Here is a 109,725-nt window from a genome sequence, read left to right as displayed (position 1 = left end):
CCGCGGCGAACTCCCCGGCCGCGCCCCCGTCACCGAGTGGCGCTGGCACAACAACCTCGTCCTGCCCACCGACCGCCTCACCCTGGACGGCGTCCACCCGGCGGCCGCCGCCGACCTGGCCGCCGGCGGCGAGGGCGGCTTCGAGTGGATCGACGGCGGCCCCTTCCAGGGCACCCGGGAGGCCGCGACCTTCATGACGAAGGCGTACCAAGCGGGCCTGCACCGCCCGGAGTTCGGCGTCTTCGCCCTCGTCCGCCACGAGGACGGCCGCGCGATCGGCGGCATGGGCTTCCACGGCACCCCCGACGAGGAGGGCCGCGTGGAGGTCGGCTACGACCTGGTGGAGGGCGCGCGCGGCCAGGGCTACGCGACGGAGGCGCTGCGCGCGCTGACCGGCTGGGCGCTGGCGCGGGACGACGTACGCATCGTCCTCGCGACCGTGGAGCGCGACAACCTCGCCTCGCAGGCGGTGGTCTCCCGCGTGGGCTTCAAGCAGGTGGGCGAGGACCTCGACGAGCTGACCTACGAGCTACAGGGCTGACCGCCCAACCGGACTACAGCTCCCGCCCCTTGGGCCTGCGCAGCCCGGCCGCCGTCAGCAGCCGCACCACCTCCCGGCTCCTGACCTCCACCGCCCCGGCGGCCACCGCGTCCGCGTAACGATGCGACGGGATGTCGTAGTGATCCCGCTCGAAGGCCCGGCGCGGGACGCCCAACTCCTCGGCGAACAGGTGGAGTTCGTCGTACGAGACATCGCTGACGAGGTGCGACCACAGACGGCCGTGTCCCGGCCAGGTCGGTGGGTCGATGTACACGGTCACAGGGAACCCAGGTTTCCCACCGCGGCGACCTTCACGCCCGCCTGGTGGCATACCCAGTGCGGGTCGGGTCCCAGCTCCGGTTCGACCTCCAGGGCGTGCGGGTCACCGGACGGGCAGACCGGGCAGAGCGGCCAGCGGCCGTACGCCTCCAGCAGCGCGTCCTGCACGTCCTGCGCGACCAGCCCGGCCACGTAGTCGACGCCCTCCGGCCACTGCTCCACCCACCACCGCCGCTGCACGACGGACTCCTCCACCATCGACACCACGTCCGCCGCCACGACCTCGCGCGCGGCCAGGTCGGCGAGCACGAGCGCGCGAGCGGCGTGCAGCGCCTGCTCCAGGGGACTGACGGGGTCGCTGGTCGGTTCTTCCATGCACCCATTGTGCGCACTCTTGACCACAACCCGGATCCGAAAATATCTTTCAAGAGTGACCCAGGACGTGAAAGAAATTTTCGGAAGCGCCTCCGGGAGTACCGGGAGTACGCCACCCGCGGCCCTGGCCGCCAAGGTGCGCACCCTCGCCCCCTCCATGACCCGCTCCATGCAGCGCGTCGCCGAGACCGTCGCCGCCGACCCGGCCGGCTGCGCGGCCCTCACCGTCACCGGCCTCGCCGAACTCACCGGCACCAGCGAGGCCACCGTCGTCCGCACCGCCCGCATCCTCGGCTACCCCGGCTACCGCGACCTGCGCCTCGCCCTCGCCGGGCTCGCCGCGCAGCAGCAGTCCGGGCGGGCGCCCGCCCTCACCACCGACATCGCGGTCGACGACCCGATCGCCGACGTCGTCGCCAAACTCGCCTACGACGAGCAGCAGACCCTCGCCGACACGGCCGCCGGCCTCGACACCGCGCAGCTCGGCGCCGCCGTCACCGCGCTCGCGGGCGCCCGCCGTACCGACATCTACGGCGTCGGCGCGTCCGGGCTCGTCGCCCAGGACCTCACCCAGAAGCTCCTCCGCATAGGGCTCATAGCCCACGCCCACAGCGACCCGCACCTCGCCGTCACCAACGCCGTGCAGCTCAAGGCCGGTGACGTGGCCATCGCGATCACCCACTCCGGGTCCACCGGTGACGTCATCGAACCGCTGAGAGTCGCCTTCGAACACGGCGCCACGACCGTCGCGATCACCGGCCGGCCGGACGGAGCGGTGACCCAGTACGCCGATCACATCCTTACGACGTCCACGGCACGGGAGAGTGAGCTTCGGCCGGCCGCGATGTCGTCCCGGACGAGTCAGTTGCTGGTGGTGGACTGCCTGTTCATCGGGGTGGCGCAGCGGACGTATGACCAGGCGGCACCGGCCTTGTCGGCGTCTTACGAGGCGCTGGCGCATCGACATAGGCGCTGACGGTTCGTGATTGTCTGCGGGCCCGGTGGGGGCTGGTCGCGCAGTTCCCCGCGCCCCTAAAACGACACCACCGGCGCTTTCAAGCGTGCGGCGAGAAGTCCGACCAAAGGGGCGCGGGGAACTGCGCGACCAGCCACAGCCGCCCCGCAGACAAAGAACAACAGAAAGAGCCGCTCCTCCATGTCCTCCACGTCCAACCCCCGTGACCTCCGCGCCGAGTTGGAGTCACTCACCACCGAAGCCTTCCGGCCGGAACTCGCCGGGATCGATCAACTCCCCACCCTCGACATCGCCCGCCTCATGAATGCCGAGGACGCCACCGTCGCCGCCGCGGTGGCTCAGCGCCTCCCCGAGATCTCCGCCGCGATCGACGCCGTGGCGCAACGCATGGAGAGAGGAGGCCGGCTCATCTACATGGGCGCCGGCACCGCCGGACGGCTGGGCGTGCTGGACGCGTCCGAGTGTCCCCCGACCTTCAACACGGCCCCCTCCGAAGTGGTCGGGCTGATCGCCGGCGGCCCGGAGGCCCTGGTCACGTCCATCGAAGGCGCCGAGGACTCCCGCGAACTGGCCGAGGCCGACCTCGACGCGCTCGCGCTGACGGCCGACGACACGGTGGTCGGCATCTCCGCCTCCGGACGCACCCCGTACGCGATCGCAGCCGTAGAACACGCGCGGAGCGAAGGCGCGCTGACGATCGGCCTGTCCTGCAACGAGCACAGCGCGCTGGCCGCAGCCGCCGAGCACGGCATCGAGGTCGTCGTAGGACCCGAACTCCTCACCGGATCAACGAGGTTGAAAGCGGGCACGGCCCAGAAGCTGGTCCTCAACATGCTGTCCACGATCACGATGATCCGGCTGGGCAAGACGTACGGGAACCTCATGGTCGACGTCCGCGCCTCGAACGAGAAGCTGCGCGCCCGTTCCCGCCGGATCGTCGCGCTCGCGACCGGCGCCGACGACGCGGAGATCGAGCGGGCCCTCGCGGCGACCGACGGCGAGGTGAAGAACGCGATCCTCGTGGTCCTCGCCGGGGTCGACGGCTCGACGGCCGCCCGCCTTCTGGAGGAGTCCGGGGGCCGGTTGCGCGCGGCACTGACCGCCGCGGGCGGCTGACGAGCACGCTCAGGGGGTGGATACCGACACTCCGTACGACATCGCCGCCGCGCTCCTCCCCCTGGTCGGCGGCCCCGCGAACGTCACCTCCGTGGCCCACTGCATGACCCGGCTACGGCTCGGCCTGGCCGACCGGTCACTGGTGGACGAGGAGGCGCTGCGGGCACTGCCCGCCGTGCTCGGGACCGTGGACGACGACACGTACCAGATCGTGCTGGGGCCGGGGGTGGTGGCCCGAGTGACCCCGGAGTTTGAGAAGTTGGCGGATGGCGGCGGCGAACTGGCCGCCCGAGGCGCGGAGTTGAAGGCCGAGCAGCGGGCCCGCAACGCGACCCCCGCCAAACTCCTCCTCCGCCGGATCGCGAACATCTTCGTCCCCCTCATCCCCGCCCTGATCGGCTGCGGGGTCCTGGCGGGCCTCAACGGCCTCCTGATCAACATGAGGTGGCTCCCGGGCCTGACCCCGGCCCTGGCCGCCGTCGCCTCCGCGTTCCTCGCCCTCATCGCGGTCTTCGTCGGCTACAACACGGCGAAGGAGTTCGGCGGAACACCGGTGCTGGGCGGGGCGGTGGCGGCAGTGGTCGTATACCCCGGGGTGGCGAAGGTGACGGCGTTCGGGGTCGCCCTCTCCCCCGGCCAGGGCGGAGTGCTGGGCGCACTCGCGGCGGCGCTGCTCGGCACGTACGTCGAGAAGTGGTGCCGCACCTGGGTCCCCGCGACCCTCGACGTCCTGGTCACCCCCACCCTCACGGTCCTGGTCTCGGGCCTGGCGACGCTCTACGGCCTCATGTACGCGGCCGGCGAGATCTCCACGGCGATCGGCACGGCGGCGAACTGGCTCCTGACGACCACGGGCCCCTTCGCGGGCCTGATCCTGGGCGGCCTCTTCCTCCCGCTGGTGATGCTGGGCCTCCACCAGGCCCTGATCCCCATCCACACCACCCTCATCGAACAGCAGGGCTACACCGTCCTGTTGCCCATCCTGGCGATGGCGGGCGCGGGCCAGGTGGGCGCGGCGGTCGCGGTCTACTTCCGTCTCCGCCACGACACTTCACTCCGTACGACCATCAAGTCGGCCCTCCCGGCCGGGTTGTTGGGCATCGGCGAGCCGCTCGTCTACGGCGTCTCACTGCCGTTGGGCCGCCCGTTCCTGACCGCCTGCGCGGGCGGCGCGGCGGGCGGCGCGTTCGTCGGCTTCTTCGCGACCCTCGGCGACAAGGTGGGCGCGACGGCGATCGGCCCGTCGGGCTGGGCGCTGTTCCCGCTGCTGGCGGGGAACAGGGGGCTGGGGACGACGATGGCGATCTACGGGGGCGGGTTGCTGACGGGGTACGCGGTGGGGTTCGTGGCGACGTACTTCGTCGGGCTGAGCGGCGTACGGCGCGAAGCCGGGTGAACGGCAACATCCTCGCCCCGGTCCGCTGAGCGGAACAGCGCACGACACCCGCACCTCGGCCCACCAGGCTGCCCAGCACACGCACGGAAACCGAAGCTGCCCCGCACGGGGGAACGGAGGAAGAGGCATGCCCGAACGACGCAGAGTGTTCGCGCTCGTCACCGCGGTGCTGGCGATCCTGGCCCTGGCCTGGGCCGGCGGCTCGCCCGCACAGGCCGCGGGCTTCACCCCGATCAACGTCTGGAACTCCAGCCACTGTCTCGACAACGCCACCGAGAACGCCGCGAAGCTCCAGATGTGGTCCTGCACCGGCGGCGCCGAACAGAGGTGGCTCGAAGGGTTCAACACCCAGACCGGCCTGTTCACCTTCACCAACCAGAACACGGGACGCTGCATCACCGCGCCCGCCTCGGGGACGGGCACGGTCACCATGGCGTTCTGCAACGCGGCGGCGACCAACCAGCAGTGGCGCGTCTACTTCGCCGACAACCCGCTCGGACCGCCCTCCGGCTGGTACGACGTCTGGCAGAACGTGTCGAGCGGCTACTGCCTCTCCACGCCCAGCGTCGGAAACGGCACCCTCATCCAGACGACCCCCTGCGACCCCTCCGACCAGTACGACCGCTGGCACCAGCAGTAACCGGCGGGGTCGACTCCCCGAGCGGTCCTGAGTGAACGTGGAGTCCCCCTCCCGCGTCGTAGGTGCGGACTGGCGCTGGTGGCCGGAGGCGAGAAGCCTCCCGGGCATCCTCTCAGCCCGGAATCCGTCGTCGGCGACGCCCAAGGGGACTCCATGAACACGCAAGTGAACCGCCTGGCCGGACTGGTGCTCGTGCCGCTCCTGGGAGCCTGTCTCCTTGCCGGTTGCGGTGATGAGCAGAGCGCGGGCGACGCGCGTACGGACAGCAAGTCACAGGAGAAGCGCGCTCGTGAAGTGGCCGACGCCTGGCACGGATCAGCGGTCGCCGTTGCCTGGAGCCGGGGCTACTACCCGTTGGGCGACACGACGCAGCCGCCGGAATCGGGCTGGCACAGCGACGCGGACAAGCGGGCCTTCGAGAGCGGGACCATCGTCCGGAGCGGCAGGCTGCCGACCACCGCGGTCACGCAGGGGACGGTGGAGTGGAGGAGCGGAAGCACCCTGAACCGTCCGGTGGTGGATCCGAACAGGGCGTATCAGTCGTTCGGCCACTACAGCAGTAAGGGCCCCAGGCTCACCGTGACGGGGGTGAAGCTCGGCGAGACGACGATCGCCACGAGCCGGGGAACGGCGACCGTTCCGGCCTGGCTGTTCTCTCTCGACGGCTACGACTCGCCGCTCAAGCAGGTCGCCGTCACCCCGTCGAAGCTTCCCGAGCCGCCGACCGTACGGGCTCCGCGAGGATCCACCGACGGCCTCTGGAGTGTCGCCGAGTTGGCCGGAACGGCGGCGGACGGCCGTTCCCTCACCGTGCGGGCGACTCACGGAGCCTGCGACGACGGCCCCGTCGTCAACGTGCTGGAGACGGACGAGAGCGTCGTGCTGTACGCCTCGGTCACGGGAGCGCGAAGCGGCGCCTGCACCGCCCAGATCATCGAACAGGACGTGAAGGTGGAGTTGCGGCAACCGCTCGCCGACCGCGTCGTCCTGGACGCCCTCACCGCTCAGCCGGTGCCGTCCGGAGGCTAAGGCAGCCGAGCCTCCCGGTTCCGCTCCCGTACCCGGGCCCGCAGCACCTCCTCCTGTGCCGCGGGCCCCGTCGACTCCGGCGGGCAGTCCCACTCCCGGCCGCCGCAGACCGGCCGCAACTGCACGTTCCCGCCCACGTGCCCCATCACCTCGCCGATCCGCCCGTCCCGTACGTCCACGGCGTGCGCCCCGACCGGCGGCCGTTCACCGCGCAGCACGGACGCCAGCTTCTCGGCGGTACGTACGTTGCAACGCCCCAGCGTCACCAACGCGAACGGTTCCTCGCCCGCACCGGTCACCGGGTCCACACCCAGGGACGGCAGGGCGACACCCACACCGGTGAGCGCGTCCCGCAGCAGGGCGACGACTTCTTCCGTCGACCGCAGCATTCCTTCACCTCCACGCAGAGTTCGCTGTTCGCAACACAGCGTGTCCTCTACGTGTCTAACCTGGCCATACGCGAAGTCCCAACAAACTCGGGTGTCAGGGCAGGGAGTTGCTGTGGCAGGACAGAAGGACCTCGACCCGTCGTCGTCACCACGCGCCCTGCTCGGCGCCGAACTCCGCCACGCCCGCGAGAAGGCGGGCCTCAGCCAGGAGGAGTTGGGGCAACGGCTGTTCGTGAGCGGTTCGTTCATCGGGCAGTTGGAGGCGGGCACGCGGCGGATGTTGCCGGAGTACGCGCGGATGCTGGACGTCGAGCTGGGGACGGGGGACTTCTTCACGCGGAATTGTGGGGCGGCGGCGAAGTCGAGGTATCCGGAGCACTTCGCCGAAGCGGCCGAGGCCGAGGCGCGGGCCACGGCGATCCGTGCGTACGCTCCGATGCTGATCCCCGGGCTGCTCCAGACACCGGCATACGCACGAGCCGTGAACCGCGCTCACGACCCAACTGCTCCCGAGGAGACGATCGACGAGTGGGTGGACGGCCGGATCGCACGGACCCGCCTGCTCGACCACCCAACAAAGCCGCTGTTGTGGGCTGTGCTCGACGAAGCAGCGCTGCGCCGGGAGACCGGTGGTCGGGCGGTCATGGCGGAGGTCCTCCGCCACATCGCGGAATTGAGCCGCCGGGGCCGGGTGATCGCCCAGGTACTGCCCTTCAGCGCCGGAGCACACACGGCGATGGAAGGCCCACTGAAGCTCATGGACTTCGCGGACGCCCCTCCGCTCGTCTACTTCGAGGGGGTTGGCACCGGACGGCTAGAGGACGACCCGGCCACCGTCACCCAACTGAGGCTGGCCTTCGAACTCCTCGCGGCTTCCGCGCTCTCGCCGGAGAAGTCCTTGGCACTGATCGAGACGTTGGCGCAGGATTACGCCCATGAGGAACTTCCCTGACTACGACCTGAGCACGGCCACCTGGCACAAGTCGAGCTACAGCGGCGGGGGCGGCAACGACTGCCTGGAAGTCGCCCGCTGGCGCAAGTCAACGCACAGCGGCGGCGGGGGCGACAACTGCCTCGAAGTAGCCGACGGCAACCCCACCGTCGTCCCCGTCCGCGACTCCAAGAACCCCCTCGGCCCGAAACTCGTGTTCCGGGCCGACGCATGGTCCGTGTTCGTCGACAGCCTGACGAACTGAGTCCTTCCGCCCCTCCCCCGTGGGTACCCGTACTCATGCCGGGGCGCGCCCCTCGGTCCACCGTGGTGACACCAACCCGGACCGACCCGAAGGACGCCTCGATGCCGCAGCCCTCCCGCCCGCGCCGGCTCCTCGCACTCGCCACGGACAACTGGCCGGCCCGGGCCTACCTGGGCGTCGTAGGCGCCTCCGTCGTGGTGATGTTCCTCTCCCCGGAGAGTCCCGTCGCCACGGCCCCCTTGGTGCTCACCGCGCCCCTCTCCCTGCTGGGCATCGTCCTCCCCTTCGGTCCCGGCACCGAAGGCGGCGGGACGGCACAGGGGCTGGCCGTCGGCTCCTGGACGGTGTGGGTCGCGCTGAGCGCGCTGGTGAACGCGGCCGTGATCGGCGCCCTGGCGACAAGGAAATCCACAGCACCCTCCACAGCACGCCCTGCGTCGCCTGCCGCCCGCCTCCGCACCCTGCTCGCGCCCGCCGTCGACAACTGGCCCGCGCGGGTCTACCTCGCCGCGGTCACCGCCTCGGTGGTGTTCTTCCTCGACGCCGCGTACGTCCTGCCGGACCCGGGGTTCGCCGGGGTCTGGCCGCTCATCACGACCGCGCCGCTCAGCTTCGTGCCGCTCGCGGTGTCGATACCGGCCGAACTCCCCGATCTCTCCTGGCTGAGCCCGCCGCTCTTCGCCGCCGGCTGCGCCCTGTGCGGGCTGGTCAACGCCGTCCTGCTCGGCCGCCTCGCCCACCGCCTCCGTACACGCGAAGCACACCCGGCCGTCTGAGCGGAGGAACGGCGGGGTCCGCCCCGCCACCGGCCCGCGGCAAAGCCGACTATCGTCGGCAGGACCATGAACCACGCCCAGCAGACCGCCCTAGGCCGCGCCCTCCGCCTCCTCGGCGAGCACGGTGAGGCGCTGACGTCCGACACCCCCGACGCCCGGCTGCACGAGGTCAAGGCGGATCTCAGGCGCGCCCTGGACCTGCTGGACGACACCGTCAGCGGTGGCGCGCCGACCACCCGCTGCCCGGAACACCCCAACGGCCCGGTCGACGCCGACGCCCCCGACCTGTGCCTGCTCTGCGAGACCCGGCGCCGCGCCGCCCGCCGCTCCGAGATCAACGGCCCCGACGTGCGCAGGCCGGCCGACACCACACCGTCGCGCTACGGCGTGCGCGAGGACCGCCCGCAGGCGCAGCAGCGCTGGCTGCCCGAGCTGTGGAACGGCCAGGCCTGGCAGCTGTGCGGCACCCCGCGCCGCGACCGCCACGAGGCCGAGCTGTATCTCGCGGCCCAGCGCCGCGGTTCGCGCGCCGCGATGGCGTACCGGCTGGTGCACGAGTTCACGGACTACGAGGTGCTGCGGGTGTGGGGCACGCCGGTGCACGTCGACATCGAGCCGCTGGGGAACCTTTGAGCATATTCAAGGGGTTGAACTGGTGGCAGCGGGTGGTGTTCGTCGCGTGCCTGTGCGCCCTCGCGCTGCCGCTGTGGTTCGCCGCGAGGAACGTCCACCGCTTCGTCGACGGCGACCGGACGATCACCGAGGGATACGTCCACTGCGAGTCGAACGACCGCTGCAAGGGCACCTGGCGCCTGCCCGACGGCGACCAAGGGCGGGGAAGGATAGCGGGGTTGGCCTTCGAGTACGACGAGGAACAGGTGACGGGCATACCGATCTACGCCGGCCGGGACTGGGCCGTCACCGAACGCTCCGACCTGGCGTACCACGCGGCCTACGAGTTCGCCGCCGCCGCGATCGGCGCGGCAGTGATCGTCTCGGTGGCCTGGTTCAAGTCCCGCTAGCCGCGCTCCCGTTCACGTTCCACGACCAACCGGGTCTGTTCCGCGTCCAGTTGGTACACCGTCTCGTGCGCCCGTGGATCGCGCGCGTGGAGGGTGTGGAACATCGGCCCGGTGTCACCGCCCAGTTCGACCCGCGAGGCCGAGGCCCCGCGCACCGCCCGCTCGGTGCCGTACGCGGTCGTCAGGTCGATCCGGTTGACGACACCCGGCGTGACCCACACCGGGGTCGCCTCCAGGAAGCCGAAGAGCTGGAGGTGGAAGTGCCCGGTGAGGACGACCCGTACGTCACTCCCCCGGATCGCGTCCGCCAGGTCCCCGGGATTCCGCAGCCCGAAGGCCTGTTGGGTCGGTACGTCGAGGGCGATCGGCGGATGGTGGAAGGCGAGGATCGTCCCGTTCCCGAACGGCGTGCTCAACTCCTCCTTCAGCCAGTCGAGTTGGGCCCCGCTCAGTCGCCCGTACACCTTCCCGGGCACCAGCGAGTCGAGCGTGATGAACCGATACCCGCCCACGTCACTCACGGCCGCGCACGCGAACTCGACGGGAAACACGGCGGACACGACCCGGTCCGTACCGTCGGCGGCCAGGTGCCCGCTCCCCAACACCTTCCCGAACGCCTCGCGTTCGTCGTGGTTCCCGGTCGTGTAGAAGACCGGCACCCCGCCCATCCGCCGCGCGAACCCGCCCACCAGCTCCCGTACGGCCGAATACGCCTCCACCGCCCCGTCGTTGGCGAGGTCCCCGGTGACGACGATCGCGTCCACCCCGCGCTGGTGGCGCAGTTCGGCGAGCATCAGCCGCAGCGAGTCGGTCGCGTTGACACCGTTCCGATTGGGGGCGTCCGTGCGCTCCAGGTGGGTGTCGGACAGGTGGAGAATCTTCATGTTCCGGCACGCTAGCCCGAGTTGGGGCCCCCACCAAGAGCCACGGCTCAACGAGTGGCCGGCCGCCACATGGTCGTAACGACCTGGCCACCTGCGGTGACGATCTCGTCCCGAACCTCGAACCCGACGCTCTCGTACCGCCGGTTGTTGGCCGGGTTGGTCGACTCCAGATACACGGGCGCACCGAGCTCACCGAGCGCGTCGATCCGGGCAAGCCCGTCGGCCACCAGCCCCATGCCCAGCCCCTTGCCCCGATGGTCGGCATGCGTGCCCAGGATGGTGAGGTAGAAGAACGGCTGGGCAGGATGAACCGCCTCGAACTGCTCCCCAACGACGGTGATCGCCCGAGCAGTTGCCTCATCCGTCACCGCGGCGAGCCGCCCCTCCAGCCCACCGGCCTCCTCCTCGGTCAACTCGACCCCGCCGGGCGGGATAAAGATCGCCGCGGCTTCCACCTCAGGCGTGACCAGCGTCCAGGGATACCGCAGCGCGGACCCGGCATAGACCCGCCACATCACGGCCGCCTGCTCGGCCCGCCGCCGCTCGTCCGGGAACGCGGGCCCCCAGACCGGGTCATGGAGAAAGGCACTGGTGAAAGTGGCGACGATGGCATCAAGATCGGCGACCGTGGCCACCCGGCTGACGGAAGTCATACGATCACCGTACGCACGCAGGGCGGAGAAGACATCGTGGGGTTCCCGAGAGACCCGGACACCGGCGCCATGTGGGCCGTACTGCTGGTGGCCGTCGGGCTACCGGCGCTGCTGTACGCGGGCATCGCCCGGTTCACCGGACACGGGCGCGGAGGCGGCGCGGTCTGGCGTCCGCTGCAGGACCGGCTCTACCTGGTCTGCGCCCTGCTCGCCGTCGCCGGCCACGCGGGCGCCTCGGTCGTGATCGACGGCTGGGGGGACGTCTTCGGGTTCACCCCGACCGCGTTCATGAGCGGCAGCTTCTCCAGCGCCCTCGCCTACACCGTCAGCGGGGACCAGAGGGGACGCGCCCTCCGCCCCATGCTCCTGCCGCTGACGCCGTACGCCCTCGCCCTCGGTTTCTTCGGTCACGTAGCAGGCTGAGCGGCCACCAAACCCAGCCCGTCCGGCGTTTGAGGACGAGGCCGTTCAGGCCGAAGCGGGGGTCTGGGGGCGGCAGCCCCCAGGGACGGGACGGGTAGGGGCGGCGGGGGCGAAAACCCCCGGCGCCCCCCGGCCGCACAACACAAGCTCAGCTCAGAGACTTCAGCGCCGCCGCGTCATAAGGCGCCAGCTCCTCCACCCGCCCCGCAAGCACCTTCGCCGCCCACTCCGGATCCTGAAGCAGCGCCCGCCCCACCGCGACCATGTCGAACTCGTCGCGCTCCAGGCTGTCGAGGAGGTCGTCGATGCCCTTGAGCGGGGCGCCCTCGCCACGGAAGCCCTTGAGGAAGTCCCCGTCGAGACCGACCGAGCCGACCGTGATGGTCTGCTTGCCGGTGAGCTTCTTCGTCCAGCCCGCGAGGTTGAGATCGGACCCGGTCTCCTCGAACTCGGGAAGCCAGTAACGGCGCGTGGACGCGTGGAAGACGTCGACACCGGCCGCGGCGATCGGCGTCAGGATCGCCTCCAGCTCCTCCGGGGTCTCCGCGAGCCGCGCCCCGTAGACATCCTGCTTCCACTGCGAGAAGCGGAAGATGATCGGGAACTCCGGCGAGACCGTCTCCCGTACGGCCGCCACGATCTCCGCCGCGAACTTGGTACGGGCGACCGCGTCACCGCCGTAGGCGTCCGTACGGCGGTTGGTGCCCGCGTACAGGAACTGGTCGAGGAGATAGCCGTGCGCGCCGTGGAGTTCGACGCCGTCGAAGCCGATGCGCTCGGCGGCGGCCGCGGCCTCGGCGAAGGCGCCGATGACGTCGTCCAGGTCCCGCTGCGTCATGGCCCTACCGGTGACCTCGTCGCTGCCGATGCGCAGCCCGGACGGGCCGACCGCGGGGGCGTCGGCGTAGGGCGGCTGGCCCTGCTCGCGGACCATGCCGATGTGCCACAGCTGCGGCACGATCGTGCCGCCCGCCGCGTGCACGCCCTCGGCGACCTTCGCCCAGCCCGCGAGCTGCTCCGCGCCGTGGAAGCGCGGCACGCGGTCGCTCTGCCCGGCCGAGTCGTGGCCGACGTACGTGCCCTCGGTGACGATGAGGCCGACGCCCGCGGCGGCCCGGCGGGAGTAGTACCCGACCACGTCCTCACCGGGGATGCCGCCCGGCGAGAACTGCCGGGTCATCGGGGCCATGACGATCCGGTTCGGGACGGTCAGGCCGTTGAGGGTGATCGGACGGGCGAGGACTTCGGCCGCTCGGGAGGCGGGGGCGGTCGTAGACACGTGTGGGGGCTCCTCATGAAACCGGGTACCAGGCGGTATGTGCGTATGCATCGATCATGCGTCAACAACAACCCCCGGGCCAAGCCCGTCATTCCACCCACCTCGCGCGAGACCCTGTGATCCCGCACACGCCCGAGGGCGGTACCCCCCGCCAGAAGCAGGGAGTACCGCCCTCGGTAAGACCGTTGATCAACCGGAAGGGGTCGATCAGAAGTCCATGTCACCGCCCGGCATGCCGCCGCCGGCCGGCGCGGACGCCTTCTCCGGCTTGTCGGCGATGACGGCCTCGGTGGTGAGGAAGAGCGCGGCGATGGAGGCGGCGTTCTGCAGGGCAGAGCGCGTGACCTTCGCCGGGTCGATGATGCCTTCCTTGACCAGGTCGACGTACTCACCGGTCGCGGCGTTGAGGCCGTGACCCGGGGTGAGGTTGCGGACCTTCTCCACCACGACGCCGCCCTCGAGGCCGGCGTTGACGGCGATCTGCTTCAGCGGGGCCTCGAGGGCCAGCTTCACGATCGCGGCACCGGTGGCCTCGTCACCTTCGAGCTCGAGCTTCTCGAAGACGTGGCCCGCCTGGATGAGCGCGACGCCGCCACCGGCGACGATGCCCTCCTCGACGGCCGCCTTCGCGTTGCGAACGGCGTCCTCGATGCGGTGCTTGCGCTCCTTGAGCTCGACCTCGGTGGCCGCGCCCGCCTTGATGACGGCGACGCCACCGGCGAGCTTCGCCAGGCGCTCCTGGAGCTTCTCGCGGTCGTAGTCCGAGTCGCTGTTCTCGATCTCGGCGCGGATCTGGTTGACCCGGCCGGCGACCTGGTCGGCGGAGCCGGAGCCGTCGACGATGGTGGTCTCGTCCTTGGTGATGACGACCTTGCGGGCGCGGCCGAGGAGGTCCACGGTCGCGTTCTCCAGCTTGAGGCCGACCTCCTCGGAGATGACCTCGCCGCCCGTGAGGATGGCGATGTCGCCGAGCATGGCCTTGCGGCGGTCGCCGAAGCCCGGAGCCTTGACGGCGACGGACTTGAAGGTGCCGCGGATCTTGTTGACGACCAGCGTGGACAGGGCCTCGCCCTCGACGTCCTCGGCGATGATCAGCAGCGGCTTGCCCGACTGCATGACCTTCTCCAGGAGCGGGAGCAGGTCCTTGACGTTGGCGATCTTCGAGTTGGCGATCAGGATGTACGGGTCGTCGAGGACGGCCTCCATACGCTCCATGTCGGTGGCGAAGTACGCCGAGATGTAGCCCTTGTCGAAGCGCATGCCCTCGGTGAGCTCGAGCTCGAGCCCGAAGGTCTGCGACTCCTCGACGGTGATGACGCCTTCCTTGCCGACCTTGTCCATCGCCTCGGCGATGAGCTCGCCGATCTGGGTGTCGGCGGCGGAGATGGAGGCCGTAGAAGCGATCTGCTCCTTGGTCTCCACGTCCTTGGCCTGCTCCAGCAGGGCACCGGAGACGGCCTCGACGGCCTTCTCGATACCGCGCTTGAGGGCCATCGGGTTGGCGCCGGCGGCTACGTTGCGCAGACCCTCCTTGACGAGGGCCTGGGCGAGGACGGTCGCGGTGGTCGTACCGTCACCGGCGACGTCGTCCGTCTTCTTGGCGACTTCCTTGACCAGCTCGGCGCCGATCTTCTCGTACGGGTCCTCGAGCTCGATCTCCTTGGCGATGGAAACACCATCGTTGGTGATCGTGGGGGCGCCCCACTTCTTCTCGAGGACGACGTTGCGGCCCTTGGGGCCAAGGGTGACCTTGACGGCGTCGGCGAGCTGGTTCATCCCGCGCTCGAGACCGCGCCGTGCCTCCTCGTCGAACGCGATGATCTTGGCCATGTGAAGTGGTCCTCCCGGACTGGGGTGGATTGCTCCGGACCGCGCTGGCGCCCGCGACGGACGGCCTGCCTGCCCCGTGGTTCCTTGCACCACCTGGCCTGCGGGCCTCACCGACCCGGTCCTTCGTTATCACTCTCACCTTCAGAGTGCTAACGCCAATGATTAGCACTCGGCATGGTCGAGTGCAAGCGGCTACCAGGTACTGACCCCCTGGCACGGGCCCCGACCGCACCCCGGCTCCGGGCATGCCGAAGGGCCCGTACCCCAGGAGGTGACCCCCAGGAGTACGAGCCCTTCGGTGAAGAACGAAGAACGTCGCTGCTGTTCGTCGGCGCGTGCTTCAGCCGGTCGCGAGCCGGACCATGTCCGCCTGCGGCCCCTTCTGACCCTGCGAGATCTCGAAATCGACCCGCTGACCCTCTTCCAGGGTGCGGTAGCCGTCCATCTGAATCGCGCTGTAGTGGACGAAAACATCCGCACCACCGTCGACCGCGATGAAGCCGTACCCCTTCTCCGCGTTGAACCATTTGACGGTGCCCTGAGCCATGCCTAACTCCCCTATTACTGGCCCTTGCACGGATCCGCACTTCGCGGATCCGGGTCAGACCTCACCCCCCACAGGATTGGGGGCGTGCGCCGGAACGCGTCGACCGCGGCCGAATGTATCCGTCCAACTGCCGTCTGCAACAGGTCAATCCGACGAGAATTCCGGGCAGGACCGGTCGGGAATTTACGGAGAATTCGTCCGACTTCAGGGCAAGTCGGGCCGGATAAAGGGCACATAAGGCGCAAAAGACCTGCACACTTTGGCTACTTCTCATCGCACGCGGAGCCGGTACTCATATGCGTTCGGCATGCGGAGTGGAGCGCGTTCCCCAACTGTACCCCGCTCAACCATAGAGAATTGCCCCCTCCGCTTCTCTCACGGAGGGGGCAATTCGATGAACTCTTGGTAATCGACGTTACCTAGGGTAACGATCAGCCGCCCGCGACGGCCGGAATGATCGAGACGCCGGCCCCGTCCGGAGTGGCCGTCTCCAGCCCCTGCTCGAACCGCACGTCGTCGTCGTTGACGTACACGTTGACGAAACGGCGCAGCTTCCCCTGGTCGTCGAGAACACGGGCGGAGATCCCGGTGTGGTTCTTCTCCAGGTCGCTGATGACCTCGGCGAGGGTGGCACCTTCGGCGGCGACCTCTGCCTTGCCTCCGGTGTAGGTGCGCAGGATGGTGGGGATGCGAACGGTCACGCTCATGACTTTCAACCTCCGGTCAGGTGGGGGCCTTTAGGGGCGCGGGGAACTGCGCGACCAGCCCCCACCGGACCCGCAGACGAAAAACAACGAAACTAGGACGCGAGCCCAGCTTCCCTGAACGACTCAAGGCTCGGGCGGATGGTCGCGGTCAGCCCAGTACCAGCAACCGCGTCCAGCGTCTTCAGACCGTCCCCGGTGTTCAGCACCACCGTGGTCAGCGTCGGATCCAGCAGCCCGTTCTCGATCAGCTTCTTCGCCACACCGACGGTCACCCCGCCGGCAGTCTCCGCGAAGATCCCCTCCGTGCGGGCCAGCAGCTTGATCGCGTCGACGACCTGCTCGTCGTTGACGTCCTCCACCGCACCGCCCGTACGCCGCGCGATGTCGAGGACGTACGGCCCGTCGGCCGGGTTGCCGATGGCGAGGGACTTCGCGATGGTGTTCGGCTTCTGCGGCCGTACGACGTCGTGCCCGGCCTTGTAGGCCACGGACACCGGCGAGCAGCCCTCCGCCTGGGCGCCGAAGATCTTGTACGGCTTGTCCTCGACGAGCCCGAGCTTGATCAGCTCCTGGAGCCCCTTGTCGATCTTCGTGAGCTGCGAGCCGGAGGCGATCGGGACGACCAGCTGGTCGGGAAGCTTCCAGCCGAGCTGCTCGCAGATCTCGTACGCCAGGGTCTTGGAGCCCTCCGCGTAGTAAGGCCGCAGGTTGACGTTGACGAAGCCCCAGCCCTCGCCGGCCGGGTCGCCGATCAGCTCGGAGCAGAAGCGGTTCACGTCGTCGTAGTTGCCCTCGATGCCGACGAGCTCGCCGCCGTAGATGGCGGCCATGACGACCTTGCCCTCTTCGAGGTCGTGCGGGATGAACACGCAGGAGCGGAAGCCGGCCCGGGCGGCGGCGGCACCCACGGCGCCGGCGAGGTTGCCGGTGGAGGAGCAGGAGAGGGTGGTGAAGTCGAAGGCGCGGGCGGCCTCGATGGCCTGGGCCACGACCCGGTCCTTGAAGGAGTGCGTCGGGTTGCCGGAGTCGTCCTTGACGAACAGCTTGCCCGCGTCGACGCCCAGTTCGCGGGCGAGGTTGTCGGCCTGGACGAGCTTGGTCCAGCCGGGGTTGATGTTCGGCTTGGTCGCCACGTCGGCGGGGACGGGCAGGAGGGGCGCGTAACGCCAGATGTTCGCGGGACCCGCTTCGATCTGCTTGCGGAGCTCTTCGGTGTCGTAGGCCGAGAAGTCGTAGGCGATCTCCAGCGGGCCGAAACACTCCTCGCAGGCGAAGACCGGGCCGAGCGGGACGCGGTGGCCGCACTCGCGGCAGGACAGCGCGGCGGCGGGGCCGAGATCGACGGTGTTCGTGGAGTTCGGTTCCGCGGCGGTCGTGTCCGTCTTCGCGGGGTTCGTGGTGCTTGCAACAGTCTGCGCAGCCATGGAGGCGAGGCCCTTTCCTCATCTTCCTCACGACGCGTTTCGCCGTGAGACGGATTTGGCACCTTCCCGAGCCGGGAGCCTCGGCACATGGACGACATGCGACAAGACCGGCTGGAGGGTTGCCGGGGCTTCAACGGGCCGTATCCCTCTGCCCCTCTGGATGAGCGGTGTTCAGTTGTGTATGCGATTGTCCCGCCGACGGCCCCCGACATGCGATGGTCATCAGCGTTGTTCAAGACTGTAACCGAAGGCCAGGACAGTTGAGTGAGCCGTCCGAACCGCGAGATGGATCACTTACTCACTGTCTGTGACCAGCCCTCGCCGAGAGAACGCAGAGGAGCCGCGCAACGTGCTGAAGGAAGTCGAGCACTGGCTGAGCACCCGCTCCTGGTCCCTGACCGATCGGCCGCTCCACAAGATTCTTGCCGCGAAGCACCGTACGGGCCAGTCGGTCTCCGTCGTGCTGCCCGCGCTCAACGAGGAAGCGACGGTCGGTGACATCGTCGCGATCATCCGTCACGACCTCATGCAGCAGGTCCCGCTCGTCGACGAGATCGTCGTCGTCGACTCCGGGTCCACCGACCGCACCTCCGAGGTGGCCGCTGCGGCGGGCGCCCGGGTCGTGCACCGCGACGACATCCTGCCCCGCATCCCCGCCGTGCCCGGCAAGGGCGAGGTGCTGTGGCGCTCGCTGCTGGTGACCGGCGGCGACATCGTCTGCTTCATCGACGCGGACCTGAAGGAGTTCTCCTCCGACTTCGTCACCGGGATCGTGGGCCCGCTGCTCACCGACCCCGGCGTCGACCTCGTCAAGGCGATGTACGACCGCCCGCTCGGCGGCGCCGCCGGCCAGGGCGGACGGGTCACCGAGCTGATGGCCCGCCCGCTGCTGAACATGCACTGGCCTCAACTGGCCGGATTCGTCCAGCCGTTGGGCGGCGAGTACGCGGCCCGGCGCTCGCTGCTCGAGCAGCTCCCGTTCCCCGTCGGCTACGGCGTCGAGCTGGGCATGCTCGTCGACGCGCTGCACCTGGTGGGGCTGGACGCCCTCGCGCAGGTCGACGTGGGCGTGCGCAAGCACCGGCACCAGGACGGGCAGGCGCTGGGGCGGATGGCCGCGCAGATCTACCGCACGGCCCAGCTGAGGCTGGCCCGCGGGCATCTCATCCGGCCGTCGCTCACGCAGTTCGAGCGGGGTCCGGACGGTTTTGAGCCGCGCACGTACTCCGTGGACACGGAGGAACGGCCGCCGATGGCCGACATCACCGAGTACCAGTCGCGCAAGGTGGCGTAAGCCTGCGGCACGGTGGCCCGGGGCCCGGGTCCGTATACGGACCCGGACGGTCCGCCGTCGGGCGTCCGTACGTTTGAGCGTTTCCGGGCCGGGCTAGGTTGTGCCGTATGGCTTCCACGGCTTCTACGGCTTCCACGCCCTCTCCCGGTGCTGCTCAGGTGCTCGTCGCGTCCAATCGCGGCCCGGTCTCGTACGAGGTGGGCGACGACGGTTCGCTGCACGCCCGGCGCGGGGGCGGCGGGCTGGTGTCCGGGCTTTCGGCGATCGGGCCGGACGCGGGGGCGCTGTGGGTGTGCTCGGCGCTGTCCGACGGCGACCGGGAGGCGGTGCGGCGGGGCGTCGGCGAGGACGGCGTGCGCATGCTCGCCATCCCGGCCGACGTGCACGCCGACGCGTACAACGGCATCGCCAACTCCGTGCTGTGGTTCGTCCACCACATGCTGTACCAGACCCCGCTGGAGCCGGTCTTCGACGCGGAGTTCCGGCGCCAGTGGGCGTCGTACGAGACGTACAACCGGGCGTTCGCCGAGGCGCTGGCCCAGGAGGCGGCCGAGGGCGCGGCGGTGCTGGTGCAGGACTACCACCTGTGCCTGGTCCCCGGGATGCTCCGCGAACTCCGCCCCGACCTGCGGATCGGGCACTTCTCGCACACTCCGTGGGCGCCGGTGGAGTACTTCGCGATGCTGCCGGACGACATCCAGGTGCGGCTGATGGAGGGCATGCTCGGGGCGGACCGGGTGGCGTTTTTGACCTGGCGGTGGGCGACGGCTTTCCAGAACTGCGCGGGCGGGGTCGACCCTGACCGCTGGCTCTCCACCTGGCCGTCGGGCGCCCCGCGGGCCATCGAGCACTTTGAGAAGGACGAGACCACCCGCCGGGTGCGGATCGCCCGCCGGACGCTGATCGGCGTGCACAGCCTCGGCGCCGACGCCGAGTTCCTCCACGCGCGCTCGCACCAGGCGGACGTCGAGGAACGGATGGCCGCGCTGCGCGAGGAGATCGGCGAGGGCCGCAAGACCATCGTCCGGGTGGACCGCACCGAACTATCGAAGAACATCGTGCGCGGCCTGCTGGCGTACCGCCAACTCCTCGACGACCACCCCGAGTGGCGGGAACGGGTCGTGCACGTCGCCTTCGCCTACCCGTCCCGGCAGGACCTCGCCGTGTACCGGGACTACACGGCGGAGGTGCAACGGGTCGCCGACGAGATCAACTCCCTTTACGGCACGCCCGGTTGGACCCCGGTCGTCCTCCACGTCAAGGACGACTTCGCCCGCTCACTGGCCGCGTACCGCCTCGCCGACGTGGCCCTCGTCAACCCCATCCGCGACGGCATGAACCTCGTCGCCAAGGAGGTCCCGGTCGTCTCCGACGAGGGCTGCGCGCTCGTCCTCTCCCGCGAGGCAGGCGCCTTCCAGGAACTGGGCAAGGACGCGATCACCGTCAACCCCTACGACGTCATCGGCACGGCCAACGCCCTCCACGAGGCACTCACCATGCCGGACGAGGAACGAGCCGAACGAACAAAGAGGCTGGCCGTCGCGGCAACGGCACTGCCGCCGGCCCAGTGGTTCCTGGACCAGCTGAACGCGCTGCGGGATCAGGTGAGTTGATCGGCCGGCGTCGACAGCAGGGCTACGGTCCCGCCGGGTGGCGTCCGCCAGGTTGTTGCGGCGGGCCCGGCTCGCCGCTGCCGGCGCGGGGCACAGGAACGGACACCCCCACCCGATCAGCCCAGTTGAGCCGCCAGCGCCGACAGCAGCCCCACAACCCCCGCCGCTCCGTCCACCACCAGGTCGGCCCGCTCCCGCAGTTCTGTCACCTCGTCGTTGCCGCTGCACACGAGGAGGCCGGGGAGGCCGTCGGAGCGGAGTTTTTCTACGGCGGCGAAGGCGGGGAGGTCGCCGAGGTCGTCGCCGGCGTAGAGGACGGACTCGGCGCCTGTTTCGCGGAGGTAGTCGGCCAGCGCTACGCCCTTGTCCATGCCCGGTGGGCGCAGCTCCAGGACCAGGCGGCCGGGTTCGACGATCAGGCCGTGGCGGGTGGCGAGGTCGGTGAGGGGGGCGCGGAGGGCCTCGAAGGCGGCCTGGGGGTCGGTGGCGCGGCGGGTGTGGACGGCGACGGCGCGGCCCTTCTCCTCGATCCAGGTGCCCTGCCAGGCGCCGATGCGGTCGAGGAAGCCGGGGAGTTCGGCGCGGACCGCCGCGACTCCCGGGTGCGGGGCGGGGGCGCTGACCGTGCTGCTCACCGCGTCCCAGCGCTCCGTGCCGTAGTGGCCGAGGACGACCAGGTGTTCCAGGCCCGGTACGCCCGCGAAACCGCCGTTGCGCACCGAGACGCCCGCCGGGCGGCCGGTGATCACGGCGACGGCGGCGACCTTCGGGGCGAGGGCGGCCAGCGCGGGCACCGCGCCGGGGTGCGCGCGGGCCTGCTCGGGGTCCGCGACGATCGGTGCGAGCGTGCCGTCGAAGTCGAGCCCGATCACCGCGGCGGACGGGCGCGCGAGGATCGCTTCCAGGCCCTCACGCCCGGCACCTGTGCGAGGGGTCGGCAGGGTCGGTAGTACGGGATCGGTGGAGTCCTTAGGGCTGCCCATACGGCGACCCTATCCGCGCGGGGCCGACCGTACCCCTCGCCCATCACCCCTCGGCCGGACCCTCACCGCTCCGAACGCCGCGTCTCCCGGACCCGTCGCAGCCTGTTCACCGTCACCGGGTCGTGGGCGAGCGCCCGCTCGTCGTCCAGCAGGGCGTTGAGCAGCTGGTAGTAGCGCACGGGGGCCAGGCCCAGCTCCTCGCGTATCGCGCGCTCCTTCGCGCCGGGGCCCGGGAAGCCGCGGCGCTCCAGCGCGAGGATGTCCTGTTCCCTCCGGTGGAGGGGAGGAAGCCGCGAGGGCCGGTCGTTGTCCATGCCCTGCACCGTAGCCCCCGCCACTGACACCGGCCCCGGCCCGTCCCGGCCGCCTCCTACTTCCCGCTCTCCGCCAGCGTCGCCGCCGCCTGCAGCTGCCCCAGCACCGCCCCCGGGCTGCCGTTCGCGGCGACCGCCCGCCCTATGCGCTTCTTGATGTCGGCGCTGACCGTGGCCCAGGAGGTGTTGCCGACCGGATAGAGCGTGGAGAGGGGGAGCTCCTCCAGGAACGGGCGGAGGTCCTGGTCCTGCTTCGACGCCTCCATCACCTTCGACGCGGAGTTCGTCACCGGCAGCAGGTCGTACTCACGGGAGAAGGCGAGGACGTTCTTCTCGCTGTAGACGTAGTCGAGGAAGTCGCCGATCTGGTCCCGGTGGCCGTTCTGCTTGAACGCGGTCATCCAGTCGGCGACGCCCATCGTGGTCTTGGCCTTGCCGGTACGCCCCGGCATCGCGACCGTGCCGAACTTGACGCCCTTCTTGGCCGCCTGCTGGATGAGGGTGGGGTGGCCGTTGAGCATGCCTACGTCACCGTTGGCGAAGGCGGCGAACGCGTCCGCGCGGTTCAGCTCGGCGGGTGCGACGGGACCGGTCAGCCCCTTGCCGACGAGGTTGTCCCGCAGCCAGGTGAAGGTGGAGATGTTCTCCGCGGAGTCCAGGGTGTAGGAACTGCCGAGCTCGTCGGTGTAGCCGCCGCCTCCGCCGAGCAGCCACTGCATGGTCTCGGCCTGCGCCTCCTCGGAACCGAGCGGCAGCGCGAACGGGTACTTCACGCCACGCGACTTCAGCGCCTCCGCGTCCGCCGCCAGCTCGCTCCAGTTCTTCGGCGGGGTCAGTCCGGCCTCGGCGAAGAGGGTCTTGTTGTAGAAGAGGACGCGCGTAGACGCGGCGAACGGAATGCCGTACTGGACGTGGCTCACCTGCCCCGCGTCCGCGAGCGGCTCCAGAAGATCGGCCTCTACGGGGATGGAGAGCAGGTCGGCGGTGGAGTACAGCCTGCCTTCGTCGGCGTAGTCGGCGTACGCGCCGATCTGCGCCATGTCCGGGGCCTTCCCCGCGTCGACCATCGCCCTGACCTTGGCGTCGACCTCGTTCCACGAGTACACGCTGACGTCGACCTTCACACCGGGGTGCTTGGCCTCGTACGCCTTGACGAGCGCGTCCCAGTACTTCCGCGAGCTGTTGGACGCCGAGTCGCCGTAGTCGGCGGCGACGAGTCTCAGGGTCACATCACCCGAGTCCCCGCCGAGGCCGCAGCCGCCGAGGACCGCCGTCATGCCCAGTACGGACATCGCCGCGATCATTCCTGTCCTGCGCCGCTGCACTGCTGACTCCCCAAAGCTTTGCTGTCGTGACGTTCGCTCCGCGAACCCATAAGGTCTACACCACGTAAGTGGACTAGACCTCTCGCGGGTAGACGGGCCACACTGTCCCCGTGAGACATGTCATCGCCCTCGACGTGGGCGGCACCGGGATGAAGGCCGCCCTAGTGGGGGCCGACGGCGAGCTGCTGCACCGGGCCCGCCGGGCGACCGGCCGCGAGCGCGGCCCGGACGCGGTCGTCGAGCACATCCTCGGCTTCGCCGCCGAGCTGCGCGCGTACGGCGAGGAGCACTACGGCGAGCCCGCGTCCGCCGCCGGAGTCGCCGTCCCCGGCATCGTCGACGCCGAGCGGGGCGTCGCCGCCTACTCGGCCAACCTCGGCTGGCGCGACGTACCCCTGCGCGACCTGCTCGCCGCCCGGCTCGGCGGTGTCCCGGTCGCCCTGGGCCACGACGTGCGCACCGGCGGCCTCGCCGAGGGCAGGATCGGCGCGGGCAAGGGCGCCGACCGCTTCCTGTTCGTACCGCTGGGCACCGGCATAGCGGGCGCCATCGGCATCGACGGCCGGGTCGAGGCGGGCGCCCACGGCTTCGCGGGCGAGATCGGCCACATCGTCGTACGCCCCGGCGGCGCCCCCTGCCCCTGCGGCCAGACCGGCTGCCTGGAGCGGTACGCGTCGGCGGCGGCGGTGACGGAGGCATGGGCGGCCGCTTCCGGCGACCCGGACGCGGACGCGGCCGGCTGCGCCAAGGCCGTCGACTCCGGCGACCCCCGCGCCGAGACCGTCTGGCAGGAGGCCGTAGCCGCCCTCGCCGACGGCCTCGTCACCGCCCTCACCCTCCTGGACCCCCGCACGATCATCATCGGTGGCGGCCTGGCCGAGGCGGGGGAAACGTTGTTCACACCACTGCGGGAGGCGGTCGGGGACCGGATCACCTTCCAAAAGCTGCCGACGATCGTCCCCGCCGCCCTCGGGGACACCGCGGGATGCCTCGGTGCCGGCCTCCTGGCCTGGGACCTCCTGACCACAACCGACCGCATGGAGGTAACCCCCTAATGCCAACCCACCCAGGGGCGCGGGGAACTGCGCGACCAGCCACGACGAGCCCGCACTCCGCGACGGCCAATGCGCCCCTGATCCTGTCCGGCGCCAACGTGGTCCTCCCCACGGGCATCGTGCGCGGCGGCCGAGTCATCGTGGACGGCACGAAGATCACCGGCGCGGCGCCCGACAACGCCCAGGTCATCGACGTCACCGGCCACTGGCTGGTGCCCGGCTTCGTCGACCTCCACAACCACGGCGGCGGCGGAGCCTCCTTCACCTCCGGCACCGTCGACGACGTCCTCAAGGGCATCCACACCCACCGCCTGCACGGCACGACGACCCTCGTCGCCTCGACCGTCACCGGCGAGATGGACTTCCTGACCCACCGCGCCGGCCTTCTCTCCGAACTCGCCGAACAGGGCGACCTCGCCGGCATCCACTTCGAGGGCCCGTTCATCTCGCCGTGCCGCAAGGGCGCGCACTCCGAGGCGCTGCTGCGCGAGCCGGACCCGGCGGACGTGCGCAAGCTGGTCGACGCGGCGCGCGGCAGCGCCAGGATGGTCACCCTCGCGACCGAACTCCCGGGCGGGCTCGACTCCGTACGGCTGCTCGTCGAACTCGGCGTCATCGCGGCGATCGGGCACACCGACGCGTCGTACGAGCAGACGGTCGAGGCGATCGACGCGGGCGCGACGGTCGCCACGCACCTGTTCAACGCGATGCCGCAGCTCGGTCACCGTGAGCCCGGACCGATCGCTGCGCTCCTCGAAGACGAGCGCATCACCGTCGAGTTGATCAACGACGGTACGCATCTGCACCCGGCGTCCCTGGAGTTGGCGTTCCATCACGCGCGCGCAGACCGCGTGGCGTTGATCACGGACGCGATGGACGCGGCGGGCTTCGGCGACGGCCGGTACATGCTCGGCCCGTTGGAGGTCGAGGTGAGCGAGGGTGTGGCGCGGCTGGTGGAGGGCGGTTCGATCGCGGGCTCGACGCTGACCCTGGACCGGGCCTTCAAGCGGTCGGTGACGGTCGACCGGCTGCCGGTCGAGGACGTGGTCGCGGCGATCTCGGCCAACCCGGCGAAACTGCTGGGGAGTTACGACGAGATCGGCTCGCTGGAGCCGGGCAAGTACGCCGACCTGGTGCTGCTGGACGCCGACTTCGACCTCAAGGGCGTGATGCGGCGCGGCACTTGGGTGGTCGAGCCCCAACTGGGCTGATATGTGACGTGGTTGACGGCGGCGGTTGTCCCGGGGGACTGGGAGGACCGCCTCCCGTTTGACATCATCGAGCCTCCGGAACACAGAGCAAGCGCATTCATGCGGTCTTCGGGGGAGGTCGCCCGGTGATTCTCACCGTCACACTGAACACCGCGCTCGACATCACCTATCGGGTACGGGAGTTGCGGCCGCACGGCACGCACCGCGTCTCCGAGGTGACCGAGCGGCCCGGCGGCAAGGGGCTGAACGTGGCCCGCGTGCTGGCCGCCCTCGGCCACGAGGTGACGGTGACCGGGTTCACGGGCGGTGCCACGGGACGGGTCGTTCAGGAGCAACTGGCCGGTACGCCGGGGGTGTTGGACGCGCTGGTCCCGGTCTCCGGGCCCACCCGGCGCACGACGGCGATCGTGGACGACCTGACAGGTGACACGACTCAACTCAACGAGCCCGGCCCGACGGTCACTTCGGCGGAGTGGGCGGCGTTCCAGGAGGCGTACGAGGCCCTGTTGGGCGGGGTGTCGGCGGTGGCCCTGTGCGGGAGTCTGCCGCCGGGGGTGCCGGTGGGCGCGTACGCGGGCCTGATCCGCACGGCTCGGGCGGCCGGCGTCCCGGTGTTGCTGGACACCAGCGGCGAACCCCTCCGCCGCGGAGTCGCCGCCCGCCCCGACATCCTCAAGCCCAACACCGACGAACTGGCCGAACTCACCGGCTCCCACGACCCGTTGCGCGCCACCCAGGACGCCCGACGCCGGGGCGCCCGCACAGTGGTCGCCTCCCTGGGCGCACGGGGCCTCCTCGCGGCAACTCCGGAAGGCACCTGGCACGCGACACCCCCGGCCCGCATACACGGCAACCCGACCGGCGCAGGCGACTCGGCAGTCGCGGGCCTGCTGTCCGGGTGGGTGGAACGCCTGCCCTGGCCGGCCCGACTGGCCCGCGCGGTCGCCCTGTCCGCGGCGACCGTACTGGCCCCGGCAGCGGGCGAGTTCGACCGCCCGGCCTACGAGGAACTGCTGGGGCGGGTCGCGGTGACGGGGGACGCCAGCGCGGCTTGAAACCAACCAACCTTGACCGACGACCGCCGATACACACCAACCCTTAGTACATCTAGTCGCCAGCGACCAAGATCCACCACTCGCTGGAGGAACACACGCGCAAATCGTCGGCCATCAAGCAACTCGCTGCTCTCGGAATGGCCTCAATGGGACTCGTCGTCTCTTTGAGTTCCACCGCGTCGGCGGATCAAGCAGGTGTCTGGATGACGGACGGTCACTCCTTCAAGATCCGGAGCAGTGCCAGCACCTCGTCGACCGTGCTCTTCTCGATTACCGACCCTGGCACCAGAGTTCCTTGCACCACGACCCCGTGCACTCGAGACAACAGCGGCGGCTCTTACACGTGCTGGTCTGGAGGCCCTTCCGGCAACGACTGGGTCAAGGTGAGCTGAGGCGGCAAGACGGGTTGGGTAGCCGTCTTCTGCGTCGAAGGCGGACGCATCTGAGCAACACTGTGTCACCCGGTCTCACATCTGATCGACGGCCGTCGGAAGCCCACGCTTCCGACGGCCGTCGGAGGCGTGGGCTGACGCTCCCGGCTACTTCTTGACCTGGCCCTGCTTCACCCACAACTGGTCCAGCAGGACGTTGCAGTTGTCGCCGGTCTCGCAGGACAGGGTGAGCGTGTTGCTGCCCTTGGTGAGCGTGGGCCACGCGAAGCTCGTCGTCCAGCCCTTCGCGAAGTCGCCGTCGGCGGCCTTCGCGTAGTTCTTCAGGCTGAACGGGCTGCCGAACTTCTTGCCGTTGATGCTGAGCGTCATGTGCTGGTCGTCGCTGGTCGAGCTGTAGTGCGCGAACACTGTGTAGGTGCCGTCCGAGGGGATGCTGTTGACCTGCCAGGAGACCGAGGCGCCGACGGCGTTCAGGCCCGTCACATAGATGCCGCCGTCGGCATCGGCGCCCTCGACGTCCGACGCCAGGGTGGCGCCGCCCTCCAGCTTCAGCGCCTTGGCGTCGATGGTCTGGGTGTCCAGCCCGCTCGACGCGCTACTGCTGGCCGAAGGACTCGAAGAAGCGCTCTGCGAAGCCGACGGCGTGCTGCCCGCCTCGTTGCCCGTCTTCGTGTCGTCGTTGCCGTTCATCATCGCCACGCTGATGCCGATGACCACCGCGGCGACCACCGCGATCGCGCCGATCAGCAGGCCCTTGGTGTTGGGGCCGCGGCCTCGGCCGCCGCCGCGGCCGCCGTCGTAGGACGGGGGCTGCTGGGTGGGCGGGGCGCCGAAGGACTCGGGGGCCTGGTAGGCGGCGTTCGGCCGGTCGCCGTAGGCCTGCTGCTGCGGGACGGTCTGGCCGTACGGCTGCTGGTACTGGGCGGTGGGGGCGGCGGCGGGCGGGCCGCCGTACTGGCGCTCGCCGACCGCGCGCACCCGGTTGACGGAGCCCGGGTAGCCGTAGCCACCACCGCCGGACGGCGGCTGGGCGCCGTTGGCCTGGCCGTCGGCGTATAGGTAGCCGAACGGGTCGTCGTCCTCGGGCGTGCTCGCGCCGTTGTTGCCGGGCGTCATCCCTAGGTACTCCTCAACAGGTGCGGGGCGGATCAGATACGTCAGCTTCATACGTCTGGTGAAGTGCGAGCCTACCCGCTCCGCGTGGTCCAAACGGGTGACTCGGACCGCATCCCAGCGCTGACCTGGAGATCATCCCGCGCGTCTGTGCTGTTTGGGACGAGATCGTTTCTCGATGTACATCCGTTCGTCGGCGGACTTCAACACCTCGTCCGCCGTCATGCCGCAGTGGGCCCACCCGATGCCGAAGCTGGCCCCGACCCGCATGGCACGGCCGTCGACCCGGATGGGCTGGATGATCTCGTTCCGCAGGCGTACGGCGAGGTCGGCGGCGTCGGCCTTGCCGAGGCCGTCGGCGAGGACGACGAACTCGTCGCCGCCGAGCCGGGCCACCGTGTCGCCGTCGCGCACGGCCCGGCCGAGCCGGCGGGCGACCTCGATGAGGACCGCGTCGCCCGCGTTGTGCCCGAACCGGTCGTTGATCGACTTGAAGCCGTCGAGGTCGCAGAAGAGGACCGCGAGCCCCTTGGTGCCGTCGTCGCGCTCGCCCTCGGGGGCGATGGTGTGCACGTGGTGGTCGTAGGCGTCGAGGAGGTCGGCGCCGGGGGGGTAGTCGAAGCCGTGGCCGTTCGCGTCGTAGGCCGGGTGTCCGTACGCGGCGTCGAGGGACTCGACCTCGCCGGGGAACGCGGAGGTCGGGCGCTGGCAGAGGCGGGCGGAGAGGCGGGTGCGCAGCTCGGCCGAGTTCGGCAGGCCGGTGAGCGCGTCGTGCGCGGCGCGGTGGGCGAGCTGCAGCTCGCGGCGCTTGCGGTCCTCTATGTCCTCGACGTGGGAGAGGAGGAAGCGCGGCCCGTCGGCGGCGTCGGCGACGACGGAGTTGCGGAGCGAGACCCAGACGTACGTGCCGTCCCTGCGGCCCAGGCGGAGTTCCGCGCGGCCGCCCTCCGCCGAGGTTCTCAGCAGGGTGCCTATGTCCTCGGGGTGGACGAGGTCCGAGAAGGAGTAGCGGCGCATCGCGGAGGCGGGGCGGCCCAGGAGGCGGCACAGGGCGTCGTTGCTGCGGAGTATTCGGCCGTGCTGGTCGCCGCCCATCTCGGCGATGGCCATGCCGGAGGGGGCGTACTCGAAGGCCTGCCGGAAGCTCTCCTCGCTTGCGCGCAGGGCCTGTTGCTCGCGTTCGAGTCTGACAAGTGCGCGTTGCATATTCGCACGTAGACGCGCGTTGCTGATCGCGATGGCGGCCTGGAAGGCGTACATCTGGAGCGCTTCGCGGCCCCACGCGCCGGGCCGGCGGCCGTTGCGCGGCCGGTCCACGGACAGGACGCCGATCAGTTCGCCGCACGAGCCGCCGGCGACGCCGGGCGTGTACATCGGCGCGAAGAGGCGGTCGGAGGGGTGCCACTCGTCCTCGAAGCGGGGCGCGGGGCCGTCGGTGTACCACTGCGGTACGTCGTCCTCGTCGAGGACCCAGCCCTCGGTGTGCGGTATGAACCGCAGGTCGCCCCAGTCCTCGCCCATGCCGAGGCGGCGCTCCCAGGAGGCGCGGGAGCCGACCCGGCCGGTGATGAGTGCCTCGGCGGCGGAGTTGCCGGAGAACGCGGCGACCACCAGGTCGCCGTCAGGGCGGACGAGGTTGACGCACGCCAGCTCGTACCCGAGGCCCTTGACCACGCCGTCGGCGACGGTCTGCAGGGTGTCCGCCAGGCTTCGGGCGGTGTTCATGTCCGCCATGACCGTATGCAGTTGCCGCAGGTTCTCAAGACGGACGTAGGGTTCCGACTCGGTCTCCATACTCGCCCTCCCCCCGAGACCTCGCAGCGAATCAAGGGTCTTCTTCCTTGCCACTGAATCACAGCGCGCTGCCCACTCGGTACACAGGGTCAACAATTACTACCCCTTGTGACTCAAGTCACAGCAGAAGATGAACAATTGAGTGGAGTTTCTGCGTTTTCCCTGTGCGTTTACTGAACGCAAACTTTGTGGGTGTGTGGACATGATGCACGACGATGTTCCGTCGCGTGGGCCATTGGTCCTAGGACCCGTCCGGGACCGAAGTCCGATGCGCGGCGCGGCACTCGGAGATTAGCGTTCCCGGCGTGCTGAACACCGCCTCGATCACCGAGTCCCTCCCCTCCGGGCATGCTGTGGGGGTGAGCAACGACGAGTTCCGCGCCGCCCTCGCCCGGCTGGCCGCGGGCGTGGTCCTGGTGACCGCGCACGAGGAGCCGTACGACCCGGACGACCCGCAGGCGCCGGTCGGCGAGGACGTCGGCATGACCGCGACCGCCTTCATGTCGGTCTCCCTGGACCCGCCGCTGGTCCTGGTCAGCCTCCGCAACGGCTCCCGCATGGACGACCTCCTCGACGAACAGCCCCTGTGGGCCGTCTCCGTCCTCTCCGAGAGCCAGCGCCACATCGCCGGCCGCTTCGCCATGAAGGGCCGCATCAGCGACCGGCTGCTCTTCGACGACATCCCCTACGTCCACGGCGCGGCGTCCGGCGCGCCCCTGGTGCGCGGCGCCCTCGCCACCCTCGAATGCCGCACGGAACAGCGGGTGTCGGCCGGCGACCACACCCTCGTCATCGGCCGCGTACTGACGGCGGAGGCGACCAGCACGGACGGCGGCCCGCTGACCTATTTCCGGGGCAAATACCGGCAGTTGGGGTGACCGTGAATTCGGTCGCCCACCGGTGAGCGGTCCGCCTACCGTGCACCCATGACGCCGATCACCACCGGACCCGCTCCCCGCCTCGAAGAGATCACCCCGGCCAACTTCCAGGCCGCCACAGGCATTCGGGTCCGCCCCGACCAGGAATTCGCGGTGTCCCCCGTCGTGAAATCCCTCGCCGAGGCCTACGTCCACCCCGGCACCGCCTGGCCCCGCCTGATCGTCGACGAGGACCGCCCCGTCGGCTTCCTCATGGCCTTCTTCGACATCGACTGGAAGCTGGACGGCACCGTCGTCCGCTCCGGCCTGTGGCGCCTGAACATCGCGGCGGACCAACAGGGGCGTGGCTACGGCCGGTTCGCCGTCGAGTCCGTCGCCGCCGAGATCCGCCGCCGGGGCGGCAAGGAGCTCTACGTCACCTGGCACGAGGGCCCGTCCGGGCCGGCGAACTTCTATCTGGGGCTGGGTTTCCGGCCCAACGGCGAGCTGAGCGAGGGCGAGACGGTCGGGGTGCTGGAGCTGCCGTAGCAGCCCTTGGTGTTGAGCTTGATCGGGACGCGCCTCACACGAGCCGTACGTCCAGCAGCGCCACCTTCTCCGGCTCCGTCACGATGTCGATCGCGGCGATGCGGTCGCCGACGAAGGTGAAGGTCAGGGTGCGTTCGGGGCGGCCGTCGACGACGAGGGCGATGGCGGTGGCGCCGTCCACCAGGGCGGGCCGGGCGAAGGCCGCGAAGTGGGCGAAGGAGGTCGCGCCGGTCGCCACCGCGGCGGCACCCGCGGTCACCGTGTCCCCGGAGCGCGCGACCACGTCCGGGTCGAGCACCTTCACCAGCGCCTCGAAGTCGCCCTCCCGCACGGCGGCGAGAAACGCGTCGGCGACCACCCGCTGCCGTACCGGATCCCCGTCCGGCGCGGGCGCCCCGCGCACCCGCCGCCGGGCCCGGCTCGCCAACTGCCGTGCTGCCGGGGGCGTACGGCCGACGATGGACGCGATCTCCTCGAACGGCACCGCGAACAGGTCGTGCAGCACGAACGCGAGCCGTTCGGCGGGCGTCAGGGTCTCCAGTACGACGAGGAGCGCGGCCCCGACCGAGTCGGCGAGGAGGGCGTCCTGTTCGGGGGTGGGCACGGCGGCCGGGACCGGGGCACCGGCGTCGAGGGGTTCCTCGGCGCGGGAGGTGCGGGAGCGGAGCATGTCGAGGCAGACCCGGCCGACGACGGTCGTGAGCCAGCCCGCGAGGTTCTCCACCTTCTCCGCGTCGGTCCGGCTCAGCCGGACCCAGGCCTCCTGCACGGCGTCGTCGGCCTCGGCGGACGAGCCGAGCATGCGGTGCGCGACGGCGTGCAGGCGGGAACGGTGGGATTCGAACCGGGCGGCGAGAAATTCACCGTCCTGTCGCTGCGGGAATTGTCGGGGAAATTCGAAGTCGCCCACGGGTGAACACTCCTCGTCGCGGTCCGTCGTCCCTGCTACGACGGAGCGCGGGCCGGGGATGTGACAACCGGCGGCGGGAACCGGGGATTACCCCCAGTCGCGCCCGGTCCGCCCCCGCTTGGTGTCGGAGCGGGCCTTCTTCTCGCGCAGCCGGCGCTCGTTGATGCCCCGGGGAATCCGGGTGGGCCTGCGCGGCTTCGGCGGGGGCGCGGTGGCCTCGGCGAGGAGCGCGGCGAGGCGTACGGCGGCGGTCTCGCGGTTGCGCCACTGGGAGCGGTGCTCGGAGGACCGTACGGTCACGACGCCGTCGACGAGCCGGGAGGCGAGGCGCTCCAGCGCGCGGGCCTTCCACACCTCGGGCAGCGCCTCGGTCTTCGCCAGGTCGAAGCGGAGTTCCACCTGGGAGTCGCTGGTGTTGACGTGCTGCCCGCCCGGCCCCGACGACCGCGAGAAACGCCACATGAGCTCGGCCTCGGGCAGGGAGACGGAGCCGCGGATGAGATAAGGACCGGACATGCCCCCATGGTCGCCTGCCTGTCCGGTCCACGTCACGCGAAATACGGCCGGACGTCGCGGGTAAAGAAAGTAAAGCCACGTGGAACCTTCGATACCCCTCTTGGCGTTCATAGAGGTACCGGTAGCTTCGTCCTCAGTACGAAGCCCGCACCGCAACGAGGGAAGGACTCCCAACAATGGCTGTAAGCCTGTCCAAGGGTGGCAACGTCTCGCTCACCAAGGAGGCCCCGGGCCTGACCGCCGTCACCGTAGGCCTCGGCTGGGACGTCCGCACCACCACCGGCACGGACTTCGACCTCGACGCCTCCGCGATCGCGGTCAACCCCGAGGGCAAGGTGTACTCGGAGGGCCACTTCATCTTCTTCAACAACAAGTCGACGCCGGACCAGACCATCGTCCACACCGGCGACAACCGCACGGGCGAGGGCGCGGGCGACGACGAGGCGATCAACGTCAACCTGGCCGGCCTCCCGGCGGACATCGACAAGATCGTCTTCCCGGTCTCGATCTACGACGCGGAGACCCGCTCGCAGAATTTCGGCCAGGTCCGCAACGCGTACATCCGCATCGTGAACCAGGCGGGCGGCGCGGAGATCGCCCGCTACGACCTCTCCGAGGACGCGGCGACGGAGACCGCGATGGTCTTCGGCGAGCTGTACCGCAACGGCGCGGAGTGGAAGTTCCGCGCGGTGGGCCAGGGTTACGCCTCGGGCCTGGTCGGCATCGCCCAGGACTTCGGTGTGAACGTCTGACGGACGCCCCGCCCGCAGCACACTGTGCGAGGCCCCTGACCGCGTGACCGCGGCCGGGGGCCTCGGGCTGACCGGGAGGCGTTTCCGGAGATCCGGGGGTCCACAGGGGTGTCTCAGACCCGTGTGGGAGTGTGCCGGGGTCAGCAGCGGCTGGACCCTGGAAGGACAGAGCACCCATGTCGTTCGGACCGCCCTCCGCCGGTTTCGGGCCTCCCCCGCCCGCCGGTCCGCCCGCCTGGACCCCGCCGACCGAGACCGAGCGGGCCCTCGCCGAGGCCAGGGCGCGCGGCGACTGGTCCGCGTACTACGACGTACTCGCCCGGAGCCACCTCTACTACGAGATGTCCCGCGAGGCCTACGACGCCCAACCCGACCGTGTGCACCGGGTGTTCATCCGCGACGTCCGACGCGGCACCAGGCACTGGGAACTGTTCACCGACGGCATGCTCCCCGCACCGGGCACCGACATGGTCTACTCGCGCGCCTCGCTGCGCTGGATAGCCGACGCCTGGAACCCGCAGTGCCCGCCCACCCTCGTCGTCAACCCAGGCACCCCCTGCGAACTCGCCCTCCCCTACGGCCCCCCGGGCACGACGGACTGGTCACGCGCGGCCGGACACGCAGGCACCCCCGCCACCGGCATGCGGCTGCGCGCCCTGCACGTCGGCGGCGCACTGCACGGCCCCGTCGCCCACGGCCTGGCCTGCGGAGCCCTCCTCTGCGTCAGCAACGGCTCCCTGTGGAACGCGCCGGCCTGGCACGGCAGCGGCTACGACGGTGAGCGCCGGCGGCTGCGCGAGTGGTGGGGCATCACCACCCGCGCCGAATGGCAGCACCACCTGCGCAACCTGCTGGCCCGCGAAGCCTCCAGCTCCGTATGGGAGTTCGCGCTGAGCCTGCGCCGCACCATCGCCCGCGACTTCGGCGGCCACGTCGACACCGGCTACTGGCGGCAGGCCGTCGCCACGGTCATCCGCGCCGACTCCGAAGGCTCCACGGTCATCACGGAGGACGGCGTCACAAAAACAGACCCCCGCCCCGCCTCCGAGACCGAGGCCCGCATCGAAGGTGTCCAACGCCTCATCGGCCGCATCACCCGCTACGAGGCCCGGATGCGCGCCGACGGCATCCTCGACGAGAACCGCCACGTCACCTCCGTCGAGGCCTGGGACCTGGGCCGCGCCTCGAAGATGGCCCGCTGGGGCCTGGGCGCCCGCTTCTGCACCCTCGCGGAGACCGAGTCGGCCCTGATCCGCGCGGGCCGCGCCGCCACCCTCGCCCACCGCTCCTGGCCGGACTTCTCCGCCGGCTACATCCTCGGCCGCTGCCTCCACTTCGACGAGGAGGAGTTCGGCCCGTGGTACCAGGACATGGTCGCGGCGCACCGGATCCTGACGTCGGATCCGGGGAGTCCTTGGCTGAACATCCCTTTTCGGTAGAGGACTTACATCGTCGGCAGATCACTCGCGCTGAACGCGAAAGGCAACAGGTCGCGGATGGTGAAGCGTTGGACGTGCGAGAGCGCCAAGTCCGCGCAGAACACCGGTACGTTGCGTTCGAATCCACCCATGACGTCGAAGATGCGCTGCCGACAACCGCCGCAGGGCGTCACGGGCTCGCCCTGGCCGTCGGACTTCGGGTCCCCACCGACGACGGCAATCGCCGTGAAATCACGAATACCGTCGGTGACCGCTGCCGACAGCGCGGCCGACTCGGCACAAATACCCAGCGGAAAGGAAGAGGATTCGAAAAATGTCCCTTTGTACCTACGCAGCGCCGCCTCATGGACGATGACCTTGAACGGGAGCGGCACGTCACGCTCCAGGACGTTCCGGCGTCGTAGACGGAACTCGACCCTTGCATCGATGTTCTCGGCGGGCAGTGCCGGGCGATAGCTGTGATGGATCGCCCGGATGTACTCCTCGGTCTGCAGGATGCCCGGCACGTTGATCACGTTGACACAGCGCAAGTACGTTGCGTGGTGCTCCAGTTCGGCGAGGTCGCGAAAGCCCGGGGGCGAGCATTCCGCGGTACTCCTCCCACCACCCACGCCCACGCTCCTCGGCCATCGCGGACAGCGCCTCGACGAGCTTCTCATCGGACGCGGAGTACCGCGCGGCCAGCCTCCGCGCTCACGCCCCAACGCCCGGCCTCGATATGGCTGATCTGAGCCTGGTTGCCGCCAAGGAACGCCCCCGCCTCACGGGCCGCCATCCCCGCCGCCTCGCGAAGTTTGCGCAACTCCGCGCCGAGCCGGGCCTGACGAACCGTCGGGCTACTCCTGGGTGGCATCACTTTCCTCCTGGTCGAGCAGTCCAAGTCTGACGGGCGGGCAGGTAACGGGTCCACTCGGACGAGTGGCAGTTCCGGCACATGCCAGTCGGCCCGGCCGAGCCATGGAGGTGTGTGCCGCGAAGGCCCCGTACCGGCAGGAACGGCAAAGGAGTCACCGTGGACCCCGCCCCACACCCCCCCCCACAGATCTACCGCCTCCGCACCCCCAACTCCCCCACCAGCCCCAAGATCTGCCGAGACCTCGTCGCCCTCCTCCTCCAGGTCACCGGTCACCCCCACCACGTCGACACCGCCAGACTCCTGGTCTCCGAGATCGTCACGAACGTCAATCTCCACACCGACTCCCTGGCCGTACGCCTCGAAGTCGTCCTGCGCCACGACCGCTTACGCGTCTCGGTCTACGACGACGCCCTCGACGCCGACCCCCATCAGAAACCCGGCGACACATACGACGAGAACGGGCGAGGCCTGCTCCTTCTCACCGGCCTCGCCCAGGACTGGGGTGTCCAGCGCGGCGACACCACACAGCACCCCCGCCAAACAGATCTGGTTCGAGCTCGGCGCAGTCCCCGGCCGCTAGCGTGCCCCTATGTTCCTCGAACCGCTCACGCCGACCGAGGCCGGCGCCCTGCCCGGCGAGCTGCTCACCGAGCTGACCGCCCTCTACGCCTCCAACCACGCGTTCCACGCCCTGAGCGGTGACTTCCCGGACCCGGAGGACATCCGGCCCGAGCAGGTGGCGACCGCGCTGGCCGATGAGTTGGCCGATCCGAACACAGAGGTCCTGCTCGGCCGTAGTGCCGGGCGGCTCGTCGGGATCGCGATCACCCTCGGGGCCCATCCCGACCCGGACGACGGAGACCCCTGGATCGGGCTGCTGATGATCGACGCCGCGCAGCAACAGCGGGGGTTCGGGCGGCAGTTGGCGTCCCTCGTAGAGGACCGCTTCCGCGAGGCCGGCCGAACCGCCGTACGCCTCGCCGTCCTTGACAACAATCCCGACGGCCTCGCCTTCTGGACCACCCTCGGCTACGACGTCGTCGACCACCGCCGGGACCGCCAACTCGGCCGCCCCTGCGCCGTGTTGCGCAAGCAGCTCCGCACACCCCGGCACGCGGGCCGCGTCGCCGTGCTCGACCCCGCCGGCTCCGTCTTCCTCCTTCGGTACGACGACGCCGAGAGCGGCAGTTACTGGGCCCTGCCCGGCGGCGGCCTCGAAGGAGACGAGACCCCGCGCGAGGGCGCCCTGCGGGAGGTGCGGGAGGAGACCGGCTGGACCGACCTGGAGCCCGGGCCCCTGCTGTGCACCAGGGAGGCCGACTTCACCTCCTCCGGAACCTCCATCCACCAGCACGAGCACATCTACGTCGCCCACGGCCTCCACCGCGAACCCACCGGCCCCCACCTCGCCGCCGCCCATGCCGAGGAGGGCATCCGCGCCTGGCGGTGGTGGACACGGGAGGAGCTGCGCGGGACGACGGAAACCGTGTGGCCGAGCGAACTTGCCCTGCTGCTCGACGAGTTGGAGGAGCGGGCGGAATAGGCCGACGGGCCCGGTCCCCCGCTGGCATCCCTCGGCGCCGAACAGATCTTTGCTTCGCCTTTGCGTTCGGCGCAGTTGCGAATCGCACAGCCTGGTTAAGGTCGTACGGCTGACGAGCAGACCACCCGGGGGGAGCACGCGTCCATGGGCGACAAGGGCGAGATACTCGACATCAAGATCGCTGATCTCAAAGCGACCGCTCCGCACTTCCAGACTCACAGCACCGATCTCTCCAAGGCGCTCACCAAGCTCAAGACAGCTCTCGGAGCAGCGGGTTCGCCTTGGGGCGACGACGATCAGGGGACCGCCTTCCACAAGGCCTACGGCCCCCACGTGACGCAGCTGGAGAACGCGGCGCAGATCCTCACCGACGGTCTGGCCAGCATCCATGAGGCCATGACGGACATGGCGGACGGTCACATCGACCGCGAGGAGCTGGTGCGCGCCATGTTCGGCAGGATCAGCGTCAAGGGTGGCGAGAGCGAGGACGACGGCAAGTGAGCGTCGCCGACAAGGCCAAGAAGATCGTCCAGGACGTCACCGGCATGTGGTGGCCGGCCGCCGACGAGGACGGGCTGCGCGCGGCGGCCAAGGCGTGGCGGGACTTCGCCGACGACATCGAGGACGTCACCGCCGCCGCGAACAAGTCGGCCCGCTCCATCATCGAGCACAACAAGGGCGAGGCGATCTCCGCCTTTGACGACCCGTTCTGGCGCCGCTACTACTACGACGGCCACGGCTGGCTCCAAGACATGATCGACGGCGCCCGGGACATGGCCAAGGCGCTCGACAAGTACGCCGACGCCGTGCACTCCGCGACGAAGCACCTCGAACACGAACTGGAGATCGTCGGAGCGACGATCATCGCCGGAACCGCCCTCGCCATCTTCACGGCCGGAATCTCCGAAGGCGCCGCGGCGGCGGCCACCGCGAGCATCGTGGAGATGGCCGGAACGCTCGGCGTGGCCGTCTCGACCGAGGTCGCCACCATCGCGGGAACCACCCTCGCCACCGCCGCGCTCGGCGGCATCGAGTCGGTCACCGTGGACCTCGCCGTCGCGCAGCCGGTCGCGATCGCCACCGGCGAGAGCAAGGGCTTCAGCCTCGACGAGGTGAACGACTCGGCCCTCTACGGCATGGCGTTCGGGGGGATGTTCGGCGCGGGCGCGGGGACCGTCAGGGCCGCGACCGAGGCGGGCGGCTTCGGAACCCTCTTCGACGGGCTGGCACTGCCAGGAGCGCGGGCCGCCGTGCCCGGAGCGCTCGACCTCGACTCGATCGCGGACGAGGCGCCCAAGCTGATCCGCCAGGACGACGACTTCGGCGCGACCCACAATCCGTTCGGCCTGAGGAAGTCCCGGTTCGACCCGGACGTCGGCATCGTCCCCGCCGATCCGGACGGCGAGATCACCCCGCTCCAGCACGTCCTCGGCGGCAAGAACAAGGCCGCCAAGGAGTCCAGCCAGTACACCTCCTTCGCCCCGCAGGACGGCACCGGAAAGGTCTACGGCACCGAGGAGATCCGCGTCGACTACCAGCGGCTCCAGCAGGACATCGACGCGGGCAAGGTCCAGGGCGTCCGGATCCTGAACCCGGAACAGGTCCAGCGGTCCATCAACGACGAGATCGACAAGGTCGCCGGACGCGAGATCGACGTGCCCGGCACACTCCGTGCCGGTGAAACCGACCAGGCATCCGACTTCGTCGACGGACTCGGGCTGAGCAAGGGCAAGTCACGTAAGGTCTTGGACCGGGTCATGGCCCTGCTCAACACCCGCCGCGACGGCGAGTGGCTGATCAGCGGGACCGTCCCCAAGGAGTACGTCACCGGACCGTTCCCCACCTCCGGATCGTAGGAAAGAGCAGACCCCATGGCCGACACCAAGGACCGCTGGCAGCCCAGCCCCGAGCTGCGAGCCCTGCTCTACACCGACTTCGACGGCAATCCGGCGGACCCCGACGACGTGATCGCCGACGCTCTGGACGACGAGGGTTATCTGGAACGCACTCCCGGCCTGACCTCGATCCTCCAGGACACCAGCGCCGACCCCGCCGCCCGCCTCCTCGCCTGCTGCGCACTCACCAGCTGGGCCGACCCGCTCGGCTACGACACCGTCCTCCAGGCAGCCGCCGCCCCTGACGACGTGGTCTGGCTCGGCCAGTCCGCCGACCGGTTCTTCAGCCAGGACGACACCTTCGGACAGCTCGCCGACGCGGTCGGGGCCAGCAGGGACATGGTCGACGAACGCGACAGCGCCGGACTGCGGATCGAGGCGGCGCGCGCGCTGATCTCGCTCGCGGACCGTTTTCAGTTCGACCGGCACATCTCCTCGCTGCTGTCCCGCGAGATCGTCGAAGCTGCTCAGGACGAGATCGACGCCACCGTCGCACGGGGCATCACCCGCCTCGCCTCCGGCGAACACATCCCTTACGACCTCGGCCTCCAACTCGCCCTGCTCACCGTCGCGATGAAGTCGTACGACGAGCCGGGCGCGAACGACGCCATGATCCGCCTCGCCGCCGCCCACCCGGGCGAGCGAGCCCTCCGGGAACTCGCGGACGCCACTGGAAGCTCCCTCTGGCTGTTGTAGAGGTCACCGCATGCCGGATCGGTCAGGGCCGGTCCGGCTTCCCGCCCCCGTACAACCAGTCCTTCCAGATCCCCCCGAAGTCCTTCCCCGGCGCCATCCGCTCCACGTACTTCGTGAAGTCGGCGGTGTCCGCGTTCCCGTGACGGTGGGCGGCGGCCCAGCCCTGGACGATGTCGTAGAACCGGCCGTCGCCGACCGTCCGGCGGATCTTGTGCAGCACCATCGCGCCCCGCTCGTAGACGGGACTGTCGGAGATGTGCGCGGCGGAGCTGGGCCGGGCCGGCGGAAAGGCCCACACGGCGTCGCTCTCGGACGGGTCGTCGAAGTAGGTCCCGTCGTAGAGCGCGTCGAAGGTCTCCTGGGCGGTGTCGCCGCCGTGGTCTTCGTCCCAGAGCCATTCCGCGTAGGTCGCGAAGCCCTCGTTGAGCCACATGTCCCGCCACGTCTTCGGGGTGACGGAGTCGCCGAACCACTGGTGGGCGAGCTCGTGGACGAGGGTGGCGGTGTCCGGGGCGCCGGGAAAGAAGGGCCGGTTCTGGGTCTCCAGCGCGTACCCCACGTCACCACGCCGGTCGACGATCGCGCCGGTCGAGGAGAAGGGGTACGGCCCGAAGTTGTACTCCTCCCACTCCATGATCTCCGGGATCCGGGCGAGCACCTTGCGGCTCGCGGCCGCTTCCTGCGGGTCGACCGCCACGTAGACGGGGAGGCCGTCGCTCGTCGTCGTGCGGGTGATGTCGTAGTGGCCGATGGCGACCGTGGCCAGATAGGTCGCCATGGGCCGGGCGGTACGCCAGCGATACGTCGTCCGGCTGTTGTTGGTCGTCTCCGCCCTCAACTCCCCGTTGGAGACGGCCTGCAGCCCCTTGGGCACGGTGATCGCGATGTCGTACGTCGCCTTGTCGGAGGGATGGTCGTTGCCGGGGAACCACGCCATCGAGCCGACCGGTTCGCCCAGCGCCACCGCACCGTCCGCCGTGCGCAGCCAGCCCTCCTCCGAACCGTCCGGATCGGTGAGCGTCTCCGGGGCGCCGGAGTAGCGGACGGTCGTCTCGAACGTCCCGCCCTTGCGAAGGGCGGAGGACGGCCGGACCGTCAGTTCCTGACCGCCGCGGCTCCAGCCGGCCTTCCTTCCCCCCACCGTCAGCGACTTGACCGTCATCCCCTTGAAGTCCAGGTGAAAGGAGGAGAGTTCGGCGGTGGCCCGAGCGGTGATCGTCGCCGTACCGGTCAGCTCACGCGCGTCGGGGCTGTAGGCGAGGGTCAGGTCGTAGTGGGTGACGTCGTAGCCGCCGTTGCCGGCCTTCGGGAAGTACGGGTCCCTCAGGCCGGAACCACCGCTCTTGCTCCGGGCGCCCGACCCCGCCCCCGTGCACGCGGTCAGGGCAAGGGCCAGCGCACAGGCGGCGACCGACGGAACAAGGGGTACGGATCGGGGCATGTCCGCGATCCTACGAGTCCGGAGCTCGTAGATCCTACGAGTCCGGAGCTCGTACGCTCGGCTCCATGCCCCGCTCCTCCAAGAAGCCCCGCCGCCTCGTCGCCGACGGACACACCTACCTCTGGAGCCTGCGCCACAGTCACAGCCACACCGACGGTCGGCCCGTGGGCTGCGTCCACACCCTCACCCTGCGTCCCCAGCCGGCCGGCACCGGTGGGCCACTGCGCATCGTCTTCGTCGCGGGACCGGGGCGGTACGTCCCGGGCGGCGCCCCCCTGGGCTCCGGGGACGTGGGATACGTCCGGGGCGCGTCCCTCAACCTGCACGAGCCAGGCGCCGTCCGCGCCCTGCTCGACGCGGCGTCGGCCCGAGGGTGGCTGCCACGACCGGAAGAACCGCAGGCCGTGGAGGTCGACGGCTGGACCCTGCTGGAGGCTGCCGCCGCTCGGAACAGGGACGGAGACCGCCCCACCGGGCCGGCGTGAGTGACCGCTCCGGCTGCCGTCCGCCCTCCCGAACCGTGACACCATCACCTACGTGCTCGACATCGGCTACGCCCTCTCCAACCGCTTCCCGGACCCCCCGCAGACCGACTACCGGCGCGCCGACGTCCACGCGCTGCGGCACGACCTGTTCTGCGGTGACGTGTATCTCGCCGACACCAAGGCGGACCGGGAGGTGGCCACGGCCTGGGGCTGGGTGCCGGTGCTCGACTTCGCGTGGGCGCTGTGCGACATCGTGGAGCGCATCGACCAGGACCCGGCGGGTTCGCGGGCGTCCCGCCCCCAGCGGGCGGAACTGGACTTCACCGAGTCCACCGACCGGATGCTCTTCGAGCGCCGCTTCGGCTGGGTGGACGTGGAGGCCGACTGGATGCGGCGCGACGAGGAACCACTGACCTTCTCGCACACCGAACTCCGCCGCGAGGCAAGGGACTTCCTGCACGACCTCATCGCCGACCTGGTCGACATGCACGAGGACCTCGGCGAGAACCCGGCGATCTGGACGCTGCAGGCGAAGTTCCCCCGGGTGCAGTGAGCGTCCGGGGGCTGCGCCCCCAGAGTCCCTCAGCCCTCCACCCGAATCCCCATCTGCACCGCCAACACCGGCGCCAGATCCAGCAGTTGCCCCATGCTGATCACGGCCCCCGACAGCCGGTCGATGCCTCGCGTGATCTCCAGCTCGGCCGCCCCGCGCAGATCCACGTCAGTGAACGACACCCCCGTGAAGTCCACCCCCTTCAACGCGCAGTCCACGAACTCGACCCGCTCCAGCCGGGCGTCGAGGAAATCCGGCTCCACGAGCACACACCCCTCGAAGACGACATCCCGGAGCCGCGCCTTGCGCAGATTCAGGTAGTCGATCTTCCCGCCCCGAATCACCACCCGCTCCAGCACGGCACCGTGCAACTGCACACCCCCCATCCTGGCGTCGACGATCTCGACATCACGCAGGGTCGACTCCGCGAGGTCCGTACCGACACCCCGTATGCCGGTGAGGACCGAGTCCAGTACCCGGGCGTGGTGCAGCCGTGTCTCGTCCAGCGCGCAGCCCGTCAGCGCGCAGTCCATGAAGCGGGCGCCCCCGCCGTCCTGCCCCGCGAAGTCCTCGTCCCGGATCTCCAGCCCGTCGTAGTCCCCGTCCGGCTCCAACTCCCCACCGCCGTATGCCTCGAGCGCTGGCAACCGCACCTCCGGCCGCCGCGCCCCCTTCACTCCACCCGTCCCACCAGTCGCTCTCCTCGCCATGCCCCCCATCCTGCACCCCACCACTGACAACGAGACCGGCGAACCCTTGACCTCAAGCGCGCTTGAGGTCGAAGAGTGACTCCCATGCATGCCATACGACTCCACGCCTTCGGCCCAGCAGACAACCTCACCTACGAATCCGTCGACGCCCCCTCCCCCGCCCCCGGCCAGGTCCGTATCGCCGTGGCCGCGGCCGGAGTCCACCTCCTGGACACCATGCTCCGGAGAGGCGAACAGGGCCCGCTCCCCGAACTCCCGCCCCTCCCCACGATCCCCGGCCGCGAGGTCGCCGGAGTGGTCGAGTCCCTCGGGGAGGGGGTGGCCGACCTGTGGCTCGGAAAGCGGGTGGTGGCCCACCTGGGCTTCGCACCGGGCGGCTACGCCGAGTCGGCCGTGGTCGACGTCGACCGGGTGCACGAGATCCCCGCCAACCTGGACTTCGCTCAGGCCGTGGCCATGATCGGAACGGGCCGTACGGCGATGGGAATCGTGCAGTTCAGCGAGCTGGACAGGGACTCCGTGGTCATCGTCCCGGCCGCCGCCGGAGGCCTGGGCACCCTCCTCGTCCAGTACGCCGAACACGCCGGCGCCACAGTGATCGGCCTGGCGGGCGGCCCCGAGAAGACAGCCCTCGCAAGGGCGAACGGCGCCGACCTGGCCGTCGACTACACGGACCCGGAGTGGCCGGAAAAGGTAAGGGCCTGGCTCGGCGGCCGACACGCGACGACCGTCTTCGACGGAGTGGGCGGAGCCGTCGCCCGCGAGGCAACCGCCCTGCTCGGCCCCACCGGCCAACACATCGTCTTCGGCTGGTCGAGCGGAGAACCGTACGCAACCGAACGGGCATCCATACGAGTCCTGGGTCCCGCGATGATGCAGAAGGCCGGCGGCCCGAGCCCCATCCGCACCCTCGAACTCCGGGCCCTCACGGAGGCCGCCGAGGGCCGACTCGTACCAGCCGTACAACGGTTCCCACTGTCAGCCGCGGCAACGGCACACCACGCACTCGAGACCCGGCGGACCACCGGAAAGGTGGTGCTGGAGCCATGACCGGCCGCAGCAGGCCCGAGGATGCGATACATGCCGATTCATGGTCTTCTGAGCAGATGAGCGTCACCCGAACAGGTGAGGCCGGCACGACGGCCGCGGAGCCCGACCCCCGGCGCTGGTGGGGCCTGGTGATCATCGCTCTCGCCCAGCTGATGGTCGTCCTCGACGCGACGATCGTGAACATCGCGCTCCCCTCGGCACAGCACGACCTGGGCATGTCCGACGGCAACCGCCAATGGGTCATCACCGCCTACACCCTCGCCTTCGGCGGCCTGCTCCTGCTCGGCGGCCGCATAGCCGACCTCGTGGGCCGCAAGCGAACGTTCATCATCGGCCTGATCGGCTTCGCCGGCGCCTCCGCACTGGGCGGCGCGGCCACCACCTCGGGCATGCTCTTCGGCGCCCGAGCCCTCCAGGGCGCCTTCGCCGCCGTACTGGCCCCCTCCGCCCTCAGCCTCCTCACCACGACGTTCACCGACCCGAAGGAACGCGGAAAGGCCTTCGGGATCTACGGCGCACTCGCGGGCAGCGGTTCGGCGATCGGCTTCATAGCGGGCGGCCTGCTCACCGAGTACCTGAACTGGCGCTGGTGCCTCTACGTCAACATCCCCATCGCGGTCATCGCGGTCTTCGGCGCCGTAGCCCTCCTCCACGACCGCCCCGGCAACACCGGCGCCCGCCTCGACGTACCCGGCGTCATACTCGGATGCGGCGGACTGGTCGCGATCGTCTACGGCTTCAGCGAGGCAGAACCACGAGGCTGGACAGACCCGCTCGTCCTGACCCTGTTCGCCGCAGGAGCCGTACTGCTCACGACCTTCGTCTGGTGGCAGACAAGGGCACCCAGCCCCCTCCTCCCCCTGCACATCATCAAGGACCGCAACAGGGCCGGCTGCTTCCTCACCATGGGCCTGGCCGTGATCGGCATGTTCGGCATGTTCCTGTTCATGACCTACTACCTCCAGGTCATCCTCGACTACTCCCCCGTGAAAACGGGCATGGCCTTCCTCCCCCTCACGGTCGCGATCATCATCGGCTCGACCCAGATCTCGGCCCGCCTGATGCACCACGTACCGCCCCGCACCCTGATGGTGCCGGGCGCGATCCTGGCCGCAGCGGGCATGACCTTCTTCACCCGCCTGACGGTCAACTCGGACTACGCCACCGAGCTCCTCCCCGGCCTGATCCTGATGGGCCTCGGCATGGGCCTGATCTTCATGCCGGTCTTCGCCACGGCCACCGCAGGCGTAGCCCCCCAGGACTCGGGCGTGACGTCCGCAACGGTCAACACCTCACAGCAGGTGGGCGGTTCGATCGGCACGGCTCTGCTCAACACGATCGCCACCACCAGCAGCACGGCCTACATCACCGCCCACCTCCACAACCCGGCCCAGAAAGCCCTGATCACCAGCGAGGGCATCGTCCACGGCTACACGGTCGCCATCTGGTGGGCCGTAGCCGTCATGCTCCTGGCAGGCCTGGTGGCGGGCCTGATGGTGACGGCACGAGCACCGAAGCACAACACGACAACACAGGCACCGGTGTCGGAGTCGGAGGCGGTGACATGAGCGACGCCCCGGTCCGAATCGGCCGGGGCGCCGCAATCATGATGCCGGTTCAGTCGTGCGGCCGGATCAGCAGTTCGACGATCAGCCCCCACAGCACTTTCGCTGCCATGGCGACGGCTAACCGGGCCGCCAACTCCTCGCGCCAACCACGCTTCTTCTCGGACATCGTCCGACCTCCTGATTTGGTTTCAGCTCCGACGCGGACGACGGGTCCGGCCAGGACCCGCCCGAGACGCGATGCAGGGGATGCACCGAGTCCCGCCCAAGGAGGGGGGCGCCCGTCCCCGGCCTACCCCTCGCTGGCCGAGGACGGGCTTCCCCTCGTTTCCGCGCCCGGAGCTGAAAAGTCAGGCGGTGGAACCTTCCATGGTAGCCGCAGGTGCCCCAACTGGCAGTAGGGCAAGGGGAGTTGTCTCAGTGACGCCCGGCCACTCGATCGGCCCACTGGGCCAGCTGTGACGACTGCGCACTGTGCCCCGCGAGTTCACGCCGGTCCGCCGCGCGATAGGTCGCGTACATCCCCTGCACCCCCAACCAACGGAACGGCTCCGGCTCCCACTTGCGCACCTTGTGGCCGACCCACGGCAGGGCGGTGAGTTCGGTGGGGCCGGCCTGGCCCGAGTCCTGTCGGACCAGATCCCGCAAGGTCCGCGCGGCGAGGTTCGTGGTGGCGACGCCCGAGCCGACGTAACCCCCCGCCCACCCCAGCCCCGTAGCCCGATCCAGCGTCACCGTCGCGCACCAGTCGCGCGGCACCCCGAGCACCCCCGACCAGGCATGCTCGATCCGCAGCCCGGCGAGCGACGGGAAGAAGCGGACGAGGATCTCGCGCAGCGCCTCGATCGTCGCCGTCTGCGTGCGCCCGTCGTTGTCGGTCTTCGACCCGAAGCGGTACGGCACCCCGCGCCCGCCCAGCGCAATCCGCCCGTCAGCGGTGCGCTGCGCGTACATGTAGGCGTGCGCCATGTCGCCGAGCGTCTCCAGACCGCCCCAACCGACCGACTCCCACTGCTCGTCGGTCAGCGGCTCGGTGGCGATCATCGAGGAGTTCATCGGCAGCCAGGTCCGCCGCTGCCCCTTGAGACTCGCGGTGAATCCCTCGGTGCAACGCAGAACATAGGGCGCACGCACACTGCCGTAGGGCGTGACAGCGCACCGAGGCCGGATCTCGGTCACCGGCGTCGACTCGTAGATGACAACGCCCAACGCCTCGGCGGCCCGCGCCAGCCCCTTCACCAGTTTCACCGGATGCAGCCGAGCCCCGTGCGGCGTCCACGTGGACCCGACCGCGTCGGCGACGCGAATCCGCTCGGCGGTCTCCCGGGCGCCGTACAGTTCCCGGTCCTTCTCGCCGTACGACAGCTCGTGCTCGTGGAATGCCTTCAGCCGAGCCAACTGCGCGGGCGTACAGGCGACTTCGAGCACGCCACCCCGATGGATGTCTGCCTGGATCCGCTCCGCCTCGGCAACCTTCACGACCTCGGCAACGGTGTCGTTCATGGCCTTCTGCAACCGTACGGCGGCTTCGAGCCCATGGAGTTTCGCGTACCGGTCCCGCCCCGCGATCCCGTTGTACAGCCACCCACCGTTGCGCCCCGAGGCGCCGTAACCGCAGAACTTCTGCTCCAGGACGGTGACCCGAAGAGAAGGATCAGCCTTCTTCAAGTAGTAGGCGGTCCACAGCCCCGTGTACCCGCCGCCCACGATGACGACGTCGGCGGAAGCGTCACCGCCGAGAGGCTCCCGTCGCGAGGGAAGCCCGTCGTCCGCGTACCAGAAGGAGACGCCACCGTTCACGACACCACTGACCGAACCGCTTGCCGAGCTGCTCATATCCGGACGCTAACCCCTGAAGGCGGCCACTGTCTCCTTCGGATTCCATGCTTTTCCGCACCCTCTGACCAGCGGATAACACGCCAGCCCGATCGCCATGGAGGTGAAATGCCCGAGATCGGTGAAGGTCCGATGGGTGGCCAGGGGCACCCCGTAAACAGCCAGCACAACCACCAGATACAGATACCGCCAAGGCACGGCGATCCGGTACACCAGCACGCCCACCACCCCCGCCAGCGCGTAACTCACCCCGATATCAAGGGTGTCGACGGACGACTGCGGCGCCATCCCGTTCTTCACGGCCCACAACAGCGCCCCCTCACTGATCAGCGAGGCAAGCACATGCGCGGCCACACACACCATCAGCCACCGCGCAGTCCCCAGCCACCGCTCGGCCTGCGCGTGGAAGACCGTGTAGAGCACGGCGTACGGCAACCAGCGCCCCCCGTCGATCCACATCGCGCTGGCGAACAGCACCCGCACCGGGTTGTTGGACAACTCGTGGATGTTGGTGGACCGCTGCCGCAGGAAGTCCTGCTCGAACTCCGGCGACATATGATGCATGGCGACCGTGGTGACAAAGAGAATCCCCAGCCAGACATACGTGCCGGGAGCGCTGCGGACGTATGTCCACACCCTGTGGAGGCCCCGGGTAATTCGCATGTGCCGATTCACGCACGCAAGTATCGTCCGAGCCGTGATCGACATTCCGGCCGGACTTGCCGCCTCCCAGGAGAGATTCAACGGCGAGGCCGGACGAGCCTTCGTCGCCGAGCTCCCCCACCGGGCGGCCGACTTCATGTCCCGCTGGTCACTACGGCTCGACGGCCCCTCCCACTACGGCATGTGCGCCCTGGTCCTCCCCGTACTGCGCGCCGACGGCACCCGGGCCGCGCTGAAACTCCAGTACCTGGACGAGGAGACGGCAGGCGAGCCGATCGCACTGCGCACCTGGGCCGGCGAAGGCGCCGTAAGACTCCTGGACTACGACACCACGACCGGCACCCTGCTCCTGGAACGCCTGGACGCGTCCCGCGCCCTCACCCACGAACCGGACACCCGCGCCGCGACCCTCGTCATCGCCCGCCTCCTGGCCCGCCTGACGACGGTATCCGCATCACCGGAACTGCACCGACGCCTCGGTGAGGTGGCCGCGGCCATGCTGGAACGAACCCCCGCCGTCCTCCCGCTCCTCCCGGACCTGTCCGACCGACGCCTGATCGAGGACTGCGCGGCGGCGGTACGCGAGGTGGCGACCGAGCCGGGCGACAGGCTGCTGCACTGGGACCTGCACTACGACAACGTCCTGGGCGCAGGCAACGCGAACCACGGGGCCCGCGGCCAATGGCTGGCGATCGACCCCAAACCGCTGGCGGGCGACCCCGGGTTCGAGCTCTTCCCCGCCTTGGACAACCGCTTCGAACCCGACGAAATCCGTTGGCGTTTCGACGCGATGACCGACGTGATCGGTATCGACCGCGCACGGGCCCGGGCCTGGACCCTGGGCCGGGTACTCCAGAACACGCTGTGGTCGCTCGAGTCCGGCAGACCACCGGCACCGGACCATCTGGACATCGCACGCCGACTCCGCACCCCGCGCTGACCACCGCACCAGCCGGTACAACCACCGATTGTGGCTTCGCGGCGTGTCGGTTGTTTGCCGTCACCGTCCCCCACTCGCTTGGATACCGACGACGGTCGGCGAACGGGTGTCCCAAAGGAGCGGAATGACGGGCAGGCGCACGCTGGGCCGGCAGTTCGGTTGGCTCTGGGCAGCGTTCGCGGTCAGTTCGTACGGCACCGGCCTGGGCTTCGGCGCCTTCTCCGTGCTCGCGATCCTCGTGCTGCACTCCGGCCCGACCCAGGTGGCGGTACTGGCCGCCTCGGGCCGCGCGGTGGGCTCACTGATCGCGGTGCCGCTGGCCCCCTGGGTGGAGTTCCGCCGCAAACGCCCGGTGATGATCGCGATGGACCTGACCCGTTTCGCGGCCCTGCTGAGCATCCCCTTCGCCTACGCGCTCGGCGGGCTGACCTTCGCCCAGCTCCTCCTCGTCTCCATCACCGTGGCCGCCGCGAACATCGCGTTCAACGCGGCGAGCGGGGCATACCTGAAATCCCTCGTCCCACCCGAGGACCTGCTGGTGGCGAACGCCCGCTTCGAGTCCACGACCTGGACCTCGACGATGCTCGGCCCGCCGCTCGGCGGAGCCGCGATCGGCCTGCTGGGCCCGGTGACGACCGTAGTGGCCGACGCGGCCAGCTACCTGCTCTCGGCCCTCGGCATCCGAGCCATCGGCGGAACGGAACCGCACCCGGAGCGAACCGGCGCACCACGACTGCAAGCAGCCGACCTGCTCGACGGCTGGCGCTACATCCTCGCCCACCCCACCCTCCGCCCCCTGCTCCTCAACGCGATGACGGTCAACGGCCTGATCATGGCGTCCGAGCCGCTGCTCGCCGTACTCCTGCTGGGTCATCTCGGCTTCGCGCCCTGGCAGTTCGCGCTCGCGCTCGCGGCCTCCTCCGGCGCCGGCGGCTTCGTCGGCTCACGCCTCGCGCGCCCGCTCGCGGCCCGGTTCGGACAGCACAGGGTGCTGCTCACCGCAGGGACGCTGCGCGCGTGCTGGCCGCTGGGACTGGCGTTCGTCGGCCCCGGAGTCCCCGGCATGCTCCTCGTCGCCGCCCTCCAACTCGCCATGGTCACCTGCATCGGCGTCTTCAACCCCCTCCTCGCCACCGCCCGCCTCACCGAGACCGCCCCCGACCGGGTGGCCCGTACCCTCACCGCGTGGTCGGTCAGCACCAGCGCGGCGATCGCGCTGACGACGGCCGCGTGGGGATGGGTGGCCGCGGCCACGACCCCCCGCACGGCGATCGCACTGGCCGGAGTCCTCCTCCTGGCCAGCCCGCTCCTCCTCCCCCGCCGCGAGCCCGCCGAACGGGACCCGGACCCGAGCCCGTCTTCTACTCTCTCCGCATGATCCGCACCGCGCACCCCACCGACATCCCCGTCATCCACGCCCTGATCCGCGAACTCGCCGCGTACGAGAAGGAACCCCAGGAGGCGAGGGCCACCCCGGAACAGCTCCACGAGGCCCTCTTCGGCGAACACCCCGGCGCCTACGCCCACATCGCGACCGACGACACCACCGGCGAACCGGTCGGCTTCGCCCTGTGGTTCCTCAACTTCTCGACCTGGCGCGGAGTCCACGGCATCTACCTGGAGGACCTCTACGTCCGCCCCACCGCCCGCGGCACCGGCCACGGCAAGGCCCTCCTCACCGAACTCGCCCGCATCTGCGCGGCCCGCGGCTACGAACGCCTGGAGTGGTCCGTCCTCAACTGGAACACCCCGTCGATCGCCTTCTACGAGTCACTGGGCGCCCGCCCCCAGGACGACTGGACGGCGTACCGGCTGACGGACGACGCACTGAGCGCGCTGGCCGGAAACTGACGACGGAAGGTGCGAATTCGCACACACGATCATGTCCGGACTGGGCAGGGTCCCCGCATGAGCTTCACGAATATGCCAACTTTCTTACCGGGCCTCGAACTCTCCCGCCGTTTCTACACAGAGACCGTCCGCCCCCTCCTCGAAGAGGCCGCCCCCGACCTCCCCCACTCCGCCGCCCGCATGGGCGGCGGCTCCGAGGTCCTCGGCTACGACACCCCCCGCTCGCGGGACCACGGATGGAGCCCGCGCCTCCAACTCTTCCTCCGCACCCGGGACCTGCCCCGGCACGCGGGCCGTATCAGACACCACCTCGCCGAACACCTCCCGAGAACCTTCCACGGCCACCCCACCCACCACTGCGTCGAAGTCACCCACACCACGGCGTGGTTCACCGACACCCTCGGCTTCGACCCGACGCACGGCATCGCCCCCGCCGACTGGCTGGCCACCCCCGCCCACCTCCTCACGGAGGTCACGGCGGGCGCGGTGTTCCACGACGGCCTCCACCAACTCGGCCCCCTGCGCCACGACTTGCGCTGGTATCCCCACGACGTCTGGCTGCACGTCCTGGCCCGCGAGTGGCGGCACATCACCGAACGCGAGGCCTTCGTCGGCCGCTGCGGCGAGGTGGGCGACGAGTTGGGCTCCGCGGTGGCCGCGGCCCACCTCACCCGCCACCTGATGCGCCTGTGCCTCCTCATGGACCGCCGCTACCCGCCGTACGACAAATGGCTGGGCACCGCCTTCGCCCGCACGACGGCCGGCCACCGCCTCACCCCGGTCCTCACCGCCGCCGTCACCGCCACCGACTGGGGGACCCGCGAGAAACACCTGGCCTACGCCTACGAAGCCGTAGCGGGCATCCACAACCAACTGGACCTGACCGACCGCGTCGACCCGACGACCCGCCCGCACCCCTCCGGCCCGTTCCGCGTCCTCCCCGCCGACCGATTCACCACCGCCCTGCTGGCCCGCGTCACGGACCCGGCGTTGAGGGAGCTGCCCGAGCGGTGCTGATCACGCTCCACCGCTCGTCCGATGACGACGGTGGCACGCGCCGCGAGGTCGTACGGCGTCCACGCGAACTCGTGGGCCTAGGTGCGGGCGCGCCGGTGGCGGGCGCGGGCGTCGGCGAGGAGACCGTCGCCGGCGTACACGGCCTCGGCGGGCTACCGGTCCAGCGACGAACCGCCGATGACGCACCGCATGGGACTCGCGCCGAGCGAGGTGTCCGGCGGACCGTCCGGCATGAGCCGGGCAAGCAGCGAGAGCGCGGCCGCCGACGGGCTGTCATCGTCCGCCGTGGCCACGACGATCCGCTGCTCCTCTCCCTCCGGAACGCCCAGGGACTGCAGGTTGAGTTCCATGCGGCCGACGACCGGGTGGTGCATGCGGTAGGCCGCGAGGGCCCACTTGCGGACCCCGTGCTCGGCCCACATCGTGGCGAACTCCGGGCTCTTCATGGCCAGTTCACCGATGAGCGAGGCCAGCCGGGGATCGTCGGGGTGCTGCCCGGCGGCGAGCCGAAGCTTGCCGACCACGTTCCTGGCCTTCTTCGGCCAGTCCACGAACAGGTCCCGGGTGTGCGCGTCCAGGAACACCAGCCGCGCCATGTTCGGGCGCAGATCGGCCTGTTCGGGGATCCGCACGTCCAAGTGCCCGGCGAACAGGGCGTGTCCGGTCCGGTTCCAGGCCAGTACGTCGCTGCGACGGCCGAGCACGACCGCGGGCGCGTCACCGAGGGCGGCGAGGAGCTGCCGGGTCGCGTCACCGACCCGCTCCGGCGCGGACCTGCGCGGGGTGGCGACCCGCCGCGCCGCGCCGGCCAGATCGTGCAGATGGACACGCTCCACCTCGTCGAGCCCGAGGGCGCGGGCCAGCGCCTCCAGCACCTCCACCGACGCGTTGAGCGAACTCCCCTGCTCCAGCCGCGTGTAGTACGACGCCCCCACCCCGGCCAGCCGAGCCAACTCGTCCCGCCGCAGCCCCGGCACCCGCCGCCGCTCCCCGTACTCCGGAATCCCCACGTCCGCCGGCCGCAACTGAGCCCGACGCGTCCTGAGGAACTCTCCCAACTGCGGCTTGCCGTCCATGGGTCGAGTATCCGGGAAGGGGGTGGCGGGGTGCCTGCCCCTGGCATGGGCAGGCAAGGGGGCGTCGGCCTCGGCGGACATCAGGCGAACCGACGGAGTGGCCCCGGCTATTCGGGGAGCAGGTGGGTCCGGCGCTCGTTCGGCGTGAGTGTGCGGAAGATACGTTTCCTGGCGGTCGCCAGCAGGGCGTCGAGGTCTCCCTCGGCACCCCAGACGCGTACGGTCCCGTCCTCGGAGGCGGTGGCCACCCGGCGGCCGTCGGGGAACCAGGCCAGCCGCTGGACCCGGTCCCGGTGGATGCCGATCACCCGGTGCTCCCGCCCGGTGCGCGCGTCCCACAGCCGGACCGTGCGGTCGTCGGAGGCCGTGGCCAGCAGCCGTCCGTCGGGGGCGAAGGCGACGGCGCGGATGCGTGCCTCGTGGCCGCGCAGCTCGGCGACCTGCTCGCCGGTGGCGACGTCCCACAGCCGTACCGTGAGATCGGCCGAGCTGGTCGCCAGCTGTGCGCCGTCCGGGGCGAACGCGACCGCGTCGACCCAGCTCTGATGCCCGATCAGCCGGTGTCGCAGAGCGGCCGAGGCGACGTCCCACAGCTGCGCCGTGTGGTCGTCCGAGCCGGTCGCGAGCAGATCGGCGCGGGGTGACCAGGCCACGGCGCAGACCCATTGGGAGTGCTCGCCGTACCGGCCGAGCACCTGCCCGGTCCCGGCGTCGAGCACGGTGGCCCGCTGGTCCCGCCGGCCGAGGGCCAGCCGTTCGCCGTCCGGTGACCAGGCCAGTGCCTCGACGGTCTCCTCGGTGGTGAAGACGGTCTCCGTCCCGGCTTCCGCTGCGGCCCATGTGCCGTCGGCGGCGGGCCTCCAGATCCGGACCGCGCCGTCGTCCGCGCAGCTCGCCAGCGCCCCACCGTGCGGGTGCCAGCGCAGGTCGTTGACGGAGGTGCCGTGCCCGGCGAGGGTGGCCACCGGGCCGCCGTCGTGCGCGCTCCAGACCCGCACCACACCGTCTGCGGCCCCGGAGGCGATCAACTCCCCGTCCGGGCTCAGGTCGAGGCCGGTGACCAGGCCCGGATGCCGGGCCGTGGCGTACAGCTCCGCTCCGGGGACGTCGACCGACCAGATCCGGGCGGCGCCGTCCTCCGCTCCGGCCGCCAGTTGCTCTCCGGTGGGGGACCAGGCCACCGTCTCCACCCGGGTGGCATGACCGCAGAGTCTGGCCCGCACGTCGCCGTGGTCGAGCATGCGGATCCTCACCTCGGGCCCGCGTGAGGAGAGCGCGAAGCTGTCGCCGGCCGGTGAGCAGCGCAGGCTGACGATCAGTTCGCTGCGCTCGGGAAAGATCCGCCGCACCTGGCCGGTGGCGGCGTCGATCACCTTGATCCACTGCTCGCCGGAGACCAGGAAGGCCCCGTCCACGGTCCAGCCGAACGGCGTGGCATGCCCCGAGGGCCGGTCCCCGACCCGCTGCGGCCGCCAGTTCTCCCGCAGCCACAGGATGTAGCTGCGGTCGTAGGCGGCGGAGAGCAGCCGAGTCCCGTCCGGAGACCAGGCCAGCTGGTATATCTCGTCGCTGTGCCCGGCCGGTTCGGCGACCTGCGCCCACCCGGCGGTGGCGAAGATCCGGATCCGCCGGTCCCTGGAACAGGTCGCCAGCAGCTCGCCGTCGGGCGAGAAGGCGACGTCCCGGACCGTGTCGGTGGCCGCGTCGAGCACGGCGACGGTCCGGCCGGTGACCGGGTCCCAGACCCGGGCCGTACGGTCCCGCGACCCGGTGGCCAGCAGCCGCGCGTCCGGCGACCAGTGCACCGCGACGATGCCGGCGCCGTGCCCTTCCAGGACCGCGCCCGCCGCCCCGGTGACCGCGTCCCACAGTCGTACGGTGCCGTCGAGCGAGGCGGTCGCCAGCCAGGCGCCGTCCGGGGACCAGGACATCGCCCGCACCCCGGCGCCGTGGCCGGTCAGCACCGCCCGGGTGTGGTTGTGGGCCAGCGCGGTCATCAGCGCGCGCACGGCCGTCGAGGTGGGCGGGCACTCGGTGAGGACGGTCGCGGCCAGCAGGGTGCCGAACTCGGGTTCGCGCTCGGCGTTGGCCAGGACGTACTGGCCGATCGACTCCGAGACCCGCAGCAGGAAGTCCCGGTCCCGGCTGCGCGAGGCCACGACCAGTTCCCGCACCGCCACCGTCGCACCGTCCGCGGTCTCCAGACCGGCCAGCCAGCGCCCGGCCACCGCGAGCCGCTCCCCGGTGAGCAGATAGTCGGGGCTGCGTCCCGAGGCCTGCCAGTCCGCGGCCCAGCGTTCCAACTCGCTGCGGCTCTTGAGCAGTTCGGCCCGGACCGTCACCTGCTGCTGCAGCGGCGGCCACTGCCGGAACAGCGCTTCGTGGGCGACCTGGACCGCGGGTAGGTCGTCGACTCTGGTGACCACCAGCAGCCGGGCCGCGTCGAAGGGCCGCAGGATCTCCCGCTCGGTGGGCGAGAGTTCCGCCGTCGGCACCCGGCGCTTGACCGGTTCTCCCGCCTCCATCCCCACCAGCAGCAGCAGCGCGGTCAGCACGGTGTCCGCGCCGTGCTCGTCGACGACCGTGGCGAAGACCTCGTCGGCCTGACGGGCGAGGGCGCCGGTGACGCCGCCGAGCGCCAGGTAGCTCTCCTTGGTGGCGATCTTGGAGTCGCCGACCGAGAGGTAGAGCTCCCGCAGCAGATAGGCGAGGAGCGGCAGCGCGTCGGCGGTGCCGGTGTCCTCCACGATCCGCGCGACCAGTCCCGGCTCGAACGCGCCACCGGCCAGCCGGGCGGGCTGCTCCACGGCGGCCACCAGCTCGGCGGTGCTCATCGTGCCGAGGGCGGTGGGAGCGGTGAACAGCTCCTGCTGCGCCGAGGCGAGGAACTCCGGCAGGAACTCCACCCGCAGGGTGGCCATCACCCACAGCCGGCGGTCCTCCCGCAGCGCCTCGGCCAGCCCGGCCAGGAAGCGCTCGCGCCGCTCCGGCGGCGAGGCGGTCACCAGTTCCTCCAGCTGGTCGACGACCAGCAGGGTGCGCCCGGATCTGACCGCGGCCGCGCCGCGGGGCCTGGCCGCCAGCGCCTCCTCCAGATGCCTCAGGGGGTCGGCGCCGGGCACGATCACCGGCAGCAGCCGCCACCGGGACTCCAGCAGCCGGGGCAGCACGCCCGCGTGCACCAGCGAGCTCTTGCCGCTGCCCGAGGTGCCGGTCAGACAGACGAACCGCTCCGCCGGCTGCTGCGCGGACAGGTGCAGCCGGCGGATGATCCCGGCGATCTCGTCCTCCCTGCCGAAGAACACCGCCGCGTCACCACGGTCGAAGGCGGCCAGTCCCGGGTAGGGGGTGCGGTCGCTGCCCCAGGCGGGTCGCGGTGCGGCGGGGTTCGAGCGCTTCTGGACGACCACCTGCCCGGCGATCACCACGCAGACCAGGACCACCACCGCCAGTGGCGCGATCCGGCTGATCAGCCTGACGACCGGCGACTGCGCCGCGTTCGCGGCGAAGTTGGCCAGGACCTCCAGCAGAGTCGCCGAGACCAGCACAACAATTTGCACAGGAAGCAACGAGCGCTGCCGCATGAATCCCCCAAATGCCCCTTGTCATCAGCATCCTGACACTTCACCAGGCACCGTGTCAGGAGCACGTCGACGGCCGGCGGTCCACATGAACGACGACCAGTAGGGGATTCCCTACGCTTGACAGGTAGGAAATCTCCTACCCATCATGGTCGGCATGACCATCACCCACGCCTCCTTCGTCACGGTCCCGGTCTCCGACCAGGACAAGGCCCTCCGCTTCTACACGGACGTGCTCGGCTTCGAGGTCACCGCGGACCTCCGGATGCCGCCCGGCCGCTGGCTCCAGGTCGCCCCGAAGGGCGCCCGGACCGTGCTCACCCTCTCCGGCCCCGGCATGGGCGATTTCACGCCCGGAACCGCACGGGGGATCATGTTCGTCACGACCGACGTGGACGCCGACTGCGCCAGGCTCACCCGAGCCGGAGTGACCGTGGACGGCCCGGCCGATCTGCCGTGGGGACGTATGGCCGGCTTCCAGGACCCCGACGGCAACGGCCTGATGCTGCTCACCGAGAAGGAAGGCTTCTGACCGACGTGGCCACCCGGAGCGCCCAGGACGAGAGCCAGGACCAGGACCGGCTCTTCGCCGCCCTCGCGAACGCGACGCGGCGCGAGGTGCTGCGCCTGTTGCGCGACCAGGGCCCACAGCCGGTCCAGACGCTCGCGGACCACTTCGACATGCGCCGCCCCAGCCTCTCGGAACATCTGAAGGTGCTCCGGGAGGCCGGCCTCGTCTCCGAGGAACGCCGGGGCAGACAGCGCGTCTACCGCCTGGAGGCGGCCCCGCTCGCGGAGGTCCAGGACTGGCTCCATCCGTACGAGCGGTTCTGGCGCGAGAGGCTGAAGGGCCTCGGCGATCTGCTCGACCGCATGCCGGACGATGAGGCATGACGATGCCCCGGGCGCCCGAGGGACCGGACGAGGACGACCTCACCACGATCAGGGTCGATCACTTCCTGCCCCACCCGCCCGCCAAGGTCTGGCGGGCCCTGACCGACCCCGAGCTGCTCGCCCAGTGGATGATGCCCGGCGCCCGCCGCGGAGCGGCTGATGACACCTTCCGCCTGGAGGTCGGCCACCGCTACACGCTGACCGCCGTGCCCCGCCCCAACACCAACTTCTCCGGCACCATCCGGGCCGAGGTCCTCGCCTACGACACCGAGCGAATGCTGAGCGTCCGCTGGCAGGACGCCGTCGAGAGCCAGGGGAACACCGCCGACTGGACCATCACCTGGACCCTGGAGCCAGAAGGCCACGGCACCCGCCTCTTCCTCGTCCACGAGGGCTTCGACCCGGACGACCCGGCCCAGCGGATGGCCCACCGGATCATGGGCGGAGGGTGGCGGTCCTACGTCGTCGGCGCGCTGGAGGACGTACTGGGGACGTACTGACGGAGACCTGTTCCAAAGCCTCCCGAAAGGAGAGACCCCGGGTCGGATACCTGACCCGGGGTTGCCGCAGAGCCCCCTGTCGAACGGGACAACACGCGTATGCGGGCGAACTCGATGCTTTCGCCGCTGGTCCTAGTCGTGGTCGGTGGAGAGGGCGATGTGGCGCCAGGTGTCCATCTCCTTGCGGAAGGCGTCGAGCTTGGCGTCGAAGGCCTGGAGGGTGTCGGTGCCGAGGGGGAGGCGCAGGGGCGGTTCGGGGGTCGCGGCGATCTCGACGATGGCCCGTGCGGCCTTGGCCGGGTCGCCGGGCTGGGCGTGGTTCAGGGAGGGGACGGCGGCACGCATCGCGCCCGCGGTGGACGCGTAGTCGTCGATCACGTCGATGTCCGAGTTCAGACTGGCGGGGTCGAGGAAGTCGGTGCGGAAGAAGCCCGGTTCGACGAGCGTCACGTGGATGCCGAGAGGGGCCAGTTCGGCGTGGAGGGTCTCGGTGAAGCCCTCCACCGCGAACTTCGTGGACGCGTAGATGCCCCAGCCCGGTGCGGTGGCGAACCCCACGATGGAGCTGATGTTGATCACATGGCCGGAACGCTGACGGCGCAGCACCGGCAGTACGGCGCGTTGGACGGCGAGCGGTCCGAACACGTTGGTCTCGTACAGCGCGCGTACTGCCGCGTCGTCGGACTCCTCGACGGCGGCGAGCAGGCCGGTGCCGGCGTTGTTGACCAGGACGTCGATCCGGCCGAACCCCTCGACCGCCGCATCGACGGCCGCCTGGATGCTCTGTGGGTCGGTCACGTCCAACGGCACGGCCAGCAGCGCGTCACCGGCGTCGGGAAACGCTTCACGGACGGCTTCCGCCTTCCGCGCGGTCGCGACCACCTGGTGACCGGCGGCGAGAGCCGCGCGGGTGATCTCCAGGCCGAAGCCCCGGGACGATCCGGTAATGAACCAGACACTCATTGACTTCTCCTCTTCAGGCAGTGGGCAGGTTGAAGGCGTCGCGGTTCTGAGCGATGAAGTCCTCGACGGTGAGGGGGTCGCTGCCGCCGATCGTCTTCACGAGGTCGTTGGTGCCGGCGAAGACGCCGTTGCGGTAGTCGACGGCCACGGCGAGCAGGTGCTGGACCAGGTGGTCCGGCGCGCCGCGCCCGCGCAGGATGGCGGCGAATTCGTCGAGTTCGATCGGCACGTAGGTGACGTCGCGGTCCAGTGCCTTCGACATCTTCTCGGCGATCTCGTAGTGGTCGAGCTCCTCGGCGCCGTACAGCGGGTAGATCCGGCCGGCGTGCGGGGCGGGGTCTTCGAGGACGGCCGCGATCACCTTCGCCTGGTCGGTTTCCGCGATGGGGGCGTGGCGGCCGTCGGCGAACGGCAGGCGCAGTTCGCCGGTTCCGTCGGCCCAGGTGTCGATCAGCCACTGGGCGAAGAAGGTCGGGCGGATGTGGGTGACGGGGACCGGGGCATGGTCCAGGACTCGTTCGGCGACCCAGTGCTGGCGTGCCGCGTTGCTGGCGGTGTTCCGGCGGGCGGAGACCTGCGACATGTTGACGATCGCCTGGACGCCGTTCTCCTCCGCCGCCTGGGCCACGTTCGCGGTGGCGTCCATCAGGCCGGGGCGGATCGGGTAGGTGAAGTAAAGGGCGTCGATCCCCTTGGTCGCGCGGGCCAGGGAGTCCAGGTCGAGGACGTCGCCTTCGACGACGTCGGCTCCCAGGGCGGCGAGCCGCTCGGCGCGGGCGTCGAGGCCGCGGACGAGTGCGCGGACGCGGTGCCCGCGCTGGAGGAGGAGTTCGGTGGTGTGGCGGCCGGTCTTGCCGGTGGCGCCGATGACGAGAAGGTTGCGTTCCACGACGGTGATCTCCGTTTCCTGAAAGGGAGTTGGCGGGTGCCGCACGGTGTGCGCGGCCCTGCGGTCAGGGGGTGCGGCGGGGCCGGAGGGCGATCAGCGCGGCCGCCGCGGCGATTCCGGCGCCTGCCTGGACCCACCAGGCGTGGTCGAACCCGGTGATCGCCGCGTGGGGTGTGAAGGCGACGAGCACGGCCACGCCCACGGCGCTGCCGATCTGCCGGCTCATGTTGAGTACGGCGCTGCCGGTGGTGGCGCGGTCGGGTGCGAGGGTGCCGGCGGCGGCGAACAGCGGCGCCCAGGCCAGCCCGCCGGCCAGGCCCACCAGGATCAGGCCCGGGAACATGGCGCCCCAGTAGTCGGGGGCGGTGTGCACGGTCGCGAGCCAGTAGGCGGCGGCGAGTGCCATGGCCAGCGTGCCGGTCACGGCGGGGAGGGTGCGTCCGAAGCGGTTCTGGATGGGGCCGGCGTTCATGGCGAAGGCGATCGAGGCCAGCGGGGCGGGGGCGATGGAGACGCCGGCGCGCAGCGGGCTGAAGTGCCAGACCTCCTGCATGAACAGGGCGGTGCTGAGCAGGACGATGGCGAAGCCGGCGGAGAACAGGAACAGGGCCACGGTGGCGGCGGTGAACTGCCGGCCGGCGAACAACTGCCGCTCGATCACCGGTGCCTTGGCGCGCAGGGTGCGCTCCACGGTCGCGGCGGCGGCCAGTGCGGCCGCTGCGAAGAGGGTCACGGTACGGATGTCCGTCCAGCCCCACCCCGGGCCCTGGACGGTGGCGAGTACCAGCAGGCTCACGGCCAGCAGCAGTGCGAGGGCGGAGCCCGGGTCCGGCAGGGCGGTGCCCCTGGGCTGGCGGACCTCGGGCAGGAGCAGCGCGCCGGCGACGAGGGTGGCGATGCCGACGGGGACGTTGATCAGGAAGATCCACCGCCAGTCGAGGGTGACGAGCAGTCCGCCGACGGGCGGGCCCGCCGAGGCCGCGATCGCGCCCACGCCCGCCCACAGGCCGACGACCAGGGTGTGCTGGCGCTTGGGAAAGCTCGGGTAGAGCAGGCCGAGCGAGGTCGGCACGATCATCGCCGCGCCGACGGCCTGGAGGGCGCGGGCCGCCACCAGCACGCCGAGACTCGGTGCGGCAGCCGCGACGGCGGAGGTGAGCGTGAAGAGGGCCACTCCGGACAGCAGCATCTTCTTGCGTCCCCACTGGTCCGCGATCCGGCCCGCGGGCACGAGCACGGCGGCGAAGACGATGGCGTAGGCCGACAGCACCCACGAGACGCTCGCGACACCCGCGCCCGGGAACGACCGGCCGATCCCGTCGAGGGCGACGTTGACGACGAAGAAGTCGAGCTGCGCCATGAAGGCGACGGCACCCAGCACCGCCATGATGCTCCACCGGCGCGGGTGACCGGCCTCGGTGACGGCCGGGGCCGGGGCGTGGTGCACGGCCGTCGCGACCGCTTGCGGTGCCACCTGTGTGGACATCCCGTCCGCCTCCTCAGAAGAATGGGCCTGACAGCCCTTTTTCGACTTGCCTCCAGGGAACACCTCACAGAATGGGCTGTCAAGCCCTTTTTTGCGGTACGATCGTGGCCATGACCACAACCAGCGAAGCGCCGGCCCGGAAGCTGACCGCCAAGGGCCTGGCCACACGCGAACGCATCGTCCGGGCGGCCGCCGAGCTGATCTACGAACACGGCGCGCAGAACACCAACAACGAGCAGATCCGGGAGGCCGCCGGAGTCAGCGGCTCACAGCTGACGCGCCACTTCCCCACCAAGGATTCCCTGGTACGCGCGGTGCTCGCCTGGCAGGCCGATCACATCGTCGCCCGCCATCAGGCTCCCGAACTGGGCGAGTTGGACAGCTTCGCCGCCCTGCGCCGATGGGCCGACTCCTACATCGCCTCGCAGGACATGGTGCGCGGCGGGTGCACATTCGGCTCGCTGGCCGCCGAGGTCGTCAAGACCGAGCCCTCCCACCGGGACGCGGTGGCCGACGGCTTCGAGCGGTGGCAGGAACTGTTCAAGCACGGCCTGAGCGCGATGCGCGAGCGCGGCGAACTACGGCCGGAGGCCGACCCGGTCGCGCTCGCCCACCTGCTCACCGCCGCGTTCCAGGGCGGAGCCCTGCTGGACCAGGCGGCCGGCGAGTCCACGCCCCTGCGCGACGCGCTGTACGGGGCCCTGGCCTACATCGAATCGTTCGCCGCAAAGAGCTGAACGGGCCGGGATTCCGTCCATCGCAGTCCAATCCGGTGAGGGGTGGAGTGCGATGACATACCTCACTCTCCCCAAGGTCCTTGGCTCACCGTGCGTTCCATGAAGGTCTCGCCGTCGGTCTCTCGCTCACGAACAAGATTGAACGCGATTCCGTAGCGAGGAACCGCGTTCTCACTCAGTGCCGCATGTGCCACGATCACGTCGGTGAGCGAGCGGACCATTTTGAGCCGGGGGAACGCATGGTGCACTTGCGTGGCCCAATCGGTTACGAGGTCGGCATTCTTCCCGAAGTCGATGTAGATGCCTTCGTAGGTGAGCCGCGTGATCAGGCCTCGCCGCTCAGCGATCTGGTCGGAGGTGTGAAGGGCGATCGCCTCCCATACCCGGTCCACGTCCGCGGCGGCGAGATGGTGTCTGGTCAGGATGTCGGCAACCAGGTCGGCTCCCTCCACCTCGAAGCGAGAAGTGCCCTTGCCCAGAGTTCCGGTGGAAAGGTCGTGTCCGACGCACGCGGCAAAGAGGAGGTTCTCGTCGTAGGCCGCGTCGTCCAGAGCGCCGATGTGTTCCGCATACAGGCGCGCCCACAGGAAACTGCGAATGCAGTGGTTCACGACGGACGGATTCACGGTCTGCTGCATCGCCACGAGGATCTCATTGTGCCAAGTCCCCGTCGGCAGACTCAGTGTGTCGTTCACACCTTTTCCCTCGGTCGGTCCGGCTGACTTCTGAAAAATCCATGACGCGCACCCTCTCCGCCTGCGCTGGACGGCGGATCAGGCGTGCGGCGGATTCAGCTCCCGTTTCCGAGAACGAGTCGGGCCGTCTGCTCGGGCTGCTCCCACTGGGGCCAGTGGGAGGCGTTCTTGATCAAGTGCACTGTGGCGTCGGGGAAGTGGCGAGCGATGTGCCGGGCGACTTCGGGGTTGAGGTAGGGGTCGTCCTCGCCGAACGCCACGGTGACCGGCACGGTCAGCTTGTTCAACTCGCCGTCCGCGATGCGGCGGTTCTGGATCTCCAGGTCGGGAAACAGGGCGGCAGTCCAGGCGCGGATCGCTACGAGTGCGTCCGGCCGCGTGCCTTCCCCGAACCACTGCGGGGCCACGGAGGCCGCCACCACACCGTCCGGGTCACCGACCGCGTACCCGAACCGCGTCTGGGTGTGCGCCAGGATCCATTCCCGCATCTTCGGGTCGTCCATGAGGGCGTCGGCGAGCGGTGTGAAGTCGGGGTCTCCCAGCAGGCGGATCAGCTCCGGGAACTGCAAGGAAGGGGCGTCCCCGTAGTAGCAGTTGAGGAGTACGAGTCTGTCCACCGACTCGGCGTGGTCCAGGGTGAAGTTGACCGCGACGGCCCCGGACGCGTCGTGGCCGACCAGAACGCAGCGGTCGATTCCCAACTCCGTGAGTACCGCCGTGAGTTCGGCCTCGCGCTGCCCGGGCTGAAGGGCGGCGTACGGGCCACGGTCGGACCCTCCGAAGCCGGAGAAGTCCAGGGTCACCACGCGCCGTGGGGCTACGAGAGGTATGAGGCGGTCATAGATCCGGGAATCGTCCGGAAAACCGTGCATGGCGACGATGGGTAAGCCATCGCCTCCGACGTCACGAACGTGAAGGCGTCCGTAAGGTGTCTCGACCAGTCTGCTCTGGTACTCGTGGTCAGGGGTGGACATGTCGTCCTCTCTGGCTGCATGCGCTGTCACCAACTGCCTTGCGCTTTGGGGACTTTCCGGCAGTCCGCTGTTCCCGACGACGCGTCCTTCCCGCCGTACGGGACACAGTCCTGGGGCCTGTACGGCGGACCCTGTCGGAGACGCGGGGTCTGGCACGCCCTCCCCCACCGCCTCAAAGGCGTGGGGCACCCCCACCGCGTCGAAGGCTTGGAGGGCAGCAACTCGGCGGGAGTCGACGGGTGATGCGCGAGCGGCAGCCGCGCATCACCGCGGTCGGTCGGGTGCCGGCTCTGATCCGGGGTACCGCTCGCGGGTCAGTCGGCGAGGAAGCCGAGCAGGTCCGCGTTGAACCGCTCCTTGAAGGGAGCGACCGACATGAGCCCGTGCGGCGCCCCCTCATAGACCTTCAGCTCGGCGTCCTTGATGAGCTTCACCGACTTCTCCGCCGACGCCACGATGGGCACGATCTGGTCGTCGTCCCCGTGGATGATGAGCGTCGGTACGTCGATGCGCTTGAGGTCCTCGGTCAGATCCGTCTCCGAGAAGGCCTTGACGCAGTCGTACGCACCCTTCATGCCGACCTGCAGGCTCCACAACCGGAAGGCTTCACGCAGCCCCAGGGACACCTGAGAGCCTTCTCGGTTGGCACCGTAGAACGGGGCGCTGAGTTCCCAGTAGTACTGGGAGCGATCATCGAGGACACCCTGGCGGATCCCGTCGAAGACTTCGATGGGCAGGCCCTCGGGATTGCTCTCCGTCTTCAGCATCAGCGGTGGGATCGCGCCGAGGAGCAGGAGCTTCGACACCCGTGACGCGGCCCGCCCGGCCGCGCAGCGCGTCACCTCGCCGCCGCCGGTGGAGTGGCCGACGAGCACCACGTCGTGCAGGTCGAGGTGCTCCAGCAACTGCGTGAGGTCCTCGGCGTAGGTGCTGAGGTCGTTGCCGTTCCACGGCTGGCCCGACCGGCCGTGACCGCGGCGGTCGTGCACGATGGCCCGGTAGCCGTTGCCCGCCACCAGATGAGCCTGGTCGTCCCAGGCGTCGGCGTTGAGCGGCCAGCCGTGGCTGAACACCACGGGGCGACCGCTCCCCCAGTCCTTGTAAAAGATCTCGGTGCCGTCAGAAGTGGTAAAGACTGCCATGATCGATTCACCTTCCGCCGGCGGCCGCACGCCGGGCGCTGTTCCGACAGAACTCGCCGGCGAAGCAGGCCGCTTGAAAATAGTTCAACGGACCCTGGTGTGCATGTGCAACGAACTGACCGCGGCCAACAGGTTATTCGCGAGGTATCTCCCCGTCGCAGTGGTCTGTCGTGCCGGGTGTCGCTTGCCGCTTCCCATCGTGCAGCAGAACGCGTGTGCAGTCATCCCGTACGGTACGTAGTCCGCGTGGTCCGGTGACTACGAACCCGGGGTCCACGGGCCCGAGAATTCCGGGATTCGCGCCGGTGTGCCGGAATTCAGGAACCGAGGTGTTTCCGATTTTCCTGAAGATCTCGACGGGAATGCACTCCGAGTTTCTTGAACACTTTACGCAGGTGATAATCGACCGTATGCACACTCAGGAAGAGTTGTGCGGCGATCTCGGCGTTCGTCGCGCCATCGGCGGCGAGCCGCGCGACTCTGGACTCCTGCGTCGTGAGCTGATTCTCGCTGTCGGTCGCGGGTGTGTGGTGCCGGGCTTCCGACGAGGAGCCGGCCGCGGACAGCTCCATGGCCGCACGCAGCGCATAGCCCCCCGCTCCCATCCGCGTGAACAGGTCGCGGGCGGACCGGAGGTGATGGCGGGCCTCCTTGGTACGGCGGCCCCGGCGCAGCCACTCTCCGTAGAGGTGGTGGCTGCGGGCGAGCCGCCCGGGGCCTCGCGTGTTCTCGTGATGCCGAATCGCCTCAAGATAGAGCGGTTCGGCCGACGCGTCGTCTTCGAGAACAAGTGCGTCGGCGCGTGCCAGATCACCCAGGAGAGCGGGTACGGAAGTCAATTTCGCCAGATCCTGCAAGTAGTCCCGTATGGAAAGAGCCTGCGTCTGTCTGCCGCAGCGGACGGCGGCTTCCACCATGTCGCAGACCGCGAACTTGAGTTGCGAGCTCTCCGCGAGACACCCCTCCAGGCTGCCGAGAGCCTCGGCATAGCGGCCCTGGCTGAGCGAGACGACGCTTCGCGCATAGTCGCGGAATACCAGGAGGTAGCCCTGCCCATGACGAGAGGCTTGCTGTGTGACGATTTCGTCCAGTTCCTGAGCGGTTGTGTACTGGCCACGCCAGGCCGCGACGAGGAGTGCCCCGAGGTGATCTTCTCTGCCGCGCGCCTCTTCCCAGGCAGACCGTTTGTCGAAGAGGATCTCCGCTTCCCGGATGCGTCCGGCAACGAGTTCGGAGAGCGCCGTGTGACTGAGGGCAAGGGCCAGCGGAATTGCCGCGCCCTGCGTACGGGCCTCCTTTTCCATCCGCCACGCCAGGGTGTTGAGAGCCGTGTCGTCGCCCAACAGGGTCGCGTGGGCACATGCCGCGGCAAGCCACTGGAACAATTCGGGTGCCGTCGCCGGAGCTTGACGTACCTCGTCGATGGCGTGGTGGAGTTGAACGGCTGCGGCGGCAATTCCTTCGATGTGCAGCGTGGCGTCGGCCTCCAGGAGAGTGTCACCCGGCGTCCGGTCCATCGCCGGGGGCAGGGGCAGGTCCCGGATGAGCTGGGCCACCGCACGCCGACTGCTGGCGGCGGGGGCCAGGGACCCGCCGATCTGCGCCTGCACCACGGCCTCGACCAGGATGTCGCGGGCCAAGCGGACGTCAACGGGGGCGAGTTGGCGAGCGGCGGAGAGCAGTGCGTCCGCTGCCGCACCCGTGTCGCCGGCAAGACGATGGATGCGCGCCTGGACACGTTGGACCTGCCCGTTGTGGTGCTGATCCGCCTGGTAGGCCGCTGCCGCGTCGAGAAGCGTCTGTCCCCGCCCGGGCGACCCGGCGACCACACTCGCCTCGGCGGCGGTGAGCAGGCGGTGCGCCCGGGACGGCAGGTCGGTGGTCAGCGCGGCGGAGCGGGCGAGGAGGGTGGAGGCCGCCGCCCACCCGCCGCGGCCGAGCGTACGGTGCGCCGCGGCCTCCAACTCCCTGGCCACGGCGTCGTCCGGATGCGTGGCCGCCGACGCGAGATGCCACGCCCGAAGGTCTACGTCGCCGAGGTCGCCGGCGACCTCGGCGAGGACCGCGTGGGTGCGGACGCGGAGCGCGGTGGGTGCGGCGTGATACACGGCCGCGCGGATGAGGGGATGGCGGAAGGTGACGCGATCCCGGATGGTCAGGAGGTTCTGCTCCTCCGCCGGGGCGGCGGCATCGGTGTCGTAGTCCAGGAGGACTCCGGCGCGCCAGAGGACATTGGGGTCAGCGGTGGGGTCGGCGGCAGCCGCGAGGAGCAGGGTCCGGGCGCCGGCCGGCAGGGTCAGGGTCTCCCGTACGTACAGATCCTCGATGGCCTGGCCCAGTGGAACGGGGTCGGGCAGGGGCGAGACGCCGCTCAACTGGGCGGGGCTCAGCTCTCTGACGGCTTCGATCAGGGCCAGAGGGTTGCCTGTTGTGGCGGATACGATCCGGTCGCGCACCTCGGTGTCGAGTGCTCCGTCCACCACCGCCTCGATCAACTGCGTGGCGTAGCGCGCGGGAAGAGCGCCGACCGGCAGCGAGGGCAGCCCTCGGAGAGCCGGTGCTGATCCGATGCCCTCACGGACGGCGAAGACCATGGTGAGGGACTCCGCGTACATGCGTCGCGCCACGAAGCCCAGGGCAACGGCCGACTCCTCGTCCAGCCACTGCGCATCGTCCACCAGACACAGGAGCGGCTGTTCGGCGGCGGCCGCGGTGAGCAGGCCCAAGGCCGCCACCCCGACCAGGAGACGGTCCGGAGGAGCGGAGTGGTCCTGCAGGCCGAAAATGCGCCCGAGCGCGTTGCGCTGCGGAAGTGGTAATCGGGGCAGGCGAAACAGGTGAGGAGCGAGCAGGTGGTGGAGGGCCGCGTACCCGAGTTCCGCCTCGGAATCGACGGCATCAAACCGCAGGATCTGATGGCTGCCCTCGGCTACGGCCTGAACATGGTCCAGCAGGGCGCTCTTGCCGACACCCGGCGCCCCGCGGAGAACGAGGGCACCGCTCATGCCGGTCCGGCCGCGATTGATCAGTGACTGGAGACGGCCGCGTTCTTCGTCGCGGCCGAACAGCTCATCCATCTGTTGTCCTGTGGGCCTTCCATTGCCGCCGGCCGCGAAGATTTTGCCGCTGGACCGGTTCAGCCGGTCCGCCGAGGGATCCGAGCGCTCGCGGGCCGGTACCTGCACATGATCGGTCTCTTCAGTAGATCACCAGTTGCGGAGCCGTGGCGGTGCTTTGAGATGGGAGCCCGGCCCGCACGCACACACACCCAGCGCACTCAAGGACACCGCCACCGCCACATCCGCTGAACGAAAAAGACCAGCTCAGACGGGGTCTGAGCTGGTCTTGGCGATGAGCCCCCTGTCGGATTCGAACCGACGACCTACGCATTACAAGTCCGGGCGGGATCTTGCCGGATGGTTCCGGAACCTTCTTCGGTGTCCGAAACCACCAGGTCAGGACAGGTACTGCTCCGGGATCAGTCCACGCAGTGATGGGTCTCTGCCACCTCATCCGCTCACGCATCGCTCACGCATCACGTGCCGCCGAGCAGCGGCTTCATGGGAACCACCGGGGCGACACCGACAGCCAAGGCGCGCGGTCGTGGGGAGGCCGAGTGCTAGGCCGGGCCGCCGAGGTCGTGCGCAATCCAGCCCGGTGCATCTCAGTCCCGCGGACATGACCGGTGGCTTGACCGCTCGACGGATGGTTGGCCGATAAGACGCATCCGTTCAGGCACTCTGTGGTGCACTAGCACTTCCCTGGCAGCGGGCTCGGCGCCGGCCTCTCGCGTACCCGGGCGGAAGCCCTGAGGACCAGCGAGCAGCGAGGAGTCACCGTGACCGCACGCGAGCATGAAGGACACGGTGGGCCGACCGTTCCCACTCCCGTGAACCGGGGTGGCCAGGGCAGGGTGATGACCCTGGCTGGGACACTGGCCGCAGCGGAGACAGCGGCACCCGTGGAGTCGCTCGACGTGGTCGCGCGGATGCTCAGGGAGCACCTCGGGGCCGCGTCGGTGTCGTTCCTCATCACCGACTTCACCGGCGGCTCGGTGGTACGGCTGGGTGCGGCGGGCAGCGTCGACACCGATGAACCCGCCCGGCGCATCACCCTGCGTGGCACCCTGTACGACGACGTGATCCGCACCCAGCGGCCGAGCGTGGAGGACAAGGGCGAGGGCGCGCTGGTGCGGATCGTGGCCCCGGTGACCAACCGCGGGGACGCCATCGGACTCCTCGAACTGTTCCTGCCCGCGGCACCCGACGCGGAGACCATGCGGGAGGTCGGTGAGACCGCACACGCCCTGGCGTACATCGTCATCGCGAACCGGTCCTTCACCGACGTTTACCAGTGGGGCCGCCGTACCACTCCGCTGAGCCTGGCCGCGGAGATCCAGCATCGGCTACTCCCGGCTTCGCTGGCGTGCGAGGCCGCGCAGTTCGCCGTGGCCGGGGCGCTGGAGCCGGCCGACCACGTCGGGGGTGACACCTTCGACTACGTCATCGACCGGGACACCGTCCAGCTCTCCGTCACCGACGCCATGGGCCACGATGTCGACGCCGCGCTGCTGGCCACCCTCCTGGTGGGCGCCCTGCGCCGGGCCCGGCGTTCCGGTGCCGACCTCGCCGAACAGGCCCGCCAGGCCGACCAGGCCATGCGTGAGCACGGCCGTCAGAGCTACGTCACCGGTCAGCTTCTCCGCATCAGCCTGATCGACGGCACAACCGAGTTCATCAACGCCGGCCACCCCTGGCCGCTGCGCATGCGGAACGGCAAAGTGCAGGAGATCACTCCGAAGATCGATATGCCGTTCGGCTTCCACGCCCCTCACACCTACCGAGTCCAGTCGCTGGACCTGCAGCCGGGCGACCGGCTGGTGATGCTGACCGACGGCATGCTGGAGCGCAATGCCAACAGTCTCGATCTGTCGGACCTGATCGTGCGCACCAGCGCGCTGCACCCCCGTGAGGCCGCCCGCACTCTCATCGGGGCGATCGTAGACGCCAACCACGGCCACCTACAGGACGACGCGACCGTCATGTGCCTGGACTGGCACGGCGTCGACCACTCGGAGCGGGACGCCAACACCGGCGCCGACCTCACCGATGCCTCCGCACCGTCACGGGCAAGGCGGGCACCTTCCGCGCGATGACCCGATGTCTGCTCCGGCATCCCGCTGCGTCCGGTCCCCGGGCGGGGCCGCCCGGGGCAGCTGCCCGGCTGACCGCGTCACCGAGGGAGACGCCTGCGACGGCGGCCCAGGCGCAGGCCAAGATGGACGACCGTCGCATCGCCCAGGGGGACGAACGCCAGCCGGTGCCGGGTCGGCAGGCCGACCATGCCGGTCGCGAACGCGGGCTGGTCTGTGGCCGTGTCCACGTAGACCGCCTCCAGGACGCCGATCTTGTGCTGCTCATGGTCGACCACGTCGTGGCTCGCCATTCCCTGATGTCTTGCGCCTCGAACACGGCAGCCCCTCTGTCGCGGGTCAGCTGAAGACCGCTGGCGTCGCGTTCTCCTCCCTCCTTACCTGTCCACAGAGCGTCACACCCTTCAGAGCAGCCAAGTTGCAGGCCGGACGGCGGACGACCTTCACGCGCGGCGCGATGCCTCGGCGACCGCCCGGCCCGTCGCGCACCAGCGTGGCGGCGCGTGCGACGAGCCGCCGCAGCCGGAACGCTGTCGCGGTCAGTAGGCGGCCAGGGAGACGGCGATGTAGTGCGCGGTGAAGGCCACCACGGTCAGGGCGTGGAACACCTCGTGGAAGCCGAACCAGCGGGGTGAGGGGTCGGGGCGCTGGAGGGCGTAGACCACCGCGCCGGCGCTGTAGAGGAGCCCGCCGACCACGATCAGGATGAGTACGGCCGCTCCCCCGGTGTGCAGGAAGTCGAGCAGGTAACGCACCGGGGCCCATCCCAGGGCGAGGTAACACGGGGTGTACAGCCAGCGCGGAGCTCCGACCCAGAAGACCCGGAACGCGATACCGGCCAACGCGCCCGCCCACACGATCCACATCAGCAGGGACCGCTGGCCCGGCGGGAGGAGAAGCACCGCCAGGGGTGTGCAGGTGCCGGCGATGATGAGGAAGATGTTGGCGTGGTCGAGACGTCGCAGGAGTGCCTCGCCGAGCCGCCCCCAAGTGCCACGGTGGTAGATCGCGCTCGTTGCGAACAGCATCCAGGCGGTGACCGAATACACGGCGCAGGCCAGGGCCGCCTGCGGGGTGCGAGCCAGACAGACGAGAACGATGCCTGCGATCAGTGAGGCAGGGACCATCGCGGCATGGAGCCAGCCACGCAGCCTCGGCTTGATCGGTTCGGCCAGGTCGGCCGCCCGCTTGACCAGAGCGGCAACCGGATGAACTTCTTTTTCTGCTTCATCGCCGTCCGGTCCGACCGGCGGCCGGTCTTCCCGACTCTCCTCGCTCCGTGAGGCGCCGTGAACATGTTCGGCTTCAGCGGCGTCGCGGGACACGGCTCCTCGTCCCCTCTCGGACTCCTGGGCATCACCGGCGATCATGGGGCCATGGGGCCATGCTAGAAGGCGGCACCCGAACGCCATTCCGGGAGGTCGGTCGCGAACCTGACATCCACGTCGTCGGCATCGTGGTCCGCAGCCGTTTCGACTCCGGCCCTCGTCGACACTGCCGTCAATTGGGCCCGTCGAAGCCGAGCAGACCGGCCGGCCGGCCGGCCATGGGAACGATCAGGACTTCCGAACGGGCATTCCGCCCGGCTACGTCCAAGGATCGCGTCGTGGCCAGGCCCATCGGCACAGCGAACGGCGAGGTGTGCGAGCACGGGACGACGCTCGAAGCGGCCGGGTCCCGTGCCGAGCGTCAACAGGATCTGTGGTGCACAGCATCAGGGCCGCGCAGCAACGGCTGGGCGGCCCTGATCTGTTGAGTGAATCTGGGACCGGCGTGACCTCGGCCGCAGAGTTCCCGAGGGCCGGTCACCGTTCCCCGTGTCCGGGTGAGCAGCACGGCACGCGCAGTCGGCGGGGGTGACCGTCGCGGTGTGCGTGATTCCTCGGGCAGGGGTGCGGGGTCAGGCCGGGTTGATGTTTTCGGCCTGGGGGCCCTTCTGGCCCTGGGTGACGTCGAACGTCACGGCCTGGCCCTCCTGGAGCTCACGGAAGCCCGAGGAGTTGATCGCCGAGTAGTGCGCGAAGACGTCCGGGCCGCCGCCGTCCTGGGCGATGAAGCCGAAGCCCTTCTCCGCGTTGAACCACTTCACAGTTCCCGTAGCCATGTCTCATGCCTTCCAGTCGATGAACGCCTCCCACTCCGTGTGGAAGGCGGAGGTGATCGCCCTGGTCCCTGCGGCACAGCACAGCAAAACGCCCACGCCAAGAGCGTGGGCTATAGGGAACTCCGAACCACGACAGCTGACGCAGACGCTACATGCCCGCACCCCGCGTCACCAGAGGAAGCGATCACGCCGAACACCGGGACCGGGACCGGGAGTACGGTGCCCGCCGTTGCCGACGGGCTCAGCCGTCTCAGTCCGTGGTCGTCGGGTTCGACGATTCTGCGGCGCGGCGGTATTCGGCGTTGATGCGTTGGGCTTCTTCGAGCTGGTCTTCGAGGACGATGATGCGGCATGCGGCCTCGACAGAGGTGCCGTGGTCGACGAGTTCCCGGGCGCGGGCGGCGATGCGCAGCTGGTAGCGGGAGTAGCGGCGGTGGCCGCCCTCGGAGCGGAGCGGGGTGATCAGGCGGGCTTCGCCGATGGCGCGCAGGAAGCCCTGGGTGGTGCCGAGCAGTTCGGCGGCCCGGCCCATCGTGTAAGCGGGGTAGTCGTCGTCGTCGATACGGCTGAACGAGTCGTCTGCTGTCATCTGCACCTCTCCATGGAACGCGTGGAGGGGCCCTGATGCTCATCGCACCAGGGCCCCGAAGGAACTCCTACACCATCTGCCGACCCTGTTACTGCGTCGGCCTTCTGTTTCCGCAGCCCGGACCTGAACGCTGTCGCGGCTGCTGGGATCGCGGTTGCTTGACCGGAGACCACCTCACTATCGATGTCCTGCGGTACCCGGGTTCAAGATGTCGGCCCGGGCGATCCTGATGGCGCTCGGCTCCTCCGTTCTTCCCTCTGGGATCAACTGCCTACAAATGGCGGTACTGCGCACTGCTGGTGATACGTACTGCTCGGCGGCCTGTGACAGCACCGCTCTTCGGCAGCCAGCCCCGTCGCCCGTCATGCGTCTGCTCTGGCTTGGAACCCCACTGCCGAACCTCCCGGTGCGCGCGTCCGCAGCCGACGCCTTCACCGAGGTGCTGCTCACTCACTTCACTGCTGGGTACCGCGAACTGCACTTTCGGGTACTGCCCTTGCGGTCCTGCTCACGGCGGCCCCTGATCACCGCGGGCCACCCGGTACGGTCGCCAGTCGCGTCGCCGTCCTGCAACCGCCCTGGCTTCGCGACTCCACCACCGCACCGTCCTGCGAACTGCATGCACTGCCTGCATGTACTGCCGCCCGGCAGTTCGTGTCTGCCAGGCCCTGCTGTCTCTCTGGGCTACGAGAGAACCATAACCACGCCCCAAGGCCAATGTCTACTCCGACAAACACAGATTTCCGCGCGTTCGACAGAGAGGCAATCGACCTCGAACAGTGGCCGGCGCAGGAGGAGGGGCCGTCAGCGCCTGGTTAACGGGCCGCAGGCGGGAACGAGACACGGTAGGCAGAACCGGACATAGACGATCCACAGACCGGGGAGACCTGATGAACACGATGAGCGTCAACGTCGCAACCGTCCGCTCCGCGACATTCGTCGTCGGCGCACGCGAAAGCGCCCGGGACTTCCTCGGAGGTCTCCTACGTCCGATCACAGCCGAGGACGCCGACACCGTGGTCCTGGTCGTCTCGGAGCTCGTCACCAACGCCCTGCGTCACGGCGGCGGCACCTGCACCCTGGACCTGACCGCACACCCCGACAGCATCGAGGTGGCTGTGCACGACCACAGCCCCGAGATGCCGCGCATGCGCACCCCCGACCTGAACGACGGCACCGGAGGCTTCGGCTGGCCCATGGTCAACCGACTCGCACGTACCACCGCGGTCACCCGCCAGGCGGACGGCGGCAAGATCGTGAGCGCCCTCCTAGCCCGGTAACGCCACCGCTGAAGCAGCCGGACGGCCGGCAAATACAATCTGACCCATGTCGAAGCATGACGAGCTGCTCGTTGACGTCGCCACCGTGGTGGAGTCCGGGCAGAGCAACCAGATGTCCCTGACCGTGGTCACCGGTGGCACTGTCATCACCGGCCGACTGGCTCCCGAAGCCGTGTGAAGGCGGAGGGTGTCGGAGGTTCTGACGGATTCCGCCCGCCTGGGAGAGTTCTCCGCCGTGTTCGACACCCCCGCGAAGGAGGACGGGCCACCCACTCATCTGCACTTCCACGTCGCCCGAATTCTTCAGGGCACGGTGGGGATCCCGGAGACGGGCGGGATGTACCGGGTCGCGATCGAGGACGTCAGTGCCTGGACCGTGGGCGACTTCAGCTATTCCGACCACTGATATTCCGGCCGCTGAGGGACCACGGCGACGGGAACCCGTCGCACGCAGTGGGCCCGGCAGACTTGCGTCGGCCGGGCCCACTGCTGTTCAGGTGTCGCCGTGTGCCCGTCGCGTCGGTCAGACGGACATGGGAGTACCGAGCATCGCGGAAGCCTGCCGGAGCGAGCCGAGGATGCCTACGGGTACGGCCTTGGGGAGGGCGCGGCAGGTGAAGCCGAGCTTGGTCATCGCCCGACGGACTTCGTCGGCGCTGAAGTCGCGGCGGTCCTGGCGGGTGATGACCTGGCCGACCTGCTTGACGGGGTAGTGACGGCGGCCGATGATCACGGACTCGCCCATGACCTGCTCGGGCTTGACGCCCTTCATCGATTCCAGCACACCGCTCTTGGTGAGCTCGAAGGGGAAACGGGCGATGACGCAGCGCATGGGGCCTCACAGGGAGAAGGGGAGAACGGTTCGACCAGGGTGAGGTGGATCAGCGGGAGAGGGCGAGGGCGCCCAGGGCGCCGCCTTGCCCGTCGGCCACTGGCAGGGCACCGAGCCGACGGGAGCGCATCGCGTGCTCGGCTTCGGCCATCGTCATCACGGGTGACGTGAACGACCGGTGGTCGCCGAGGATGTCGCGCAGGCGGACGCGGTCCGTGTAGGCGGAGCTGTCGCGCACCGCGGTGAGTTCGGTCCGGGTGACCAGGCCGGTGCACTGGCCGTCCTGGTCGCAGACGACCAGCCGGGCCGTGCGGGCGGCGGTCATGACGGACAGCGCCACCTCGACGCTCATGTCGTCCCAGACCTGCGGTCCGGCCACCTCCATGACCTCAGCCGGCGCCCTGTACACAGGGCCGGCGTTCGCCGGGCGGGGCTGCGTCTCAACCAGCGTCAAAAGATGCCTCCTGCAGAGATGGGTCAGCTTCCTGATCACGAAGGTCCTAGGCCGCCGTACCGACGACGAACTGGCGTACGGGCCCGCGCCGGGCTCCCGGGGAGGGGCGGCGCCGGCCCCTGGAGGAGGCGCTGCGCTTGGGGCGTTCGGCCACCGGTGCGGTGATGACGACCGGGATGCCGGAGGGAGCCTGGGCACCGGTGATGCGGTTCAGTTCGGCCTCGCCGGAGCGGACCTCGGTGATCTGCGGCCGGATCCCGGCGTCCGACATAAGGCGGGCCATGCCGCGTCGCTGGCCGGGTGTCACGAGGGTGACGACGCTGCCGGACTCGCCGGCACGAGCGGTACGGCCACCGCGGTGGAGGTAGTCCTTGTGGTCGGTCGGCGGGTCGACGTTGACGACCAGGTCGAGGTTGTCGACGTGAATGCCTCGCGCCGCCACATTGGTCGCTACCAGCACGCTGACGTGCCCCGTCTTGAACTGGGCGAGTGTGCGGGTGCGCTGCGGCTGCGACTTGCCGCCGTGCAGCGCGGCGGCCCGGACCCCGCTGTTGAGGAGGTCCTGCGTCAGCCGGTCGACGGCGTGCTTGGTGTCCAGGAACATGATCACCCGGCCCTCACGGGCGGCGATCTCGGTCGTGGCGGCGTACTTGTCGGCGCCGTGGACGTGCAGGACGTGGTGCTCCATCGTCGTGACCGCACCGGCCGACGGATCGACCGAATGCACGACGGGGTCGGTGAGATAGCGGCGCACAAGCAGGTCGACGTTACGGTCCAAGGTGGCGGAGAACAGCATCCGCTGCCCCTCCGGACGCACCTGGTCGAGCAGCGCGGTAACCTGCGGCATGAAGCCCATGTCGGCCATCTGGTCGGCCTCGTCCAGCACCGTGATGCCCACCTGGTTCAGACGGCAGTCGCCACGGTCGATGAGGTCCTTGAGCCGGCCCGGGGTCGCGACGACGACCTCGGCACCGCCTCGCAGCACGCTGACCTGCCTGCCGATCGACATCCCGCCCACCACAGTGGTGAGCCGCAGCCTGACGGAGCGGGCGTACGGAGTGAGCGCGTCGGTCACCTGCTGCGCCAGCTCACGCGTCGGTACGAGGATCAGTCCCAGCGGCTGGCGGGGCTCGGCACGCTGTCCGGCCGTACGGGCGAGCAGGGCGAGGCCGAAGGCGAGGGTCTTGCCGGAACCGGTGCGCCCGCGGCCCAGGACGTCACGGCCCGCCAGAGTGTTCGGCAACGTCGCACCCTGGATCGGGAACGGTGCGCTCACACCCTGCCTGCCCAGTTCGGCCAGCAGTTGCTCGGGCATGTCGAGATCTGCGAAGCCCTCAACGGCGGGCAGCGCGGGGGTGATCGTCTCAGGGAGCGCGAACTCGCCCTGCACCGCGGCGGGCCGACGGCCGTAACCGCCGGAACGGACAGGCCCGCCGGAACGGCGCGGTGCCGACGAGCCGTAGCGGCTACCGCCCTTTCCTGCGTCGGCGCTGCCATTACGGGTGCGGGCGGAGCGGTCGTTCGTACGTGTGCGGTTCATGCGGAACCTTCCTCGATGTGGCACATATCAAGGAATTCCCGCAGCATTGAGCAGCACGGAGAACTACAAGTATGGACCGATGACAAAAGGCAAAAGAAAGCAGATCCGGCCGACGGAAACCCACGCGGGCACAGGTGCTGAAATGAATTACGTAGCAGCGACGCACAATCCGGGCATCGACTGCGGCGCGGCTCTTCAGGTTGCGTCTGCATCTCTGAAGGATGAGCCGCACGTGGTGGCGCTGGGGATTTCTCCGAGCCGTCCCGCAGGTGAAACCGTTGCGGGAAAACGCGTGTAGCTGGGGCCCACACCCCGAGGGATGCGGGCCCCCGCTACAAAGCGCTCGTCAGCGTCAGGCCGGAACGATGTTCTCGGCCGTCGGGCCCTTCTGGCCCTGCGCGATGTCGAAAGTCACCTTCTGGCCTTCCAGCAGCTCGCGGAAACCCTGGGCGGTAATGTTCGAGTAGTGGGCGAACACGTCAGCGCCGCCACCGTCCTGCTCGATGAAGCCGAAGCCCTTTTCCGCGTTGAACCACTTCACGGTACCAGCAGCCATGTCATATCTCCTTCGGGGCAGTACATCGGAATCCGCACTGCGCGGAGACCGTGTCGCCGCAATGATTACCCCGCCCGGAAAACGACCGGAAATACAAAAGCGCTCTCTCCGGCCGAAGCCGAGTGGGAGCACTTGAAGTTTCGGGAACCAAAACTGCAACTGAGATCAACAGTAGCACGCCACCACGGCCCGCGCCGGTTAACTAATTCCACTCCACCCATTGCGACAAAAACTCTCGCTGCATGGTCCGGCAAACTCTCAGCTCACAAACACAATTATTGACTCACTCACAGTGCAACGTTCCGGCAAAGCACAGTCGCCAGCCGCAACCAGTGCGCTGAAGGCCGCGGTGATCCGACATATGACGTCCACGTCCTCCGCTCCGACCACGGATGTGCCGGCTACTGGCGCGGAGCATGCGCGTGGTGGCCTCGCGGGCGATGGGCATGGCCACCCCGGAACCTGCCCCTGCACCCGCAACTGAGACCGGGGACCGCCGCGCGGCGCACTCCGGTGCCCGCCGCCGCATCCACTGAACGAAAAAGACCAGCTCAGACGTGGTCTGAGCTGGTCTTCAGGATGAGCCCCCTGTCGGATTCGAACCGACGACCTACGCATTACAAGGTCATTTGAGGCACTGCGGCAACCTGCCCGAACGTCCTGCACCGCCCCTGACCTGCGCGTTTTCCATCCCCGACGGTCCTCGACTTTCCTCGACTATCCCGTACTGACCTGTACGGGATGTGTACTGGGGCAATCTCAGACCCGATGACGTTATCCCTACTTCAGTGTTCACTTTGAACACTAACCCGTGTATGGTGGACACCAAGCCGCTCGGAAAGAACGGTGGCCCCCAGCGGCGTTGGAGCGCCGACCGAGGGCCTACGGAACCACCTGCTGTAACAGGGAGAACCGATGCTCAACCTTCTCATGTCCCCTCGTACGGGCCGTACGGTCCGCGCCATGATCGGCGCCCTCGTCGAGACCGCCGCCGACACCCTCCGCTCCCTGGCCCCCGCCGACCAGGCGCCGGCCGCGACCGTCGAAGCGCCCGACCCGAGCGACGTCTACGGCATCGACGAGATGCCCGAAACCGACACCATCGAGTCCGCCGCCCGCGAGTACGAGCGCGCCGCCGACCAGGCCCGCCGCGCCGACCGCGGCAAGCGCGCCGCGAAGAAGATCCTCGACAAGCTGCCCGCCGGCATCTACGGCGGATGGAAGGTGTTCCGCACCCCGTCCTCCCGGCAGACCCCGGACCTCGCCGAGATCACCCGCATCTTCAAGGCCAACAACCTCGGCCCCGTCCCCATGAAGGACTGCGCGCCGTCCCTGAAGGTGGAGCGCGTCGAGGTTCTGGCCGGCATCGAGAGCCTGACGGTGGTGGCTGCCTGATGCGTACCAACCACGTCCCCGCCGTCGACGCCACGGCGACCGGTCACCTGCCGTACGCCGTCCAGACCGCCAGCCACCCGGCCGACACCACGACAGGGGCCCGCGAGCACACCGAGCACAGCGACGAGCACACCCGCTACGCCGCCGCCGGCCTCTACGTCGCCACCTGCGCCTACAACGAGGCCATCACCAAGCCCAACCCCTCCGCCACCCTCGACGACATGGCGGACAGCGTGGCCGAGATCATGCCCGCCGTGGCCAAGGTCGTCGGCGCCGACAAGGCCGGTTTGGAGTTCGCCGAGACGCTGCGGGCCTCCATCGCCGACCGGTTGTGGGCGTTCACCGCGATCGAGTTCGCCCGCACCGAGTGCGGGGACGGCTACGGCTACGTCTTCGACTTCCTCGCCGACAGTGTGCGGAACGGCGGCGACCCGCATATCGCCCGTCAGACCGCGCTCGACCTGCCGAAGCGGATCCGTGAGACCGCGGAGGCTGCCCGATGATGACCACCATCAGCGCCGACGCCGCCCGGATCATCGAGCAGCTGGAGGCCAACCACGCCGCAAGCACCACGGCCGGCCTCGGCAGCCCCGAACTGGACGCCTTCCACAACCGGGTTGTCGAACTGATCGCCCAGGCTCCGGACCCGCAGCTCCGTATCCGCGAACTCGCCGACCTCCTCGCCGGTGCACGACCCGAGGCCAGCGCGTGAGCGCGAGCCCGGCCGAGCAGGCGCCCACCCTCACGGTGGGCGCCCTGCCCGGGCCTATTGACCCGTCGGACCTCGCTGTTGCGATCCGCGTCGGGCAGCACATGCTGGCCCGGTACGGCGCCGTCGGTCTCGGCGACATCCACGCCTACGCCGAAGCCCACGGCGGTCTCACCGAAGCCCTCCGCATCCTGCTGCGCGCCCTCGACGCCGAGCCGGACACCTCTTCCCCCAGCTCTGGAGGAAGTGGGCGCTGCCCGGCCGCGCACCCCGAGGACCCCACCCCGTGCACCGGCCCGGTCGCGGTCACCGTCCTCGACGCGGCGAACGCGGGCGCCCACGGCTGCGAGCACCACGCCGCACGGCTCCTTGCCTCGCTGGAGGGCGGGCGCGTGTACGGCCTGCCCGACGCCCCGAGCGGTACAGCGATTCGCGTATTCAAGGCCGCTGGCGCCCTGCGCCCGTTCCCGTGGATCGCGGACGCCCCGCGTGTCCTGCCATCCCAGCTCAGCCGCGACGAGAACCGCCCCGGAGGTGAGCATCGATGAGCACCGAACCGCGCACCATCACCCTGGCCACCTCGGACTTCGGCCCGGTCACCCTCACGTGCCCAGCATGGTGTGCCGGACACAGCCACCACGACCCCGAGACCGCCCGCGCCGACCTCATGCACACCGGACCGGCCGTCGACTTCACCCACCTCGGCACCACCGTGTTCTCCGCCGAGATCGTGCAGTCCCCGCACGCCGCCCCGGGCCCGGCCCACCTCGGCGGCCGGACACCCGGCGTCTCCGTGCACCCGCTCGGCAAGACCCTCGACCCCGTCCAAATCTTCAGCCTCGCCGCCGCCCTCGACCGGTACGCCGACCAGCTCCGAGACCTCGGCGACCAGCTCACCGCGGTCCTCAACGGAGGTGCCGAGTGAAGCGCGGCCACATCAGCCGGCCGACCGAACGTGCCGCCATCCGCGCGGCGTGCCGGTCGGCCCGGCCGCTCCCGTCTGTCCCTGCCCTCATGGCCGCGCTGCTCGACGCGAACGCGCGGCAGGACCGCGAGGGCACCTGCCTCGCCGCGCACCGCATCGTGCGCGTCTCCGACTTCGAATGGGAGGACCAGTGAGCACCCTCTCGCGCGACACCCGCCGCATCGTCGTCGCCCACCTCACCGCCCGCGGCATGATCCCGGCGGAGATCGCTTCTGAGCTGGGCGTTTCCCGCGACACCGTGCGCAGGGACCTGGCGGAAACACCCCCGCAGGCACCTGCTCCCGCGGACCCTGTTGCGGCGCCTCCTGCGCCCGGTCTGCTGCTCCCCGAGAGCACGCAACTGCGCCAGGACTTGAACGTCCTCGCCGCCGCATACAAGGCGCAGCGAGAGGACGTGGCACGGTCCGCCATCCACCAGGCGGCGCAGGCCGTGCGTGCCCGTGTGCACGCCCGCTTCGCCCCCGAGCAGGTCGCGCAGGAGGCCCGGTCGTGAAGTGGCTCATCCTCGGCGCGCTGCTCGGTCTGCTGCTCCTGTACCCGGCTCTCCTCGCGGTCGTCGTCGCCATCGCCGCGGCGATCCTCGGCAAGCCGGTCGTCGTTGCCTTCGCGGCCGGTCTGTTCGTCCGCCCGCGACTGCCCCGTGTGCGGCGGTGGGCGCCGTGACCGAGCCCTCTCCGCTCGACAAGGCGGAGGCCGCGGCGAGAGAGGCGGAGACGAACACCGTCGCCGTGCAGCTGGCGCTCGCCGCCGTCGAGCTGGCGAAGGCCGCCACCACCCAGCAGGCGCCGGCCTGCCAGCACCAGCACAAGGCCAAGCCGACGTTCGACGCGAAGAAGTGGTGGACGATCGGCGGCCTCGCGATCGTCGGCGGCTGCGTCGCCTGCGCCCTGGCCCTCGCGTTCGCCCTCGCGTCGGTCGCCGTCGCCATCGGCGCGACCTGCGCCACCGCCTGCCTGATCGTCCTGCGCTCGATGTGGCGCGACTTCGCCAACGGCCGCTGACCTGCCCTTCCGTCCTCCGCGACGTGTCCCAGATGGGACACGTGCGGGGGTGCGGTGAGGTCGGACAGCCCGGCCCACAACCAGGGAGAACCCCGTGAACAAGTCCACCGCAGAGCAGTACGTCCAGTTGGCGTGGAGCGCCACCGCCAAGGCCGAGGCCCTGGCGCGGGACGCCGAGCGGTACGCCCGCGACCAGGACTTCCTGCACAAGGTCGAGCCGCTCGCCACCGCCGGCCGTCTGTGGGCCGAGGTCGCGCAGTCCTACGCCGCGATCGCGGCCGTCCTGCCCGAGCCGCTGCCCGAACTCCCCACCGCCGGAACGGAGTACTGACCCATGGCCGACGACTTCCGCTTCAAGGACTTCACCACCGGCGAGAAGACCCGCATCGTCCTGCTCGCCGCTCGCATGGGGTGGCGCGGGATGGCCGGACCTGAGGTCGACATCTCCGACCTGAAGCGCAAGGCCGAGCGCATCGAGAAGACCGCCGAGCGGCGCAAGAACGGCAAGTAGCTGCACCCCGGGGACGGCGTCCAACCGCCAAGAAGTGCGCCGTCCCCGGGCCCGGACCACCCAGAGAGCGACCGGAGAAACCAGGATGACCGACACCACCACCGAGCGCGTCAACGGGCACGCCGAACCGAAGGTGTCCCTGCTCAAACTCGCCCCCGAACACTCACCGGCCGCGACCGCCGCGCCCGCGCCCGAGAAGCCGCAGCCCGGCCGCCGCCGGGTCCGCATCGACCACCTGCGCCGCGTTGTCGTCGAGGCCCGCGAGCACGACACCTACCGGATCATCGTCCGACACGGCTCCTACCTGGTCGGCGGCGCGCGCATCCTCACCCGGCGCACCTGGGACGCACGCACAACCGCCCGGCACGAACGGTTCATGCGCGCCGCCGAGGCCGCCGGCCAAGAGGACGTCGCCCGCGACTGGGAGCAGCGCGCCTATATCTTCCGCCAGTCCCGCCACCGACGCCGTATGGAGCTGCTACAGCTGGCCATCAACGCCCCGAAGGCCCTGTTCATGGGCGCCGTCGCCGGGGCCGGTGGTCTGCTGATGATCGGCATCATGCTGGCGTGGGCCAACCACGATGTGCACGACGTCGTCACTCCGCTCGCCGCGGCGGTCTCCTTCGTCGCCTGGGTGGCGTTCCTCGCCGGAGTCATCTGGGATCCGCTGCTGACCGCGCTGCCGTGGCTCGCGCTCGCCGGTATGTGGGCCGTTGGCCGGCACCGGCAGACCGCCCCCACATGGGCGTTGCCCGTCGGCGGCGACGGCCGCGATGTCATCCCCGACGAGGGCGCCATCCTCCGCGCGCTCGGCAATCTCGGCATCGCCCCCCTCAACAAGGCCATCAAGGACGGCTGGCAGCCCCGTTGGGAGCAGCCGACCACCCGGTCCGGGAACGGCTGGCACACCCAGTTGCAGCTGCCCATGGGCGTCACCGTCGAGATGATCGCCGCCAAGAAGTCCGTCCTGGCCCACAACCTCCTCCGGAAGCCCGTCGAGGTGTGGCCGACCGAACCGCCCAAGCAGCCCGGCGTGCTCGACCTGTGGGTAGCCGACCAGGGCTCCCTGTCCGGGGTCGTACCGCCGTGGCCGCTGCTGACCGAGGGCGTCACCGACTACTTCCGCGGGGTGCCCGTGGCCGTGTCGCAGCGCGGCGAGGCCATCATCGGCAAGCTCATGGCCGCGAACTACATGGTCGGCGGGATCATGGGTTCAGGTAAGTCGTCCCTGGTCATCGCCCTGTTGCTCGGCGCGATCCTCGACCCGCTCGTCATCGTCGAGGCGTACGTCATGGCGTACAACACCGACTACGACCCGCTCAGGCCGCGCCTGCGGACGCTCGTCAAGGGCGACGACGACGAGGACATCAAGGCCGCCCTCGACGCCCTGCGGGACCTGCGCGACGAGGTCACCACCCGCGGCAAGCTGCTGGAGGAACTCGGCGACGGCGCCACCAAGGTGACGCGCGAGCTGGCGCTGAAGGACCCGCGGATGCGGCCGAAGGTCGTCGTGTTCGACGAGTGCCACGAACTCTTCATGCACCGCGAGTACGGCAAAGAGGCCGCTGAGCTGGCCATCAAGGTGATGAAGAAGGCGAGGAAGACCGCCATCACCCTCGTGTGGGTCACGGTCTCCCCGACCGCCGATTCGCTGCCGCGCGATGTCACCCGCAACACCTCCCACCGCGTGGCGTTCGCGGTCGGCGACCACGTGGCGAACGATGGCCTGCTCGGCTCGGGGAAGCACAAGGCGGGCGTCACCGCGACCACCCTGATTCCCGGCGAGGATGTCGGTACCGCCGTCACGGTGGGGTTCAGCAGCAAGCCGTTCGAGGTGGTCCGCGCCCACTACGTGGCCCGCGACCCGGACAAGGGCATCGACCAGGTGACCCCGGTCGTCGAGCGCGCCATGGCCCTGTACGACGGGAGCGCCGCCCCTCAGGCGCCCGCGTTCGAGCCGGTCGACCACCTCGCCGACATCCTCGCCGTCCTCGGCCTGGAGGCGAAGCTGCGCACGCAGGACGTCATCCACCGGCTGCGTGACCACAACCCTGCCGAGTACGACGGGTGGTCGTTCCGCGACCTCGCGCGCGTCCTCGACGACTGCGGGCACGGGGAGTACAAGACCGGCGGTGTGATGCACGTCAGCCGGCAGCGCCTCCTCGACGCGCTCGCCGACCGAGCGGCCGACGCTGTGGAGGATGAGGAGGACGACATCTGACGGGAGGGAGGCGGCTGGATCTTGGGGAGTTCTCCCTGCCCGCCTCCCCTGCTGCCTCCCCATCGGTGACCTGCACAAATGGCCGGTTGGGGAGGCAAGGGAGGCAAGTTCCCGCGGCTGCGGGAAACGGGAAACGGGCACTTCAGCTTCCCCCGCCGCGCCTCCCTCCCCGTACTGCGTCACTCCTCATCTACGTCCCGCACTTCGACCATGTACTCCAAGTCGCTTCGGGTGCGGAGCTGCTGTTTCACCGACTCACGGACATCGCCAGAGAGCGAGACCGAAAGTCCTGTGAGGGCGTCGGAAACGTCAGGGCGCGTGACCTCGACAGGACCGAGCGGGGTGGGGTCAAGGCTTCCTAGCGCTTGGCGGGCCTCGTCGAGTTGGTCGGCACGCGCACTCGTTGAGACGTACGTCCGAACAGCCATGCCTGCCTCCTTGCTGGACTGACCTGGCCTCAGGTTCACCCCGGCCCCGGCTTCGCGCCACTCGTCACCCCTCGAACCGCACTCCCCTGAACGGTCATCACGGCCGCGCAGAGAGCTCTGTCCATGCGCCCTGTTGCGGCCATCAGCCCGACAGCTACCGTGCGCTCGCAGATCACCCACCCACGAAGGGAACGCCATGACCCGGCGACTGTGGAAGGTCGGCACCAACTCCGGCAACGACGGATGCCCCACCCTGTACACCGAGCCCGGCACCGACACGTACGTCGTGCAGGGCGACCCCGTCACCGACCCGGCCGAGCTGGGACAGCTCGACCTCGCGCAGGGCGAGGCCGCGGTGACGGTGCCCCGGGAACTGCTCGCGAACTTCGGCCCGAAGGAGCCCGTGCACGTGCCCCAGTTCATCAGCTTCGACGAGTTCGGCGGCATGTTCGCCAAGCTCAAGCACTCCGCGTGGAGGCTGGAGACCCGCGGCCGGTACGCGTCCGACGAGGACACCGACACCTACCGCCAGTTCGCCGACGGACGGACCGTGGCCTGGGACCTGGACGACCCGTGGTGTGTCGGTCGGCGCGAACAGACCGCGCTGGGCAAGCGGTTCGAGCGGGTACGGATCCTCGACGAGCCGCCCACCCCCGGCCAGCTGTACCTCCTCGACAACGCCCGCCGGAACGCCGCGGTCGGCGAGGACATCCGCGTCCTCCCCCGCGGCAAGGCCGACGAACTCGGCCTGCCCCGAGAGGACTTCTGGATCTTCGACTCGCGTGTGGTCGCCCTGCTCCACCACAACGACGCCGACGAGCTGACCGAGATCGAGCTGCTCACCAACCCCGTGGACGTGCTCCGCTACGCGCAGGTACGCGAAGCCGCATGGCACCACGCCGTGCCCTACGACCAGGCCGAGCGGTAACTTCGGCATGTGACCACGGACTTCCAGCAGGCCCGCGAGGCGCTCGGCCGACGGCTCCGTGAGCTGCGCGCCGACAAGACCCAACGGGAACTCGCGGCCCTGCTGGAGTGGCCGCAGGCCAAGGTGTCCAAGCTGGAGACCGGGCGCCAGACAGCCACCCCCGAGGACCTCATAGCGTGGGCCAAGGCCACCGGGCACCCGTCCACCACGGAGGAACTCGTCGCCCGCCTGCAAGGGCTGGAGACGCACACGCGGTCCTGGCGGCGCCAACTGCGCGCAGGCCACCGCCCGGTGCAGGACGTCCTCACCATCGAGTACGAGCGCACCACGGACTTCCGCGTGTGGCAGAGCGCCATGGTCGTCGGCATCCTCCAGACGCCCGACTACGCCCGGCACGTCTTCTCCCGCATGGCCGAGCTACAGCAGGCGCCCCGCGACGTCGAGGACGCCGTACGGGCCCGTGTACGGCGCCAGGAGATGCTGTACCAGCCCGGCCGGACGTTCCACATCGTCATGTGGGAGGCCGCCCTGCATGCCGGTATGGCGCCGCCCGACGTCCTCGCCGCACAGCTGGACCGTCTCGCGAGCGTCATCGGCCTGGACACCGTGCGCCTGGGCATCGTGCCCTTCGGCGCGCAGCTTGGGGTCCCGCCGGCCAACTCCTTCTGGCTGTACGACGAGCGGCTCGTCATCGTTGAGGACTGGCACGCCGAGCTGTGGCTCGACGACACGGACAGCGTCGCCCTGTACCGGCGGGTGTGGGACAGCCTCGACTCTGCGGCGGTCTACGGCACCCATGCCCGGCGCCTGATCGCCCGGGCGCGCGCCCACTTCGCCGACCTCGCCTGAGCATCAGCGCGCATCAGCACAGGCCGTAGCCGAATATTCGCGAATCAGACCGCACGCTGATTCTCGGTCCTCCCTACGGTCCTGGTCATGGCCACAAAGCCCGCCCTGTCGCTCCGACAGCAAGGCCAGGACTGGTTGCTGTCCTGCACCGCTGAACCCACCGACGCGCGCCGCCGATGGGACCGCGAGGAACTCGCTCCCTTCCCCACCGGCATCCACTGGCGGGCCGCCGAAGCGCCCCTCCTGCCGTCCGTCCACGCCATGCAGCGGATCGGCTCCAAGCGCCTGGGCCCGGTCCTCGCCGACGTAGACGCCGAACGGGCCTGGTGGCTTCTCCCGCCCGACGTGGGCGACCAGCTGGACGACGTACGGCAGCTCACCGTCCGGCCGCCCGGCTGGGTCCTCAAGTGCCCACCCGTTCTGTACGCGGTGGACGGACGCATGTGGCTGGAACGGCCGGACGGTACCGGCCGGTTGACCGATCCCGTACTGCTGGGTGCCGCGTTCGGCCCTGGTGGACGACTCTCGGAGGCTGCTCGATGAGAACGGACATGGATCCGCCCCCCGTACTCGGGCTGCCGCTCGCTGAACCGATGCCGCCGGCTGACTGCGGGGTGTGCGCAGCGCTGGCCCGGCAGCGGACCGAGGCCACCCGGGACGGGGACCTCTCGCGGGCGACGGACTGCAACGTCGAGATCCGCAACCACCACCGCCCGGCCAGTACAGGGAGCGCGTCATGACCATGCGCTTCTGCAGGTACTGCGACGGCCCGCTGACCGACCCGGACGACACGGTCCTCCTGTGGCACGAGGAGGGCATGAGCGGGCCGGGGCGGGACGTCTACGCGCACCGCGCGCATGCCGACCTTGTCGAGCCGGATCCCGTTCTGCTCCGCATCTTCGCCCGCGTCTTGATCGCGAAGGCCGCACGGTCAGGAGGCTGACCGCCCCATGGACCCTGCTGCCGGCGGAGACTGTCGGCAGCAGGAAGGGCGGCCGCCCTACACGTCCCCCAGGCTGGGCGGCCGCCGTACAACCCCTACAGGAACCGCCTTGAACGAACCGCTCACACCGGCACAGCAGACCGTCGTCGACTTCGCGCGCCGCGACCTGGCGACCGCGCGCGCTTCGGACCTCGGGTCGATAGAAGCCGCGAGCCTCATCCTTCTCGTCGAGCGCATACGGCACCGGCTCGGCTCGGTGCTGGAAGTCATCGACGAGGTGGCGCCCACGAGCGGATAGCGGCGGTTACACGAACTCCCGCCTGCCCAGTACCCCATGCGCCATGGGGCAGACGGGAACCAAGAGGGCCCCGGCCGGTACGCGCGTCTCCCGGTCGGGGCCCTCAGCCGTCTTGTACGGCGGACCAGTCGATCAGCTCGGGATGGTCGCGCAGCCTCAGGGCAAACAGCCCGGCGCCGATACGGCGAGGGACGGCAGGCTCCGCCCACTGGTGGCCGTCGTCGCACCGCATGAATGCCGGCGTCTCGCTCGCGTCCTCGCTGTCGATGATCAGGGTCAGCTCGTCGAACTGGCCGCACACGGGACACGCGGCCTGCCGATCACCCCGATACAGCGGCGGCACCCGCAGCTCCGCAATCACGTTCACGACTCGCCCCTCAACTGCGGAGGCCAGCCCGGAACAGGCACGTGCTCGCTCACACAGTTGAGGACCCGCCAGCCCGCCTCGACGTCGTACCGCATCAGCAGCGGAACGAACGGGGAACCCTCCGCCACCACGTTCCCCGACTCCGGGCGGGGCAGCATGTACAGCAGCTCCAGGTCGACGCCGACCAGCTTGTGTTCAGCGGTCGCGCCCCACTCGTGGACGTCCTGCTTCCACCCGTGCAGCGCCTCCAGCTGGAGCCGCTCGAACTCCGGCCACAGCGGATGCTCGGGACACTCGGCGGTGAAGGCCTCGACGACCTCGTCAGGATCGAAGCCGCACGCCCGCGTGAGGTCCCGTTGGTCCTGTAGCCAGCCCTGCGCCCAGCAGCGGCGAAAGAGCGGGTCGACGAGAGGCCACGCATCCGTGAGGCTGTGGTCGCCCCACACGGCCTGTGTGAAGACGTATCCGGCCTGGCATACGGGCCAGTGCAGGAAGTCGTCGAGGGCCTGCGGGGTGATGCCGTCGAGACTCATCAGATGCGGCTCCTGTCGCTCTTACGGATCTCTTCCTTCATCGCCGCCGCCAACTGCCGCGCGGCCAGCTTCTGCCCGGCGGGAGTGGAGAAGTCGAACGTGCCGGACACGGTGATGTTCTCGATGGTGATGCTGCCGCCGTTGCGGAGCATGCTCTGGAACGCTTCCCGCTCGGCCGCGGTGAGGACGGCTTCCGGCTTCCCGGTCCGGTTGACGGCGAGCGTCGCGCCGGGCTGGAGGAGGCCACCTGAGTCGTACTTTGCGGCGGGTGCGAAGCCCCAGTGGGACGTGAACAAGGGATCGTTGTAGCCGCGGGCACTCTTGCCCATGTGGACGCCGGCGCCGCCGGAGGACTCGACGTTCATTCCGGCGAGCGTTCCCGCGGTGTGGCCGACGCCCGCGTTCGTGATGCCGATCATGAACGGGGAGTTCAGGTTCCGCACCCAGCCCGCCGGCCCGTTGTTCCCTACGAAGCTGCCGGTCGCCCACCGGCGGTGCGGCTTCTCCCCGCGGATCACCGACTCGATCGCGGACATCAGACCCGAGCAGTCCCAGCTGGGGTTCCCGTTGCCGGCCCACTGGTAGGGCAGCCCGTTCTGCGTTTTTACCCACGACAGGGCCTTCTGTACGGCCGGGCCGCCGACGGCCTTCTTGTCCTCGTTGCCGAACCAGCCGAGCATCCCGTCGACGGCCTTGTTCGCGGTGTCCTTCATCAGCCCGCCGATGCCTGCGTTGCCGCCGGGGATGCGGCTGATGAGCGGCCGCACCAGCGAGGACAGCGCCTTCTGCGCGGCGGACTTGAGGCCGCCGATGACCAGGTCCTTCGCCCACGAGGTCGCCGAGGAGATGGCGCCGCCGATCGCGGAGGTGACGGAGCCGACGATGCCCCCGTTCCCGAAGTGCTGGGTCGGTCCTTGGTAGCGCTGCTTCTCCTGCTGAGGCGACGGGTTGCCGCCCGTCTTCACGGGGTGGTCAGCGCCGAGCATGGCGTCGATCGCACGGTGACCGCCGAGACGGGCGACCTGCGGGTTGGACAGGACGCGCTCGCCCGGTTCCAACATCGCAGGAACCTTGTCGCCCTTCCCGGAGCCGGGAACCTCACCGCCCTGGTTGAAGCCGAGTGGCGCCTTGGGCAGCGTGATCTTGCTGCTGATCTTCCCCGCGATGGAGTTCCACATCGTGCGGATGCCGTTGTTGTAGACGGTCCCAATCACGAAGCGGATCGGTGCGGCAATCTTGGATTTGACGCCGTCCCAGATCGTGCCCAACGCGTTCTTCAGGTTGGTGAACGCGTTCCGCATCCCGGTGCCGAACCCGGAGATCTTCGAATTGATCGTGGTGAAGATCCCGGAGACGGTGTTCTTCGCGCCGTTCCACAGCGCCGACCACGTATTCGAGATGCCGGTCTTCAGGCTGGTGAAGCTGTTCTTCACCCACGTCCACGCGCCGTTGAGCGCGTTCTTCAGCCCGTTGTAGAACGTCGTCCAGGCACCCGACAGGGCCGTCCACAACTCGCGCCAGATCTGGACGACACCGTTCTTCAGGGTCGTGAACAGCGCCTTCGTCTTCGTCCACAGGCCACTGAACCAACCGGTGATCGCGTTGACCAGATCCGGGATGATCGAGTGGCCGACGAGGATGTCGTACAAGTCCTTGAAGGGCTGGATGACCAGCTTGTTGATCCAGTCCCACGTCGTCGCGAAGACGGCTTTGATTCCGTCCCAGACGCCCGTGACCACGGCACGGAATGTCTCCGAGTGCGACCACGCGTACGCGAACGCAGCCGCCAGACCAGCCACCGCAAGGACGACCAGGCCGATCGGGTTGGCGTCCATGACCGCGGTCAAGATGGCCTGCACCGTGGTGACTGCGATCGTGGCCAGTTCCCACAGCTTCATCGCCGTGACGATGGCGAGGATCCCGGCCGCGATCGATCCGACCAGCGTCTGATGGTCGCCGAGGAACTCGAAGAACGACTTGAGCGGGCCCGCCACTGTCCCCGCGAGGTCCGCGATCATCGAGACGAACGGGGCCGCGATCGGCACCAGGTTCTCCAGGGCTACGCCCACCACGTCGATGAGGACCGACGCGATCTTGTGCAGGGACCCGAAGATCGAGCCCAGCGCCTTCTGCATCTCCGGCAGGCCCGTGACCCGGCGCAGCTCCGCGAAGGCGTCGCTGAGGGTGGTGAGCGCGTTGGCGCCGCCAAGCTGCGCGGCGTCCATGATGTTGCCGAGGGTTCCGAAGATGTCCCCGACCAGGTGGCCGAACTGCTTCGCCAGGTCGATGGCGTGGTTGATGGCCCGTTCCAGCGCGCCCGACTTGAAGGCGTCGCTGATCTTCTTCGAGATCCTGTCGGCCGCGCCGGCCGCACCGTCCGACAGCCGCTTGAACGCGGGCGAGGCAGCGACGGAGATCTGCGTAAGCCCGGTGACGAACTGGCCCGGGATCCTCGTGAGCGGGCGCATGCCGTCGTTGAGGCCGTCGAACAGCTTGCGGAGCATCCCGGTCTTGCCGAGCTCCGTCACCGCGCCGGCCGCGTTCTTCGCGATCGTGTTGAGGATCCCGGCCGTACCCACCAGGCCGTCGTGGACGGACGGCAGGGTCGCCCGCGCCATCGTCGTGAACGTGTCCCCGAGCCCCTTGAAGAGCCGTTCCTGAATGTCCAGCTTCAGGGCCCGCCAGGCGCCTCCCTGCGCGACGACGGCCTTGACGAACTCCCGCGCGGAGGGTGCGAGTTTCGCCATGGCGTCGGCAACCTTTGCCGTTGCCGCGGCCCCGGCGGTCTGCGCGTCGGCCACGTTGCGGGCCGCGTCGGCCACCGACTGCTGGGCATCGGCAATCTGCCTCGCTCCATCAACGGCGGCCTTCGTCGCGGCAGCCCGCGCGTCGGCTACGTCCCGCTCGGCCTTCGCGACCTTCTGCGCGCCATCCACTGCCGCGCGGGACTGCTCGATCTCCGCATCCTTCAACGCCTGCGTCTTGTCCGTGACGGTCTGGTTGGCGTCCGCGATGCCCTGCTTGGCCTTCGTAACCGTCGCACTGCCTTCGACCCCGGCCTTGTTCGCGGCGTCCGCCTGGTCCTGCAACCGCTGCGTCTCGGTCTGCTGCTCGTTGAGGGCCTGGACTGCCTTGTCGTAGGCGAGCTGGTCCTTCGCCAACTGCTCGGCGGACACCTTCGACCCGGCGGCCTTGTCCGCGGCAAGCTGCTTCTCGGCGTCCTGGAGATCGATCACCTTCTGCCGCTGGTCCAACTGGGCGTCGGCGAGCCTGTTGTTGAGGTCTTCGAGTTCCTGCGCGGCGTCCTTGCGGGCCTGCGTGAGGTCCTGCTGAGCCTGCCGCGCGGCCCGCTGCGCGTCTGCGAGATCCCGCTCCGCGCCCGCCACCGACTCGGCCGCCCGCCGGTTCGCGTCGGCTACGTCGGAGACGGTCGACTTGAGGGACCGCTGTGCGTCCTCCACCTGCCGGGCGGCCTGCACGCGCGCCTCAGCTGCCCGTACCTCGGCGTCCTTCACGCCTTGCTGGGCCTTCGCGAGGGAGCGCTGCGCATCCTCGACACGGCGGGTCGCAGCGGCAGCCGCGTTGCCCGACGTGACTGCCGGCGTGAACGCCTGCTTGAAAGCGGCACCGATGCCTGACGTGCCCAGCTTGATCGCGGCGAACGCACTACCCAGGGACAGGACGGCGGGTGCGGCCAGTGCCGCGGCCGGGCCGATCTGGATGAGGGAGGCGCCCAGCGACACGATCGTGGGCAGCGCGGAGAGGGCGGCGGCGGTGAGGGCGGCGAAGCGGGAGGACAGCATGCCGACGCCACCGGCGGAGCCGCCGAGGCCGGCCAGGATGCCGAGCGCCGAGCGGTCGACGTCGACTCTGACGCTGACGGTGCGGGAGCGTGTGAGGAGCGCGAGGTCGTCGGCCGCCGAGCGGGTGTCGGCATCCGCGGTGATACGCGCTGTGCGAGCCCGGGTGAGCAAAGCCAGGTCGTCCGCCGCGGCGCGGGTGTCGAGGTCCGCGGTGATACGGACGATGCGGTCACGGGTGAGGGTGGCGAGCTGAGCCTCGGCTGCGAGGCGGGCGGACTCGCCCAGCTCCGCGAGGATGTTGAGGCGGCGGTCGCGGAGGTTGAGGGCGCTGAACGCGGTGCCGTCGAGGTTGACCTTGACGCGCATCGAGCGGTCGCGGAGGAACCTGTCGAGTCCGGTCTTCGCGTCTTTGTCGTCGAGGTTGAGGCGGACACCGACCTCGTTGCGCTTCGACTTCAGGCGATCCATCGCGCGGTCGTAGCCGGACTCGTCGGCCGTTACTTCTACGTACCCCTCGGCGATGCGGAACTGGCCGGCCATCAGGCGACCGCCAACTCTGCGGTGTGCGTGAGGAGTTGGTCGAGGTGGACGTCGAGTGCATCGGCGAGGGCGGCGGCGATGTCGATGGGCGGGGTGGCCCGGCCGGTTTCGTACGACCAGACGGCGTCCTCCGTACGACCGACTACGGCTGCGAGTTGAGCGGCGGTGATTCCGGCGAGCCTGCGCTGATCGCGCAAGGCGGCGCCGTCGAAGACGCGGGCCACGAGGGTGCTCCAGGGTGAGCAGCTGATGGGGGTGGCCCGTCCTGGGCTGACTGGTGAGCGGTCCCGCTCGTCGTGCCCGGGTGTCCATCACGGACTACTGGTGGCCCCATCACGGGCGCCACGGCCTGACTTGATTCTACTTCAACTAGCCTTTGAATCACAGGTCAGATGCATACCTTGCCTACGATTCATTGCCTGCCGGATGCTGTGGCGTATGGCATCCACCACTTCACCGCGCTGGTCGGCGCTCCCGCTCGGCTTCGGCGTCCTGCTGCGCAACGCACGCATCGACCGGTACTTCTCCCGAGACGCCCTCGCCGCGGCTATCGGCACGTCCGCCCACACCGTGCAGGCCATCGAGGAGGAACGCCGACCGCCCGCCATCGACGTCGCCGAACGCGTCTGTGACGTCCTCGCGTTGGGCCCGTGGGAGTCGGCGGTCTTGATGGCCGTGGCGGTCGATACGGGCGCGCTCAGGACTCGGCGCGGCGTACGTCACGTCAACCGGCGCGGCACGCCGGTACCGGACGCCGTACGCGAGCGGATCGCCTGCGAGCGGGCGGCGACAGCATCACCCGAACGTCCTACGCTCACCGCATGGAGCAGAGCGAGGTCATAAAGCGGGTCGTCGGCATGCTGACTCAGGCTGGCGAATGGGCACAGCAGCTCGAGGAAGGCCGCAGGGCCGAAGACGTCGACACCACCGACGGCCCCGTCACGGCGATGCTCAACGAAGTCCTGGCATACGGGTTCTCCCTGCCCACCTCTGCATCACATCAGGAGATCGCCGAAGCCATGAACGAGAGGTGGACCAGGGCCGTTCGCCAGCTCGTCGGGGCCTTCACCGTCGCCTTCACAGAACTCGCCCACACTCACGACACCGGAGACTTCGACACCACCTCAGCTGACGTACTGCGCCGACTGGCTCTCAGAGCGGACGAATTCGGCGACCCCGACTAAGCCGCCCGCCAGCATGATTGTGCCCGACCGCCACGTGGGCGGCCGGGCACAATTCAGCGGCCGGTGAAATCCGGTCAGAAGATCACGGGGCGAACGGCCTGCGTCGCTCCTCGGCGCGCGGCCAAGGCAGCGTGGCGCCCAGCCTCCTGCCGCTCCCGCTCCCTCCTCGCATACCGCTCGGCCGTGCTCACCGGCTGCTCGCCTTCCTCCTCGTACTCCTCGACCTCGTCGGTGTCGTCGTACTCTTCCTCGTCGTCCGGCTCGGGATCGGCGCCGATGACGCCGCGCGCACGCAGCTCGTTCATCCGCGCTCGCGTCCGCAGTTCCTCATCCGCACGGTGTCCGGCGAGGGCGCGCTCCGCGTACCGCTCGGCCGTCGACTGCCCGGTCCGCGTGGCCCTCGGCGCCTCTGCTCGCTGCTGCTCGGCCGCGCGGATCCGCTCGGCATGCAAGGCCGCGGACGCGATCACGGGCCTGTTGACGTTGGACATGCTCTCTCCCTGCTGTGGGTGCCGGGGGTCCGGTTTGGTCCGGACCCCCTTGGGGTGTGCGTCAGGCGGCGGTCGGGCTCCCGTCGCTGTCCTCGCTGGTGAGTTCGGCGAGGATGCGTTCGTTCTTCACCTCCACCTCGCGGATCAGTTCGGCGACTTCGCGGTTCCGCTGCTCGATCTCGGCAGCCGGCACCAACTCATGAACGTGGATCTCCCACCGCTCACGACGAGTTGGTTCGGTCTCCCGCCCGCAGGCACGGTGAGCCTCGGTGATGAACTCGGCGAGGTCGTCTTCAACGTCGTGGACGTACGGCTGCGGCCAGTCGCGGCCCATGCGGCAGGCCTGCCCGTGATGCCGGCACTCCGGGTTGTCGAGGGCCTTGGGGGCGGCCTGTTCCAGGCGCAGGAGGCGTGTCGTCAGTCTGCGGCTCATGCCGCCGTCCTTTCGGTGTCGAAGGCCGCTTCGAGGGCAGCTACGCGCTCCTCCAGGGCCACGTGCTCGGCGATGTTGGGCAGGGCTCCGAGGAGGGCGACAGCAGCGCGGAGGCGGATGGCGGGGCTGTCGTCGCTGAGGCTGTCGTGGAGGACAGTGACCGCGTCCCGTGCGGCAGAGGAGAGGGCGCGGACGGCTTCATCGAGGAGCGCCCGCCGGGCGGCCTCGACCTCGGCACGGAACTCGGGGGCCTCTGCCCAGCGGCGGATCGTGCGCCCGGACACGCCGACCTGTTCGCCGACTTTGTCACTGTTCGTTCCACGGGCGAGCAGGACCACGGCCTGAGCCTTGGCGTCGAGTTCCGTCAGGCCATTACTGGTCACTGGCGGTCACCTCCTTGAAGGTCTGGGATGCTGCCGGGTGGCCGGCCCCGTCACCCGCGGGGCCGGCCGTAGTGCGCGGGTCAGGCGTCGCAGGTGCAGGAGCTGCCGGGGAAGTTCTCGCCGGGCACCGCGTCGTGCAGTGAGCAGTTGGTGTCGAGCCGCTCGTTGAGCGCGGTCTCGTCGGCGGCCTGCGTCAGGCTCGCGGCGATCGCACGGGCTTCGTCCGGGGTGAAGACGAGGGTCTCCTCGCCGGTCTCGATGGTCACGAAGTAGCCGCTGTAGTGCCCGGCGTTGGCGCTGCCCTGGGTGCTCTTGATCTGGATGCGGTCGTTGAAGGGGCCGTCGTGGGTGGTGGTGAGCGGCAGGCGGTTACGGGGCTTGGTCGTGGTGTCGGTGGTCCATGGGTCGTTCTGCGGGGTGATGGTCTGCTCGGTCATGGTCGTTCTCCTTCGGTGGGCGGGTTGGCCGGCCGCCTGGTGACGGCCGGAAGTCTGGTCAGGCCGCGATCGTCTTGGCCTTGCCGTAGCGCTGGATCCCGTGGCCGTGCGCCGGGTCGGCGGCGTTGAGTTGGCGGATCAGCTCGCCGCAGTACGCGTCCCACGCTTCCGAGGTGCGCAGCCACTGCTCGGTGTCGGTGCTGGCCGGCGTACGGTCCTGCTCCGCTTCCTTCCATCCGGCCAGCCACTCGCCGCCGGTGTAGATGCGCCACGCGCGGTCTGGGTCGGGGTCTTTGGCGGCCTCGGGTTTGTAGCCGCGTTCCCAGCCGATCAGGGGTGTGGCGAGGGGCTTGACGAGGGCGTCCCAGGCGCATCCGCCGCACATGGTGTCTGCGGGGCGTACGAACTGGCAGAGCGCGGTGACGAGTTGAGCGAGGGCGCGGAGCCGGTGGTCGGCGGTGAGCGCGCGGTCGTATTCGGTGTGCTGCGGGGTGCTCATGTCGGTCTCCTGTGGCGTGTTTCACCTACGGGGTGCTGTGCTGCGTCGAAAAGCGGTAGCACCGGTAGCGGCCGGTGGTGGTTCTCAGGTCAAGGGCTGGTTCTGCTGCTACCGGTTTGGGCTTCAAACCGGTAGCTGACCGGTAGCGGGAACCGGTAGCAGCGGCGGTAACCGGTAGCGCGCTACCGTTCTCGGTCGCCGCTGCTACCGGTCGGCTACCGCTTCCGGTTCCGCGCTGGTAGCGGGGCGGCTGTGGTCTGATCTGCTGCGATGCGCCCTGTCCGTCTGCTGCTACCGCTGCTACCGCTCTTCTCGGGGATAGGGCGCACCTACGGTGGAATGCATTACGCGCTCTCTCCGGTGATCCGGTCGGCTCGGACATGGAGCACCCGGCGGCTTCTGCCCGCGATCCTCCGTACGACGGTGGGCCTGCCGTCTTCGCTGTTGGAAGCAAGGTGGCCGCCTTCCTTGAGCCGCTTGTGGATGGTGACTTTCGTGGTCGCCAATGGCTCGGCAGCCCGTCCGGCATGGTCGCGAGCCACTTCGTACGCCACGTCCGGGTGCAGGAGGACGTCTCCGGTAGCGGATAGCCAACCGAGGCATTTGCCCTTGGCTCGGTAGGCCGACTGGTAGCCCCCCGACGGGTACGGCTCCCAGCCCCACCGCTCCGGCTCCTCGGGCTCACGCCCGGTCTCCTGGTCGGCCAAGTGCACGGCACCCGACACCAGCGCGGAGGCCAGCGCCCGCAGGTAGATCTCGGCGACAGCCATGCCCTTGGCGTAGGCGGTCTGTTCCGCAGCCACTTGAAGAAGGGCCGTCTTCACCTTGTCCATCTGCGCCGTCGCCTCGTCGCCCGTGAAAGCGCCGACGGTGACCGCATAGGTGAGGAACTCGCGGTACCCCGTCAACAGGCCGGCCGTCGCCTCGGGGACACGGGCGTGACCGGCGGAGGCTTGGGCCAGTTCGGCGCGGCGCTCGGCGATCTGCTCGCGCAGCCGGTCGGCGTACTCGGCGTCCGCATCGAGGAGGCCTGCGAGGTGGCGTACGAAGCCGGCCATCGCGAGTTCGTACACGCCATTCGCCGCGCGCCGCTGGGCCTCGGTCAGCTTGGTGACGTCGATGGCTCCGGCATCGACCGTGGTGACCGTCAGCCTGGCGCGCAGGGATTCGCCGGGCGGCACGTCCTCGCCGGTCGCCGCGATCTGCGCCTTTGGGGGACGCTCGGGGCGGCGGGTTCCGTCCGGGCGTAGCCGTCCTCGTCCAGCGCTGTTCGCCGCCCCGCGGAAGATCCGGTCGGCTGCGGTGGCCAGTCGGCGGGGGTCGTCTGCGGACTGCGGCGCGTAGTCGTCGATGACCAGCAGGACATTCGCAAGCTGGTTGGCGATGGATTCCAGCGCGTTGCCCGTGAAGTTCCAGTTCGCCGGGAAGTGCCGGGCATCGAGGCATCGCCCGAAGTGCTGGAGCACCGTGGCGGAGGCCGCGCTTTTAAGTGATCCGCTGGGCCCTACTACGTACGCGCTGGTTTCCGGTAGCAGCGGTAGCGGCGCGCGGTAGGCGGCTCCGAGCAGGGGTGCGGTGATGGTCAGCGGCGCCATGTCCAGCAGTGCCATGGACGCGCGGACGGCCGTGGCCAGCGACTCGGCGCCCACCTCGGACGGGTCGCGCAAGGCGTACATGTTCAAGTTTTCGGTGCCCAGGTCGACGGTGACGGACGTGTCCAGGCCGGCCGCGCCCAGGGCACCGGAGGCGGTGAGGAATCTCCAGGTGCCGTCGATGTCCGCACGCCATCCGGTGTGGGCGTAGGTGGTCTGGCTGTCCCACTGGTCGTTGCCGAAGTACTGCGCGGCTGTGGCGACATGGGCCTCGTCGCGGGACATGGGCGTGATGACGGCTGAGGCGCCGATTGCCTGGGCGGCCCAACGTCGGGCCATGGGCAGTCGTTCGGCGGGAACCTCGACCTCGACCGAGTGTCCGCCGGGCCGTGTTACTCGGATCTTGATGAGTGTGGTGATCTCGGCACCGTCGTCCCGGATCACCTGCGCCACGACCTCGGGGACGAAGCGGGCGAGGAGCATCTGCCCGCCGTCTGGAGTGGCCAGGTACAGACAGCCGTTCTCGGAGGTGTACGGGCAGTCTGAGCGGACCGCGGTCCTGATCTGGGTGACGCGCTGCTTTTTGGCCTCGGAGGCGAGGGACCGCCAGTCACCGGCACCGAGGAGCTTCGCGTCGACGATCGCCTTGCGGTACCGCTGCAACTCGATTTCGCCCCGGCCGGCCAGCCACGCCACCAACTCGCCGATGCGGTCGAGCCGCTTGTCGTGTTCCAGGTCGGTGAACTCTGCAATGACTTCCTCGGGGGTGCCGAAAGGGCACTGATCAAGCTGGTCAACGTCAATGCCGTTGTCCTGGAGGAACTCGCGGGCCTGCTCGTCGGTACTCATGCGCTGTTCCTCACAGGTGCATTTCGGGCGCTGTTGACGGTGCGTTCAGCGGCATGTTCGGGGTGACCGAGGGAGACGGCAGCATCAACTAGGGCGCGGCTGATGGAGTCGGCATCGACGCCGGTCTCGTAGGCCCGACAGGCCGCCCAATACAGGCGGTTGTTCAGCTCGTTCTCGCCCGCCTCCAACACGAACTTGATCAGGCTGACCAGGGCCGCGCCCCGGCGAGGACCGGGCAGGTAGACCGGTGCCCGTCGGACCGGAGGCGGGGGCAGCATCAGGGCGAGCAGCGCATCCGGAAGTTGGGCAGCTGGGCGCCGGTCAACGAACCGGTAAATGCCCTTCGGAGTCCAGGACCCAGGGCCGACGAGGAATCCGCCGTATCCCCTGACGTCGACGCCTGGACCGAGTTTGCTCGCACTGTTCCGCACCGGAGCGCCGGCCGGACCGATGAACCAACGATGTTCGCCGCCGGACGGGGTGGCGATGATGGTCGTCTCGGGCACGGTGAAAACATGCTGCTCGGCAAGAGCGGCGAGGGAGACGACGCCATCCACACCGTTCTTACGGTCGAGGTCGACACCAAGAAGAGGCTCATAACCCCGCCCGCAGGCGATCCCATATCCGCAAGCGTGGGGGGCTGCGTCGAAGAGTTCGTCGAGTTGCTTCGGGTCGGTCGTCGCGTCGTGGACGCCGTGACCGAGCCGCCCACAAGTTCCACGGCACGGTGGTGTACCCGGCGGATCGTCGCGGTGTGGAGAGCGGATCGCGGGCAGCTTGGCGCTGCCGATGGGGAAGACGTGCAGGCCGTGTTGGGCTGCCTGGTGTGCGCTCTCGATGGCGCACAGCCAGGCCCTTCGGGTGGACCGGTTACTCACGCGTTCCCCCCGCCTCGACGCCCTCGTCTGGCGGGCTGGAGGTCATAGCGGCTCCCGCAGGGGGCACGCACGATGCCGAGGTGAATATGGCGGTGCCATCCCTCGCACTTCGGGCAGCGGCCGGTGAACTCGATGCGCCCCCGCGTCGAGAGAACGATGGGTCGTACGACAGGCAGAGGCGGTACCGTGGACTCAGTCCCGCCACCGAAGAGGACTTCTTGCTGAGACCCGCCGGTCAGCCCCCGGCGGGTCTTCGCGTTGGTGGTCATGCTGCGGCGCCTCCGGCCTTGACGGTCTGGGCGCACAGCCACGCCTCGATGGCACTGCGGCGGTACTTGATGCGCCCACCTTTGCCAGGGGTCTGCTTGATGTAGTCGGGCCCGATGCCCGTCCACCGCCAGTTGGCCAGCGTCTGCTGGCTGAACCCGTAGTCCTCGTGCACCTCGCGGGGCGTGAGCAGAGGGTCTTGCATGGTCTTCTCCCGTGTGGCCTTTTCAGCCTTACCGGTCATCATCATCACCCTTTCAGTGTTCACAATGAACACTGTTATGGGTACAGTGAACACGTGGCAGAGACGAAGGTAGCACCCCAGGGAGAGAAATGGACACTCATGCGCCATACGCTGTTGCTCATGACCGACGAGAAGCGCCGACCGCGCCCCGCAGCCCAGTACGGACCAGTCGCACAGGCCGTGGCCAGGAACGTTGAGCGGATCCGGAAGATCCGCAACATGACGATCTACTCGCTGTCGGGCGAGCTCGATAAGGTCGGCCGGCCGATCGCCCCGTCGGCTATTGCCAAGATCGAGCGGCAGCAACGACAGGTGACGGTGGACGACTTGGTGGCTCTCGCGGTCGCCCTCAACACGGCCCCGATCGCGTTGCTCCTGCCGTCCGTATGGGGTGACTCACCGATCGAGTTGACCAGCGAACGGCGTCTCGCCGCGCGGACCGCGTGGCGGTGGGTCCGCGGGCTCTCGCCGGCCAGCGATTACGGCGTTAATCCCGCCGAGGTCGTCGTCGGTTCGGACGACGATGAGTGGGAGGACGAACTCGACCGGAAGTACTGGCAGCTGCGGCAGGACTACGACGCCGTGACGCTACCGCCCGAACTCCGGCGAGTGCGTCAGCATCCAGCAAGTCGCGACGCGGACGCCGTGACCTTGCAGACCGAGCGGCTCATTCGCATGGCCGGCGGCAAGGCCGGTGACGATGCGTTCGAAGACCAGCTGGCGCGAGCGCGAGGCGCAGTCGATCGCCTCGCGACGGAGCTGGAGCGGCTGTCCGAGGAGCGGACTCTGAGGCGATCACAAGCAGGGGGCTCAGGTGGCTAGGGTCTGGATCGAAGATCGCGCCAACCACGCCGACTACCAGCAGGCCGTGGAGAAGTGGCAAGCGGCCAAGAAGGAAGGTGGCAAGCGCCAGCCTCCAGGCAGGTGGCGTGTCCGCTGGTACGGCCCAGATGGCAAGCCGAAGGCCAAGACGTTCGGGAAGTTGCCGCAGGCCGAAGCTGAGAAGGATGCGATCACAGCCCGCCTCGACAAGGGCGTGTACCGGGACCCGAAGTCGGGGAAGGCGCCCGTCAAGGTCGTCGCCGAGGAGTGGTTCACGGCGAAGCGGAAGATCGGCCGAACCACCAGGCGCGACTACCGCGACCTGCTCGACAACTACGTGATCCCGCGCTGGGGCGACTGGCAGATCGCAGCGATCCAGTGGGAGGACGTCTCCGCCTGGATCACCGACTTGGAGACGAAGCCAGGGAAGTCGGGGAAGCAGTTGGGTGCGGCCCGCATCATCAAGGCGTATCGGGTGCTGTCCATGGTGATGAAGCACGCGATCTTTTCCAAGCGCATCGCCGCCAGCCCGTGCCACGACCATGAACTCCCTCGGCCGGACGACGAGGACGAGCACATCTATCTGACCTACGACCAGCTGGAACGGCTGGCGTTGGCAGCAGATGAGTACCGGCTCCTGATCCTGGTCCTGGGGTACAGCGGAATCCGGTGGGCGGAGGCGTCGGCGGTGAAGGCCGGCCGTCTGTCCGTGCCGCAGCGCCGCATGCGCATCACACAGAACTACACCGACGTGCGTGGGGAGTTGGCGCTCGGTCCGGTGAAGAACCACGAGAAGCGCTCGGTGCCGCTCCCCCGGTCGTTCGCCGACGAGCTAGGCACGCTGGCCGTCGGCAAGGGCAAGGAAGATCTGTTGTTCACCGCGCCCGAGGGCGGCCCGCTTCGCTACGCCAACTTCCGCTCCCGGGTGTTCGATCCCGCGGTGAAGGCGGCCGGCCTCGACGGGATGGGCATCACTCCGCACAAGCTGCGACACACAGCCGCATCTCTGGCAATCGCCGCAGGAGCGGACGTCAAGGTCATTCAGCTCATGCTCGGACACAAGGACGCAAGCATGACCTTGAACATCTACGGCCACCTGTTCCCGGACCGCCTCGACGAGGTAGCCGACGCGCTCGACGCGGGCCGAAAGGTCGCACTGGCTCTCGCGGATGCGTCGCTCACCAACGTATAGCGATCAAAGCAGCGTGTACTAAATGCGTATGGGGCCTGGTCAGTGATCTTGACCGGGCCCCATCGCATACCGGCCTTGACCAGCATGTTCCTCGTTGAGCCCCCTGTCGGATTCGAACCGACGACCTACGCATTACAAGTGCGTTGCTCTGGCCAACTGAGCTAAGGAGGCCTGCACGGGTGCGAGGCGCCTGTGGGGCGTGCGCGATCACGTGCCTGGTGCAGTGTACCCAGGTCCCCGAGCCGCCCTGTCGAAAATTTCCGCGAAGTTCACATGCCCTCGGGTACTGACAGACCGGGCAAACGCCAGGTACCGTCCGTACCCAGTTCACTCGTGTGGACTACACCACCACCTTCCTACAACGGATCGTCCGGCACGTTCCTGCCGGTAGAAGGGGGCCTTCACCATGGCCACTGTTTCGTTCGACAAGGCGACCCGGATCTACCCGGGCACCGAGAAGCCCGCCGTCGATGGTCTGGAGATCGAGGTCGGGGACGGCGAGTTCCTCGTCCTCGTCGGTCCGTCCGGCTGTGGCAAGTCCACCTCGCTCCGCATGCTCGCGGGGCTCGAGGACGTCAACGCCGGCGCCATCCGCATCGGTGACCGCGACGTCACGCACCTGCCGCCGAAGGACCGGGACATCGCCATGGTGTTCCAGAACTACGCGCTGTACCCGCACATGACCGTCGCCGACAACATGGGCTTCGCGCTCAAGATCGCCGGCGTCAACAAGGCCGAGATCCGCCAGAAGGTCGAGGACGCGGCGAAGATCCTCGACCTCACCGAGTACCTCGGCCGCAAGCCGAAGGCGCTCTCCGGCGGTCAGCGCCAGCGTGTCGCGATGGGCCGCGCGATCGTCCGCGAGCCCCAGGTCTTCCTCATGGACGAGCCGCTGTCGAACCTCGACGCCAAGCTCCGCGTCTCGACCCGTACGCAGATCGCCTCGCTGCAGCGCCGCCTCGGCATCACCACCGTCTACGTCACCCACGACCAGGTCGAGGCCATGACGATGGGCGACCGGGTGGCCGTACTCAAGGACGGTCTGCTCCAGCAGGTCGACAGCCCCCGCAACATGTACGACCGCCCCGCGAACCTCTTCGTCGCCGGCTTCATCGGCTCCCCGGCCATGAACCTGGTCGAGGTCCCGATCACCGACGGCGGTGTGAAGTTCGGCAACTCGGTCGTCCCCGTCAACCGCGAGGCGCTCAAGGCCGCCACCGACAAGGGTGACCGCACGGTCACCGTCGGCGTACGCCCCGAGCACTTCGACATCGACGAGCACAACGGCGAGGCCGCGAAGTCCCTCACCAAGGACTCCGAGGACGCTCCGGCCGGTCTCGCGGTCTCCGTGAACGTCGTGGAGGAGCTGGGCGCCGACGGTTTCGTCTACGGCAGCGCCAAGGTCGGCGACGACCTGAAGGACCTGGTCGTGCGCGTCAGCGGCCGTTCGGTGCCGGAGAAGGGCGCCACCCTGCACGTGGTGCCGCGTCCGGACGAGATCCACGTGTTCTCGACCTCGACGGGCGAGCGCCTCACCGACTGATCGGACGTTCGCAGGAAGGGCCTCGCGGTGACCGCGGGGCCCTTTCCCGTTTCCGGTCCGCTCCGGCCGACCCATCAACCGGCCTGTGGACCGATATGACAAATACCCTGGCAGACCCGTCATTTCGAGCAGCGTTCGTCAACGCCCTACCCAATTCGAGGCACCAATCCATCCCCCGAATTGGTGACTAAATGTCGCCAAATCATCACCGGGCGCTACCCTCACACGCGTGAAGCACTCCAATAACCAACAGCCGCGACGCGGCCGGGGCCCCGCCCGTCGGGTCGGCCGCACCCTCGCCCTCGTCCTGCCCGTCATGATGGTGCTCTCCGGGACCCTCGCGGTCACCCGGGTCAACTGGTCGGGCAGCCCCTCCAGTTCGATGCTCACCGCGACGGACGTCACGGCGGCCGGAGCCTCCTCGCGGGCCGCCGCACGCGCCCCGCAGGACGTCCTGCGCGACCAGCTCATGACCGAGCTCCAGGACAAGAACCCAGGCGTCGTCCTGACCCACCTCCAGGAGGCGGTGAACGGCCACCCGTCGCTCGCCACGCACTGCACCTCCATCGCCCGCGCACTGGGCCGCGCAGCGGTCCGTATCTACGGCGCCGCACGCGCCCAGTCCTACGCCCGCCCCGTGTGCGACACCGCGTTCGCCTCCGGGGTCATGGCCGCGCACAGCTGACCGGAGCCGGCGCCCGGAGTAGGAGGTCGGTAACGGCTGATTAAGGAACGGTTGCAGCCGAAAGATGCGGTGGGGCCGCCACGTACAGTTCTGGTCATGACCGATCCGAACGCCGCGTCGCGCCCCACCCAAGCCGTGATCCTGGCCGGTGGCCAGGGATCCCGGCTGCGCCCCTACACCGACGACCGGCCCAAGCCGATGGTCGAGATCCCGGGCACCGGGACGCCGATCATCGGCCATCAGCTCGTCTGGCTCGCCGAAGAGGGCGTGACCGACGTCGTCGTCAGCTGCGGGCACCTCGCCGAGGTGCTGCAGGACTGGCTGAAAACAGCCGATCTGCCCGTGAACGTGACCACGGTCGTCGAGACGGAGCCGCTGGGCCGCGGCGGCGGCCTCAAGTACGCCGCCGCGCATCTGCCCCGCCCGGACAGCCCCTGGTACGCCACCAACGGCGACATCTGGACCCGCTTCTCGCTGCGCGACATGGCGGACTTCCACACCGAGCGCGACGCCGTCGCCACGATCGCGCTGGCCCGGCCGCGGATCCCCTGGGGGGCCGTGCAGACCGACGACTTCGGGCGGGTCACGGACTTCATCGAGTCGCCGCCGACGCAGTACGCGATCAATGCGGGGGTGTACGTCTTCTCGCCCGAGTTCGCGGAGTTGTTGCCGGAGCGGGGGGATCACGAGCGGACGACTTTTCCGCACCTCGCGCGTGAGTTGCGGCTGGCCGGGTTCCCGATTCCGCAGGGGGCGTACTGGCGGGCCATCGACACTGCGAAGGACCTCAGGGAAGCCGCCAAGGAGCTTGCTGCGCTAGGTCGTTGAGTGCGGGCCGGTGGGGGCTGGTCGCGCAACTCCCCGCGCCCCCAATAGGGCGCCCCGGTCGACGTACGTCGAGAAGGGCCCGCACGGATTCGTGCGGGCCCTTCTCGTGTGCCGGAGTATCAGCCGGTGGACGGCGACTGCGTCAACAAGCCGCCCACCGGCCCAGCTACCCCAACAGGCCGCCCACCAGGCCCGGCTGGCCGGAGGAGGACGAACCCCCGGTGCTGGAGCCGCCGCTTGAGCCGGTGCCGCCGGTCGTGCCGCCGCCCGACGTGGGGCCGGAGGTCGTACTGGGGGCCTGGCCGGCCGGGGAGGACTGCTGGGGCTGGGTGTGGCCCGCGGTGCCCTGGGTCTGGCTGGGGGCGCCGCCGGTGGCCGTACCGGTCGAGGAGTGGGTCGCGCCCGGGCTCGTCGCGGCGTGCGACGGGCTGGCCGAAGTGGGCTGCCGGGACGGCGAGTTGACCGCCGAGGGGCTGCTGCCGCGGCTCTTGGTCGGTTCACCGGGGAGCGGGGCGCCGGGCAGTTCGTTGCGCGGGGCCTCGCCGGGGCCGGGGACGACCACGCGGCTGGAGTCGCGCACCGCGCCGCCGAGCAGCGAGCCGATGAGCAGGGTGAGGCCGATGGCGACCGCCGTGACCAGGGCGCCGCGGCGCAGGACGTAGCGGCGCAGTTCCCAGATGTCGGCGCGGGGGCCGAGGCGGCGCCAGGCGCTGCCCGCGAGGCGGCCGTCGACGGAGTAGACGGGGGCGCCGGCGATGATCAGCGGGGACCAGGCGGCGAGGTAGATGATGTCGGGGGCGTCGTAGGCGGGAACGGTCTTCCAGCTGACGGTGACGATGAGCGCGGCGGAGAGCAGCGCGCCGCCGACCGCCGCGACCCGCTGCCAGAGGCCGAGGATCGTCAGGACGCCCACGACGACCTGGGCGAAGGCGATGACGAGCCCGGAGCCGACGGGGTGCTGGAGCGCGAACTGCCGTAGTGGCTCGGCGACTTCCCAGGGATGCAGGGTGTTGAGCCACTTCACCATGGAGCCGCGTTTGCCGCCGTCGAAGTAGACGGGGTCGCACAGCTTGCCCATGCCGGCGTAGATGGAGATGAAGCCGAGGAAGATGCGCAGCGGGAGCAGGACGACGCCGAGGTTCATCCGGCGGCCCGGGTAATAGGCGTGCCGTACCGGGTCGTTGGGGTGCCGTCCGGTACGCCGCTCGCGCTCGCCGTCCGCCTCGAAGTCCTCGAACTCCCCGTCCGCGTAGGCGGGTTCGTCGTAGGCGCTGCCCACGGTCCGCATCTGCGGCAGGAGTCGGTTCTCGCCGGTGTCGTGGGCGTGGCCGCGCTGGGCGCCGACGATGGGGGTCTCGAGGGTCTGCGCGGTCAGGTCGCCGTCGTGGTCGCCGCCGTAACCGCCGTCCGCGATACGGGGGATGACCTGCGTGGCGCCCGCGTCGCCGGCCGGCTGCTCGCCGTGGCGGACGCCGCTGCCCCGCACGGCCTGGAGGAGCCGGTGGGCGCCGGTGTCGTCCGGGGCGGACCGACCGCTCCAGACGACGGGCCTACGGCGCGCGGCACCGGCCGCGGGCATCCGGGCGGTGTCCTCGGCGGTGCTCAACTGCCGTGCGAGGCGCGGGTTTTGGGTGCGCGTCGAGGCGCCCAGCTGCACGCGGAAACTCGCATGGTTGACGATGACCTGGGCCGGATCGCTCGGCACCTTCACCATGCTCAGCGCGGGAGCGTCGTCCAATCCGGACTGGAATCCGGACGAGCGGTCCCCCGTGGGTGTGCGGGGTGTTCTGGTGTCCACACTCATCTAACCGAGTGACGTGTGTTTAGGACACTGCTTTGACTTGCCGGATGTGTCCGGACAGCGTCAAGCTCGCCCTCGACCGCCAGATTGCCCCGAGTGGGTGACCGCGCCGAACATCCGTACAGCCGGAACTCGGCTACGACTCAGCTACGGCGCCGAGCCGCCTCGTAGAGCACGATCCCCGCCGCGACCCCCGCGTTCAACGACTCCGCGCCACCCGGCATCGGAATCCGTACCCGGTAGTCGCAGGACCCCTCTCGTCTGCCGCCCTCGCAGCTTCGCGCTTCGGGACGGCTGCGCCGGCCCGACCTACGGGCACTGCGCCAACCGCCGTCAGGACCGTCGCCGAGCCGCCTCGTACAGGACGATCCCGGCCGCCACCCCCGCGTTCAACGACTCCGCGCCACCCGGCATCGGAATCCGCACCCGGTAGTCGCACGTCTCGCCGACGAGGCGGGAGAGGCCCTTGCCCTCGCTGCCGACGACGATGACGACCGGGCCCTCCAGGGCGGGGAGTTCGCCGATTCCGGCCTCGCCGTCGGCGGCCAGGCCGACGATCGCGATGCCGGCCTTCTTGTACGCCTCCAGGGCGCGGGTCAGGTTCGTGGCGCGGGCGACGGGCGTACGGGCCGCCGTACCGGCCGACGTCTTCCAGGCACCGGCGGTCATGCCGGCCGCGCGCCGCTCGGGGACGAGGACGCCGTGGCCGCCGAACGCGGAGACCGAGCGGACGATCGCGCCGAGGTTGCGCGGGTCGGTCACCCCGTCGAGGGCGACGATCAGCGGGTCCTCGCCCTTGTCGTAGGCCGCGTTGGCGAGGTCCTCGGCGTGCGCGTACTCGTACGGCGGGACCTGGAGGACCAGGCCCTGGTGGTTGAGGCCGTTGGTCATGCGGTCCAGCTCGGGGCGCGGGGCCTCCATGAGGTGGACGCCACCGCGCTCGGCGACCAGCTGGAGCGCCTCGCGCACCCGCTCGTCGTTGTCGATGAACTGCTGGACATAGAGCGTGACCGCCGGAACGCCCTCGCGCAGCGCCTCCACGACCGGGTTGCGGCCGACGACCATCTCGGACGTGCCCTTGCCGCCACGCCCGCGCGCGACCGGCGCGCGCCGCTGGACCTGCTTGGCCTTGGCGTTGGCGATGCGGTTCTTCTTGTGGCCCTTGCGTGCCTCGGCGGGCGGGGTCGGACCCTTGCCTTCCAGGCCCCGGCGCCGCTGGCCGCCACTGCCGACCTGCGCGCCCTTCTTGCCGGACATGCGGCGGTTGTTGGCTGCCATGACCTACCTGTCTGTGCGATGCGATGAGTGTGAATGAGTACGAATGAATACGTGCGTCTATGCAGTGTGCCGCCCGGAGGGCCGGGCGGCACAGTCGATCTTCGTTGACCGGGACGGGTTCAGCGTGGGCCGAGAGTCCAGCGCGGGCCCTGCGGGCCGTCCTCGATGACCAGCCCGGACTGGTTGAGCTGGTCACGGATGGCGTCCGCGGTGCCCCAGTCCTTACGGCCCCGGGCGGCCTCGCGCTGGTCGAGGACCATGCGGACCAGGGTGTCGACCACGCCGTGCAGATCCTCGCCGCGGTCGGTCTCGCCCGCCCACTGCGGGTCCAGCGGGTCGAGCCCGAGGACGCCGAGCATGGCGCGCACCTCGGCGAGGCGGGCCACGGCGGCTTCCTTGTCGTCGGCCGCAAGCGCCGAATTCCCCTGCCGAACCGTCGTGTGTACGACGGCCAGGGCCTGCGGCACGCCCAGGTCGTCGTCCATCGCCTCGGCGAACGCCGGCGGCACCTCGGCCGCGGGCTCGACGACTCCCCCGGCCTTCTCCACGACCCGCTGCACGAAGCCCTCGATCCGCGCGAACGCGGACTCGGCCTCGCGCAGGGCCTCCTCGCTGTACTCGATCATCGAGCGGTAGTGCGGAGTGCCGAGGTAGTAGCGGAGCACGATCGGCCGCCACACCTTGACCATCTCGCTGACCAGCACGCTGTTGCCGAGCGACTTCGACATCTTCTCGCCGCTCATGGTGACCCAGGCGTTGTGCACCCAGTACTGCGCGAAGTCGTCGCCGTAGGCCTTCGCCTGGGCGATCTCGTTCTCGTGGTGCGGGAAGATCAGGTCGAGGCCGCCGCCGTGGATGTCGAAGGCCGGGCCCAGGTACTTGTGCGCCATCGCCGAGCACTCCAGGTGCCAGCCCGGCCGGCCGCGACCCCACGGGGTCTCCCAGTCGGGCTCGCCCGGCTTGGTCGCCTTCCACATCGCGAAGTCGCGCGGGTCGCGCTTGCCGGTGATGCCTTCCTCGGCGGGCTGGCGCAGGTCGTCGATGTCCTGGTTCGACAGCTGCAAGTAGTCCGGGTACGACCGCACGTCGAAGTAGACGCTGCCGTCCGCCTCGTAGGCGTACCCGCGCTCGATCAGCCCGCGCATCATCTCGATCATCTCGGGCACATGGCCGGTCGCCCGCGGTTCGTACGTCGGCGGGAGGCAGCCGAGTGCCTGGTAGCCGTCGTTGAACGCGCGCTCGTTCTCGTAGCCGATCGCCCACCAAGGGCGGCCCTGGTCACGGGACTTGGCGATGATCTTGTCGTCGATGTCGGTGACGTTGCGGATGAACGTGACGTCGTAGCCGCGGTGTTCGAACCAGCGGCGCAGGATGTCGAAGTTCAGGCCCGAGCGGATGTGGCCGATGTGCGGGGCGGCCTGCACGGTGGCACCACACAGGTAGATCGAGACACAGCCCGCTGTGAGCGGGGTGAAGTCGCGAATCTGCCGGGTGCTGGTGTCGTACAGGCGAATGGTCACGGTACAAGGGTAGTGGGCGTGGGGCTGTGCATCCGACGGTTGGGTCGAATGTTGTCCGCGGGCCGGTGGGGGCTGGTCGCGCCCCGCGG

General features: G+C 69.6%; 122 protein-coding genes, 1 tRNA gene, 3 pseudogenes and 1 riboswitch (1 of these 127 only partly in view). Of the genes and pseudogenes, 68 read left to right on the top strand and 58 right to left on the bottom strand.

Annotated features, from left to right (window positions below):
• Positions 1–541: the 3' portion of a GNAT family N-acetyltransferase gene (locus SSP08S_RS36020; protein ID WP_102133490.1), read on the top strand. It extends 527 nt beyond the left edge of the window; only the last 541 of its 1,068 coding nucleotides appear in the window; its start codon lies beyond the left edge, outside the window; the stop codon is at positions 539–541.
• Positions 542–554: 13 nt separating this feature from the next.
• Here the strand turns inward: SSP08S_RS36020 and SSP08S_RS36015 are convergent, their stop codons facing one another.
• Positions 555–821 (bottom strand): DUF4031 domain-containing protein, encoded by a 267-nt coding sequence (locus SSP08S_RS36015; protein ID WP_019072497.1) that lies wholly within the window; start codon positions 819–821, stop codon positions 555–557.
• Positions 818–1,195, bottom strand: a complete 378-nt coding sequence (locus SSP08S_RS36010; protein ID WP_019072496.1) for a DUF8819 family protein — start codon at positions 1,193–1,195, stop codon at positions 818–820. The genes SSP08S_RS36015 and SSP08S_RS36010 overlap by 4 nt, the downstream gene beginning before the upstream one ends.
• Before the next feature lie 55 nt (positions 1,196–1,250).
• Between SSP08S_RS36010 and SSP08S_RS36005 the strand changes: the two genes are divergently transcribed.
• From SSP08S_RS36005 to SSP08S_RS35985, 5 genes are all read left to right on the top strand, one after another.
• The gene (locus SSP08S_RS36005; RefSeq protein WP_026179126.1) at positions 1,251–2,171 is read left to right on the top strand and encodes a MurR/RpiR family transcriptional regulator; all 921 of its coding nucleotides are present in this window, start codon (positions 1,251–1,253) and stop codon (positions 2,169–2,171) included.
• A gap of 180 nt (positions 2,172–2,351) precedes the next feature.
• Positions 2,352–3,287 carry an N-acetylmuramic acid 6-phosphate etherase gene (gene murQ, locus SSP08S_RS36000; protein WP_019072494.1) on the top strand — a complete coding sequence of 312 codons (936 nt, stop codon included), beginning with the start codon at positions 2,352–2,354 and terminating at the stop codon, positions 3,285–3,287.
• Between the two features lie 16 nt (positions 3,288–3,303).
• Complete coding sequence (locus SSP08S_RS35995) at positions 3,304–4,683, top strand: PTS transporter subunit EIIC (RefSeq protein ID WP_019072493.1); 1,380 nt, start codon at positions 3,304–3,306, stop codon at positions 4,681–4,683.
• A 127-nt stretch (positions 4,684–4,810) separates the two neighbouring features.
• Entirely contained in the window at positions 4,811–5,323 is a 513-nt protein-coding gene (locus SSP08S_RS35990; protein ID WP_019072492.1) for an RICIN domain-containing protein, read from the top strand.
• A 153-nt stretch (positions 5,324–5,476) separates the two neighbouring features.
• Complete coding sequence (locus SSP08S_RS35985; RefSeq protein ID WP_051106044.1) at positions 5,477–6,352, top strand: hypothetical protein; 876 nt, start codon at positions 5,477–5,479, stop codon at positions 6,350–6,352.
• Here the strand turns inward: SSP08S_RS35985 and SSP08S_RS35980 are convergent.
• Entirely contained in the window at positions 6,349–6,741 is a 393-nt protein-coding gene (locus tag SSP08S_RS35980) for a hypothetical protein (RefSeq protein ID WP_019072490.1), read from the bottom strand. The genes SSP08S_RS35985 and SSP08S_RS35980 overlap by 4 nt on opposite strands.
• Before the next feature lie 112 nt (positions 6,742–6,853).
• Between SSP08S_RS35980 and SSP08S_RS35975 the strand changes: the two genes are divergently transcribed.
• The 5 genes from SSP08S_RS35975 (at position 6,854) to SSP08S_RS56540 (ending at position 9,735) form a co-directional block, all read left to right on the top strand.
• Positions 6,854–7,693 carry a helix-turn-helix domain-containing protein gene (locus SSP08S_RS35975; protein ID WP_019072489.1) on the top strand — a complete coding sequence of 280 codons (840 nt, stop codon included), beginning with the start codon at positions 6,854–6,856 and terminating at the stop codon, positions 7,691–7,693.
• Positions 7,677–7,937, top strand: coding sequence for a DUF397 domain-containing protein (locus SSP08S_RS35970; protein ID WP_019072488.1), 261 nt, complete (start codon positions 7,677–7,679; stop codon positions 7,935–7,937). The genes SSP08S_RS35975 and SSP08S_RS35970 overlap by 17 nt, the downstream gene beginning before the upstream one ends.
• A 101-nt stretch (positions 7,938–8,038) precedes the next feature.
• Positions 8,039–8,713, top strand: coding sequence for an SCO4225 family membrane protein (locus SSP08S_RS35965; RefSeq protein WP_019072487.1), 675 nt, complete (start codon positions 8,039–8,041; stop codon positions 8,711–8,713).
• 66 nt (positions 8,714–8,779) lie between these two features.
• Positions 8,780–9,346 (top strand): hypothetical protein, encoded by a 567-nt coding sequence (locus SSP08S_RS35960; protein WP_019072486.1) that lies wholly within the window; start codon positions 8,780–8,782, stop codon positions 9,344–9,346.
• Positions 9,343–9,735 (top strand): hypothetical protein, encoded by a 393-nt coding sequence (locus SSP08S_RS56540; protein ID WP_063739201.1) that lies wholly within the window; start codon positions 9,343–9,345, stop codon positions 9,733–9,735. Before SSP08S_RS35960 ends, SSP08S_RS56540 begins: the two co-directional genes overlap by 4 nt.
• On the opposite strand, the gene SSP08S_RS35950 is transcribed toward SSP08S_RS56540, so the two are convergent.
• Positions 9,732–10,619: a metallophosphoesterase gene (locus SSP08S_RS35950; RefSeq protein WP_019072484.1), complete on the bottom strand. Its 888-nt coding sequence runs from the start codon at positions 10,617–10,619 to the stop codon at positions 9,732–9,734. The two genes, SSP08S_RS56540 and SSP08S_RS35950, sit on opposite strands and share 4 nt — an antisense overlap.
• Positions 10,620–10,666: 47 nt before the next feature.
• Positions 10,667–11,272, bottom strand: coding sequence for a GNAT family N-acetyltransferase (locus tag SSP08S_RS35945; protein ID WP_019072483.1), 606 nt, complete (start codon positions 11,270–11,272; stop codon positions 10,667–10,669).
• Positions 11,273–11,308: 36 nt separating this feature from the next.
• Between SSP08S_RS35945 and SSP08S_RS35940 the strand changes: the two genes are divergently transcribed.
• The gene (locus SSP08S_RS35940; RefSeq protein WP_019072482.1) at positions 11,309–11,695 is read left to right on the top strand and encodes a hypothetical protein; all 387 of its coding nucleotides are present in this window, start codon (positions 11,309–11,311) and stop codon (positions 11,693–11,695) included.
• 148 nt (positions 11,696–11,843) lie between these two features.
• Here the strand turns inward: SSP08S_RS35940 and SSP08S_RS35935 are convergent, their stop codons facing one another.
• From SSP08S_RS35935 to thrC, 5 genes are all read right to left on the bottom strand, one after another.
• Positions 11,844–12,974 (bottom strand): NADH:flavin oxidoreductase, encoded by a 1,131-nt coding sequence (locus tag SSP08S_RS35935; RefSeq protein WP_019072481.1) that lies wholly within the window; start codon positions 12,972–12,974, stop codon positions 11,844–11,846.
• Between the two features lie 207 nt (positions 12,975–13,181).
• Positions 13,182–14,804 (bottom strand): chaperonin GroEL, encoded by a 1,623-nt coding sequence (gene groL, locus SSP08S_RS35930; RefSeq protein ID WP_019072480.1) that lies wholly within the window; start codon positions 14,802–14,804, stop codon positions 13,182–13,184.
• A 340-nt stretch (positions 14,805–15,144) separates the two neighbouring features.
• A complete protein-coding gene (locus SSP08S_RS35925; protein ID WP_007493268.1) occupies positions 15,145–15,351 on the bottom strand; it encodes a cold-shock protein in 207 nt (68 codons plus the stop codon).
• Between the two features lie 431 nt (positions 15,352–15,782).
• A complete protein-coding gene (locus tag SSP08S_RS35920) occupies positions 15,783–16,058 on the bottom strand; it encodes a MoaD/ThiS family protein (protein WP_019072479.1) in 276 nt (91 codons plus the stop codon).
• A gap of 92 nt (positions 16,059–16,150) precedes the next feature.
• Positions 16,151–17,482: a threonine synthase gene (gene thrC, locus SSP08S_RS35915; RefSeq protein ID WP_019072478.1), complete on the bottom strand. Its 1,332-nt coding sequence runs from the start codon at positions 17,480–17,482 to the stop codon at positions 16,151–16,153.
• A 15-nt stretch (positions 17,483–17,497) separates the two neighbouring features.
• Positions 17,498–17,649: riboswitch (SAM riboswitch) on the bottom strand.
• Positions 17,650–17,831: 182 nt separating this feature from the next.
• On the opposite strand from thrC, the gene SSP08S_RS35910 reads away from it, so the two are divergent.
• On the top strand, positions 17,832–18,776 hold the full coding sequence (locus SSP08S_RS35910; protein WP_019072477.1) for a glucosyl-3-phosphoglycerate synthase: 945 nt from the start codon (positions 17,832–17,834) through the stop codon (positions 18,774–18,776).
• A 107-nt stretch (positions 18,777–18,883) separates the two neighbouring features.
• On the top strand, positions 18,884–20,389 hold the full coding sequence (locus tag SSP08S_RS35905; RefSeq protein WP_051106043.1) for an alpha,alpha-trehalose-phosphate synthase (UDP-forming): 1,506 nt from the start codon (positions 18,884–18,886) through the stop codon (positions 20,387–20,389).
• Positions 20,390–20,505: 116 nt separating this feature from the next.
• Here the strand turns inward: SSP08S_RS35905 and otsB are convergent, their stop codons facing one another.
• The 3 genes from otsB to SSP08S_RS35890 all read right to left on the bottom strand — a co-directional run bounded on the left by otsB (position 20,506) and on the right by SSP08S_RS35890 (position 23,011).
• Positions 20,506–21,372: a trehalose-phosphatase gene (gene otsB / locus SSP08S_RS35900; protein ID WP_026179124.1), complete on the bottom strand. Its 867-nt coding sequence runs from the start codon at positions 21,370–21,372 to the stop codon at positions 20,506–20,508.
• Positions 21,373–21,434: 62 nt separating this feature from the next.
• A complete protein-coding gene (locus tag SSP08S_RS35895) occupies positions 21,435–21,686 on the bottom strand; it encodes a DUF3263 domain-containing protein (RefSeq protein ID WP_019072474.1) in 252 nt (83 codons plus the stop codon).
• A 56-nt stretch (positions 21,687–21,742) separates the two neighbouring features.
• Entirely contained in the window at positions 21,743–23,011 is a 1,269-nt protein-coding gene (locus SSP08S_RS35890) for an extracellular solute-binding protein (RefSeq protein ID WP_078532625.1), read from the bottom strand.
• Positions 23,012–23,121: 110 nt separating this feature from the next.
• Here SSP08S_RS35890 and SSP08S_RS35885 point away from each other — a divergent pair, with 110 nt between their 5' ends.
• The 3 genes from SSP08S_RS35885 to SSP08S_RS35875 all read left to right on the top strand — a co-directional run bounded on the left by SSP08S_RS35885 (position 23,122) and on the right by SSP08S_RS35875 (position 26,332).
• Positions 23,122–24,066: an ROK family protein gene (locus SSP08S_RS35885; protein ID WP_026179123.1), complete on the top strand. Its 945-nt coding sequence runs from the start codon at positions 23,122–23,124 to the stop codon at positions 24,064–24,066.
• Between the two features lie 80 nt (positions 24,067–24,146).
• On the top strand, positions 24,147–25,277 hold the full coding sequence (nagA, locus tag SSP08S_RS35880; protein WP_051106050.1) for an N-acetylglucosamine-6-phosphate deacetylase: 1,131 nt from the start codon (positions 24,147–24,149) through the stop codon (positions 25,275–25,277).
• A 125-nt stretch (positions 25,278–25,402) separates the two neighbouring features.
• Positions 25,403–26,332 (top strand): 1-phosphofructokinase family hexose kinase, encoded by a 930-nt coding sequence (locus SSP08S_RS35875; protein WP_019072470.1) that lies wholly within the window; start codon positions 25,403–25,405, stop codon positions 26,330–26,332.
• Between the two features lie 539 nt (positions 26,333–26,871).
• On the opposite strand, the gene SSP08S_RS35870 is transcribed toward SSP08S_RS35875, so the two are convergent.
• Positions 26,872–27,840, bottom strand: coding sequence for a carbohydrate-binding protein (locus SSP08S_RS35870; protein ID WP_019072469.1), 969 nt, complete (start codon positions 27,838–27,840; stop codon positions 26,872–26,874).
• Between the two features lie 132 nt (positions 27,841–27,972).
• On the bottom strand, positions 27,973–29,631 hold the full coding sequence (cdgB, locus tag SSP08S_RS35865; RefSeq protein WP_019072468.1) for a diguanylate cyclase CdgB: 1,659 nt from the start codon (positions 29,629–29,631) through the stop codon (positions 27,973–27,975).
• 305 nt (positions 29,632–29,936) lie between these two features.
• Here cdgB and SSP08S_RS35860 point away from each other — a divergent pair, with 305 nt between their 5' ends.
• A complete protein-coding gene (locus SSP08S_RS35860; RefSeq protein WP_019072467.1) occupies positions 29,937–30,509 on the top strand; it encodes a flavin reductase family protein in 573 nt (190 codons plus the stop codon).
• Between the two features lie 48 nt (positions 30,510–30,557).
• Complete coding sequence (locus SSP08S_RS35855; RefSeq protein WP_019072466.1) at positions 30,558–31,037, top strand: GNAT family N-acetyltransferase; 480 nt, start codon at positions 30,558–30,560, stop codon at positions 31,035–31,037.
• Positions 31,038–31,071: 34 nt separating this feature from the next.
• Here SSP08S_RS35855 and SSP08S_RS35850 read toward each other — a convergent pair whose 3' ends face one another.
• Both SSP08S_RS35850 and arfB read right to left on the bottom strand, forming a co-directional pair.
• A complete protein-coding gene (locus tag SSP08S_RS35850) occupies positions 31,072–31,947 on the bottom strand; it encodes a sigma-70 family RNA polymerase sigma factor (protein ID WP_019072465.1) in 876 nt (291 codons plus the stop codon).
• Between the two features lie 87 nt (positions 31,948–32,034).
• Positions 32,035–32,463: an alternative ribosome rescue aminoacyl-tRNA hydrolase ArfB gene (gene arfB, locus SSP08S_RS35845; RefSeq protein ID WP_019072464.1), complete on the bottom strand. Its 429-nt coding sequence runs from the start codon at positions 32,461–32,463 to the stop codon at positions 32,035–32,037.
• Positions 32,464–32,639: 176 nt separating this feature from the next.
• Between arfB and SSP08S_RS35840 the strand changes: the two genes are divergently transcribed.
• On the top strand, positions 32,640–33,215 hold the full coding sequence (locus tag SSP08S_RS35840; protein ID WP_019072463.1) for a TerD family protein: 576 nt from the start codon (positions 32,640–32,642) through the stop codon (positions 33,213–33,215).
• Between the two features lie 176 nt (positions 33,216–33,391).
• The gene (locus SSP08S_RS35835; RefSeq protein ID WP_019072462.1) at positions 33,392–34,654 is read left to right on the top strand and encodes a DUF1266 domain-containing protein; all 1,263 of its coding nucleotides are present in this window, start codon (positions 33,392–33,394) and stop codon (positions 34,652–34,654) included.
• A gap of 5 nt (positions 34,655–34,659) precedes the next feature.
• On the opposite strand, the gene SSP08S_RS63760 is transcribed toward SSP08S_RS35835, so the two are convergent.
• Together SSP08S_RS63760 and SSP08S_RS63755 are read right to left on the bottom strand one after the other, a co-directional pair.
• Positions 34,660–35,169 (bottom strand): Scr1 family TA system antitoxin-like transcriptional regulator, encoded by a 510-nt coding sequence (locus SSP08S_RS63760; protein WP_245608024.1) that lies wholly within the window; start codon positions 35,167–35,169, stop codon positions 34,660–34,662.
• A gap of 140 nt (positions 35,170–35,309) precedes the next feature.
• On the bottom strand, positions 35,310–35,507 hold the full coding sequence (locus SSP08S_RS63755; protein WP_245608023.1) for a helix-turn-helix domain-containing protein: 198 nt from the start codon (positions 35,505–35,507) through the stop codon (positions 35,310–35,312).
• An 81-nt stretch (positions 35,508–35,588) separates the two neighbouring features.
• On the opposite strand from SSP08S_RS63755, the gene SSP08S_RS64610 reads away from it, so the two are divergent.
• The 5 genes from SSP08S_RS64610 to SSP08S_RS56530 all read left to right on the top strand — a co-directional run bounded on the left by SSP08S_RS64610 (position 35,589) and on the right by SSP08S_RS56530 (position 39,644).
• Positions 35,589–36,212 (top strand): ATP-binding protein, encoded by a 624-nt coding sequence (locus SSP08S_RS64610; RefSeq protein ID WP_078532624.1) that lies wholly within the window; start codon positions 35,589–35,591, stop codon positions 36,210–36,212.
• On the top strand, positions 36,100–37,053 hold the full coding sequence (locus SSP08S_RS35815; protein WP_019072460.1) for a bifunctional GNAT family N-acetyltransferase/NUDIX hydrolase: 954 nt from the start codon (positions 36,100–36,102) through the stop codon (positions 37,051–37,053). The genes SSP08S_RS64610 and SSP08S_RS35815 overlap by 113 nt, the downstream gene beginning before the upstream one ends.
• Positions 37,054–37,197: 144 nt before the next feature.
• Positions 37,198–37,554: a hypothetical protein gene (locus SSP08S_RS35810; protein WP_019072459.1), complete on the top strand. Its 357-nt coding sequence runs from the start codon at positions 37,198–37,200 to the stop codon at positions 37,552–37,554.
• The gene (locus SSP08S_RS62895; protein ID WP_019072458.1) at positions 37,551–38,909 is read left to right on the top strand and encodes a WXG100-like domain-containing protein; all 1,359 of its coding nucleotides are present in this window, start codon (positions 37,551–37,553) and stop codon (positions 38,907–38,909) included. The genes SSP08S_RS35810 and SSP08S_RS62895 overlap by 4 nt, the downstream gene beginning before the upstream one ends.
• Before the next feature lie 15 nt (positions 38,910–38,924).
• The gene (locus SSP08S_RS56530) at positions 38,925–39,644 is read left to right on the top strand and encodes a hypothetical protein (protein ID WP_019072457.1); all 720 of its coding nucleotides are present in this window, start codon (positions 38,925–38,927) and stop codon (positions 39,642–39,644) included.
• Between the two features lie 22 nt (positions 39,645–39,666).
• Here the strand turns inward: SSP08S_RS56530 and SSP08S_RS35795 are convergent, their stop codons facing one another.
• Entirely contained in the window at positions 39,667–41,085 is a 1,419-nt protein-coding gene (locus SSP08S_RS35795; RefSeq protein ID WP_019072456.1) for a M1 family metallopeptidase, read from the bottom strand.
• Positions 41,086–41,150: 65 nt separating this feature from the next.
• On the opposite strand from SSP08S_RS35795, the gene SSP08S_RS35790 reads away from it, so the two are divergent.
• Both SSP08S_RS35790 and SSP08S_RS35785 read left to right on the top strand, forming a co-directional pair.
• Positions 41,151–41,570: a hypothetical protein gene (locus SSP08S_RS35790; RefSeq protein ID WP_019072455.1), complete on the top strand. Its 420-nt coding sequence runs from the start codon at positions 41,151–41,153 to the stop codon at positions 41,568–41,570.
• A 52-nt stretch (positions 41,571–41,622) separates the two neighbouring features.
• A complete protein-coding gene (locus SSP08S_RS35785) occupies positions 41,623–42,123 on the top strand; it encodes a hypothetical protein (RefSeq protein ID WP_019072454.1) in 501 nt (166 codons plus the stop codon).
• A gap of 29 nt (positions 42,124–42,152) precedes the next feature.
• Here the strand turns inward: SSP08S_RS35785 and SSP08S_RS35780 are convergent, their stop codons facing one another.
• Positions 42,153–42,833, bottom strand: a complete 681-nt coding sequence (locus SSP08S_RS35780; protein WP_245608022.1) for a pentapeptide repeat-containing protein — start codon at positions 42,831–42,833, stop codon at positions 42,153–42,155.
• A gap of 84 nt (positions 42,834–42,917) precedes the next feature.
• Between SSP08S_RS35780 and SSP08S_RS35775 the strand changes: the two genes are divergently transcribed.
• Together SSP08S_RS35775 and SSP08S_RS35770 are read left to right on the top strand one after the other, a co-directional pair.
• A complete protein-coding gene (locus SSP08S_RS35775; protein ID WP_019072452.1) occupies positions 42,918–43,883 on the top strand; it encodes a zinc-binding dehydrogenase in 966 nt (321 codons plus the stop codon).
• Between the two features lie 56 nt (positions 43,884–43,939).
• Positions 43,940–45,451, top strand: coding sequence for an MFS transporter (locus SSP08S_RS35770; RefSeq protein WP_019072451.1), 1,512 nt, complete (start codon positions 43,940–43,942; stop codon positions 45,449–45,451).
• Positions 45,452–45,865: 414 nt separating this feature from the next.
• Here the strand turns inward: SSP08S_RS35770 and SSP08S_RS35760 are convergent, their stop codons facing one another.
• Together SSP08S_RS35760 and SSP08S_RS35755 are read right to left on the bottom strand one after the other, a co-directional pair.
• Positions 45,866–47,284: an NAD(P)/FAD-dependent oxidoreductase gene (locus tag SSP08S_RS35760; protein ID WP_019072449.1), complete on the bottom strand. Its 1,419-nt coding sequence runs from the start codon at positions 47,282–47,284 to the stop codon at positions 45,866–45,868.
• Between the two features lie 9 nt (positions 47,285–47,293).
• A complete protein-coding gene (locus tag SSP08S_RS35755; protein ID WP_019072448.1) occupies positions 47,294–47,947 on the bottom strand; it encodes a rhomboid-like protein in 654 nt (217 codons plus the stop codon).
• On the opposite strand from SSP08S_RS35755, the gene SSP08S_RS35750 reads away from it, so the two are divergent.
• The 4 genes from SSP08S_RS35750 (at position 47,946) to SSP08S_RS35735 (ending at position 51,755) form a co-directional block, all read left to right on the top strand.
• Positions 47,946–48,887: an aminoglycoside phosphotransferase family protein gene (locus SSP08S_RS35750; RefSeq protein ID WP_063739200.1), complete on the top strand. Its 942-nt coding sequence runs from the start codon at positions 47,946–47,948 to the stop codon at positions 48,885–48,887. The genes SSP08S_RS35755 and SSP08S_RS35750 overlap by 2 nt on opposite strands.
• 124 nt (positions 48,888–49,011) lie before the next feature.
• Positions 49,012–50,265 (top strand): MFS transporter, encoded by a 1,254-nt coding sequence (locus tag SSP08S_RS35745; RefSeq protein WP_019072446.1) that lies wholly within the window; start codon positions 49,012–49,014, stop codon positions 50,263–50,265.
• Positions 50,262–50,738 carry a GNAT family N-acetyltransferase gene (locus SSP08S_RS35740; RefSeq protein WP_019072445.1) on the top strand — a complete coding sequence of 159 codons (477 nt, stop codon included), beginning with the start codon at positions 50,262–50,264 and terminating at the stop codon, positions 50,736–50,738. Before SSP08S_RS35745 ends, SSP08S_RS35740 begins: the two co-directional genes overlap by 4 nt.
• Positions 50,739–50,810: 72 nt before the next feature.
• A complete protein-coding gene (locus SSP08S_RS35735) occupies positions 50,811–51,755 on the top strand; it encodes a DUF4037 domain-containing protein (RefSeq protein ID WP_019072444.1) in 945 nt (314 codons plus the stop codon).
• Positions 51,756–51,907: 152 nt separating this feature from the next.
• Here SSP08S_RS35735 and SSP08S_RS35730 read toward each other — a convergent pair whose 3' ends face one another.
• Both SSP08S_RS35730 and SSP08S_RS35725 read right to left on the bottom strand, forming a co-directional pair.
• Complete coding sequence (locus SSP08S_RS35730) at positions 51,908–52,831, bottom strand: helix-turn-helix transcriptional regulator (RefSeq protein ID WP_019072443.1); 924 nt, start codon at positions 52,829–52,831, stop codon at positions 51,908–51,910.
• Between the two features lie 107 nt (positions 52,832–52,938).
• Positions 52,939–56,391: an NACHT and WD repeat domain-containing protein gene (locus SSP08S_RS35725; RefSeq protein WP_218006681.1), complete on the bottom strand. Its 3,453-nt coding sequence runs from the start codon at positions 56,389–56,391 to the stop codon at positions 52,939–52,941.
• Between the two features lie 178 nt (positions 56,392–56,569).
• On the opposite strand from SSP08S_RS35725, the gene SSP08S_RS35720 reads away from it, so the two are divergent.
• The 3 genes from SSP08S_RS35720 to SSP08S_RS35710 are packed head-to-tail and all read left to right on the top strand — an operon-like array spanning position 56,570 to position 57,806.
• A complete protein-coding gene (locus SSP08S_RS35720; protein ID WP_026179118.1) occupies positions 56,570–56,944 on the top strand; it encodes a VOC family protein in 375 nt (124 codons plus the stop codon).
• 5 nt (positions 56,945–56,949) lie between these two features.
• Positions 56,950–57,306, top strand: coding sequence for an ArsR/SmtB family transcription factor (locus tag SSP08S_RS35715; protein WP_019072440.1), 357 nt, complete (start codon positions 56,950–56,952; stop codon positions 57,304–57,306).
• Complete coding sequence (locus tag SSP08S_RS35710; protein WP_019072439.1) at positions 57,303–57,806, top strand: SRPBCC family protein; 504 nt, start codon at positions 57,303–57,305, stop codon at positions 57,804–57,806. Before SSP08S_RS35715 ends, SSP08S_RS35710 begins: the two co-directional genes overlap by 4 nt.
• 132 nt (positions 57,807–57,938) lie before the next feature.
• Here the strand turns inward: SSP08S_RS35710 and SSP08S_RS35705 are convergent, their stop codons facing one another.
• The 3 genes from SSP08S_RS35705 to SSP08S_RS56525 form a co-directional block, all read right to left on the bottom strand.
• Complete coding sequence (locus tag SSP08S_RS35705; protein WP_019072438.1) at positions 57,939–58,769, bottom strand: oxidoreductase; 831 nt, start codon at positions 58,767–58,769, stop codon at positions 57,939–57,941.
• A gap of 13 nt (positions 58,770–58,782) precedes the next feature.
• A complete protein-coding gene (locus tag SSP08S_RS35700; protein ID WP_019072437.1) occupies positions 58,783–59,658 on the bottom strand; it encodes an NmrA family NAD(P)-binding protein in 876 nt (291 codons plus the stop codon).
• A 64-nt stretch (positions 59,659–59,722) separates the two neighbouring features.
• Positions 59,723–61,144 carry an MFS transporter gene (locus SSP08S_RS56525; RefSeq protein ID WP_019072436.1) on the bottom strand — a complete coding sequence of 474 codons (1,422 nt, stop codon included), beginning with the start codon at positions 61,142–61,144 and terminating at the stop codon, positions 59,723–59,725.
• Between the two features lie 110 nt (positions 61,145–61,254).
• Between SSP08S_RS56525 and SSP08S_RS35690 the strand changes: the two genes are divergently transcribed.
• Positions 61,255–61,881 (top strand): TetR/AcrR family transcriptional regulator, encoded by a 627-nt coding sequence (locus tag SSP08S_RS35690; protein ID WP_019072435.1) that lies wholly within the window; start codon positions 61,255–61,257, stop codon positions 61,879–61,881.
• A 62-nt stretch (positions 61,882–61,943) separates the two neighbouring features.
• Here the strand turns inward: SSP08S_RS35690 and SSP08S_RS35685 are convergent, their stop codons facing one another.
• From SSP08S_RS35685 to SSP08S_RS56520, 4 genes are all read right to left on the bottom strand, one after another.
• A complete protein-coding gene (locus tag SSP08S_RS35685; RefSeq protein ID WP_019072434.1) occupies positions 61,944–62,576 on the bottom strand; it encodes an HD domain-containing protein in 633 nt (210 codons plus the stop codon).
• A 95-nt stretch (positions 62,577–62,671) separates the two neighbouring features.
• Positions 62,672–63,448 (bottom strand): alpha/beta fold hydrolase, encoded by a 777-nt coding sequence (locus tag SSP08S_RS35680; RefSeq protein WP_158697259.1) that lies wholly within the window; start codon positions 63,446–63,448, stop codon positions 62,672–62,674.
• A gap of 416 nt (positions 63,449–63,864) precedes the next feature.
• Positions 63,865–64,692 carry an alpha/beta fold hydrolase gene (locus SSP08S_RS35675; RefSeq protein ID WP_026179116.1) on the bottom strand — a complete coding sequence of 276 codons (828 nt, stop codon included), beginning with the start codon at positions 64,690–64,692 and terminating at the stop codon, positions 63,865–63,867.
• 317 nt (positions 64,693–65,009) lie between these two features.
• Positions 65,010–67,769, bottom strand: coding sequence for an AAA family ATPase (locus SSP08S_RS56520; protein WP_019072431.1), 2,760 nt, complete (start codon positions 67,767–67,769; stop codon positions 65,010–65,012).
• An 839-nt stretch (positions 67,770–68,608) separates the two neighbouring features.
• Between SSP08S_RS56520 and SSP08S_RS35665 the strand changes: the two genes are divergently transcribed.
• Positions 68,609–69,847 carry a PP2C family protein-serine/threonine phosphatase gene (locus SSP08S_RS35665; protein WP_026179115.1) on the top strand — a complete coding sequence of 413 codons (1,239 nt, stop codon included), beginning with the start codon at positions 68,609–68,611 and terminating at the stop codon, positions 69,845–69,847.
• Positions 69,848–69,975: 128 nt separating this feature from the next.
• On the opposite strand, the pseudogene SSP08S_RS56515 reads toward SSP08S_RS35665, so the two are convergent.
• Together SSP08S_RS56515 and trhA are read right to left on the bottom strand one after the other, a co-directional pair.
• Positions 69,976–70,163, bottom strand: a pseudogene (locus SSP08S_RS56515) (PRC-barrel domain containing protein); the annotation flags it as partial.
• A 220-nt stretch (positions 70,164–70,383) separates the two neighbouring features.
• A complete protein-coding gene (gene trhA, locus SSP08S_RS35655; protein ID WP_245608021.1) occupies positions 70,384–71,169 on the bottom strand; it encodes a PAQR family membrane homeostasis protein TrhA in 786 nt (261 codons plus the stop codon).
• Positions 71,170–71,450: 281 nt separating this feature from the next.
• Between trhA and SSP08S_RS62010 the strand changes: the two genes are divergently transcribed.
• Positions 71,451–71,600, top strand: coding sequence for a hypothetical protein (locus tag SSP08S_RS62010; RefSeq protein WP_158697258.1), 150 nt, complete (start codon positions 71,451–71,453; stop codon positions 71,598–71,600).
• Between the two features lie 144 nt (positions 71,601–71,744).
• On the opposite strand, the gene SSP08S_RS35650 is transcribed toward SSP08S_RS62010, so the two are convergent.
• Complete coding sequence (locus SSP08S_RS35650) at positions 71,745–71,948, bottom strand: cold-shock protein (protein WP_019072426.1); 204 nt, start codon at positions 71,946–71,948, stop codon at positions 71,745–71,747.
• Positions 71,949–72,198: 250 nt separating this feature from the next.
• Positions 72,199–72,537 carry a helix-turn-helix domain-containing protein gene (locus tag SSP08S_RS35645; protein ID WP_019072425.1) on the bottom strand — a complete coding sequence of 113 codons (339 nt, stop codon included), beginning with the start codon at positions 72,535–72,537 and terminating at the stop codon, positions 72,199–72,201.
• A gap of 890 nt (positions 72,538–73,427) precedes the next feature.
• On the opposite strand from SSP08S_RS35645, the gene SSP08S_RS35640 reads away from it, so the two are divergent.
• Both SSP08S_RS35640 and SSP08S_RS61240 read left to right on the top strand, forming a co-directional pair.
• Entirely contained in the window at positions 73,428–73,817 is a 390-nt protein-coding gene (locus SSP08S_RS35640) for an ATP-binding protein (protein ID WP_019072424.1), read from the top strand.
• Positions 73,818–73,863: 46 nt separating this feature from the next.
• A pseudogene (locus SSP08S_RS61240) lies at positions 73,864–74,223 on the top strand (hypothetical protein).
• Positions 74,224–74,340: 117 nt separating this feature from the next.
• Here the strand turns inward: SSP08S_RS61240 and SSP08S_RS35630 are convergent.
• The 3 genes from SSP08S_RS35630 to SSP08S_RS35620 are packed head-to-tail and all read right to left on the bottom strand — an operon-like array spanning position 74,341 to position 76,643.
• Entirely contained in the window at positions 74,341–74,649 is a 309-nt protein-coding gene (locus SSP08S_RS35630) for an SCO5918 family protein (protein ID WP_019072421.1), read from the bottom strand.
• A 49-nt stretch (positions 74,650–74,698) separates the two neighbouring features.
• The gene (locus tag SSP08S_RS35625) at positions 74,699–75,103 is read right to left on the bottom strand and encodes a CBS domain-containing protein (RefSeq protein WP_026179113.1); all 405 of its coding nucleotides are present in this window, start codon (positions 75,101–75,103) and stop codon (positions 74,699–74,701) included.
• 46 nt (positions 75,104–75,149) lie between these two features.
• Positions 75,150–76,643 carry a DEAD/DEAH box helicase gene (locus SSP08S_RS35620; protein WP_019072419.1) on the bottom strand — a complete coding sequence of 498 codons (1,494 nt, stop codon included), beginning with the start codon at positions 76,641–76,643 and terminating at the stop codon, positions 75,150–75,152.
• A 46-nt stretch (positions 76,644–76,689) separates the two neighbouring features.
• Here SSP08S_RS35620 and SSP08S_RS62005 point away from each other — a divergent pair, with 46 nt between their 5' ends.
• Positions 76,690–76,941: a hypothetical protein gene (locus SSP08S_RS62005; RefSeq protein WP_158697257.1), complete on the top strand. Its 252-nt coding sequence runs from the start codon at positions 76,690–76,692 to the stop codon at positions 76,939–76,941.
• Between the two features lie 54 nt (positions 76,942–76,995).
• Here SSP08S_RS62005 and SSP08S_RS35615 read toward each other — a convergent pair whose 3' ends face one another.
• Positions 76,996–77,199, bottom strand: a complete 204-nt coding sequence (locus tag SSP08S_RS35615) for a cold-shock protein (protein ID WP_019072418.1) — start codon at positions 77,197–77,199, stop codon at positions 76,996–76,998.
• A 915-nt stretch (positions 77,200–78,114) separates the two neighbouring features.
• Between SSP08S_RS35615 and SSP08S_RS56505 the strand changes: the two genes are divergently transcribed.
• From SSP08S_RS56505 to SSP08S_RS35555, 12 genes are all read left to right on the top strand, one after another.
• Complete coding sequence (locus tag SSP08S_RS56505; protein ID WP_019072417.1) at positions 78,115–78,594, top strand: hypothetical protein; 480 nt, start codon at positions 78,115–78,117, stop codon at positions 78,592–78,594.
• Complete coding sequence (locus tag SSP08S_RS64290; protein WP_019072416.1) at positions 78,594–79,097, top strand: hypothetical protein; 504 nt, start codon at positions 78,594–78,596, stop codon at positions 79,095–79,097. Before SSP08S_RS56505 ends, SSP08S_RS64290 begins: the two co-directional genes overlap by 1 nt.
• Positions 79,094–79,306 (top strand): hypothetical protein, encoded by a 213-nt coding sequence (locus tag SSP08S_RS35600; RefSeq protein ID WP_026179112.1) that lies wholly within the window; start codon positions 79,094–79,096, stop codon positions 79,304–79,306. Before SSP08S_RS64290 ends, SSP08S_RS35600 begins: the two co-directional genes overlap by 4 nt.
• Positions 79,303–79,851: a hypothetical protein gene (locus tag SSP08S_RS35595; protein ID WP_019072414.1), complete on the top strand. Its 549-nt coding sequence runs from the start codon at positions 79,303–79,305 to the stop codon at positions 79,849–79,851. The genes SSP08S_RS35600 and SSP08S_RS35595 overlap by 4 nt, the downstream gene beginning before the upstream one ends.
• A complete protein-coding gene (locus tag SSP08S_RS35590) occupies positions 79,848–80,228 on the top strand; it encodes a DUF6907 domain-containing protein (RefSeq protein ID WP_019072413.1) in 381 nt (126 codons plus the stop codon). The genes SSP08S_RS35595 and SSP08S_RS35590 overlap by 4 nt, the downstream gene beginning before the upstream one ends.
• The gene (locus SSP08S_RS35585) at positions 80,225–80,422 is read left to right on the top strand and encodes a hypothetical protein (protein WP_019072412.1); all 198 of its coding nucleotides are present in this window, start codon (positions 80,225–80,227) and stop codon (positions 80,420–80,422) included. Before SSP08S_RS35590 ends, SSP08S_RS35585 begins: the two co-directional genes overlap by 4 nt.
• Positions 80,419–80,781, top strand: a complete 363-nt coding sequence (locus tag SSP08S_RS35580) for a helix-turn-helix domain-containing protein (RefSeq protein ID WP_019072411.1) — start codon at positions 80,419–80,421, stop codon at positions 80,779–80,781. The genes SSP08S_RS35585 and SSP08S_RS35580 overlap by 4 nt, the downstream gene beginning before the upstream one ends.
• A complete protein-coding gene (locus SSP08S_RS62655; protein ID WP_019072410.1) occupies positions 80,778–80,951 on the top strand; it encodes a hypothetical protein in 174 nt (57 codons plus the stop codon). The genes SSP08S_RS35580 and SSP08S_RS62655 overlap by 4 nt, the downstream gene beginning before the upstream one ends.
• Positions 80,948–81,289 (top strand): hypothetical protein, encoded by a 342-nt coding sequence (locus SSP08S_RS35570; protein ID WP_026179111.1) that lies wholly within the window; start codon positions 80,948–80,950, stop codon positions 81,287–81,289. The genes SSP08S_RS62655 and SSP08S_RS35570 overlap by 4 nt, the downstream gene beginning before the upstream one ends.
• A gap of 94 nt (positions 81,290–81,383) precedes the next feature.
• Complete coding sequence (locus SSP08S_RS35565; RefSeq protein WP_019072408.1) at positions 81,384–81,620, top strand: hypothetical protein; 237 nt, start codon at positions 81,384–81,386, stop codon at positions 81,618–81,620.
• A 3-nt stretch (positions 81,621–81,623) separates the two neighbouring features.
• Complete coding sequence (locus tag SSP08S_RS62650; RefSeq protein WP_019072407.1) at positions 81,624–81,800, top strand: DUF6257 family protein; 177 nt, start codon at positions 81,624–81,626, stop codon at positions 81,798–81,800.
• A gap of 85 nt (positions 81,801–81,885) precedes the next feature.
• Positions 81,886–84,021: a hypothetical protein gene (locus tag SSP08S_RS35555; RefSeq protein ID WP_019072406.1), complete on the top strand. Its 2,136-nt coding sequence runs from the start codon at positions 81,886–81,888 to the stop codon at positions 84,019–84,021.
• 179 nt (positions 84,022–84,200) lie between these two features.
• On the opposite strand, the gene SSP08S_RS35550 is transcribed toward SSP08S_RS35555, so the two are convergent.
• On the bottom strand, positions 84,201–84,449 hold the full coding sequence (locus tag SSP08S_RS35550) for a hypothetical protein (RefSeq protein ID WP_019072405.1): 249 nt from the start codon (positions 84,447–84,449) through the stop codon (positions 84,201–84,203).
• A 196-nt stretch (positions 84,450–84,645) separates the two neighbouring features.
• On the opposite strand from SSP08S_RS35550, the gene SSP08S_RS35545 reads away from it, so the two are divergent.
• The 6 genes from SSP08S_RS35545 to SSP08S_RS35525 all read left to right on the top strand — a co-directional run bounded on the left by SSP08S_RS35545 (position 84,646) and on the right by SSP08S_RS35525 (position 87,467).
• Entirely contained in the window at positions 84,646–85,377 is a 732-nt protein-coding gene (locus SSP08S_RS35545; RefSeq protein ID WP_019072404.1) for a DUF6879 family protein, read from the top strand.
• Between the two features lie 9 nt (positions 85,378–85,386).
• Entirely contained in the window at positions 85,387–86,226 is an 840-nt protein-coding gene (locus SSP08S_RS35540; RefSeq protein WP_019072403.1) for a helix-turn-helix domain-containing protein, read from the top strand.
• Positions 86,227–86,313: 87 nt separating this feature from the next.
• Positions 86,314–86,769 carry a hypothetical protein gene (locus tag SSP08S_RS35535; protein WP_019072402.1) on the top strand — a complete coding sequence of 152 codons (456 nt, stop codon included), beginning with the start codon at positions 86,314–86,316 and terminating at the stop codon, positions 86,767–86,769.
• Positions 86,770–86,777: 8 nt separating this feature from the next.
• A complete protein-coding gene (locus SSP08S_RS59830) occupies positions 86,778–86,966 on the top strand; it encodes a hypothetical protein (protein ID WP_245608020.1) in 189 nt (62 codons plus the stop codon).
• Complete coding sequence (locus SSP08S_RS35530; protein ID WP_019072401.1) at positions 86,963–87,169, top strand: hypothetical protein; 207 nt, start codon at positions 86,963–86,965, stop codon at positions 87,167–87,169. Before SSP08S_RS59830 ends, SSP08S_RS35530 begins: the two co-directional genes overlap by 4 nt.
• Positions 87,170–87,278: 109 nt before the next feature.
• Positions 87,279–87,467 carry a hypothetical protein gene (locus SSP08S_RS35525; RefSeq protein WP_019072400.1) on the top strand — a complete coding sequence of 63 codons (189 nt, stop codon included), beginning with the start codon at positions 87,279–87,281 and terminating at the stop codon, positions 87,465–87,467.
• 103 nt (positions 87,468–87,570) lie between these two features.
• On the opposite strand, the gene SSP08S_RS35520 is transcribed toward SSP08S_RS35525, so the two are convergent.
• The 4 genes from SSP08S_RS35520 to SSP08S_RS35505 are packed head-to-tail and all read right to left on the bottom strand — an operon-like array spanning position 87,571 to position 92,934.
• Positions 87,571–87,834 (bottom strand): hypothetical protein, encoded by a 264-nt coding sequence (locus SSP08S_RS35520; RefSeq protein ID WP_019072399.1) that lies wholly within the window; start codon positions 87,832–87,834, stop codon positions 87,571–87,573.
• On the bottom strand, positions 87,831–88,367 hold the full coding sequence (locus SSP08S_RS35515) for a hypothetical protein (protein ID WP_019072398.1): 537 nt from the start codon (positions 88,365–88,367) through the stop codon (positions 87,831–87,833). The genes SSP08S_RS35520 and SSP08S_RS35515 overlap by 4 nt, the downstream gene beginning before the upstream one ends.
• The gene (locus SSP08S_RS35510) at positions 88,367–92,710 is read right to left on the bottom strand and encodes a hypothetical protein (protein ID WP_019072397.1); all 4,344 of its coding nucleotides are present in this window, start codon (positions 92,708–92,710) and stop codon (positions 88,367–88,369) included. Before SSP08S_RS35510 ends, SSP08S_RS35515 begins: the two co-directional genes overlap by 1 nt.
• Positions 92,710–92,934, bottom strand: a complete 225-nt coding sequence (locus SSP08S_RS35505) for a helix-turn-helix domain-containing protein (RefSeq protein ID WP_019072396.1) — start codon at positions 92,932–92,934, stop codon at positions 92,710–92,712. Before SSP08S_RS35505 ends, SSP08S_RS35510 begins: the two co-directional genes overlap by 1 nt.
• Positions 92,935–93,148: 214 nt before the next feature.
• Here SSP08S_RS35505 and SSP08S_RS58385 point away from each other — a divergent pair, with 214 nt between their 5' ends.
• Positions 93,149–93,553, top strand: a complete 405-nt coding sequence (locus SSP08S_RS58385; RefSeq protein WP_019072395.1) for a helix-turn-helix domain-containing protein — start codon at positions 93,149–93,151, stop codon at positions 93,551–93,553.
• The gene (locus SSP08S_RS35495; RefSeq protein ID WP_026179110.1) at positions 93,532–93,894 is read left to right on the top strand and encodes a hypothetical protein; all 363 of its coding nucleotides are present in this window, start codon (positions 93,532–93,534) and stop codon (positions 93,892–93,894) included. Before SSP08S_RS58385 ends, SSP08S_RS35495 begins: the two co-directional genes overlap by 22 nt.
• A gap of 74 nt (positions 93,895–93,968) precedes the next feature.
• On the opposite strand, the gene SSP08S_RS35490 is transcribed toward SSP08S_RS35495, so the two are convergent.
• The 8 genes from SSP08S_RS35490 to SSP08S_RS35460 form a co-directional block, all read right to left on the bottom strand.
• Complete coding sequence (locus SSP08S_RS35490; protein ID WP_019072393.1) at positions 93,969–94,385, bottom strand: hypothetical protein; 417 nt, start codon at positions 94,383–94,385, stop codon at positions 93,969–93,971.
• A gap of 61 nt (positions 94,386–94,446) precedes the next feature.
• The gene (locus SSP08S_RS35485) at positions 94,447–94,818 is read right to left on the bottom strand and encodes a hypothetical protein (protein ID WP_019072392.1); all 372 of its coding nucleotides are present in this window, start codon (positions 94,816–94,818) and stop codon (positions 94,447–94,449) included.
• Positions 94,815–95,201: a DUF445 domain-containing protein gene (locus tag SSP08S_RS58380; RefSeq protein WP_019072391.1), complete on the bottom strand. Its 387-nt coding sequence runs from the start codon at positions 95,199–95,201 to the stop codon at positions 94,815–94,817. The genes SSP08S_RS35485 and SSP08S_RS58380 overlap by 4 nt, the downstream gene beginning before the upstream one ends.
• Positions 95,202–95,281: 80 nt before the next feature.
• A complete protein-coding gene (locus tag SSP08S_RS56490; RefSeq protein WP_019072390.1) occupies positions 95,282–95,638 on the bottom strand; it encodes a hypothetical protein in 357 nt (118 codons plus the stop codon).
• A 58-nt stretch (positions 95,639–95,696) separates the two neighbouring features.
• Positions 95,697–96,137: a hypothetical protein gene (locus tag SSP08S_RS35470; protein WP_019072389.1), complete on the bottom strand. Its 441-nt coding sequence runs from the start codon at positions 96,135–96,137 to the stop codon at positions 95,697–95,699.
• A gap of 344 nt (positions 96,138–96,481) precedes the next feature.
• Positions 96,482–98,578: a hypothetical protein gene (locus tag SSP08S_RS35465; RefSeq protein ID WP_019072388.1), complete on the bottom strand. Its 2,097-nt coding sequence runs from the start codon at positions 98,576–98,578 to the stop codon at positions 96,482–96,484.
• Positions 98,575–99,456 (bottom strand): bifunctional DNA primase/polymerase, encoded by an 882-nt coding sequence (locus SSP08S_RS59825; RefSeq protein WP_078532619.1) that lies wholly within the window; start codon positions 99,454–99,456, stop codon positions 98,575–98,577. The genes SSP08S_RS35465 and SSP08S_RS59825 overlap by 4 nt, the downstream gene beginning before the upstream one ends.
• Before the next feature lie 265 nt (positions 99,457–99,721).
• Positions 99,722–99,928, bottom strand: coding sequence for a helix-turn-helix transcriptional regulator (locus SSP08S_RS35460; protein ID WP_026179109.1), 207 nt, complete (start codon positions 99,926–99,928; stop codon positions 99,722–99,724).
• A 159-nt stretch (positions 99,929–100,087) separates the two neighbouring features.
• Between SSP08S_RS35460 and SSP08S_RS58375 the strand changes: the two genes are divergently transcribed.
• Both SSP08S_RS58375 and SSP08S_RS56480 read left to right on the top strand, forming a co-directional pair.
• The gene (locus tag SSP08S_RS58375; RefSeq protein ID WP_158697256.1) at positions 100,088–100,789 is read left to right on the top strand and encodes a helix-turn-helix domain-containing protein; all 702 of its coding nucleotides are present in this window, start codon (positions 100,088–100,090) and stop codon (positions 100,787–100,789) included.
• Positions 100,782–101,981 (top strand): tyrosine-type recombinase/integrase, encoded by a 1,200-nt coding sequence (locus tag SSP08S_RS56480; RefSeq protein WP_019072385.1) that lies wholly within the window; start codon positions 100,782–100,784, stop codon positions 101,979–101,981. The genes SSP08S_RS58375 and SSP08S_RS56480 overlap by 8 nt, the downstream gene beginning before the upstream one ends.
• A 97-nt stretch (positions 101,982–102,078) precedes the next feature.
• Here the strand turns inward: SSP08S_RS56480 and SSP08S_RS35445 are convergent.
• Positions 102,079–102,152: transfer RNA gene (locus SSP08S_RS35445), tRNA-Thr, on the bottom strand.
• A 235-nt stretch (positions 102,153–102,387) separates the two neighbouring features.
• Here SSP08S_RS35445 and SSP08S_RS35440 point away from each other — a divergent pair.
• The 3 genes from SSP08S_RS35440 (at position 102,388) to SSP08S_RS35430 (ending at position 105,037) form a co-directional block, all read left to right on the top strand.
• Positions 102,388–103,524, top strand: coding sequence for an ABC transporter ATP-binding protein (locus SSP08S_RS35440; RefSeq protein WP_019072384.1), 1,137 nt, complete (start codon positions 102,388–102,390; stop codon positions 103,522–103,524).
• 229 nt (positions 103,525–103,753) lie between these two features.
• On the top strand, positions 103,754–104,209 hold the full coding sequence (locus tag SSP08S_RS35435; RefSeq protein WP_026179108.1) for a hypothetical protein: 456 nt from the start codon (positions 103,754–103,756) through the stop codon (positions 104,207–104,209).
• 96 nt (positions 104,210–104,305) lie between these two features.
• Positions 104,306–105,037: a nucleotidyltransferase family protein gene (locus SSP08S_RS35430; protein ID WP_019072382.1), complete on the top strand. Its 732-nt coding sequence runs from the start codon at positions 104,306–104,308 to the stop codon at positions 105,035–105,037.
• Between the two features lie 166 nt (positions 105,038–105,203).
• On the opposite strand, the gene SSP08S_RS35425 is transcribed toward SSP08S_RS35430, so the two are convergent.
• From SSP08S_RS35425 to cysS, 4 genes and pseudogenes are all read right to left on the bottom strand, one after another.
• Positions 105,204–106,841 (bottom strand): DoxX family protein, encoded by a 1,638-nt coding sequence (locus SSP08S_RS35425; RefSeq protein WP_078532618.1) that lies wholly within the window; start codon positions 106,839–106,841, stop codon positions 105,204–105,206.
• A 140-nt stretch (positions 106,842–106,981) separates the two neighbouring features.
• A pseudogene (locus SSP08S_RS59820) lies at positions 106,982–107,089 on the bottom strand (TrmH family RNA methyltransferase); the annotation flags it as partial.
• Positions 107,090–107,171: 82 nt separating this feature from the next.
• Positions 107,172–108,116: a 23S rRNA (guanosine(2251)-2'-O)-methyltransferase RlmB gene (rlmB, locus tag SSP08S_RS35420; RefSeq protein ID WP_019072380.1), complete on the bottom strand. Its 945-nt coding sequence runs from the start codon at positions 108,114–108,116 to the stop codon at positions 107,172–107,174.
• Positions 108,117–108,235: 119 nt separating this feature from the next.
• On the bottom strand, positions 108,236–109,636 hold the full coding sequence (gene cysS, locus SSP08S_RS35415) for a cysteine--tRNA ligase (protein ID WP_019072379.1): 1,401 nt from the start codon (positions 109,634–109,636) through the stop codon (positions 108,236–108,238).
• Positions 109,637–109,725 lie beyond the last annotated feature (89 nt).

Origin of the sequence: Streptomyces hokutonensis (assembly GCF_000376565.1) — a bacterium.
GTDB lineage: Bacteria > Actinomycetota > Actinomycetes > Streptomycetales > Streptomycetaceae > Streptomyces > Streptomyces hokutonensis.
This window is presented reverse-complemented; position numbering and strand designations above follow the sequence as displayed.

Bases quoted from the DNA above. Each gene is read 5' to 3' on its own strand.
- SSP08S_RS35460 (WP_026179109.1), bottom strand. From the start codon at position 99,928: ATGCAAGACCCTCTGCTCACGCCCCGCGAGGTGCACGAGGACTACGGG.
- SSP08S_RS56525 (WP_019072436.1), bottom strand. From the start codon at position 61,144: ATGTCCACACAGGTGGCACCGCAAGCGGTCGCGACGGCCGTGCACCAC.
- SSP08S_RS35970 (WP_019072488.1), top strand. From the start codon at position 7,677: ATGAGGAACTTCCCTGACTACGACCTGAGCACGGCCACCTGGCACAAG.
- SSP08S_RS35550 (WP_019072405.1), bottom strand. From the start codon at position 84,449: ATGGCTGTTCGGACGTACGTCTCAACGAGTGCGCGTGCCGACCAACTC.
- SSP08S_RS35650 (WP_019072426.1), bottom strand. From the start codon at position 71,948: ATGGCTACGGGAACTGTGAAGTGGTTCAACGCGGAGAAGGGCTTCGGC.
- SSP08S_RS35835 (WP_019072462.1), top strand. From the start codon at position 33,392: ATGTCGTTCGGACCGCCCTCCGCCGGTTTCGGGCCTCCCCCGCCCGCC.
- SSP08S_RS35645 (WP_019072425.1), bottom strand. From the start codon at position 72,537: ATGACAGCAGACGACTCGTTCAGCCGTATCGACGACGACGACTACCCC.
- cdgB (WP_019072468.1), bottom strand. From the start codon at position 29,631: ATGGAGACCGAGTCGGAACCCTACGTCCGTCTTGAGAACCTGCGGCAA.
- SSP08S_RS35960 (WP_019072486.1), top strand. From the start codon at position 8,780: ATGAACCACGCCCAGCAGACCGCCCTAGGCCGCGCCCTCCGCCTCCTC.
- SSP08S_RS35730 (WP_019072443.1), bottom strand. From the start codon at position 52,831: ATGGACGGCAAGCCGCAGTTGGGAGAGTTCCTCAGGACGCGTCGGGCT.
- SSP08S_RS35790 (WP_019072455.1), top strand. From the start codon at position 41,151: ATGCCCCGCTCCTCCAAGAAGCCCCGCCGCCTCGTCGCCGACGGACAC.
- SSP08S_RS35630 (WP_019072421.1), bottom strand. From the start codon at position 74,649: ATGCGCTGCGTCATCGCCCGTTTCCCCTTCGAGCTCACCAAGAGCGGT.
- SSP08S_RS35490 (WP_019072393.1), bottom strand. From the start codon at position 94,385: ATGTCCAACGTCAACAGGCCCGTGATCGCGTCCGCGGCCTTGCATGCC.
- SSP08S_RS35470 (WP_019072389.1), bottom strand. From the start codon at position 96,137: ATGAGCACCCCGCAGCACACCGAATACGACCGCGCGCTCACCGCCGAC.
- SSP08S_RS35870 (WP_019072469.1), bottom strand. From the start codon at position 27,840: ATGACGCCCGGCAACAACGGCGCGAGCACGCCCGAGGACGACGACCCG.
- SSP08S_RS35945 (WP_019072483.1), bottom strand. From the start codon at position 11,272: ATGACTTCCGTCAGCCGGGTGGCCACGGTCGCCGATCTTGATGCCATC.
- SSP08S_RS64610 (WP_078532624.1), top strand. From the start codon at position 35,589: ATGCCAGTCGGCCCGGCCGAGCCATGGAGGTGTGTGCCGCGAAGGCCC.
- SSP08S_RS62650 (WP_019072407.1), top strand. From the start codon at position 81,624: ATGGCCGACGACTTCCGCTTCAAGGACTTCACCACCGGCGAGAAGACC.
- SSP08S_RS58385 (WP_019072395.1), top strand. From the start codon at position 93,149: ATGGCATCCACCACTTCACCGCGCTGGTCGGCGCTCCCGCTCGGCTTC.
- SSP08S_RS35795 (WP_019072456.1), bottom strand. From the start codon at position 41,085: ATGCCCCGATCCGTACCCCTTGTTCCGTCGGTCGCCGCCTGTGCGCTG.
- SSP08S_RS35980 (WP_019072490.1), bottom strand. From the start codon at position 6,741: ATGCTGCGGTCGACGGAAGAAGTCGTCGCCCTGCTGCGGGACGCGCTC.
- SSP08S_RS64290 (WP_019072416.1), top strand. From the start codon at position 78,594: ATGCGTACCAACCACGTCCCCGCCGTCGACGCCACGGCGACCGGTCAC.
- thrC (WP_019072478.1), bottom strand. From the start codon at position 17,482: ATGGCTGCGCAGACTGTTGCAAGCACCACGAACCCCGCGAAGACGGAC.
- SSP08S_RS35720 (WP_026179118.1), top strand. From the start codon at position 56,570: ATGACCATCACCCACGCCTCCTTCGTCACGGTCCCGGTCTCCGACCAG.
- SSP08S_RS35535 (WP_019072402.1), top strand. From the start codon at position 86,314: ATGGCCACAAAGCCCGCCCTGTCGCTCCGACAGCAAGGCCAGGACTGG.
- SSP08S_RS56505 (WP_019072417.1), top strand. From the start codon at position 78,115: ATGCTCAACCTTCTCATGTCCCCTCGTACGGGCCGTACGGTCCGCGCC.
- SSP08S_RS35775 (WP_019072452.1), top strand. From the start codon at position 42,918: ATGCATGCCATACGACTCCACGCCTTCGGCCCAGCAGACAACCTCACC.
- SSP08S_RS59830 (WP_245608020.1), top strand. From the start codon at position 86,778: ATGGATCCGCCCCCCGTACTCGGGCTGCCGCTCGCTGAACCGATGCCG.
- SSP08S_RS35600 (WP_026179112.1), top strand. From the start codon at position 79,094: ATGATGACCACCATCAGCGCCGACGCCGCCCGGATCATCGAGCAGCTG.
- SSP08S_RS35740 (WP_019072445.1), top strand. From the start codon at position 50,262: ATGATCCGCACCGCGCACCCCACCGACATCCCCGTCATCCACGCCCTG.
- SSP08S_RS35515 (WP_019072398.1), bottom strand. From the start codon at position 88,367: ATGAGTCTCGACGGCATCACCCCGCAGGCCCTCGACGACTTCCTGCAC.
- SSP08S_RS35985 (WP_051106044.1), top strand. From the start codon at position 5,477: ATGAACACGCAAGTGAACCGCCTGGCCGGACTGGTGCTCGTGCCGCTC.
- SSP08S_RS35750 (WP_063739200.1), top strand. From the start codon at position 47,946: ATGTGCCGATTCACGCACGCAAGTATCGTCCGAGCCGTGATCGACATT.
- SSP08S_RS35855 (WP_019072466.1), top strand. From the start codon at position 30,558: ATGACGCCGATCACCACCGGACCCGCTCCCCGCCTCGAAGAGATCACC.
- SSP08S_RS56530 (WP_019072457.1), top strand. From the start codon at position 38,925: ATGGCCGACACCAAGGACCGCTGGCAGCCCAGCCCCGAGCTGCGAGCC.
- SSP08S_RS35925 (WP_007493268.1), bottom strand. From the start codon at position 15,351: ATGGCTCAGGGCACCGTCAAATGGTTCAACGCGGAGAAGGGGTACGGC.
- SSP08S_RS35840 (WP_019072463.1), top strand. From the start codon at position 32,640: ATGGCTGTAAGCCTGTCCAAGGGTGGCAACGTCTCGCTCACCAAGGAG.
- SSP08S_RS35690 (WP_019072435.1), top strand. From the start codon at position 61,255: ATGACCACAACCAGCGAAGCGCCGGCCCGGAAGCTGACCGCCAAGGGC.
- SSP08S_RS35760 (WP_019072449.1), bottom strand. From the start codon at position 47,284: ATGAGCAGCTCGGCAAGCGGTTCGGTCAGTGGTGTCGTGAACGGTGGC.
- SSP08S_RS35745 (WP_019072446.1), top strand. From the start codon at position 49,012: ATGACGGGCAGGCGCACGCTGGGCCGGCAGTTCGGTTGGCTCTGGGCA.
- SSP08S_RS35965 (WP_019072487.1), top strand. From the start codon at position 8,039: ATGCCGCAGCCCTCCCGCCCGCGCCGGCTCCTCGCACTCGCCACGGAC.
- rlmB (WP_019072380.1), bottom strand. From the start codon at position 108,116: ATGGCAGCCAACAACCGCCGCATGTCCGGCAAGAAGGGCGCGCAGGTC.
- SSP08S_RS35710 (WP_019072439.1), top strand. From the start codon at position 57,303: ATGACGATGCCCCGGGCGCCCGAGGGACCGGACGAGGACGACCTCACC.
- SSP08S_RS35950 (WP_019072484.1), bottom strand. From the start codon at position 10,619: ATGAAGATTCTCCACCTGTCCGACACCCACCTGGAGCGCACGGACGCC.
- SSP08S_RS35495 (WP_026179110.1), top strand. From the start codon at position 93,532: ATGGAGCAGAGCGAGGTCATAAAGCGGGTCGTCGGCATGCTGACTCAG.
- SSP08S_RS35615 (WP_019072418.1), bottom strand. From the start codon at position 77,199: ATGGCTGCTGGTACCGTGAAGTGGTTCAACGCGGAAAAGGGCTTCGGC.
- SSP08S_RS56490 (WP_019072390.1), bottom strand. From the start codon at position 95,638: ATGACCGAGCAGACCATCACCCCGCAGAACGACCCATGGACCACCGAC.
- SSP08S_RS35810 (WP_019072459.1), top strand. From the start codon at position 37,198: ATGGGCGACAAGGGCGAGATACTCGACATCAAGATCGCTGATCTCAAA.
- SSP08S_RS58375 (WP_158697256.1), top strand. From the start codon at position 100,088: ATGACCGACGAGAAGCGCCGACCGCGCCCCGCAGCCCAGTACGGACCA.
- SSP08S_RS35555 (WP_019072406.1), top strand. From the start codon at position 81,886: ATGACCGACACCACCACCGAGCGCGTCAACGGGCACGCCGAACCGAAG.
- SSP08S_RS35440 (WP_019072384.1), top strand. From the start codon at position 102,388: ATGGCCACTGTTTCGTTCGACAAGGCGACCCGGATCTACCCGGGCACC.
- SSP08S_RS35735 (WP_019072444.1), top strand. From the start codon at position 50,811: ATGCCAACTTTCTTACCGGGCCTCGAACTCTCCCGCCGTTTCTACACA.
- SSP08S_RS35530 (WP_019072401.1), top strand. From the start codon at position 86,963: ATGACCATGCGCTTCTGCAGGTACTGCGACGGCCCGCTGACCGACCCG.
- SSP08S_RS35545 (WP_019072404.1), top strand. From the start codon at position 84,646: ATGACCCGGCGACTGTGGAAGGTCGGCACCAACTCCGGCAACGACGGA.
- SSP08S_RS35465 (WP_019072388.1), bottom strand. From the start codon at position 98,578: ATGAGTACCGACGAGCAGGCCCGCGAGTTCCTCCAGGACAACGGCATT.
- SSP08S_RS56520 (WP_019072431.1), bottom strand. From the start codon at position 67,769: ATGGATGAGCTGTTCGGCCGCGACGAAGAACGCGGCCGTCTCCAGTCA.
- SSP08S_RS35665 (WP_026179115.1), top strand. From the start codon at position 68,609: ATGACCCTGGCTGGGACACTGGCCGCAGCGGAGACAGCGGCACCCGTG.
- SSP08S_RS35780 (WP_245608022.1), bottom strand. From the start codon at position 42,833: ATGGCGAGGAGAGCGACTGGTGGGACGGGTGGAGTGAAGGGGGCGCGG.
- SSP08S_RS35510 (WP_019072397.1), bottom strand. From the start codon at position 92,710: ATGGCCGGCCAGTTCCGCATCGCCGAGGGGTACGTAGAAGTAACGGCC.
- otsB (WP_026179124.1), bottom strand. From the start codon at position 21,372: ATGGGCAGCCCTAAGGACTCCACCGATCCCGTACTACCGACCCTGCCG.
- arfB (WP_019072464.1), bottom strand. From the start codon at position 32,463: ATGTCCGGTCCTTATCTCATCCGCGGCTCCGTCTCCCTGCCCGAGGCC.
- SSP08S_RS35755 (WP_019072448.1), bottom strand. From the start codon at position 47,947: ATGCGAATTACCCGGGGCCTCCACAGGGTGTGGACATACGTCCGCAGC.
- SSP08S_RS35990 (WP_019072492.1), top strand. From the start codon at position 4,811: ATGCCCGAACGACGCAGAGTGTTCGCGCTCGTCACCGCGGTGCTGGCG.
- SSP08S_RS35815 (WP_019072460.1), top strand. From the start codon at position 36,100: ATGTTCCTCGAACCGCTCACGCCGACCGAGGCCGGCGCCCTGCCCGGC.
- SSP08S_RS35895 (WP_019072474.1), bottom strand. From the start codon at position 21,686: ATGGACAACGACCGGCCCTCGCGGCTTCCTCCCCTCCACCGGAGGGAA.
- SSP08S_RS35640 (WP_019072424.1), top strand. From the start codon at position 73,428: ATGAACACGATGAGCGTCAACGTCGCAACCGTCCGCTCCGCGACATTC.
- SSP08S_RS35430 (WP_019072382.1), top strand. From the start codon at position 104,306: ATGACCGATCCGAACGCCGCGTCGCGCCCCACCCAAGCCGTGATCCTG.
- SSP08S_RS35770 (WP_019072451.1), top strand. From the start codon at position 43,940: ATGAGCGTCACCCGAACAGGTGAGGCCGGCACGACGGCCGCGGAGCCC.
- SSP08S_RS35675 (WP_026179116.1), bottom strand. From the start codon at position 64,692: ATGGCAGTCTTTACCACTTCTGACGGCACCGAGATCTTTTACAAGGAC.
- SSP08S_RS35590 (WP_019072413.1), top strand. From the start codon at position 79,848: ATGAGCACCGAACCGCGCACCATCACCCTGGCCACCTCGGACTTCGGC.
- SSP08S_RS35905 (WP_051106043.1), top strand. From the start codon at position 18,884: ATGGCTTCCACGGCTTCTACGGCTTCCACGCCCTCTCCCGGTGCTGCT.
- SSP08S_RS63755 (WP_245608023.1), bottom strand. From the start codon at position 35,507: ATGCCACCCAGGAGTAGCCCGACGGTTCGTCAGGCCCGGCTCGGCGCG.
- SSP08S_RS35485 (WP_019072392.1), bottom strand. From the start codon at position 94,818: ATGAGCCGCAGACTGACGACACGCCTCCTGCGCCTGGAACAGGCCGCC.
- groL (WP_019072480.1), bottom strand. From the start codon at position 14,804: ATGGCCAAGATCATCGCGTTCGACGAGGAGGCACGGCGCGGTCTCGAG.
- SSP08S_RS35920 (WP_019072479.1), bottom strand. From the start codon at position 16,058: ATGAGCGTGACCGTTCGCATCCCCACCATCCTGCGCACCTACACCGGA.
- SSP08S_RS35680 (WP_158697259.1), bottom strand. From the start codon at position 63,448: ATGCACGGTTTTCCGGACGATTCCCGGATCTATGACCGCCTCATACCT.
- SSP08S_RS35425 (WP_078532618.1), bottom strand. From the start codon at position 106,841: ATGAGTGTGGACACCAGAACACCCCGCACACCCACGGGGGACCGCTCG.
- SSP08S_RS36010 (WP_019072496.1), bottom strand. From the start codon at position 1,195: ATGGAAGAACCGACCAGCGACCCCGTCAGTCCCCTGGAGCAGGCGCTG.
- SSP08S_RS35620 (WP_019072419.1), bottom strand. From the start codon at position 76,643: ATGAACCGCACACGTACGAACGACCGCTCCGCCCGCACCCGTAATGGC.
- murQ (WP_019072494.1), top strand. From the start codon at position 2,352: ATGTCCTCCACGTCCAACCCCCGTGACCTCCGCGCCGAGTTGGAGTCA.
- SSP08S_RS35705 (WP_019072438.1), bottom strand. From the start codon at position 58,769: ATGAGTGTCTGGTTCATTACCGGATCGTCCCGGGGCTTCGGCCTGGAG.